95 protein-coding genes and 9 pseudogenes (2 of these 104 running past the window's edge) are annotated in these 112,737 nt (G+C 71.0%); 39 read left to right on the top strand and 65 right to left on the bottom strand.

The features are described 5' to 3' along the window. Positions 1-51, bottom strand: partial view of a GNAT family N-acetyltransferase gene (locus tag ABZ396_RS14730; protein WP_358919452.1) — the start only. It extends 381 nt beyond the left edge of the window; 51 of the gene's 432 nt are visible here — the first part of the coding sequence; the start codon lies at positions 49-51; the stop codon falls past the left edge of the window. Between the two features lie 143 nt (positions 52-194). Further along, on the bottom strand, positions 195-1,664 hold the full coding sequence (locus ABZ396_RS14725) for an APC family permease (RefSeq protein ID WP_358919340.1): 1,470 nt from the start codon (positions 1,662-1,664) through the stop codon (positions 195-197). 138 nt (positions 1,665-1,802) lie between these two features. On the opposite strand from ABZ396_RS14725, the gene ABZ396_RS14720 reads away from it, so the two are divergent. Together ABZ396_RS14720 and ABZ396_RS14715 are read left to right on the top strand one after the other, a co-directional pair. After that, the gene (locus ABZ396_RS14720; protein ID WP_358919342.1) at positions 1,803-3,026 is read left to right on the top strand and encodes an ROK family transcriptional regulator; all 1,224 of its coding nucleotides are present in this window, start codon (positions 1,803-1,805) and stop codon (positions 3,024-3,026) included. 76 nt (positions 3,027-3,102) lie between these two features. After that, entirely contained in the window at positions 3,103-5,850 is a 2,748-nt protein-coding gene (locus ABZ396_RS14715) for an exo-beta-D-glucosaminidase (RefSeq protein WP_358919344.1), read from the top strand. Here the strand turns inward: ABZ396_RS14715 and ABZ396_RS14710 are convergent. After that, entirely contained in the window at positions 5,837-7,258 is a 1,422-nt protein-coding gene (locus tag ABZ396_RS14710; protein WP_358919345.1) for a hydrolase, read from the bottom strand. The two genes, ABZ396_RS14715 and ABZ396_RS14710, sit on opposite strands and share 14 nt — an antisense overlap. Positions 7,259-7,475: 217 nt before the next feature. On the opposite strand from ABZ396_RS14710, the gene ABZ396_RS14705 reads away from it, so the two are divergent. Next, positions 7,476-7,739, top strand: a complete 264-nt coding sequence (locus tag ABZ396_RS14705; protein ID WP_358919347.1) for a GlsB/YeaQ/YmgE family stress response membrane protein — start codon at positions 7,476-7,478, stop codon at positions 7,737-7,739. A 48-nt stretch (positions 7,740-7,787) separates the two neighbouring features. On the opposite strand, the gene ABZ396_RS14700 is transcribed toward ABZ396_RS14705, so the two are convergent. The 3 genes from ABZ396_RS14700 to ABZ396_RS14690 form a co-directional block, all read right to left on the bottom strand. Continuing rightward, entirely contained in the window at positions 7,788-8,564 is a 777-nt protein-coding gene (locus ABZ396_RS14700; protein ID WP_358919349.1) for a GNAT family N-acetyltransferase, read from the bottom strand. A gap of 608 nt (positions 8,565-9,172) precedes the next feature. Then, complete coding sequence (locus ABZ396_RS14695; protein ID WP_358919350.1) at positions 9,173-10,027, bottom strand: GNAT family N-acetyltransferase; 855 nt, start codon at positions 10,025-10,027, stop codon at positions 9,173-9,175. 248 nt (positions 10,028-10,275) lie between these two features. Next, the gene (locus ABZ396_RS14690; protein WP_358919352.1) at positions 10,276-10,968 is read right to left on the bottom strand and encodes a chaplin; all 693 of its coding nucleotides are present in this window, start codon (positions 10,966-10,968) and stop codon (positions 10,276-10,278) included. 279 nt (positions 10,969-11,247) lie between these two features. Between ABZ396_RS14690 and ABZ396_RS14685 the strand changes: the two genes are divergently transcribed. Beyond that, entirely contained in the window at positions 11,248-12,858 is a 1,611-nt protein-coding gene (locus tag ABZ396_RS14685; protein ID WP_358919354.1) for an alpha/beta hydrolase, read from the top strand. Positions 12,859-12,861: 3 nt separating this feature from the next. On the opposite strand, the gene asnB is transcribed toward ABZ396_RS14685, so the two are convergent. The 3 genes from asnB to ABZ396_RS14670 all read right to left on the bottom strand — a co-directional run bounded on the left by asnB (position 12,862) and on the right by ABZ396_RS14670 (position 16,271). Continuing rightward, positions 12,862-14,700, bottom strand: coding sequence for an asparagine synthase (glutamine-hydrolyzing) (asnB, locus tag ABZ396_RS14680; RefSeq protein ID WP_358919356.1), 1,839 nt, complete (start codon positions 14,698-14,700; stop codon positions 12,862-12,864). Between the two features lie 324 nt (positions 14,701-15,024). Next, positions 15,025-15,804, bottom strand: coding sequence for an alpha/beta fold hydrolase (locus tag ABZ396_RS14675; RefSeq protein WP_358919358.1), 780 nt, complete (start codon positions 15,802-15,804; stop codon positions 15,025-15,027). An 89-nt stretch (positions 15,805-15,893) separates the two neighbouring features. Beyond that, positions 15,894-16,271: a hypothetical protein gene (locus ABZ396_RS14670; RefSeq protein ID WP_358919360.1), complete on the bottom strand. Its 378-nt coding sequence runs from the start codon at positions 16,269-16,271 to the stop codon at positions 15,894-15,896. A gap of 56 nt (positions 16,272-16,327) precedes the next feature. Between ABZ396_RS14670 and ABZ396_RS14665 the strand changes: the two genes are divergently transcribed. Together ABZ396_RS14665 and ABZ396_RS14660 are read left to right on the top strand one after the other, a co-directional pair. After that, the gene (locus ABZ396_RS14665) at positions 16,328-17,422 is read left to right on the top strand and encodes a chemotaxis protein (RefSeq protein ID WP_358919362.1); all 1,095 of its coding nucleotides are present in this window, start codon (positions 16,328-16,330) and stop codon (positions 17,420-17,422) included. Between the two features lie 67 nt (positions 17,423-17,489). After that, positions 17,490-18,518: a Gfo/Idh/MocA family oxidoreductase gene (locus tag ABZ396_RS14660; protein ID WP_358919364.1), complete on the top strand. Its 1,029-nt coding sequence runs from the start codon at positions 17,490-17,492 to the stop codon at positions 18,516-18,518. A gap of 146 nt (positions 18,519-18,664) precedes the next feature. Here the strand turns inward: ABZ396_RS14660 and ABZ396_RS14655 are convergent, their stop codons facing one another. Next, positions 18,665-19,078: an SsgA family sporulation/cell division regulator gene (locus tag ABZ396_RS14655; protein ID WP_358919365.1), complete on the bottom strand. Its 414-nt coding sequence runs from the start codon at positions 19,076-19,078 to the stop codon at positions 18,665-18,667. 347 nt (positions 19,079-19,425) lie between these two features. Here ABZ396_RS14655 and ABZ396_RS14650 point away from each other — a divergent pair, with 347 nt between their 5' ends. Continuing rightward, entirely contained in the window at positions 19,426-20,865 is a 1,440-nt protein-coding gene (locus tag ABZ396_RS14650; protein ID WP_358919367.1) for a SpoIIE family protein phosphatase, read from the top strand. Positions 20,866-20,916: 51 nt separating this feature from the next. Here ABZ396_RS14650 and ABZ396_RS14645 read toward each other — a convergent pair whose 3' ends face one another. After that, complete coding sequence (locus ABZ396_RS14645) at positions 20,917-22,422, bottom strand: hypothetical protein (RefSeq protein WP_358919369.1); 1,506 nt, start codon at positions 22,420-22,422, stop codon at positions 20,917-20,919. A 266-nt stretch (positions 22,423-22,688) separates the two neighbouring features. Here ABZ396_RS14645 and ABZ396_RS14640 point away from each other — a divergent pair, with 266 nt between their 5' ends. Continuing rightward, complete coding sequence (locus ABZ396_RS14640) at positions 22,689-23,828, top strand: aminoglycoside phosphotransferase family protein (protein WP_358919370.1); 1,140 nt, start codon at positions 22,689-22,691, stop codon at positions 23,826-23,828. 302 nt (positions 23,829-24,130) lie between these two features. Beyond that, on the top strand, positions 24,131-26,068 hold the full coding sequence (locus tag ABZ396_RS14635; protein ID WP_358919454.1) for a peptidoglycan recognition family protein: 1,938 nt from the start codon (positions 24,131-24,133) through the stop codon (positions 26,066-26,068). A gap of 5 nt (positions 26,069-26,073) precedes the next feature. On the opposite strand, the gene ABZ396_RS14630 is transcribed toward ABZ396_RS14635, so the two are convergent. From ABZ396_RS14630 to ABZ396_RS14540, 19 genes and pseudogenes are all read right to left on the bottom strand, one after another. Beyond that, positions 26,074-26,571, bottom strand: coding sequence for a hypothetical protein (locus ABZ396_RS14630; protein ID WP_358919371.1), 498 nt, complete (start codon positions 26,569-26,571; stop codon positions 26,074-26,076). A gap of 458 nt (positions 26,572-27,029) precedes the next feature. Continuing rightward, complete coding sequence (locus ABZ396_RS14625; protein WP_358919372.1) at positions 27,030-27,935, bottom strand: universal stress protein; 906 nt, start codon at positions 27,933-27,935, stop codon at positions 27,030-27,032. Between the two features lie 152 nt (positions 27,936-28,087). Then, the gene (locus ABZ396_RS14620; protein ID WP_358919374.1) at positions 28,088-28,330 is read right to left on the bottom strand and encodes a DUF397 domain-containing protein; all 243 of its coding nucleotides are present in this window, start codon (positions 28,328-28,330) and stop codon (positions 28,088-28,090) included. 83 nt (positions 28,331-28,413) lie between these two features. Continuing rightward, positions 28,414-28,626: pseudogene (locus tag ABZ396_RS14615) on the bottom strand (thiolase domain-containing protein); the annotation flags it as partial. A 155-nt stretch (positions 28,627-28,781) separates the two neighbouring features. Further along, a complete protein-coding gene (locus ABZ396_RS14610) occupies positions 28,782-29,618 on the bottom strand; it encodes an alpha/beta hydrolase (protein ID WP_358919375.1) in 837 nt (278 codons plus the stop codon). 73 nt (positions 29,619-29,691) lie between these two features. Then, complete coding sequence (locus ABZ396_RS14605) at positions 29,692-30,411, bottom strand: class I SAM-dependent methyltransferase (RefSeq protein ID WP_358919377.1); 720 nt, start codon at positions 30,409-30,411, stop codon at positions 29,692-29,694. A 27-nt stretch (positions 30,412-30,438) separates the two neighbouring features. Then, positions 30,439-31,974: a metallophosphoesterase family protein gene (locus tag ABZ396_RS14600; protein ID WP_358919379.1), complete on the bottom strand. Its 1,536-nt coding sequence runs from the start codon at positions 31,972-31,974 to the stop codon at positions 30,439-30,441. Positions 31,975-32,041: 67 nt separating this feature from the next. Then, positions 32,042-33,544, bottom strand: coding sequence for an acyl-CoA synthetase (locus ABZ396_RS14595; RefSeq protein WP_358919380.1), 1,503 nt, complete (start codon positions 33,542-33,544; stop codon positions 32,042-32,044). A gap of 368 nt (positions 33,545-33,912) precedes the next feature. Continuing rightward, positions 33,913-34,268 (bottom strand): annotated as a pseudogene (locus ABZ396_RS14590) (acyl-CoA synthetase); the annotation flags it as partial. Between the two features lie 75 nt (positions 34,269-34,343). Beyond that, the gene (locus tag ABZ396_RS14585; RefSeq protein ID WP_358919382.1) at positions 34,344-35,909 is read right to left on the bottom strand and encodes an NAD(P)/FAD-dependent oxidoreductase; all 1,566 of its coding nucleotides are present in this window, start codon (positions 35,907-35,909) and stop codon (positions 34,344-34,346) included. A 164-nt stretch (positions 35,910-36,073) separates the two neighbouring features. Further along, complete coding sequence (locus tag ABZ396_RS14580; protein ID WP_358919384.1) at positions 36,074-38,296, bottom strand: serine/threonine-protein kinase; 2,223 nt, start codon at positions 38,294-38,296, stop codon at positions 36,074-36,076. 120 nt (positions 38,297-38,416) lie between these two features. After that, the gene (locus ABZ396_RS14575) at positions 38,417-39,262 is read right to left on the bottom strand and encodes an oxygenase MpaB family protein (RefSeq protein ID WP_358919385.1); all 846 of its coding nucleotides are present in this window, start codon (positions 39,260-39,262) and stop codon (positions 38,417-38,419) included. A 187-nt stretch (positions 39,263-39,449) separates the two neighbouring features. After that, the gene (locus ABZ396_RS14570) at positions 39,450-39,767 is read right to left on the bottom strand and encodes a DUF4387 domain-containing protein (protein WP_358919386.1); all 318 of its coding nucleotides are present in this window, start codon (positions 39,765-39,767) and stop codon (positions 39,450-39,452) included. A gap of 5 nt (positions 39,768-39,772) precedes the next feature. Continuing rightward, positions 39,773-41,134, bottom strand: a complete 1,362-nt coding sequence (locus tag ABZ396_RS14565) for an acyclic terpene utilization AtuA family protein (RefSeq protein ID WP_358919388.1) — start codon at positions 41,132-41,134, stop codon at positions 39,773-39,775. 25 nt (positions 41,135-41,159) lie between these two features. Further along, on the bottom strand, positions 41,160-42,464 hold the full coding sequence (locus ABZ396_RS14560) for an MFS transporter (protein WP_358919390.1): 1,305 nt from the start codon (positions 42,462-42,464) through the stop codon (positions 41,160-41,162). Positions 42,465-42,542: 78 nt separating this feature from the next. Next, positions 42,543-43,250, bottom strand: a complete 708-nt coding sequence (locus ABZ396_RS14555; RefSeq protein ID WP_358919392.1) for a GntR family transcriptional regulator — start codon at positions 43,248-43,250, stop codon at positions 42,543-42,545. A gap of 19 nt (positions 43,251-43,269) precedes the next feature. Next, positions 43,270-44,448: an ABC transporter ATP-binding protein gene (locus ABZ396_RS14550; protein WP_358919394.1), complete on the bottom strand. Its 1,179-nt coding sequence runs from the start codon at positions 44,446-44,448 to the stop codon at positions 43,270-43,272. After that, positions 44,441-46,195, bottom strand: coding sequence for an iron ABC transporter permease (locus ABZ396_RS14545; RefSeq protein ID WP_358919396.1), 1,755 nt, complete (start codon positions 46,193-46,195; stop codon positions 44,441-44,443). Before ABZ396_RS14545 ends, ABZ396_RS14550 begins: the two co-directional genes overlap by 8 nt. 3 nt (positions 46,196-46,198) lie before the next feature. Beyond that, positions 46,199-47,329, bottom strand: coding sequence for an extracellular solute-binding protein (locus ABZ396_RS14540; RefSeq protein WP_358919398.1), 1,131 nt, complete (start codon positions 47,327-47,329; stop codon positions 46,199-46,201). A gap of 281 nt (positions 47,330-47,610) precedes the next feature. Here ABZ396_RS14540 and ABZ396_RS14535 point away from each other — a divergent pair, with 281 nt between their 5' ends. The 3 genes from ABZ396_RS14535 (at position 47,611) to ABZ396_RS14525 (ending at position 52,066) form a co-directional block, all read left to right on the top strand. Beyond that, entirely contained in the window at positions 47,611-49,794 is a 2,184-nt protein-coding gene (locus ABZ396_RS14535; RefSeq protein WP_358919400.1) for an MMPL family transporter, read from the top strand. A gap of 3 nt (positions 49,795-49,797) precedes the next feature. Further along, complete coding sequence (locus ABZ396_RS14530; protein WP_358919401.1) at positions 49,798-50,463, top strand: response regulator transcription factor; 666 nt, start codon at positions 49,798-49,800, stop codon at positions 50,461-50,463. Between the two features lie 268 nt (positions 50,464-50,731). After that, on the top strand, positions 50,732-52,066 hold the full coding sequence (locus ABZ396_RS14525) for a HAMP domain-containing sensor histidine kinase (RefSeq protein ID WP_358919403.1): 1,335 nt from the start codon (positions 50,732-50,734) through the stop codon (positions 52,064-52,066). A gap of 191 nt (positions 52,067-52,257) precedes the next feature. On the opposite strand, the gene ABZ396_RS14520 is transcribed toward ABZ396_RS14525, so the two are convergent. Beyond that, a complete protein-coding gene (locus tag ABZ396_RS14520) occupies positions 52,258-52,866 on the bottom strand; it encodes a helix-turn-helix domain-containing protein (RefSeq protein WP_358919405.1) in 609 nt (202 codons plus the stop codon). Positions 52,867-52,963: 97 nt separating this feature from the next. Between ABZ396_RS14520 and ABZ396_RS14515 the strand changes: the two genes are divergently transcribed. Then, the gene (locus ABZ396_RS14515; protein ID WP_358919406.1) at positions 52,964-53,857 is read left to right on the top strand and encodes an SDR family NAD(P)-dependent oxidoreductase; all 894 of its coding nucleotides are present in this window, start codon (positions 52,964-52,966) and stop codon (positions 53,855-53,857) included. A gap of 104 nt (positions 53,858-53,961) precedes the next feature. Here ABZ396_RS14515 and ABZ396_RS14510 read toward each other — a convergent pair whose 3' ends face one another. From ABZ396_RS14510 to ABZ396_RS14470, 9 genes are all read right to left on the bottom strand, one after another. Further along, the gene (locus ABZ396_RS14510) at positions 53,962-54,957 is read right to left on the bottom strand and encodes an NAD(P)-dependent alcohol dehydrogenase (protein WP_358919408.1); all 996 of its coding nucleotides are present in this window, start codon (positions 54,955-54,957) and stop codon (positions 53,962-53,964) included. Positions 54,958-54,979: 22 nt separating this feature from the next. Then, positions 54,980-55,357 (bottom strand): transcriptional regulator, encoded by a 378-nt coding sequence (locus ABZ396_RS14505; RefSeq protein WP_358919410.1) that lies wholly within the window; start codon positions 55,355-55,357, stop codon positions 54,980-54,982. Positions 55,358-55,833: 476 nt separating this feature from the next. After that, a complete protein-coding gene (locus tag ABZ396_RS14500) occupies positions 55,834-57,690 on the bottom strand; it encodes a glycosyl hydrolase family 28-related protein (RefSeq protein ID WP_358919411.1) in 1,857 nt (618 codons plus the stop codon). A 750-nt stretch (positions 57,691-58,440) separates the two neighbouring features. After that, positions 58,441-59,304, bottom strand: coding sequence for an alpha/beta hydrolase (locus ABZ396_RS14495; protein ID WP_358919412.1), 864 nt, complete (start codon positions 59,302-59,304; stop codon positions 58,441-58,443). A 125-nt stretch (positions 59,305-59,429) separates the two neighbouring features. Continuing rightward, a complete protein-coding gene (locus ABZ396_RS14490; protein ID WP_358919413.1) occupies positions 59,430-60,125 on the bottom strand; it encodes an MBL fold metallo-hydrolase in 696 nt (231 codons plus the stop codon). 33 nt (positions 60,126-60,158) lie between these two features. Continuing rightward, positions 60,159-60,677 (bottom strand): 3-isopropylmalate dehydratase, encoded by a 519-nt coding sequence (locus ABZ396_RS14485; RefSeq protein ID WP_358919414.1) that lies wholly within the window; start codon positions 60,675-60,677, stop codon positions 60,159-60,161. Then, complete coding sequence (locus tag ABZ396_RS14480; protein WP_358919415.1) at positions 60,677-61,924, bottom strand: aconitase/3-isopropylmalate dehydratase large subunit family protein; 1,248 nt, start codon at positions 61,922-61,924, stop codon at positions 60,677-60,679. The genes ABZ396_RS14485 and ABZ396_RS14480 overlap by 1 nt, the downstream gene beginning before the upstream one ends. 5 nt (positions 61,925-61,929) lie before the next feature. After that, positions 61,930-62,835 (bottom strand): isocitrate lyase/PEP mutase family protein, encoded by a 906-nt coding sequence (locus ABZ396_RS14475; RefSeq protein ID WP_358919416.1) that lies wholly within the window; start codon positions 62,833-62,835, stop codon positions 61,930-61,932. Positions 62,836-62,877: 42 nt separating this feature from the next. Next, positions 62,878-64,323 carry an MmgE/PrpD family protein gene (locus tag ABZ396_RS14470; RefSeq protein WP_358919417.1) on the bottom strand — a complete coding sequence of 482 codons (1,446 nt, stop codon included), beginning with the start codon at positions 64,321-64,323 and terminating at the stop codon, positions 62,878-62,880. A gap of 126 nt (positions 64,324-64,449) precedes the next feature. Here ABZ396_RS14470 and ABZ396_RS14465 point away from each other — a divergent pair, with 126 nt between their 5' ends. After that, positions 64,450-65,142: a GntR family transcriptional regulator gene (locus tag ABZ396_RS14465; RefSeq protein ID WP_358919418.1), complete on the top strand. Its 693-nt coding sequence runs from the start codon at positions 64,450-64,452 to the stop codon at positions 65,140-65,142. A 20-nt stretch (positions 65,143-65,162) separates the two neighbouring features. On the opposite strand, the gene ABZ396_RS14460 is transcribed toward ABZ396_RS14465, so the two are convergent. Beyond that, positions 65,163-66,593, bottom strand: a complete 1,431-nt coding sequence (locus tag ABZ396_RS14460) for an MFS transporter (protein WP_358919420.1) — start codon at positions 66,591-66,593, stop codon at positions 65,163-65,165. Between the two features lie 223 nt (positions 66,594-66,816). Here ABZ396_RS14460 and ABZ396_RS14455 point away from each other — a divergent pair, with 223 nt between their 5' ends. Then, complete coding sequence (locus ABZ396_RS14455) at positions 66,817-67,581, top strand: IclR family transcriptional regulator (RefSeq protein WP_358919421.1); 765 nt, start codon at positions 66,817-66,819, stop codon at positions 67,579-67,581. Between the two features lie 109 nt (positions 67,582-67,690). Here the strand turns inward: ABZ396_RS14455 and ABZ396_RS14450 are convergent. Together ABZ396_RS14450 and ABZ396_RS14445 are read right to left on the bottom strand one after the other, a co-directional pair. Further along, positions 67,691-67,979, bottom strand: a pseudogene (locus ABZ396_RS14450) (acyl-CoA dehydrogenase family protein); the annotation flags it as partial. A 145-nt stretch (positions 67,980-68,124) separates the two neighbouring features. Then, positions 68,125-68,517, bottom strand: a complete 393-nt coding sequence (locus tag ABZ396_RS14445; protein ID WP_358919423.1) for a ferredoxin — start codon at positions 68,515-68,517, stop codon at positions 68,125-68,127. Positions 68,518-68,655: 138 nt separating this feature from the next. On the opposite strand from ABZ396_RS14445, the gene ABZ396_RS14440 reads away from it, so the two are divergent. Beyond that, positions 68,656-69,021, top strand: a complete 366-nt coding sequence (locus ABZ396_RS14440) for a DUF6479 family protein (protein ID WP_358919424.1) — start codon at positions 68,656-68,658, stop codon at positions 69,019-69,021. A gap of 2 nt (positions 69,022-69,023) precedes the next feature. On the opposite strand, the gene ABZ396_RS14435 is transcribed toward ABZ396_RS14440, so the two are convergent. The 7 genes from ABZ396_RS14435 to ABZ396_RS14405 all read right to left on the bottom strand — a co-directional run bounded on the left by ABZ396_RS14435 (position 69,024) and on the right by ABZ396_RS14405 (position 77,028). Then, on the bottom strand, positions 69,024-69,479 hold the full coding sequence (locus ABZ396_RS14435; RefSeq protein ID WP_358919426.1) for an RpiB/LacA/LacB family sugar-phosphate isomerase: 456 nt from the start codon (positions 69,477-69,479) through the stop codon (positions 69,024-69,026). Between the two features lie 71 nt (positions 69,480-69,550). Continuing rightward, complete coding sequence (locus ABZ396_RS14430; RefSeq protein ID WP_358919428.1) at positions 69,551-70,336, bottom strand: alpha/beta hydrolase; 786 nt, start codon at positions 70,334-70,336, stop codon at positions 69,551-69,553. Then, positions 70,333-70,788, bottom strand: a complete 456-nt coding sequence (locus tag ABZ396_RS14425; RefSeq protein ID WP_358919430.1) for a hypothetical protein — start codon at positions 70,786-70,788, stop codon at positions 70,333-70,335. The genes ABZ396_RS14430 and ABZ396_RS14425 overlap by 4 nt, the downstream gene beginning before the upstream one ends. A gap of 61 nt (positions 70,789-70,849) precedes the next feature. Further along, positions 70,850-73,813, bottom strand: a complete 2,964-nt coding sequence (locus tag ABZ396_RS14420; protein ID WP_358919432.1) for a Tat pathway signal sequence domain protein — start codon at positions 73,811-73,813, stop codon at positions 70,850-70,852. 10 nt (positions 73,814-73,823) lie between these two features. Further along, positions 73,824-74,705 carry a carbohydrate ABC transporter permease gene (locus ABZ396_RS14415; protein ID WP_358919434.1) on the bottom strand — a complete coding sequence of 294 codons (882 nt, stop codon included), beginning with the start codon at positions 74,703-74,705 and terminating at the stop codon, positions 73,824-73,826. Next, the gene (locus ABZ396_RS14410) at positions 74,702-75,550 is read right to left on the bottom strand and encodes a sugar ABC transporter permease (RefSeq protein WP_358919436.1); all 849 of its coding nucleotides are present in this window, start codon (positions 75,548-75,550) and stop codon (positions 74,702-74,704) included. Before ABZ396_RS14410 ends, ABZ396_RS14415 begins: the two co-directional genes overlap by 4 nt. Before the next feature lie 146 nt (positions 75,551-75,696). Next, positions 75,697-77,028, bottom strand: coding sequence for an extracellular solute-binding protein (locus ABZ396_RS14405; RefSeq protein ID WP_358919438.1), 1,332 nt, complete (start codon positions 77,026-77,028; stop codon positions 75,697-75,699). 359 nt (positions 77,029-77,387) lie between these two features. On the opposite strand from ABZ396_RS14405, the gene ABZ396_RS14400 reads away from it, so the two are divergent. The 3 genes from ABZ396_RS14400 (at position 77,388) to ABZ396_RS14390 (ending at position 81,669) form a co-directional block, all read left to right on the top strand. After that, a complete protein-coding gene (locus tag ABZ396_RS14400) occupies positions 77,388-78,401 on the top strand; it encodes a hydroxyacid dehydrogenase (protein WP_358919440.1) in 1,014 nt (337 codons plus the stop codon). A gap of 567 nt (positions 78,402-78,968) precedes the next feature. Next, positions 78,969-79,988, top strand: coding sequence for a LacI family DNA-binding transcriptional regulator (locus ABZ396_RS14395; protein ID WP_358919456.1), 1,020 nt, complete (start codon positions 78,969-78,971; stop codon positions 79,986-79,988). A 133-nt stretch (positions 79,989-80,121) separates the two neighbouring features. Further along, positions 80,122-81,669 (top strand): DUF4038 domain-containing protein, encoded by a 1,548-nt coding sequence (locus ABZ396_RS14390; protein ID WP_358919442.1) that lies wholly within the window; start codon positions 80,122-80,124, stop codon positions 81,667-81,669. 307 nt (positions 81,670-81,976) lie between these two features. Here ABZ396_RS14390 and ABZ396_RS14385 read toward each other — a convergent pair. After that, positions 81,977-82,288: pseudogene (locus ABZ396_RS14385) on the bottom strand (NAD(P)-dependent oxidoreductase); the annotation flags it as partial. A 292-nt stretch (positions 82,289-82,580) separates the two neighbouring features. On the opposite strand from ABZ396_RS14385, the gene ABZ396_RS14380 reads away from it, so the two are divergent. Next, complete coding sequence (locus ABZ396_RS14380; protein WP_358919444.1) at positions 82,581-83,429, top strand: methyltransferase domain-containing protein; 849 nt, start codon at positions 82,581-82,583, stop codon at positions 83,427-83,429. Between the two features lie 58 nt (positions 83,430-83,487). Here the strand turns inward: ABZ396_RS14380 and ABZ396_RS14375 are convergent. Next, positions 83,488-83,607: pseudogene (locus ABZ396_RS14375) on the bottom strand (SGNH/GDSL hydrolase family protein); the annotation flags it as partial. 323 nt (positions 83,608-83,930) lie between these two features. On the opposite strand from ABZ396_RS14375, the gene ABZ396_RS14370 reads away from it, so the two are divergent. Then, entirely contained in the window at positions 83,931-84,707 is a 777-nt protein-coding gene (locus ABZ396_RS14370) for a hypothetical protein (protein ID WP_358919446.1), read from the top strand. Between the two features lie 110 nt (positions 84,708-84,817). On the opposite strand, the gene ABZ396_RS14365 is transcribed toward ABZ396_RS14370, so the two are convergent. Then, complete coding sequence (locus tag ABZ396_RS14365; RefSeq protein ID WP_358919448.1) at positions 84,818-85,525, bottom strand: SDR family oxidoreductase; 708 nt, start codon at positions 85,523-85,525, stop codon at positions 84,818-84,820. 101 nt (positions 85,526-85,626) lie between these two features. On the opposite strand from ABZ396_RS14365, the gene ABZ396_RS14360 reads away from it, so the two are divergent. Together ABZ396_RS14360 and ABZ396_RS14355 are read left to right on the top strand one after the other, a co-directional pair. Next, the gene (locus ABZ396_RS14360; protein WP_359184661.1) at positions 85,627-86,481 is read left to right on the top strand and encodes a helix-turn-helix transcriptional regulator; all 855 of its coding nucleotides are present in this window, start codon (positions 85,627-85,629) and stop codon (positions 86,479-86,481) included. Positions 86,482-86,683: 202 nt separating this feature from the next. After that, complete coding sequence (locus ABZ396_RS14355; protein ID WP_358923486.1) at positions 86,684-87,280, top strand: sensor domain-containing protein; 597 nt, start codon at positions 86,684-86,686, stop codon at positions 87,278-87,280. Positions 87,281-87,546: 266 nt separating this feature from the next. Here the strand turns inward: ABZ396_RS14355 and ABZ396_RS14350 are convergent, their stop codons facing one another. Further along, a complete protein-coding gene (locus ABZ396_RS14350) occupies positions 87,547-87,996 on the bottom strand; it encodes a MarR family winged helix-turn-helix transcriptional regulator (protein ID WP_358923488.1) in 450 nt (149 codons plus the stop codon). Positions 87,997-88,325: 329 nt separating this feature from the next. Here ABZ396_RS14350 and ABZ396_RS14345 point away from each other — a divergent pair, with 329 nt between their 5' ends. Beyond that, a complete protein-coding gene (locus ABZ396_RS14345; RefSeq protein ID WP_358923490.1) occupies positions 88,326-89,855 on the top strand; it encodes a CoA transferase in 1,530 nt (509 codons plus the stop codon). A 241-nt stretch (positions 89,856-90,096) separates the two neighbouring features. Here the strand turns inward: ABZ396_RS14345 and ABZ396_RS14340 are convergent. Next, positions 90,097-90,240: pseudogene (locus ABZ396_RS14340) on the bottom strand (RNA-guided endonuclease TnpB family protein); the annotation flags it as partial. A gap of 91 nt (positions 90,241-90,331) precedes the next feature. On the opposite strand from ABZ396_RS14340, the pseudogene ABZ396_RS14335 reads away from it, so the two are divergent. The 6 genes and pseudogenes from ABZ396_RS14335 to ABZ396_RS14310 form a co-directional block, all read left to right on the top strand. Further along, positions 90,332-90,415: pseudogene (locus ABZ396_RS14335) on the top strand (50S ribosomal protein L31); the annotation flags it as partial. A 373-nt stretch (positions 90,416-90,788) separates the two neighbouring features. After that, complete coding sequence (locus ABZ396_RS14330) at positions 90,789-92,000, top strand: S8 family peptidase (RefSeq protein WP_358923492.1); 1,212 nt, start codon at positions 90,789-90,791, stop codon at positions 91,998-92,000. 341 nt (positions 92,001-92,341) lie between these two features. Further along, entirely contained in the window at positions 92,342-92,641 is a 300-nt protein-coding gene (locus tag ABZ396_RS14325; protein WP_358923494.1) for a hypothetical protein, read from the top strand. Between the two features lie 352 nt (positions 92,642-92,993). Next, positions 92,994-93,986 (top strand): dihydroxyacetone kinase subunit DhaK, encoded by a 993-nt coding sequence (gene dhaK, locus ABZ396_RS14320; RefSeq protein WP_358923496.1) that lies wholly within the window; start codon positions 92,994-92,996, stop codon positions 93,984-93,986. Positions 93,987-94,035: 49 nt separating this feature from the next. Continuing rightward, positions 94,036-94,635 carry a dihydroxyacetone kinase subunit DhaL gene (gene dhaL / locus ABZ396_RS14315; protein WP_358923498.1) on the top strand — a complete coding sequence of 200 codons (600 nt, stop codon included), beginning with the start codon at positions 94,036-94,038 and terminating at the stop codon, positions 94,633-94,635. After that, positions 94,628-95,038: a PTS fructose transporter subunit IIA gene (locus ABZ396_RS14310; RefSeq protein ID WP_358923500.1), complete on the top strand. Its 411-nt coding sequence runs from the start codon at positions 94,628-94,630 to the stop codon at positions 95,036-95,038. The genes dhaL and ABZ396_RS14310 overlap by 8 nt, the downstream gene beginning before the upstream one ends. Before the next feature lie 223 nt (positions 95,039-95,261). Here ABZ396_RS14310 and ABZ396_RS14305 read toward each other — a convergent pair. Next, positions 95,262-95,948, bottom strand: a pseudogene (locus ABZ396_RS14305) (glycoside hydrolase family 75 protein). Positions 95,949-96,331: 383 nt separating this feature from the next. On the opposite strand from ABZ396_RS14305, the gene ABZ396_RS14300 reads away from it, so the two are divergent. Both ABZ396_RS14300 and ABZ396_RS14295 read left to right on the top strand, forming a co-directional pair. Further along, positions 96,332-97,294 carry a fibronectin type III domain-containing protein gene (locus ABZ396_RS14300; RefSeq protein WP_358923502.1) on the top strand — a complete coding sequence of 321 codons (963 nt, stop codon included), beginning with the start codon at positions 96,332-96,334 and terminating at the stop codon, positions 97,292-97,294. Between the two features lie 159 nt (positions 97,295-97,453). Then, complete coding sequence (locus ABZ396_RS14295) at positions 97,454-97,996, top strand: hypothetical protein (protein WP_358923504.1); 543 nt, start codon at positions 97,454-97,456, stop codon at positions 97,994-97,996. Between the two features lie 6 nt (positions 97,997-98,002). Here the strand turns inward: ABZ396_RS14295 and ABZ396_RS14290 are convergent, their stop codons facing one another. The 4 genes from ABZ396_RS14290 to ABZ396_RS14275 form a co-directional block, all read right to left on the bottom strand. Beyond that, a complete protein-coding gene (locus ABZ396_RS14290) occupies positions 98,003-98,545 on the bottom strand; it encodes a PadR family transcriptional regulator (protein ID WP_358923506.1) in 543 nt (180 codons plus the stop codon). 22 nt (positions 98,546-98,567) lie between these two features. Continuing rightward, entirely contained in the window at positions 98,568-100,583 is a 2,016-nt protein-coding gene (locus ABZ396_RS14285; protein WP_358923508.1) for an NADPH-dependent 2,4-dienoyl-CoA reductase, read from the bottom strand. Positions 100,584-100,681: 98 nt separating this feature from the next. Continuing rightward, complete coding sequence (locus ABZ396_RS14280) at positions 100,682-101,056, bottom strand: hypothetical protein (RefSeq protein ID WP_358923510.1); 375 nt, start codon at positions 101,054-101,056, stop codon at positions 100,682-100,684. Between the two features lie 122 nt (positions 101,057-101,178). Continuing rightward, positions 101,179-102,048 (bottom strand): hypothetical protein, encoded by an 870-nt coding sequence (locus ABZ396_RS14275; protein WP_358923512.1) that lies wholly within the window; start codon positions 102,046-102,048, stop codon positions 101,179-101,181. 276 nt (positions 102,049-102,324) lie between these two features. On the opposite strand from ABZ396_RS14275, the gene ABZ396_RS14270 reads away from it, so the two are divergent. Beyond that, the gene (locus tag ABZ396_RS14270; RefSeq protein ID WP_358923514.1) at positions 102,325-104,403 is read left to right on the top strand and encodes a SpoIIE family protein phosphatase; all 2,079 of its coding nucleotides are present in this window, start codon (positions 102,325-102,327) and stop codon (positions 104,401-104,403) included. A 43-nt stretch (positions 104,404-104,446) separates the two neighbouring features. Continuing rightward, positions 104,447-104,626, top strand: a pseudogene (locus ABZ396_RS14265) (GNAT family N-acetyltransferase); the annotation flags it as partial. Positions 104,627-104,714: 88 nt separating this feature from the next. Here the strand turns inward: ABZ396_RS14265 and ABZ396_RS14260 are convergent. Continuing rightward, a complete protein-coding gene (locus ABZ396_RS14260; RefSeq protein ID WP_359184652.1) occupies positions 104,715-105,506 on the bottom strand; it encodes a putative protein N(5)-glutamine methyltransferase in 792 nt (263 codons plus the stop codon). Positions 105,507-105,540: 34 nt separating this feature from the next. After that, on the bottom strand, positions 105,541-106,614 hold the full coding sequence (locus tag ABZ396_RS14255; RefSeq protein ID WP_358923518.1) for a hypothetical protein: 1,074 nt from the start codon (positions 106,612-106,614) through the stop codon (positions 105,541-105,543). A gap of 140 nt (positions 106,615-106,754) precedes the next feature. On the opposite strand from ABZ396_RS14255, the gene ABZ396_RS14250 reads away from it, so the two are divergent. Beyond that, entirely contained in the window at positions 106,755-107,198 is a 444-nt protein-coding gene (locus ABZ396_RS14250) for a MarR family winged helix-turn-helix transcriptional regulator (RefSeq protein ID WP_358923519.1), read from the top strand. Here ABZ396_RS14250 and ABZ396_RS14245 read toward each other — a convergent pair. Then, entirely contained in the window at positions 107,159-107,908 is a 750-nt protein-coding gene (locus ABZ396_RS14245; RefSeq protein ID WP_358923521.1) for a GNAT family N-acetyltransferase, read from the bottom strand. The genes ABZ396_RS14250 and ABZ396_RS14245 overlap by 40 nt on opposite strands. Next, positions 107,905-108,828, bottom strand: a complete 924-nt coding sequence (locus tag ABZ396_RS14240; RefSeq protein WP_358923523.1) for an NADP-dependent oxidoreductase — start codon at positions 108,826-108,828, stop codon at positions 107,905-107,907. The genes ABZ396_RS14245 and ABZ396_RS14240 overlap by 4 nt, the downstream gene beginning before the upstream one ends. 169 nt (positions 108,829-108,997) lie before the next feature. Between ABZ396_RS14240 and ABZ396_RS14235 the strand changes: the two genes are divergently transcribed. The 3 genes from ABZ396_RS14235 (at position 108,998) to ABZ396_RS14225 (ending at position 111,226) form a co-directional block, all read left to right on the top strand. Further along, positions 108,998-109,603 (top strand): sulfite oxidase-like oxidoreductase, encoded by a 606-nt coding sequence (locus tag ABZ396_RS14235; protein ID WP_358923525.1) that lies wholly within the window; start codon positions 108,998-109,000, stop codon positions 109,601-109,603. Continuing rightward, complete coding sequence (locus tag ABZ396_RS14230; protein WP_358923527.1) at positions 109,596-110,369, top strand: ferredoxin reductase; 774 nt, start codon at positions 109,596-109,598, stop codon at positions 110,367-110,369. Before ABZ396_RS14235 ends, ABZ396_RS14230 begins: the two co-directional genes overlap by 8 nt. Before the next feature lie 269 nt (positions 110,370-110,638). Continuing rightward, complete coding sequence (locus tag ABZ396_RS14225; RefSeq protein ID WP_358923529.1) at positions 110,639-111,226, top strand: DUF3592 domain-containing protein; 588 nt, start codon at positions 110,639-110,641, stop codon at positions 111,224-111,226. Between the two features lie 27 nt (positions 111,227-111,253). On the opposite strand, the gene ABZ396_RS14220 is transcribed toward ABZ396_RS14225, so the two are convergent. Next, on the bottom strand, positions 111,254-112,615 hold the full coding sequence (locus ABZ396_RS14220) for an 8-oxoguanine deaminase (protein WP_358923530.1): 1,362 nt from the start codon (positions 112,613-112,615) through the stop codon (positions 111,254-111,256). 104 nt (positions 112,616-112,719) lie between these two features. Between ABZ396_RS14220 and ABZ396_RS14215 the strand changes: the two genes are divergently transcribed. Further along, positions 112,720-112,737, top strand: partial view of an acetylxylan esterase gene (locus ABZ396_RS14215; protein ID WP_358923532.1) — the 5' end (the start) only. It continues 951 nt past the right edge of the window; the window shows 18 of its 969 coding nt (coding positions 1-18); the start codon lies at positions 112,720-112,722; its stop codon lies off the right edge, out of view.

Genomic DNA, 112,737 nt, shown 5'->3' with positions numbered 1-112,737 from the left:
GTCGGGGTTGGGCAGCAGCCGGCGGAACTCGGACAGGTCGTGGCGGAACATCAGCCACAGCCGTTCGACGGCAGGGCGGTCCTCGATGGATGCCGGGCGGACGACGACGTCGGTTTCTGTGGTGTCGGACACGAAAAAAGCCTCACCCGGCGGGAGTTGATGGCGCCGGGTGAGGCTGACGTGTATTCCGGAGACTACACCGCGACCGGGCTCTCGGGTGTCAGATACTCCTCGCTGATCTCCCTCGCCCCGAACGGCCACACCTTCTCCAGGCGTGCCCAGATCAGGAACGCCACACAGCCGAGGGCGAGCCAGGCCAGGGACCACTCGATGGGGTGACGGCCCGGGGAGTTCCTGTCGGCGTAGCCGTAGATCACGCACCAGCCGGCGAAGGCGATGATGCTCGGCAAGGGGTAGAGCCACATGCGGTACGGCCGTTTCAGCGCCGGCTGGCGGCGGCGCAGCACCGTGAGCGCCAGGATCTGGGCCAGAGCCTGCACGATCACCATCACCGTGGTGAGCAGCTGGATGAGCGTGGCCAGGTCGGTGTGGCGGCCGATCAGGAAGCCGAAGGCGGTGATCACGCCCATGGTCGCCAGGCCCAGCACCGGGAAGCGGTGCTTGGAGTGGAGTTTCTCGTAGGGGCGGAAGAAGACCCGGTCGCGGGCCGCGTCGTACGGCACCCGGGAGCCGCCGAGCAGGCCGGTGAAGACCGAGGCGAATGCCGTGATCAGGATCAGCACGGTCACCGTGTCGGCGGCGCCCTTGCCCCAGGTCTTCTCCAGGACCGCGGAGGCGACCGAGGTCGAGGCGATGTCGTCCGGGTTCGTCATGCGGTGCCAGTCGATGACGCCGAGCGTGCCGATCTGCAGCAGCAGGTAGATCGCCATGATGCCGGCGATCGAGAAGAGGATGGAGCGCGGCAGGGTGCGGCCGGGCTCCTTGATCTCGGCGCCCATGTAGGCCGTGGTGTTGTAGCCGAGGTAGTCGTAGATGCCGATGGTCAACCCCGCGGCGAAGCCGAGCCAGAAGTGGTCGCTGGTCAGGTCGAAGGCGTGCGCCGGGTAGGTGAAGGCCATGTGCGGGCTGAAGTCGCTGGCCGCGGCGACGATCACCAGCAGCACCGAGGCGATCATCACCGTCCACATGACGGCGGTGATCCGGGCGATGTGCTCGATGCCCCGCCAGAGCAGGATCACCACCAGGGCGATGATGCCGAGCCCGATCAGGTCGCCGGAGGTCTTGCCGAGGCCGGGGGCGAGATAGCCCAGGTACTGCACGAAGCCGACCACACCCGTGGACATGATCAGTGGGATGAACAGCATCGCCGTCCACACGAACAGGAACGGCATCAGGCGTCCGGTGCGGTACTGGAAGGCCTGGCGCAGATAGACGTAACTGCCGCCGGAGCCGGGCATCGCGGCTCCGAGTTCGGCCCAGACGAGGCCGTCGCAGAGCGCGAGGACGGCGCCCGCGACGAAGCCGATCACCGCCTGCGGGCCGCCGAACGCGGCGACCATCAGCGGGATGGTCACGAACGGGCCGATGCCGCACATCTGGCTCATGTTGATGGCGGTGGCCTGGAACTGGCCGACGCGCCGGACGAAGCCGCCTTCGGACGGCGGACTACCAGGACCGAGGGGACTACCGGGACTACCGGACATGGGGGCTCCTGAGCGAGGCACTGAGGAAGAGCGGGACGCAGACGACGGACGGCGGCCGACTCGGCGGGATGGCCGATAAAGTTAAGGAGCCTTACTAGGGGCGTCAAGTATGCGTCAGGAATCGGTGAGAATGGTGTGATGGCCGCCAGCGACGTCGTAGAGCAGCGGGAACAGCCCTGGAGCCGGCAGCGACTGCGCAGCACCAACGAGCGGCTGCTGCTGGACCGGCTGCGCCTGCTCGGTTCCGCCTCTCGTGCCCAACTCGCACGCGAGACCGGCCTGTCGAAGCCGACGGTCTCCAGCGCGCTCGCGGCACTGGAGTCGGCGGGCCTGGTGCACGAGGTCGGCACCCACGCACCGGAGCGCGGCCGCACGGCCGTGCTGTACGCGCCCGACCCGGCGGCCGGGTACGCGCTCGGCATCGATGTGGGCCGCGGCTGGCTGAGGGTGGCGGTCGCCGACCTCGACGGCACCCTGGTCGCCCGCTCCGACGTGCGCAACCGGGCCCGCGGCTCGGGCGCGATGGCCGACCTGCTGGTCTCCACGGCACGGCAGGTCGTCGCCAACTCGGGGGTGGATCCGGCCGAGGTGGTGCACGGGGTCGTGGGCACGCCCGGCGTGTACGACGAGCGGCAGCGGCGGGTGCGGTACGCGATGCATCTGCCGGGCTGGGGGCGCGCGGGGCTGTTCGACCGGATGCACGAGGAGCTGGGCGTCCCGCTGGAGGTGCACAACGACGCCAATCTCGCGGCACTGGGCGAGTACACGTACGGCGTCGGCGCGGGCAGCCGGCTGTTCGCGTATATCATGATCGGCACCGGTCTGGGGATGGGGGTCGTCAGCGAGGGGCGGCTGTTCACGGGAGCGCGCGGGCTCGCCGGGGAGATCGGCTTCCTGCCGTGGCCCGGGCGGCAGCGCAAGCCGGAGCGGCTGGAGGACGCGGTGTCGGGGGTGGCCGTGGTCGAGGCGGCGCGGCGGTTCGGGATGACCGGGCAGCTCACCGCGAAGTCCGTGTTCGACGCGGCCCGCCAGGGCGACCCGGCCGCCGTCGAGGCGGTACGGCTCGAGGGCGAGCGGATCGCGCACACGGTGGCGGCGGCCGCGGCCGTGCTGGACCCCGACCTGGTGGTGCTGGGCGGCGGGGTCGGCCACAGCGTCGACCTGCTGCTGCGCCCGGTACGGGAGCATCTGCGCACGCTCACCCCGCTGCGCCCGAAGCTCGCGCCCAGCCGGCTCGGCGAGGACGCGGTGCTGCTCGGCGCGGTGGCCACGGCCCTCGGGACCGCCCGTGACCTGGTCTTCGAGCGCAGGTCGGCCACATCCTCAAACCCGCACCGCCAACTCGCGCGGGGACCGCGGTGATTGACACCGCCCTTTCGGAACCCTAGCTTGAGCCGAGTTAGTAAAGTTTCCTAACTTTACGAGCCTGGAGACCACCGTGTTCCCTCGCCCCGCCCCCGGACACCGCCTCGCCACGGCCACCGTGGCCCTGGGTCTGCTCTGTTCACTCAACACCGGCGCCTGGGCCGGGGCGGGCGACCCGGCCCACGGCCACGCCCGGATCACCCGTGTGCCGTCCACCGCCGGGTCGCAGACCCCGCTGTCCGGCTACGCGATCCGGTCGACGGCCGAGGTGAGCGACTCGGCGTCGGCGGTCTCCTCCCCCGGCTACCCGGCCAGGGGCTGGTATCCGGCGGGCTCCCGCTCCACGGTGCTGGCCGCGCTCCTCGCCGAGGGTGTGTACGCAGACCCGTTCGTCTCCACCAACCAGCAGAAGATCCCCAAGTCGCCCTTCCAGGTGCCCTGGTGGTACCGCAGCGACTTCACCGTGACGGACACCTCCCAGCGCACCTATCTGGACTTCAGCGGGATGATCTCGGCGGCCGACGTGTATGTGAACGGCCGTCAGGTCGCCACGGCCGACGATGTCACCGGCGCCTACACCCACCACGAGCTGGACGTCACCTCGCTGGTCGGGACCGGGACGAACACGGTCGCCTTCCGCATCCGGCCCAACGACCCGGACGCGAACCTCACCATGGGCTGGATCGACTGGCTCCAGCCGCCGCCCGACCAGAACATGGGCATCGTCCGTGACGTCATGGTCCGGCGCGGCGGCCCGGTCGCGCTGCGTGACGCGCACGTGCTGACCAAGCTTGCGGTGCCCTCCCTCGCGACGGCCGACCTGACGGTGAAGGCACAGGCCCGCAACGACTCCGACACGCCGGTCACCGCCGAGGTCTCCGGCACGGTCGCCGGAGTGACCCTCACCAGGTCGGTCGCACTCGCCGCCCACCAGACCAAGACCGTCACCTTCACCCCCGCCGACGTCCCGGGCCTGCGCCTCACGTCCCCGAAGGTGTGGTGGCCGGCTGGCATGGGCGGGCAGCCGCTGTACGACCTCGATCTCACCGCCTCCGTCGGCGGCACGGCATCGGACACCGCGCACCACAGCTTCGGCATCCGTGACGTCCAGGCACCGCTGAACTCCGACGGCGCCCGCCAGTACTCGATCAACGGCCGCAAGCTGCTGATCAAGGGCGGCGGCTGGTCACCGGACGAGTTCCTGCGCTGGGACCGGACCTATGTCGAGGACCGTCTGAAGTACGCGCTCGACCTCGGCCTCAACGCCATCCGCCTGGAAGGCCATATCGAGCCCGACGAGTTCTTCGACCTCGCCGACCGGTACGGCATCCTCACGCTTCCCGGCTGGGAGTGCTGCGACAAGTGGGAAGGCCAGGTCAACGGCACCGAGAGGGGCGAGAAGTGGACGGCCGCCGACTATCCGGTCGCACAGGCCTCCATGGCCGCCGAGGCCGCCCGGCTGCGGAACCACCCAAGCGTCGTCTCCTTCCTGATCGGCAGCGACTTCGCACCCGACGCGAAGATCGAGAGGATCTACCTGGACGCCCTGAAGGCAGCCGACTGGACCACCCCCGTGGTCTCCGCCGCCTCAGACAACTCCACTCCCCAGCTGGGCAGTTCGGGCATGAAGATGACGGGCCCCTACGACTGGATCCCGCCGAACTACTGGTACGCCAAGCGTGAGGGCGGCGCCACCGGCTTCAACTCCGAGACCAGTGCGGGCCCGGACATCCCCACCCTCGACACCCTGCGCCGCATGATGACCCCCGCCGAGCTCGACACCCTCTGGAAGAACCCGGACCTCAAGCAGTACCACCGCTCCCCGTCCCCGGTCTTCGGCACCCTCAAGATCTACGACGCCGCCCTCACCGGCCGTTACGGCGCCCCTAAGAGCCTCACCGACTTCGTACGCAAGGCGCAGCTCGCCCAGTACGAGAACGTCCGCGCCCAGTACGAGGCGTACGGACGCAACCAGACCGACTCCTCGAAGCCGTCCACCGGGGTCGTCTACTGGATGTTCAACAGCGGCTGGACGTCCCTGCACTGGCAGCTGATGGACCGTTATCTCGACCAGGGCGGCGCCTACTTCGGCGCGAAGAAGGCCAACGAGCCCCTGCACGTCCAGTACTCGTACGACAACCGCTCGGTGGTCGTGGTGAACAACCGGCACGCCTCGGCGGACCGGCTCACCGCGCGGGCCACCCTCTTCAACCCCGACGGCACCCAGAAGTACGACCAGACCGTCACCGGCGTCTCGGTCAAGGGCGACGGCGCGCACACCACGGCACTCACCGTGCCGGCGTCGGTGGGCGGACTGTCGTCCACGTATCTGGCGCGGCTGGTCCTGACCGACGCGGCCGGCAAGGAGGTGAGCCGCAACGTCTACTGGCTCTCCACCAAGCCGGACACGCTGGACTGGGCAGGCACGGACTGGTACTACACCCCGACCACGAGCTACGCGGACCTCAAGGGGCTGACGTCGATGGCCCAGGTGCCGGTCACGGCCACGGCGTCGACCACGACGGCGGGCGGCATGGCGACCACCACGGTGACGGTCCGCAACTCCGGCACGGACAGGACCCCGGCCCTGCTCACGGACGTCCATCTCGTCGACGCGAACGGCAAGCCTGTGCTGCCGGTGCGCTGGTCGGACAACGAGGTCAGCCTGTGGCCGGGCGAGTCGGCGACCCTGACGGCCACCTACCGGACCGCCGATCTGCACGGCTCGGAGCCCCAGGTGCGGGTCTCCGGCTGGAACGCGGTGGAGCGGACGGTTCCGGCGGGGCTGCCGGAACCGTCCGCTCTGCTCAGCTCACGTTGAGCGCGGTGTCGTCGATGACGAAGGACGTCTGGAGAGTCGATCCCTCGACGCCGGTGAACTTGATCGTGGCGGTGGTACCGGCCAGAGAGGAGACGTCGAAGCTCTTCAGGACGTATCCGGAGCTCGCGTTGAGGTTGGAGTACGTGGCCAGGGTGGTGGATCCGGCGGTCACCGTCAGCTTGTCGTAGGCGGTGCTGGTGGTGGTCTCCGCGGTGTCCACGTGCAGATAGAAGCTGAGAGTCGCGGCGCAGCCGGCCGGGATGGTCACCGACTGGGAGAGCGTGTCGGTGTGGGCCGCTCCATAGCCGTCGAGCCAGGCCTTGTAGGAGCCGGTGCGGGCGGCCTCGCTGCTGGAGTTGGTGATGACTCCGCTGCTGGTGGTCCAGGTGGTGCTGCCGGACTCGAAGCCGGGGTTGCCGAGCAGCTGGGCGGCGGTGCAGGTGCCGCCACCGCCGCCTCCGCCGCTGGTGCCGCCCCCGGCCAGCCAGGCGGTGGCGTTCAGGGCGAGGGCCGCGTTGGTGGCGCCGCTGTCGTTCCAGCCGTCGTACAGCGTGTTGCCGGACTGGCCGGTGCCGTCGTCGACGGGCGAGGAGTCACCCCAGAAGGCGACCCGCCCGCTGCCGAAGGTGCTGGTGGCGAAGAAGGCACCGGTGTTGCCGGAGTAACCGCTGCGGTACAGGAGCCCCTTGACGCTGGAGTTGTCGGAGGGCTTCAGCGTGGCGGTCGTACCGTTGGCGATCAGGCTCTTGGTCACGGTACCGAAGGAGCCGTGCAGCACGGGGTCGGTGCTGTCGCTGATCGCCGCCGGGTAGCCGGAGCTGATGTTGAGCGAGTCGACGGAGAAGCCGAACGGGTCGGTCGAGTCGACGCTGTTGTTCGTCATCAGGTCGTTGAAGATCTTGACCGCGTCGTAGCCGTCGTTGTTGCGGTCGGCGCCGGTGTGGTCGGAGACCATGAACAGACCGCCGCCGTTCTTCACGAAGTTCATGATCGCCGTCTTCTCGGCGGACGTGAACAGCGTGTTCGGCTCGGGGAGCACCAGGGCATTGAAGTTCGACAGGTCGGTCGTCGACGAACCGCCGTACGTCAGGGCGCTGGTGGCGGTCTTGAGGCTGTAACCGCCGGTCTTCTGCAGGCCGACACCCCATGACGAGAGCGCGCCGGTCCAGTCCGTCTCCGAGGAGGGAGAGGAGTTCTGGGAGAGCGGGTCGGGCTTGCTGGTGGAGATGATCCAGTCCGCGTTGCCGGCCTCCTCGGCGTGGCCGTCGTCGAACAGGACGCGGTAGGTGGTGGCCGCGTGAGCGGGGGCGGCCGCTGTGCCGACCTGGAGGGCGGCTCCCGTGACGAGCAGTCCGAACCCGGCCAGGGCGGTGGTGACTCTGTGGCGGGATCTCCTGGATCCAAGCATCCGGCGAACCTCCATGAAGGGGTGGGGTAGAGGCGGTGCGGGCGCCAACTCTGCGCGCGTAGAACCTGTTTGAGATTTCTACACGCGTCGACTCATTGAAAGGTACATGGCATGTCGGATCGGTGAACAGAAACCCGCTGTAACAACCGGACGGGACTGCCCGCGGATTGAGCGGGCAGATTGGAGTGCAGCGGGTTACAGACGAAGAGGGGCAGAGATGGAGATCTCGGGCATCATCAGTGCCATCATCATCGGTATCATCATCGGTGTGCTGGGGCGCCTGGTCGTTCCCGGCCGCCAGCACATCGGCGTTCTGCTGACGATCGTCGTCGGCATCGTCGCGGCGCTGCTGGGCTCCGCGATCGCGGCCGCCTTCGGCGTGGCGGACACGAAGGGGCCGGACTGGATCGAGTGGTTCATCCAGATCGCGCTGGCGGCGCTGGGCATTGCGGCGCTGGACCGGACCAGGGGCCGCCGGTAGCCGAAGCACACTGGTAGCCCAAGCGCGCCGACAGCTGGAGCACGCCGCTCACATCGCGTAGACGTAGGGCGTGGTCGTGCTCAGCGCGTGGAAACCCAGTCGCTCGAGGATCGGCCGGCTCATAGGAGAGGCGTCCACCTGCAGATACCGATAACCGTGAGCCGCGGCGGCACGGGCCCGATGGGCGACGAGGGCGCGGTAGACACCGCGTCCCCGCCATCCTTCTACCGTGCCGCCGCCCCACAACCCGGCGAATCGCGTCCCCGGCACCAACTCCATGCGAGCGGCACTCACCGGCTCGTCCCCGGCCAGGGCGACGACCGCGACCACGGTGTCGGGCTGCTCGGCGAGCCGCGCCAGCAACCGGTGCCGCAGCCACGAACCGTCCGTGCCGAACGCCTTCTCGTGGACGTCCACCACGAGATCGACGCCCACCGCGTCCGTGGCAGGCACCACCCGCACGCCGTCCGGAAGTCCGGCGTCGACGGTCAGTGCGGCACCCTCGGCGATCATCAGCGTCTCCTCCGGCTCGGGCCGGAATCCGGCCTCGACAAGCCGCGCGCCCAGGTCCGACGGGAGGTCATGGCCGTAGAGCTTCCACTCGAAGTCGCGGCCCAGCCCCCGGAAGCGGTCGATCTGCTCGGCGATCGCACGATCCGCGGTCGTCCCGTCCAGGGCCGACCAGACAACGCCGTTCCAGCCCTCGCCGTCCGCCACCTGGCGCACCACGGCGCCTGTGCGCTCGATACGCGCGCCGGGACCGTCGGGCCGGGCGCCCCCGCGCATGTCACGGTCGTACAGAGCGAGCACCGCTTGATGATCCATCAGAACACTCCACCATCCGCGCGCCACGGCGGCAACGCAATTACCCGGTACCGCGCGGCCGCACGCCTGTCAGGTACGCGGCTCCAGGCGATGTACACGTACCTAGCGCCGTTCGCGCGGCATGCCGGGTTCGGCCAAGGGCGTACGGGCCTGCTGCCGGCGGTGTTCGGCACGGCCACCGTCGCCGAGATCTGGGGCACGGGGCTTGTGGTCGACCGGCATCCGCGGGCGACGCTGCTCGCCGCGCTGGCGTTGTCCGCCTCCGTGCTGCTGGTGCTCGGCCGGTACGCCGGCACGCCCGCGGTGCTCGTCGGCGCCGTCACCCTGTGGGGCGTCGCCTTCGGCGGGGCACCGGCCCTGATCCAGACGACCCTGGTGGACGCCTCGGGTCCCGCCGACGCCGAGGTGGCGACCTCACCGCAGGTCACCGTCCACACCACGGGCATCGCCGCCGGTTCCCTGGCCGCCGGCTTCGCCCTGGACCGGCTGGGGCGGCGCTGCCCTGGGCCGCCGCCGCTGGTGTCGGGCGCGCTCGCGGTCGTCGCGCCGGGACGGCGGCACGCGTTTCCGGGCGGCCGGCACGGCACGGGAGGCGACCGCCCGTCCGCTCAGCCGAGCTCGAGGGTCGTCACCCCGAAAACCCGTTCCCGGGCGTGGTCGCGGACCGGGCCCGTGTACATGCGGGCGGTCTCGAACGAGGGGCTGAATCCTGCCTCCTCGGCGAGGGCGACGCCCGCCGTGCTGGTCTCCGGCACGTCGACGGCGACCTGGCGGCCGGCCGCCTCGGCGAGGAGGGCGGCGAACAGGGCGCGGGCGTCCTCGGCGGTGTCGGCGAACAGGGGGCCGATGCGCAGACAGTCTTGGCCGGGGCGGATCACGCCATAGCCGGTGATGCGGTCGCCGTCGTGGCGGACGAAGGCCTTGTGGCCGGTGCCGGTCAGCCAGGCGGCCACGAACCGCGGCCGGTCGGCCGGGCAGCAGGCGCTGTCGTACGCCGTGACGGCCGCCAGGTCGGCGGCCCGTGCCGGGCGGACGCCGTCGGGCACCTCGGCGGCCAGGGCGGAACCCACGAACCGGGCGGTGCGGTAGGCCAGTTCGAAACCCGACTGGCGGTAGTTGTCCTGCTGGGCCACCACGCCGTCGAGGCCGACAGTGCGGGTGCCGGCGTGGGCCAGCGCGGTCTTCCAGGTGGCGAGGCCGTGGCCGTGGCCGCGCAGATCGGGGCGGACCAGGTACCAGCCCAGGAAGGCGTAGTCGGCGTCGTAGTTGACGACGGAGACGGCAGACACCGGTTCACCGTCGATACGGCCGATGAAGAACCCTTCGGGGTCCTGTGCGAAGAAGGCGGGGGCGTCCGACAGCCCAGGATTCCAGCCCTCGTCCGCGGCCCAGCCGCTGACCACCGGCCAGTCGTCGAGCGTGGCCTGGGTGACGACGAGGTCCTGGGGGGCCGAAGAGGTCATCGATGGGCTCCGTTCAGCGGCTGGGTCGGAAGGCGCGGCGGCCGCCGCCGCGTCCGCAGCATCCTTCCCGATCACCGGCCGCCGCACCACGCCGGGATCAAGCCGTCGGCGTGCGCAACAAGCCGCTTCGGCGGGCTTGTTGACCGAGATGTCGCGGGACACACGCACGACGCGGGCCCCACCGGACGATGTCCGGTGGGGCCCGCAGACACGGATCTCGGCGAGCCGCCTCGGCAGCGCGCCGACGGTCAGCGCGTGCGGCCCGGCCGGAAGCGCCTGTGCAGGGCGGTCCCGGCGAGCAGAAGCGCCGCACTGCCCGCGACGGCGGCACCCGTGAGGTCCGTCCCGGTGTGGGCGAGCGTGGTCGCCGTGGTCGGTGGCGGGGCGGGGTGATGCGTCTTGGGACCGGGGTGGGTCTTGACCGGGGTCGGGGCCGGCGGCTGCGGCGTGGGCGGCGGCTCCGGCGTGGGCGTCTCCGGCGTGTTCGGGTGGTCGCCGGAGGTGTTCACGGAGGTGTTGCCGGTGACCGGATTGAGTACGCCGACCACGTTCACGCTGTTGCCGCTGACGTTCACCGGGAGGTCGACCGGCAACTGGATGCCGTTGCCGGAGATCACCCCGGGCGAGTCCTCCTCGGCGCCCTGCGCGGCCGCGCCGCCGGTCGTGGCCGATTCGCCGGGCGCGCCCGCACCGGCCTTGCCGCCGTCGTTCACGCAGGTGTTGCCGGCCGCCGGGTTCAGGAGCCCCGCGACATTCACGGTGTTCCCGCACACGCTCACCGGGACGTGCACCGGCAGCTGGATGCTGTTGCCGGAGATCACCCCGGGCGAGCCGGCCGCGGTGCCGTTCGCGCCCGAGTCGGCCCAGGAGGGGACCGCCACGGCCATCGCACCGGAGGCGGCGGCGACGGCGATCACGCCGTTTCGGGTAACCCGTTTCATAGGTTGCCTGCCTTCCAGACATTGTTGCGGGCGCTCGCCCGCACCGGTTAAACCGTGGACGCACCATGTGAGTTATGGCTTATCCACATTTCACCCCATCGAGTGACACCGGTATCGAACTCGTGGCAAAACCGTGTATGAAGCCTGAGACGGGTGATCGCGGAACGCTACGGCACTCCGCTGCGGCCCGCTCGCCAGGAGGCGTGCCGATCGGGGTCCGCTTATCGTGAGCGAAAGCCCAGTTTCCGGTCCGTCACGGAGCGTCCCTGGAGGCCCTCGATGCCGGCCATGCCCCGCAACCGGCCCGCCGTGCGACGTTGCGCCGGTGCCGGAGCCGTCGCGCTGGCCCTGCTCGGCGCGGGGCTGCCCGCGGCCGCGGCGGTGAGCGGCAAGCAGCCGGACCTGACCCGTTTCTACCGGCAGAAGGTCCGGTGGGCGGCGTGCAAGGACGGGGAGCTGCCCAAGGACATGCAGTGCGGCAAGGTGACCGTGCCGCTCGACTACGCGAAGCCCGCCAAGGGCACCGTGGACCTTGCGCTGTCCCGTTACCGGGCGACCGGGAAGTCGCGGGGCTCGGTGCTGCTGAACTTCGGCGGCCCCGGCGGCTCGGGCGTCAGCCAGCTCGGGCTCGCCGGCAAGGACTTCATGGGCCTGACCAACGGCTACGACGTGGTCGGCTTCGATCCGCGCGGGGTGGGCCGCTCCTCCCCCGTCAGCTGCGGCGACGGCCTCGACGGGTCCTCGGGCGGCGCGAACTCGGACAAGTCCCCCGACGCCGGCCATCCACAGGCCCTGATGAAGTTGCTCAAGCAGCTGACGGTCCAGTGCACCAAGCACTCCGGGCCCGTGCTGGCCCACATAGGCACCGTGAACGCTTCCCGGGACCTGGACGTCATCCGCCAGGCGCTCGGCGACAAGAAGCTGAACTACCTGGGTTTCTCCTACGGCACCAGGCTCGGCGCCGTGTACGCGGCGCAGTTCCCGGACAAGATGGGCCGGATGGCGCTGGACGGTGTGGACACGCTGACGGAGTCGCTGGCGGAGCAGGGGGTGGCGGGCGCCCAGGGGCAGCAGACGGCGCTGGACGACTTCCTGGACTGGTGTGTCACCGACCTCGGGTGCCCGTTCGGGCAGGACCGGCGCAAGGCCGGGGAAACGGTCGTGGAGTTGGTGCGCTCGCTCGACGAGAACCCGGTGCCGTCCGACTTCGGCGGCCCCTTCTCCGGTCAGGACCTGGTGGGCGCCATAGGGCAGGGGCTGTACAGCAGGGAGCTGTGGCCGCTGCTGGAGCGGGCGCTGGCCTCGCTGATCGAGGACGGTGACACCAAGGGGGTGCTGAACTTCGCGTCCGGCGGCTACGCGGTCCCCGTCGTGCAGCGGCGCGGCGGCGGGCTCGTGGACAGCGCCGACATCCCCGTGGACAACCTGTCGGCAGCCCTGATGGCGATCAACTGCGCCGACGACCCCGACCGGCCGAGCGCCGAGCGGCTCACGCAGGATGTCGCCCGACTCGACAAGGACTACCAGCAGGCGTCCCCGGTCTTCGGCAGGTTCCGGCTCACCCAGGTGCTGCTGTGCTACGGCCGGCCGCGCGGCACGGACTTCATCCGCGACCAGGTGAAGGACGTGCCGTCCGCCCGGATGCTGCTGGTGGGCACGCGCGGCGACCCGGCGACGCCGTACCGCTGGGCGATTGAGACGGCGAAGCGGCTCGGGCCGTCGGCCGTGGTGCTGGACAACAGGGGCGACGGCCACACCGGGTACACGTCCTCCAAGTGTGTGCACGGCAAGGTCGACGACTTCCTGCTGTACGGCACACTGCCGGCCGACGGCAGTTCCTGCCCGGCGGACCGCGACGACCGTGGCGCGGTCGCCGACTCGTCGGGCTGAGGCTCAGGCGAGGGTGAGCTCGGGGGCGTAGAGGTCGAGCCAGTGGGCCAGGTCGAGGGTGCGTTCCAGGCCGCGCCGGGCGACCTGGCTGCTCAGCCCGGTCCGGCGGGTCGCCCGGTCCACCTTCTCGCGGTCGACGAGGTCGAAGACCCGGTGGTCGGGCCGGGTCAGCAGCTCCTTGACCTGCTCCTGGAGCGCACGGCCGTACTCCGGGTCCTGGGTGGACGGGTAGGGGCTCTTGACCCGGTCGTACACGGACTGCGGGAGGACGTCCCGGGTGGCTTCCCGGAGCAGGGTCTTCTCGCGGCCGTCGAAGGACTTCAGGGCCCAGGGCGCGTTGTAGACGTACTCGACCAGCCGGTGGTCGCAGAACGGCACCCGGACCTCCAGACCGACGGCCATGCTCATCCGGTCCTTGCGGTCGAGCAGCATGCGCACGAAGCGGGTGAGGTGGAGGTAGCTCATCCGGCGCATGCGGAACTCGAAGTCGCTCTCGCCGTCGAGGCGCTGGACGCCGGTGACGGCGGAGTGGTAGCCGTCGGCGATGTACGACTCCAGGTCGAGGGACTTGGTGAGGTCGGCGCGCAGGACGTCGGTGTCGTCGCCGAAGTGCCGGCCGAACATGTACAGCCAGGGGAAGGTGTCGGCGGTGCGCGCTTCCTCGTCGAAGAACTGCAGGTAGCCGCCGAACACCTCGTCGGCGGACTCCCCGGACAGTGCGACGGTGGACTGGTCGCGGACGGCCCGGAAAAGCAGCAGGAGCGAGGCGTCCATGTCCCCGAACCCGGCCGGCAGGTCGCGGGCCCGGATCACCCGCTCGCGGACGGCGGGGTCGGCGAGGCTGTTCACGTCCAGGACGATGTCCTGGTGGTCGGTGCGGGCGAGCCGGGCCACGTCGTGCACGAAGGGCGTGTCGGGGGTGGCGCGCAGTTCGTCGGCGACGAAGTTGTCGGCCTGGCCGACGAAGTCGACGGAGAAGCTGCGGACCTTCTGGCCCTGCGCGGCGAGCCGGCGGGCGGCCAGGGCGGTCATGGCGGAGGAGTCGAGGCCGCCGGAGAGCAGGGTGCAGCGGGGTACGTCGGCGACCAGCTGGCGGCGCACGATGTCGTCGAGGAGCTCGCGGACGGTGGCCACGGTGGTGTCGCGGTCGTCGCGGTGCGGGCGGGTCTCCAGCCGCCAGTAGGCCCGGCTGCGCAGTCCGTGGCGGTCGACGGTGACGACGGTGCCGGGTTCCACCTCGCGCATGCCCTCCCACACGGCGTGCCCGGGAGTCTTGACCATGGTGAACAGCTCGCGCAGCCCGTCCAGGCCGACCCGGGGGCGGACCAGCGGGTTCGCCAGGATCGCCTTGGGTTCGGAGCCGAACAGGACGCCGTCGGAAGTCGGATACAGGTAGAAGGGCTTGATGCCCATGCGGTCGCGGATCATCACGAGCTTGTCATGGCGGCCGTCCCAGACCGCGAAGGCGTACATGCCGTTCAATCGCTCGGCGATGCCGTCACCCCACTCCACATAGCCGCGGAGTACGACCTCGGTGTCGGAGTCGGTGGTGAACTCGTGGCCGCGGGCGGCGAGTTCGCGGCGCAGTTCGGTGAAGTTGTAGGCCTCGCCGGAGTACACCATGGCGACGGTGCCGTCCGGGGTGCGGACGCTCATGGGCTGGCGGCCGCCGGGCAGGTCGATGATCGCGAGCCGGCGGTGCCCCAGGGCGGCGGGGCCCTCGCTCCAGGTACCCCGGTCGTCGGGGCCACGGCAGGCCATGGTCTCCGTCATTGCATCCAATGCGCGCGTCTCGGTGGTGAGGTCACGGTCGAAGGAGACCCAGCCGGTGATGCCACACATGCGTTACCTCCTGCTGCCGGTCTGCCCGGACAACCGCGGCACCTGCGGTTCCATTGCGGATGCGATTACCTGAGCGAACCACTTGTATTCAGCATCTATATGGCGAGCGTGCGCCCGGAACCCAGGACGGTCAACCTGGACGTAACACGGACGGCCGCGCAGCCCCGCCCTTCCGGCCGCGCTTTGCCCGCGCAAGGCACGCGAACCCGCTCCACGCCGGGCTCCGCCCACCTGGAACAGGCCAAGCGTAAAAAGTTCGCCAAACGGAACCGGCGCCGCGGTTTTCACCGGGCGCCGGTCACCTGCCGCTGTCGCGGTCTCGCGCTACGGAGCCGCCGTCACGAACCGGTCCAGTGCCGCCGTCAGGTCGGCCGGCCGCTCCACGGGGAGCTCATGGCCCGCGTCGATGATCCGCACCACGGCGTCCGGGTAGGCCTTGGCCATCCGCAGCATCTGCCCCACCGGCAACTGGATGTCGTGGTAGCCGTGCACCATCAGGGTGGGCGCGGTGATCTCGCCGGCCCGGTCGAGGACGTCGAAGGCCCGCATGGCGCCGTACAGCGTCATGACGACCTCGCGCGGGGTGGCGGCGGAGGCGCGGACGTACTCGCGTATCTCCTCGCGGGGATGGCCGGGGGCGAAGGCGCGCTGGATGTTGGCGGCGACGAACATCCTGAACGGCACCAGGGTGGAGGCCGCCATCAGCAGACCCCGGCCGCGACTGTACGCCATCCTGCCGATGGAGTTGACCAGCACCATCCGCTCGACCCGCTCGGGGTGGGTGAGCGCGAGTGTCTGGGAGATCATGCCGCCCATGGAGTGACCGACGGGGACGAAACGATCCACCTTGAGATGGTCGAGAAGGGCGACGACGTCCTGGGAGAGGTCGGCGATCGCCTTCACACCGGCCCCGGTGCTCTCGCCATGACCGCGCAGATCGAGGCGGATCACCCGGCGGTGCTCGGCGAAGTGCGCCATCTGGTGGTCCCAGCGGTGCCGGTCGGCGGTCCAGCCGTGGAGGAACACCAAGGGCACGGCGGCGCCGTCCCGGGGGCCCTCGTCGTCGTACGTCAGCGCCGCTCCGTCGACTTCGAACTGCGGCATGGGGGCCTCCTGGGGCGTGATCCGGTTACTGCCGGGTACGGTAACCGGCCCCTGCGGCCACCGTCATCGGGGAGCCGGCCTCAACACGGTTACAGCGTGCGCCTGATGGCCGCCACGGTGGCCTCGGCTTCGACGGCGTCATCGGCGGACACCGCGAGCCGCGCGAAAGGCGCGGACGGCTCCAGGTCCACCAGGACGACCGGACCGTGTGCGTGCACGGCGACGAAGTCCCGCCCGCCCGGGTGCTCCCAGGCGCCTACACAGAGCCGGTCGGGCAGAAAGCGGCCGGGGTGCGGTTCACCGCGCAGCACCCGCCACCAGTCGGGCTCCACCGAGGCCGCGCGCACCTGCGCCAGCGGCACCCTGACCCGGCGGCGGTGGGCGAACAGCCGCTCCCGCCCGCTCAGGCGGACGACGACCTCGTCGCCGTCGACGGTCAGCCGGGCCATCGCGCTCACCTCCGCCACTCACTGAGTGAATTACCCCAAATGCCGCAATGGCGAATCGGTCCTATGGTGCTGATATGGAGCACGCACTCAGTCCCTCGTCCCTCACCGAGCTGCGCCGCCCGCGCCCCTACCCCGCCGTCTCCGTGCTGACGCCGACGCACCGCCGCGGTCGCGACAACGCCCAGGATCCCGTCCGGCTGCGCAATGTCGTGGCCGAGGCGAAGAAGCAGTTGGAAGCCGATCCCGCGGTCACCAGGGAGCGGCGCAGCGACGTCGTCGACCAGCTCGACCGGGCCCTCGCCGAGGTCGACCTGGCGCATGCCGAGGACGGTCTCGTGATCTTCGCCGCGCCGGGTGAGCACCAGGTGTGGTCGCTGGCCCGCAGCGTGCCCGAGCGTGTGGTGCTCTCGGACACCTTCCTCACCCGCAACCTGGTCTCGGCCCAGGCCGCCGAGCGGCCGTTCTGGGTGCTGTCGATCTCGGCCGACCGCGTCACGCTCTGGAACGGCGGGGTCGACCGGGTCACCGAGAGCAAGGCAGGCGGCTTCCCGCTGACCCGCGGCCAGGAGAACTTCGACGCCGAGCGGCTGCAGCGCGTCGGCGACCTGCCCAGCACCTTCCGCGACGAGGACACCAAACGCTTCCTGCGGGACGCGGACATCGCGATGGCCGCGCTGCTGCGTGACGAGCCGCGGCGCCTGTACGTCACCGGCGAGCAGGCCGCTCTGTCCCTTTGGGACGAGCTGGGCAACGTCGCCAAGCAGAGCATCCCCGTGCAGCACGGCGGCCTCGCGCACGCCGGTCCGGAGGCCGTGTGGCAGACGATCCGGCCGCTGCTGGAGGCCGACTCCCGCCGGAACACCGCGTCGGTGACCCGGGAACTCGAATCGGCGCGCGGCCACAAGACGTTCGCGGCCGGTGTCGACGAGGTCTGGCGGAGCGCCCGCGACGGCCGCGTCCGGCTCCTGGCCGTCGAGGAGAACTACCGCACCGCCGTCCGTGACGACGGCGACCACCTGGTCCCGGCCGCGAGCGGCGACCTCGACGCCCGTGACGACATCGTGGACGAGATCGTCGAGCAGTGCCTGGAGACCGGCGCCGACGTCCGCTTCGTCCCGGACGGCGCCCTGGGCGACGAGAACGGCATCGCCGGGGTGCTGCGTTACTGACGAACCTGCTCACTCGGCCGACGTCTAGGCTCTGAAGGGTGATCGTCGGCTGAGAGGGAGTTTGGGCGTGGCTGAGCTGCTGGGCGTCGCGGTACTGGGTGCCGGACACATGGGTGCGGACCACATACGACGGCTCGACCAAGTGGTGAGCGGTGCGCGGGTGGCGGCTGTCGCCGACCCCGACCTCGACCGCGCCAAGGAGGCGGTGGCGGGACTGGACGGGGTCACCGTGCACGCGGATCCGCTGGCCGTCCTGGACGCGCCCGGGGTGGAGGCCGTGCTGATCGCCTCCCCCGGCCCGGCGCACGAGGAGCCGCTGCTCGCGGCCTTCGCACGCGGGCTGCCGGTGCTGTGCGAGAAGCCCATGGTGCCGGACTCCACAGGTGCCCTCCGAGTGGTGGAGGCCGAGACCAGGGTCGGGCGCAGGCTGGCCCAGATCGGGTTCATGCGCCGCTACGACGCCGAGTACCGGCGCCTGAAGACACTGCTGGACGACGGCGGTCTGGGCCGGCCGCTGATGCTGCACTGCACCCACCGCAATGTGTCCTCGCCGCCCGGCTTCACCAGCGCCATGCTCATCAACAGCTCGGTCTCGCACGAGATCGACGCGGCCCGCTGGCTGCTCGGCCAGGAGCTGACCGCGGCGACCGTGCTGCGGCCGCGGCCCTCCTCGGGCGCCCCCGAGGGGCTGCTCGACCCTCAGCTGGTGCTCTTCGAGACCGACGGCGGCGCCCTGGTCGACGTCGAGGTCTTCGTCAACTGCGGCTTCGGCTACCAGGTGCGCTGCGAGGCCGTCTGCGAGCGGGGCAGCGCCCGGATCGGCGAGGACCACACCATGCTGGTCACCTCGGCGGGCGCCGCCCGCGAGGAGGTGGCCCAGGACTATCTGGTGCGGTTCGCCGACGCCTACGACCGTGAGGTGCAGTCCTGGGTGGACGCCACCCGGCAGGGCCGGGTCACCGGGGCGAGCGTCTGGGACGGCTACGCGTCCTCCGTCGTCGCCGAGGCCGGGGTCCGGGCGCTGGAGTCCGGCGGCCGTACGACCGTCGAACTCGCGCTGCGCCCGGACCTGTACGCCGAAGGCGTCAGCCGCTGACGCTCGCGGAGCCCGACTCCAGGTGGCCGGTGAACCGGCGGCCAGGCCGCGTCGGAGTCCATCGTCACCGTGAAGTCGTCCAGACCGGAGCGGTGAGGCGGGAGTGAACAAAAGTCAAAGTACGGGCCGGCAGCGCCGGATCCCTCTCACACATTCCCGAACAACGTGCTCAGGCCCCGCTCCACCACCGCCGCGACGTCCTCCTCCCCCGGCGCCACCACCTCGTGGGTGCGCTGCAGGAAGCGGACGAGGGCCTGCGTGTCGAACTGGAGCAGGGCGAGCCCGTGCGGCGAGTGGAACTCCACGGCTGTACGGCCCCGCCCGCAGGGCCAGATGTGCACGTCCCCGCGCCCGGCGGGGACGTCGAGACCCTGGTCAAGCAGCGAGCGCGCGAAGGTCCAGGTGACCTCCTCCCCGCCGAGGGCGACCTCGGCGGGGAAGTCGACGAACACGGCCAGCGGATCACCGGAGGTGTACCGGAGCGTGGCGGGCACCGGGACCTCCTGGTCCTCGGCGATGATCAGCCGGGCTCGGGCGGGTTGCTCGAAAGTGAAGTCCATGACTGTAGGACTCCGCATGTGCCCCTCGCATGACGCGAAATCCGGACAGAGTTGCCGGGGTTGGCCGAGACCGCGGCACCGCGAACACACACGCGTCGAACAATCGCCCGAGCGCGACACGAACGCCCCTGGGACTAGGCCAAGTCGCGTAGTGCGCCTACGACTTGCCCACCGGACCGCGTACGTCTTTCACGGGGGTCCACCAGCCCATGAAGACTCTGGCATATGCCAGAAGCACCACCGTATCGTGTGTTGCCAAATCCCTTACAGGGCGTCGCAGGCTGTGCCACAGTCGTAACCGGTCCCCCGCCCGTCTTGACCGTACCGTCCCCGCATCGGAGTGCGTCATGCCGTCCCATGTCTCCGCGGACCGCCCCGCAGCCCAGCCGCCCGGGCGCGGCTCGGTCGAGGCGTTGATATCGCAGACGCGGCGACTCAAGGGCGATGTGGACGCCGTACGACGGGACACCCCCAGTGACGGTTCGGATCCCCGGGACCGCTGGCAGCGGGCCCTGTACGACCTGGCGCTGCATCAACTCAACGACCTGGACGAGCACTTGGCGCAACTGCGGGACGGCCCCGCGCCGCCACCGCCCGGCCCGGACGCCGGACTGGTGCGCCGGCCGACGCCGGCCGGCGTCCCGCACGGTTCGCTGCTCAGCCGGGTCGGCAGCGCGGAGTGGAACCTCCTGACGGACGAGGCCAGTTGGTCCGGTGAGCTCTATGAGATCCTCGGCCGCGACCCGGCCACGCCCGCACTCACTCTCGACGAACTGCCCTCCCTGGTGATGGACGAGGACCGGCCCGGGTTGACCGCGATGGTCACCGACTGCCTGGTCGACGCCAAGCCGATCGACGGCGAGTTCCGCGTCCTGCGGCCCGACGGATCCGTGCGGACCGTACACATGATGGGCGAGCCCGTACTCGGCGGCGACGGCAGCACCGCCTCGATGTGGGCCGTACTGCGGGACGTCAGCGAACTGCGGCGCAGCCAGCGCACGGTACGCGAGACCCGTGACTCGATGCAGCATCAGAGCCGGCACGCCCAGACCGAGCAGCGACTCACTGCCGAACTCCAGGAAGCCGTGCTGCCGCCGGGGCGTGGTGCGCTGCGGCTGCCTCGCCGGGGCCCGGGCAGCCTCGATGTCGCCGCCCGCTACCTGCCGTCCGGGGCCAGCGCCCTGCTCGGCGGCGACTGGTACGACGCGCTGGACCTGTCCGACGGCGACACCCTGCTCAGTGTCGGCGACCTCACCGGGCACGGTGTCGCCGTCACCTCGGGCATGGCGATGCTGCTTGGTGCCGTACGCGGCATGGCGATGGCCGGCGCCCAGCCGGGGCATCTCATGTCCCTGCTGAACCAGTTACTCGACGCCACCGTGCAACCCACGCTGGGCAGTGCCGTCTGCTGCCGCTACCGGCCCACGACCCGCACCCTTACCTGGGCACAAGCAGGACACCCCGCCCCGCTGCTGTTCCGCGACGGGACGGGGTGCGTGCTCAGCGCGCCGGACGGCGTGCTGCTCGGCGCCACCTGTGGAGCCGGTTACGGGCAGGCCGAAGTGACCCTGGAGCCGGGCGACCTGCTCCTGCTGCACACCGACGGGCTGCTGCCCGGACACAGCGCAGCGGACTCTCTGGACCGTCTCCTCGGCCTTGCCCCGCGGTTCGGGGCGGCACGCACCGCCCAGCACTGTGTCGGGACCGTGATCGAGGAGTTCGGCGAGACCGAGCGCGAGGACGAGGCGTGCGTACTCATCGCCAAGGTGAGTGAAGAGGGCGGCTAGTGAACGGGGGCGGCTGCCGCCACCCGGACCAGTCGGCGCACGTCGAGACGCTCAGGCCCCCTGTGTCTGTGCGCTGTTGTTCGTCCCCCTGCTCCTGGCCTTGGGCAGGGCGAGCTTGATCTCCTCCCGTAGTTCCTGGATTCTCGGGTAGCTGGAGTATTCGGCGGTGAGCCGGTACATCTCGCGCAGCCGGTCCCAGGTGCGGTGGGAGGAGTTCGATCCCATCGACATCAGGGCCAACCGTGCGTAACGGTCCGCTTGTTCGGGGTCGTCCGCGATGAAGCAGGCTGACGCCATGGACAGGAAGTCGAAGATCTTCGACCGCTGCCGGCCGTCGACCCTCAGCGCCAGGGCCTTCTCCGCGAAGTGCTGGGCGAGCACGGCCGCGCTCGGCTCGTGCTCGGCCAGCGTGCGGTAGGCCAGGGCCTGCATGCCGTACAGATCCTCTTCCTTGAACATCTGCATCCAGTTCGGCGGCGGCACGTCACCCGGGTCCGAGACGAAGAGGTCCTCCGCCTGCCCGAGGGTGCGGCGCATCGCCTGGCCCCTGCCCATCGACGCCTGTGCCCAGGCCTCGATGGTGTAGAGCATCGCCCTGGTGCGCGGCAGCACCTCGTCGCCCGAGCCGGACTTGGCGAGCTTCATCAGATCGAGCGCGTCGTCGGGCCGGCCGAGATGTACCATCTGGCGAGCCGCTCTGGAGAGCGCCTCCCCGGCACGCGGCCGGTCACCGCCCTCACGGGCCGCGTGGGCGGCGATGACGAAGTACTTCTGGGCCGTGGGCTCCAGGCCGACGTCGTGCGACATCCAGCCCGCGAGGACGGCGAGGTTGGCGGCGACGCCCCACAGCCGCCGCTGGAGATGGTCGGGGTGGCGGTAGGCGAGCATGCCCCCCACCTCGTTGAGCTGTCCCACCACGGCCTTGCGCTGCAGCCCGCCACCGCGGGCCGCGTCCCAGGCGCGGAACACCTCGACGGAACGTTCCAGTTCCTCGATCTCCTCGGACCCGATGGGGGCGGCCTCGTAGCGGTCGAACCCAGCGGGGTCGGCGTGCAGAGGGTCGTCGAGGACGGGGGCGTCGGCCTTGAGAGTGAGGTCGGTGTGCAGCCAGTCGTGCATGGCGCTGCTGAGTACGGATCCCGCGGTGAGCGCGGCACCCGCACCCACCAAGCCGCGTCGGTTGAGCATGAGGTCCATTCCCGTGAATTCGGTGAGGACCGCGGCGGTTCGTTCGGGCGCCCACGGCATGCCGTCGGGGTGTTCCACGTTCCCGTCGTCCGGCCGTTTTCCCGTACGCCCGTGCCGTACCAGACCGAGGTCCTCGATGGTCACGACACGGCCGAGACGCTCGGTGAACAGGGCCGCCAGCACCCGCGGCACCGGATCGCGCGGGATCTCTCCCGTGTCGATCCACCGCCGCACCCGGGAGGTGTCGGTCGCCAGCTGGGGGTGGCCCATGGCCGCCGCCTGCCGGTTGACCAGCCTCGCGAGTTCGCCCTTGGACCAGCCGGCCAGGCCGAACAGGTCCGAGAGACGGGTGTTGGGTTGTCCGCTCACGTCAAGCCCCCAGGTTCTCGGCTGAGTTGACAGTAGCCCCGTGACGATTGCCGGGCGACTATTCGCCACGGTTCGCCAGGGTGCGCCAGATGGTGTGCCACTGCGAATCGGGTGTCAGGTAGGAACGCGCCACCCCGACCCGGTCGCCACTCGACGGGCACACTCCCCAGGGTGTGTCCGGACGGCCGGGCCGGGTGGGCGCCGAGGACCTCTCGCAGGACTTCTCAGGCAGGCACCGCAGGTACACGAAGGGATCTGTATCGCCCATGTACGCAGCATCGTCCTCCGTGTCCGCCCCGCCCCGGACGCTGCGCCCCCGCCCGGCGGGCAGCGGACCCTATCTCGATCCCGCCCGTACAGGGGCCGCCGTACCGGTCGTGGGCCGGCAGCGGCGCGCCGCGGGTCCAGGCACCCAACCCCTCAGCGGGAGACTCGACTTGTCCGGCCCACAGGGCGCACAGCTGCGCACCGCGATCGCGTCGGTGCACCGGATCTGCCCGGAGTTCGCACCGGTGCAGGTGCTGCGGCGCACCGGGCGGTCGGTGATCCTTGTCGGGACCACGGGGCGCAGCACGGCCGTAGCGAAGTGTCTACTGGACCACTCCCCCGCCTGGGCGGAGCGGATCCGCCACGAAATAGCCGCATACCGCTCGTTCGTCCGGCACCGGCCGCCGATCCGGGTGCCGAGGCTGATCGCGGCGGACCCGGACAACTGCACGCTGGTGATCGAGCGGATGCCCGGCCGGGTGGCGGCTGTCCAGCGCCATCCTGCGGAGGCTCCGCCCCGGGCGGACATCCGGGCCGCTCTGGGCGCGATCTGCCGGCTGAACGCGTGGCGGCCCCCGGCGGGCACCTTCGACGCGCCGGTGGACTACGCGGCCCGTATCTCCCGGTACCACGAGCTGGGTCTGCTCACCGACCGGGACATGGGTGACCTGCAGAAGCTGCTGCACGGCATCGCTGTCGCGGCGGGCCGGCAGGGGATGGGCCAGTTCTGCCACGGCGACGCCCTGCTGTCGAACATCCTGTTGTCGCCGGCCGGCCCAGTGCTGGTGGACTGGGAGCACGCGGGCTGGTATCTGCCGGGGTACGACCTGGCGACGCTCTGGTCGGTCCTAGCGGACGCCCCGGTGGCGCGCCGTCAGATCAGCCAGATCGCCCAGTCGGCGGGACCGGCGTCCCGGGACGCCTTCCTGGTGAACCTGATGCTGGTGCTCACCCGGGAGATCCGGACCTACGAGACCGCCGTGCAGCGTTCGATGCACGACGCGACCCCGGCGGCACCGGGTACGGCCCACCCGGGTGCCGCGCCGACCGGCAAGGAACAGCGGCTGTTGCTCCGGCGGCTGCATGACGACTGCCAGCTGGCCCGCCGGGCCGTGCGTGCGGCGGTCGGCACTCGCTGACGGGGACGAGAATCCGCGGTGCGCTCAGGGCAACTGCGCACTGCGGATTTCTCGGATGTCCGTACCGCTCACAGGTGTACGCCACTGACGCCGCGCAGGCCGGGGGCCTCCGCTGCGAAACTCCCACGATCATCGTATGACATGGGAATTCTCCTTCCTCTGGGCATGATTGACGGATCGTCGGCAAGCCGGTACCACTGAGCCACGCTCAGCCCCGCACGCCCCGCCGCGCCCGATCGCCCCAGGAGGCCGCCTTGCGAGGATCCGTCACCGAGCCAGCGCCCACGCGCGGCGGCAGACATATGCGGAGGGCGGCCGGCGCCGTCGCCTCCGCGGCGCTGCTGTTGCCGTTGCTGGGCGCCGCTCCGCCCCCCGGCGAGACCGCGTCGTCCGCCGGACTGCTCCCGCGTGCGTTCGCGTCCGCCGCCACCGAGTACCACGTGCCGCAGAGCGTTCTGCTGGCCGTCTCCTATCTCCAGTCCCGCTGGGACACGCACGACGGCGCGCCGAGTGTGACGGGCGGCTACGGCCCGATGCACCTCACCGACGCGCGCACCGCGCTGGCCACCACCACCGAGCACTTCGCCGACGGCACCGAGGACGCCCGCGGCGACAGCGGCCGCCCGGCCCTGCACCCCAGCGTCAAGGTGCAGGCGAGTTCCGCGCTCCCGGCCCGCCTCCAGACCCTCGTCCAGGCCGCCGGGCTGACCGGCATCCCGGCGGCGGAGCTGCGCACCGACCCGGCGGCGAACGTGGCCGGCGGCGCCGCCCTGCTCGCGGCCGCCCAGCAAGCAATGCACCAGCCGCTCAGCGCCGACCCGGCCGACTGGTACGGCGCGATCGCCCGCTTCTCCGGCGCCGACGACACCGCGACCGCGGCGGCGTACGCCAACGACGTGTTCGACGTCCTCCGCACGGGCGAGGAACGCACCACGGACGAGGGGCAGATCGTCGCCCTCGCCGCCCAGCCGGGCCTGAAGGCCGACACCGTGCAGTTGAAGCTGACCGGGCTGCGCACGGTGGCGGCGGACGACACGGAATGCCCGACAACGGTGTCGTGCGAATGGATCCCGGCGCCCTACACGGAGTTCGGGGACAACGACTACGGCAACCACGACGTCGGCGACCGACCGGTCTCGCAGAGCATCAAGTACATCATCATCCATGACACGGAAGGCGCCTGGGACGGGACCATCAACCTGGTCCAGGACCCGACATACGTGTCCTGGAACTACACCATCCGCTCGACCGACGGACTCATCGCCCAGCACGTCAAAGCGAAGGACGTGGCCTGGCACGCGGGTAACTGGTACATCAACGCCAAGTCGGTCGGTATCGAGCACGAGGGTTTCCTCGCCTCACCGGACGCCTGGTACACGGAGGCGATGTACCGGTCGTCGGCGCGGCTGGTGAAGTACCTGACCACCAAGTACGGCATCCCGCTGGACCGGCAGCACATCCTCGGCCACGACAACGTGCCCGGACCGACCACCTCCACGATCCCCGGGATGCACACCGACCCCGGCCCGTACTGGGACTGGCAGCACTACTTCGAGTTGCTGGAGCACCCCTTCAAGCGCACGGCGGGCAAGAAGGGCGGTCTGGTGACGATCCTGCCGGACTACGCCGCGAACCAGCCGACGTACACCAGCTGCGTCACCAAGGGCCAGCCGTGCGCCGCGCACGGTTCCAGCGAGGTACGGCTGTACTCCGACCACGACGAGAGCTCGGCCCTGATCAAGGACATCGGCCTCGGTACGACGCCGACGACCGGTGTCAACGATCTCTCCTCGCGGGTCTCCACCGGCCAGCAGTACGCGGTGGCGGACCAGTGGGGCGACTGGACGGCGATCTGGTACCTGGGTCAGAAGGCCTGGTTCAGGAACCCGGCGAAGGCTCCGACGGCGGTGAGCGCCGCAGGGCTGGTGGTGACGCCGAAGGCGGGCCTGACCGGCATCCCGGTGTACGGCCGCGCCTATCCGGAGGCGGCCGCGTACCCCTCAGGGGTACCTGCCCAGGCGGTGTCGGCACTGCCGTACACCCTCCCCGCGGGCCAGGAGTACGTGGTCGGTGACGAGGTGCCCGGCGAGTACTACTACGCGGTCACCTTCACCACCGACTCGCACCGGGTCGTGGTGGGCAAGGACCTGTACTACGAGATCCAGTACGGCCACCGGGTCGCGTTCGTCCGCGCGGCCGACGTGGATGTGACGTCGGCCAGCCGGTGGGCGAGGAGGTAACCGCGTCAGCCCTGCTGGAACAGCTCCGCCGGGAGCGGCTTCAGCAGGGCGTACAGGTCGTCCGTGATCGGGCGGTCCCAGGCTGCGATGGTCACGAGGACACCGTCGCTGCGGTCGAACTGGACGCAGGAGATCCGGCTCTCGGAGAGCTTGAGCCGGCGCACGATCAGCAGGTTGTCGCCCTGCAGGACCGGCATGTCCTCGGTGCCCACGACGGTGACGTCCTCGTCGTTCTCCAGTGCGAGCAGGAGCTGGCCGACCTCGAAGGGGATCTCGTCCTCCGCGACCTCGCGGGCCGGGGAGCCCTCGGGGAGGTTGCCGATGATCATCGCGGGGCCTCGGCCGCCGAAGAGGTCGTAGCGCAGGAAGACGCCCTGGCAGGAGCCGTCGGGGGCGGGCAGCAGCCCGGCGCCGAGGTTGCCGGGCCAGTCGCCCGGGTCCATGGCCAGTACGTCGAAGTCGGGGCCGGCGGGAGTGGCGCTGCGGCGACGGAGGAACGACATGCGGTCCATGGTACGGGGCCGCCGCGCTTTCCCCACCGCCGCGCTTTCCCCACCGCCGGTACTTTCCCCACCGGCGGTTCCTTCCCCACCGCGGAGCACTCCGCGCTGCCGTCCACCTGAGCGGTGGACGGCGAAGGAGAGGTGCGCACCGCGCCAGACGTGGAAGGCGACGCGCTCTCCCAGGTCGCCGCCGCGGGCTGAGAGCAGGTGCAGCGGTCGGCGAAGGCGAGCGGCGCGCCGGGCAGGCGGTCGGCCGGTGCCACGCTGCCCGCGCTCGGACCGGGGGCCTCGGCCAACGCCGCGTCGACGGTGTCCCGTTCGCTTTCACGTTCGTAGAGCGTCCGGAGCGCGGGGAGCGGGCGCGCACCATGGCTTGCGGGCGGCTCAGCGCACGCCCGACGGAGATGTGATCCGTTCCCGACTGACGGTTACTGGCCCCAGGGCCTTGGCATGACACGTCAGGACTCTTCGGACGGCGAGGGCGGGATCACCGCGATCGGGCTGGCCGCGTGCAGCAGGACGGCCTGGGTGACCGAGCCCATCATGCGGGCGGGGGCGAGCAGGCGCCGGCGGTGCCGGCCGACGACGACCAGTTCGGCGTCCTTCGAGGCGGCGACCAGGGCGCCGGCCGCGTCTCCGGGCAGCGCGAGGGCCTCGGCCCGCACGTTCGGGTACTCCTTGAGGCGCGGCGCGAGAAAGCCCTCGGCGAGGGTGCGGGTCTCCTGCTCGACCTCGTCCTGGTCGACGGTCGGCGGGGCGAGCTCCCGGGCCGAGGCCCAGAACTGGACCGGCCACGGGTAGGCGGCGATCACCTGGAGCCGGGCGCCGCGCCGAGCGGCCTCCTCGAAGGCGAACGCGAGGGTGGCGTCGTCCGGGCTGTCCACGTCCAGGCCGACGACGACGCGGGGCCCGGGTTGCGCGGGCAGCTCGTCGTGCACCTCGCGCCCCGGCCGGGGTACGACGACCACCGGGCAATCGGCGTCGCGGGCGGCGGCCATGCCGTTGGAGCCCAGGATCAGGCTGGCGAAGCCGCCGCGGCCGCGGGAGCCGAGCACCAACAGCTGGGCGTCGGAGCCCAGTTCGGGCAGCAGCGCGGACGGGGCGCCCTCCAGGGCGACGTATTCGACGGCCAGTCCCGCGGCGCCGGCGGCCAGCCGGTCGCGGACCTCGTCGAGGACGGGGTCCCCCGCCGCGTCGGGCTCTCCGGCGACCAGGACGTCCGGCTGCCCCCAGGCGGCGTACTGGCGGACATGCACCACCCGCAGCGGCGCGTCCCGTCGCCGGGCCGCGTCAAGGGCCCAGTCCAGGGCGCGCAGGCTGTCGTCCGAACCGTCCACCGCGGCGATGACCGGCGCAGCGCTCATCGTTCCTCACCTCCGGAATACGACCGTCCCTGTCCGGGGCCAGCCTGTCTCAGGCGGCGGCCCCGGAAGGGCGCTGCTGGTCACGTGTCCGGAAATCCCTGCGGAACACCGCCGGGTTCACCTCTCTGCCGCAGAACCGGGGGAGGCGGCACTCAGGTCAGGTCGAACTCGCCGTCCCGTGCCCCCGACACGAAGGCACCCCATTCGGCGGGGGTGAAGATGAGAGAAGGGCTCTCCGGGCGGCCGCTGTTGCGCATCGCGATGAATCCCTCGACAAAGGCGATCTGGACATCCCCCAGGCCACGGCTGCTGGACTGCCACTCGGCCTCGCTGAGGTCCAGCTCCGGCTTGTCCCAGCCCAGTACCGACTGCTGCTGGATGGTGCTCTCGGCCACGTCCGTGCTCCTCCCGAATTCGTCGTCCGCGGCCAGCCTAGCTTTCGGTTCCGGCACTCAACAGGCCACGTGAAGGGGTCCTTTCAGGAGTCGGGGGCCGCGGCGCCGACCAGCCACATCGGGAAGAACTGGGAGCCGCCGCCGTAGGCGTGCCCTAGCACCTTGCGGGCGCCGTCCACCTGGTGTTCTCCGGCCTGGCCGCGGACCTGGAGGGCGGCCTCGGCGAAGCGGATCATGCCGGAGGCGTCGATCGGATTGGTGGAGAGCACTCCGCCCGACATGTTGACGGGCAGGTCCAGCCGATGTCGGCGGTGCGCAGGCCGGTCTGTTCGATGACGTCGTGCAGCACCGGCATGAGCATCTCCACCTCGGAGAGTTCCTCGGTGGTGCGCCGGTGGTCGGTTCCGCAACCGCTTCCTGAAGGCGTTCGGGCCACCGAGCTGAGCTCGGCTCAGGCGTCCAGGAAGCCGACGGTACGGCGGACGAACCCTTCGGGGTCGTCGAGCCAGGGGTAGTGACCGCCGCCGGGCTGGACGGTGACCTCTGCGTTCGGGAAGGCCCCGGCGGCGCGCCGGACCAGTGCGGGGCTGGGTCCGCCGTCGAGTTCGCCCGCGTACAGCAGGACGGGGGCGGCCAGGGTGCGCAGGGCGGTCCGGGTGGCGTCGGGTGCGAAGGCGCCTTCGGCGAAGTAGCGGTCGCCTGCCTCGTCGTTGGTCTGTTCGTCGGCGGCTGCGTCATGGGCCCGGGCGGTGTCGTCCCAACGGCCGTAGCAGAAGGGCATGAACGCCTCGTCGAAGTCCCCGGTGCCGTTCAGCCATGCCTCCAGCGCCGGGAAGGCCTCGTCGAACCAGGGCTCCGTCGCCCGCGTCCGGGCCGCCGCCAGCCGCTCCTCGGGGGTGGTCCGCAGGCCGAGAGCCGAGGGGTTGCCGGTGATCAGCGCGAGCCGCCGCACCCGGTGCGGATGGGCCGCCGCGTACAGGATCGCCAGGCAGGCGCCCGCCGAGTGCGACAGTACGTCCATGTGGTCGAGCCCTATATGGGCGCGCAACATCTCCACGTCGTCGACCTGTCGGTCGCAGCGGTACGACGCCGGGTCGGCGGGCACCGCGGAGTCGCCGGTCCCCCGCAGATCGAGCAGGATCAGCCGGCGGTGGGCGGCCAGCCCTCCCAGGTCCCCGAGGTAGGCGGAGGCGCGCATGGGCCCGCCCGGCAGCACGACGAGCGGTTCACCCTCTCCTCGGACGTGGTAGGCGAGGCGGGTCCCGTCGGCCGCGGTGAAGGTGGGCATGCCGCTGATCATGGGGGAGGGCGGAGCCGTACCGCAACGGAGTTCGACGGGCGGCGCCCGAGGGCACGGCCGGTCAGGCGCGCGGGCCCGGCTTGCTCACCCGGAACGCGAACTGCCCGCAGAACGTGAGCTTGCGCAGGTTCGCCAGGGCCGTGTTCCGCCCGCTCTCGCGCGCCCAGGTGTCGATCTGCGAGTTGAGCGGCGATTCCTTCCGCCAGAACCGGCCGTATTCCTCCTTTCGCGTGCCGTGGTAGGTACGCATGATCAGTGTCACGCCGTCGAGCGAGGGTCTGATCTCCTCCAGGACGAGCCCGGCCTCCTCCACCAGCACCCGGAACCCGTACGGCGTGTAGTTCCAGAGGCTGAAGGAGTGGTAGGGCTCGAACTGGGAGGTGCTGCCGATGAACAGCCCGCCCGGACGCAGCACCCTGCCCACCTCCGCGAGCAGTTCTCTGGGCCGGGCGACGTGCTCCAAGACCTGGTGCGAGTAGATCAGCGGCACGGCGTTCGAGCGGAACGGCATGTGGACGCCGTCGAAGTACACCACCGGGTCGCCTCCGGGCGGGCGTTGCGTGGCCTCCGGGGATTCGCGGATGTCGAGTCCCACCCACCGCACGTCGGGGTGGTGCCGACGGAAGAGCCCCGCCGAGGCGCCGCGCCCGCACCCGAGGTCGACCACCCGGTCCGGTGTGCCCGGCGAGCTCATGGCCTCGTCGAGGTAGTAGCGGGAGGTGATCTGGCGGGCGTGGTCGTCAGGGATGCAGTCGTGCATGAGTTCCCACAGGGTCGACATGCGCCCACGCTATGGAGGCGCCGTTCTCTAGGCCACATCCAGGCGGGGGTTCGGGATGGCCGTCATCCCTTGGGGCGAACAGGGCGGCGCGGACGCCTGTGCCGGGCGGCTGATGCCGGACAGGTCACGGACGGCCACGCTGTTGCGGTCGGCGACCGTGCGGCCGAGCGCGTGGTACGGCCACAGTCCTCCGGCCTGCCGCCGGCTGCGCTCGTTCCACTCCAGGGCCTCGGCGGTGCGGGCCCGGAAGAAGTTGAGCGCGTAGCCGCCGGAGTGGATCCGCAGCAGGAAGAAGCCGGCGGGGTACTCCTTGGCGGCACCGACCTCCTGCAGAGTCACGTGGGGGGCGAGGGGCACATGGGTGCGCTTGTTGCGGTGGGTGTGGCCGGCATGGTGGAGGAACACACCGGGGGCGGCGGCATAGGCCCGGAGGATCGCGCGGGCCTGGCGGCGGGCCAGGCGCTGTGCGGGGCTCACCGGGAAGAGGGCGTCCCGGACGGTGAGCGGATGGTGTCCGAAGACCACGGTGGGCTGATCCCTGTGTGCGCGCAGCCGGCGGCGGAACCAGGACAGTTGCTCGGCGCCGAGGCTGCCCGCGTCGCCGCCGTTGCCACGCTTGTCGTAGGTGTCGAGCCCGATGATCCGCAGCCCGCCCACGTCGTGCTCGAAGTAGCCGGGACCCTCCGGCGTACCGAACGCGCGGCGGAAGGTGTCGCCCTTGTTCGCGTTGCGGTCGTGGTTGCCCCGGACGACGAGGTAGTCCCGCCGATGGGTGCCGAAGCCGTCGAGGATCCGTCTGGCCTCCGCCAGGTCGCGCGGTCCGCCACCCGCGGAGATGTCACCGGCGGCCAGCAGCAGATCGGCCCCTCGGCTGCGGGCCTCGTCCACCACGGCGCGGCTCATCAGCTCCGGGTAGGCGGTGAGCCCGGTCAGCTGTGCCACTCCGCGCAGGAAGGGCACGCCGGCCACCAGACCGGCGACGGTCTCGCCGATGTGCAGGTCGTTGCAGAGCGCGAGGGACAGCAGATGGCGGCCGGGCGGGGGCTGCGGGGTGGTGAAGGAGTACGGGCCGCCGGGTGAGCCGAGGCCGTGCCGGGAGGTGCCGGCCGCGTTGCCGCGCACCAGGTGCAGCGCGGTGGGCGTGGCGGGCACGCCCCGGGAGCGGGCCTGGTAGTAGTACGTCTGCCCCGGCTCCAGGCCGGTGATCTCGACATGGTGGTGGGCGGTGGGCCGGTCCTCGCCCGCGGTGCGGTTGAGGCGGGCTGGATGGGTCCCGTAGACGACCTCGCCCTCCGTGACGGCGGGCAGCATACGGCCGGTGCCGTCGTCCGTGCCGGGCAGGGCGGTGTGCCAGGTGATGACGGCCCGGTCCTCGGTGAGGGTGACCAGTTCCAGGTGGACGGCGGCGAGGGAGCGGGGGTGACGGGGCGTGGGGGCGGTGGCGGACCGGAGCAGAGCGGGGGCGAGCAGGAAACCGGAGCGCAGCATCTCGCAAGGGCCGGGTATGCCCGCGAGTGCGCCGAGGGGGACGGGGAGGCAGCAGCGCATATCTGCTATGTGCACGCCCCCAGTGAACGGCGGACGTGGTGCCGGAAGCCGCGCAAGGTATGGAACCAGACTTCTTGGGTCCTCACGAGCCGTGACCGAACCGTTGCCGCAGCTCCCGCTTCAGGATCTTCCCGCTGGCGTTGCGGGGCAGCGCGTCCACGAAAAGCACCCGCTTGGGTGCCTTGAAGGCGGGGACCTTCTCCTTCACATGGGTGATCAGCTCGGCCTCGCCGACCTCGCGGCGCGCCACGACGACCGCCGTGACCGCCTCGATCCACCGCTCGTCGGGCAGGCCGATCACGGCGGCCTCGGCGACGGCCTCATGGGTGTAGAGCGCGTCCTCGACCTGCCGTGAAGCGACCAGTACACCACCGGAGTTGATGACGTCCTTCACCCGGTCGACGATGGTGAAGTAGCCGTCGGCGTCGCGCACCGCGAGGTCGCCGGAGTGGAACCAGCCGTCCCGGAATGCCTCTTGGGTCTCCTCGGGCTTATCCCAGTACCCCTCGCACAACTGCGGGGAGCGGTAGACGATTTCACCGGGCGTGCCGTCGGGCACGTCCTGGGCGTCCTCGCCGACCACGCGTGCCTCGACGAACAGCACCGTACGGCCGCAGGAGTCGAGGCGCCCCTTGTGCTCCTCGGGCGCGAGCACGGTGGCCAGCGGCCCGATCTCGCTCTGCCCGAAGCAGTTGAACAGGGCCAGTTCCGGCAGCCGTTCACGCAGCCGCTGCAGGACGGGCACCGGCATGATCGACGCCCCGTAGTAGGCCTTGCGCAGTCCGCTCAGGTCGCGGGTCGCGAAGTCGGGCCGGTTGGACAGCCCGATCCACACGGTGGGCGGAGCGAAGAGACTGTCCACGCGCCCGGCCTCGACCAGGTCGAAGAGCGTGTCGCCGTCCGGGCCGTCCAGGACGATGTTGGTGGCTCCGACCGCCAAGTAGGGCAGCAGGAACACATGCATCTGAGCGGAGTGGTAGAGCGGCAGCGCGTGCGCGGGCCGGTCCCCGGCGCTCAGATCGAGTGCGGCGATGGCGCTCAGGTACTCGTGCACCAGCGCCCGGTGGGTCATCATCGCGCCCTTGGGCAGCGCCGTGGTCCCCGAGGTGTACAGCAACTGCACCAGGTCCTCGGTACCCGGTTCGGGACCGTCGTACGGGGGTGCGTCCGTGAGCCGGTCGAGGAGCGAGCCGTCGGCGTCCCGCAGCGGCAGCGCCGGTACGCCGTCGGGGAGTTGACCGGCGAGTTGCGGATCGGCGAGTACCAGCGAGCTGCCCGACTGGCCGACGATGTAGGCGAGGTCGTCACCGGTCAGGTTCTGGTTGACCGGCACGTGCACGAGGCCGGCCCGGGCGCAGGCGAGGAAGGCGATCAGATAGGCGTCCGAGTTGTGCCCGTAACCGCCGACCCGGTCGCCCCGGGCGAGGCCCTCGTCGAGCAGCACGCTCGCCGCCCGGGAGACGGCGTCGTCGAGTTCCCCGTACGTCCAGCGGCGCTCGCCGTACTCCAGTGCCACCCGCGCGGGGGTGCGCCGGGCGCTGCGCCGCAGCACCCCGTCGACCGTACTGCCCTGTCCCAGCGTCATGACTCACGATCCTCGGTCCGTCACCGAGGCAGGTCAAGCGCCAGGGAACCGCACACGCACACCCGCGCTCAACCGCTTCTTCTTCACCCGGCCGTTCTCGACGGCGAGATGGGTGGCGGCGCGGTTCTGCGAGAAGGACATCCTTTCGTCCCCCGCACTGAAGTCCGTCCGAGTTCCTGAACGTATGGTCCCGTTTCCCGTGGGGCCGGACCACACGTGAGTGACACAGGGAAATCCCGTTCGATGGCCAATGCGTCAACAACCGTTCAGAACACGGGGATTCTCCCTTCAGCGTGCTCCCGTGCGCCCCTATGGCGGGTCCCTGGAGGCCCGTCCCCACCATCACCCCTGAGGGGCCGGGCCCGGGGTCAGACCGGGCGGGTGCGTCCCTCCCAGTACCGGTCCCGCAGCCGCCGCTTGTAGAGCTTGCCGTTGGGGTCGCGGGGCATCTCGGCGATGAAGTCGACCGTCTGGGCCGCTCGTAGCCGGCGAGCCGTTCGGCGCAGTGGGCGAGGAGCGCGGCGGCGAGGTCGGGCCCCGGCGCCTGTCCAGGGGCGGGTTCGACGACGGCCTTGACCTCCTCGCCCCAGTCGTCGTGCGGGATACCGAAGGCGTCGGCGACGGCGGGGTGGGAGAGGAGCGCGGACTCGATCTCGGCGGGGTAGATGTTGACCCCGCCGGAGATGATCATGTCGATCCTGCGGTCGCGGAGGAAGAGGTAGCCGTACGGCCGACGGAAGAGGTTTTCCGATGCTCCGTCAGATTTTCCTGGCGGGCACGCGGCCGTACGCGTCGCTTGTCACTCCCCATCCAGCACCGCCATCGCCGCGTTGTGCCCCGGTACTCCGCTCACCCCTCCCCCGCGTACCGCGCCCGCCCCGCACAGCAGGACGTTGGCGTGCCTGGTCTCGACGCCCCAGCGGCCTGTGTCGTCCTGGGCGTAGGGCCAGGAGAGGTCGCGGTGGAAGATGTTGCCGCCGGGGAGGCGCAGGTCGCGTTCGAGGTCCAGGGGGGTCTTCGCCTCGATGCAGGGGCGGCCGTCCGCATCGAGGGCGAGACAGTCGGCGAGGGGCTCGGCGAGATGGGCGTCGAGCTGGGCGACGGTGGACCTGAGGAGTTCCCCGCGTACGGCGTCGTTGTCGGCGGTGAAGAGCCGGGCGGGGGTGTGCAGGCCGAAGAGGGTGAGCGTCTGGTAGCCGCGTTCGACCAGGTCACGGCCGAGGATCGTGGGGTCGGTCAGGGAGTGGCAGTAGATCTCCGAGGGCGGGGCGGCGGGGAGCCGGCCGGCGGCCGCCTGGGCGTGGGCGGTGGCCAGCTGCTCGTAGCCCTCGGCGATGTGGAAGGTGCCGGAGAACGCCTCGCGCGGGTCGACGGCGGTGTCGCGCAGCCTGGGCAGCCGCTTCAGCAGCATGTTCACCTTGAGCTGGGCGCCCTCGGCGGGCTCCGGGGCGGGGTCGCCGGTGAGGGCGGCGAGTTCCTGGGGGGAGGCGTTGACCAGGACGTGCCGGGCGGCGGCGACGCCCTCGCCGTCGGCGGTGCGGTAGGCGACCTCGGCGGCCCGGCCGTCCGTCTCGATCCGTACCACCTCGTGCCCGGTGGCGAGCACCGCGCCGGCCGAGCGCGCGGCGGCGGCCAGTGCGTCGGTGAGGGCGCCCATGCCGCCGACCGGTACGTCCCAGGCGCCCGTGCCGCCGCCGATGACGTGGTAGAGGAAGCAGCGGTTCTGCCGCAGCGAGCTGTCGTGGGCGTCGGCGAACGTGCCGATCAGCGCGTCCGTGAGGACGACCCCGCGCACCAGGTCGTCCGTGAAGTTCTCCTCGATGGCGACCCCGATCGGCTCCTCGAAAAGGGCCCGCCATGCCTCCTTGTCGTCGACCCTGAGGCGCAGCTCCTCGCGCGAGGGCAGCGGCCCGGTGAGCGTCGGGAAGACGCGCTCGGCGACCCGGCCGGTCATGCCGTAGAACCGCTGCCAGGCCTGGTACTCCTTCTTGCCCCCGGTCAGCCGTTCGAACGCCTCGCGGATGCGCCGCTCGCCGCCGCCGACCAGCAGCCCGGTCGGCCGTCCGGCGCGCTCCACGGGCGTGTACGACGAGATGGTGCGGCCGCGGACACGGAAGTCCAGGCCCAGATCGCGGACGATCTTCCTGGGCAGCAGGCTGACCAGGTAGGAGTAGCGCGACAGCCGCGCGTCGACACCGGCGAAGGGTCGGGTCGAGACGGCGGCGCCACCGGTGCGGCCCAGCCGCTCCAGCACCAGCACGCTGCGTCCGGCCCGGGCCAGATAGGCCGCCGCGACCAGGCCGTTGTGGCCGCCGCCGACGATGATGGCGTCGTAGGTCCGGGGGGCTTCGGTGGCAGGGGGCATGGTTCTTCGTAACACACGATGATCTAGGGAGGTAAGAGGCGTGCCGGTTCCTTCCACGGGGAGGGCCGTTCGGAAAGCGGATCGTGGACTTGTCGACCCCACGCGGGCGGAGCCGCGTGGGGTCACAGCCTCGCGCCCCGTGCGGGGCGCTCGCTTCACAGCCGTCAGCCCGAGGCTCGCTGTTGGCGCAGTACCGCCACACGTCGATACAGCTCCACCGCCTCCGCGCCCCGCCCCAGCTGCTCCAGACAGTGCGCCTCGTCATTGCGGCTGGCCAGTGTGCCCGGGTGGTCGGGGCCCAGGACCCGTTCCCGCGCGCCCGCCACCCGCCGGTATTCGGTCAGCGCGTCCGCCCATCGCCCCAGCCATCCCAGACTCACCGCGACCTCCCGGCGGCTGACCAGCGTGTCGGGGTGGTCCGCGCCCAGTACCCGTTCGCGGAGGGCGCACACATCCCGTGATTCCGCCAGGGCCTCCTCCCAGCGGCCGAGGCGGCCCAGGTTGACGCCGAGGCCGTGGCGGGCGCGCAGGGTCTCGGGGTGGGCGGGGCCCTGGGCCCTGGTGCGGTCGTCTATCAGAGCGCGGTAGAGGGTGAGCGCGTCGGTGCTGCGGCCGAGGCGGCCGAGGCTGATGCCGACCTCGTAGCGGGCGGCGAGGGTGTCGGGGTGGTCGGGGCCGAGGGCCCGGGACCGTGCCTCGGCGACCTCGCGGTAGGCCTGCAGGGCCTCCTCCCAGCGTCCCGACTGACCCAGCGCGTAGGCGACTTCGTAGCGGGTGACCAGGGTGTCGGGATGCTCCGGGCCGAGTACCCGGGCGCGGGCCTCGGCGACGTCGTGGGCCATCCGGTACGAGTCCTCCGGCCGGCCCAGCCTGCTGAGGTTGAAGGCGAGGTTGTGGCGGCAGCGCAGGGTGTCGGGATGGTCCGGGTCCATCAGCCGCTGCCGGACGGCGAGTACGGCCGTGTACACCTGGTGGGCTTCGAAGTGGCGGCCCAACCGGCCCAGGACGTACGCCGTTTCCTGACGGGCGGCGAGGGTGTCGGGGTGGTCGGCGCCGAGCGTCCGCTCTCGGGCGTGGGCGACCTCGGTGTACTCGCGCAGGGCGTCGGCGGCGCGGCCGGTGCGGCTCAGGGTGAAGGCGATCTCGTAGCGGCTGGCGAGGGTGTCCGGGTGGTCGGGGCCGAGGAGGTGGGCGCGCTCGGCGGCGACCGCGCGGTGCACCTCGCCGGCTTCGGCCCAGCGCCCGAGCCGCCCGAGGCTGAGCCCGGCGTTGTGCCGGCCGGCGAGCGCGGCGACGGCCTCAGGGGCGGGCGCGGAGACCGCCGGCTGGGGTTCGGCGCCGACGGCCGGGCGGGCGATCCACTCCCCGGTGAGCCCGGCTCCGGGGTCGGGCGGGGTGGTGCGCAGGCCGGCGCCGGTCGCCTTGTGGCCGGTGGTCATGCCGCGGGTCCAGGACGGCAGCCGGGGCTCGCGGGACGCCGGTTCTGCGGGCCGGAAGCGGGGCTGTGCGGTGACGACGGTGGGGACGTACGCGGGTGTCGTACGCCCGGAGGTGATCCTGCGGCCCAGCTCCTGTGCGTCGTAAGGACGTTGTTCGGGCCGTTTGGCCAGCAGGTCCAGGATGACCTTCTCCAGCCAGCCCGGCAGTTCGGCGCGGTGGTCGCGGGGCGGAGCGGGTGGGGTGTCACGGTGGCCGACGAGGACCGCCCAGGCGTCGCCGAGGTCGAACGGCGGTGCCCCGGTGACGATCTCGTACAACACGCAGCCCAGGGAGTACAGGTCGCTGCGCTGGTCGACCTCGGTGCCGCCGATCTGTTCCGGTGACATGTAGTGCGGGGTGCCCATGGCGATACCGGTGCCGGTCAGCCGGGAGGTGAAGCCGATGTCGTGGCCGAGGCGGGCGATACCGAAGTCGCAGAGCTTCACCGTGCCGTCGGTGAGCCGCATGATGTTGGCGGGTTTCAAGTCCCGGTGCACGATGCCCTGTTGGTGGGTGTAGGCGAGGGCGGCGGCGACCTGCTCGGCGATGTCGACGACGTCACCGACGGGCAGCGGACAGTGCTTGTTGTCCTCCATGAGCCGGCTGAGGTCGCGGCCGTCCAGCAACTCCATGACGAGGTAGAGGATGCCGTCGTGCTCGCCGAAGTCGTGGACGACGGTCACCCCGCGGTGGGAGAGGGCGGCGGCCACTCTGGCCTCACGGCGGAACCGCTCGCGCAGGACGCGGGTGAACGCCTGGTCGTGGTGCGGGCCCATTGGTTTGAGGCACTTCACGGCGACCTGCCGGCCGAGGGACTCGTCGCGGGCCCGCCACACCTCGCCCATCCCGCCCCGTCCGATCAGGTCGAGCAGCCGGTACCGCCCCTGGACCAGCCTGGTGTCAGCCATCGCGCGCCGTCGCCCCCCGTCGCTACAGCCCCGCCCCTCCCCAGGGGTTGCCGTCAAGGTGCGGCCGTCCCCAACCGGCCCGAACCGTGACACACCCCCGTGGTCGTCCAGTATGGCGGTCTAATGCCCGACTTTGTACGGTGCCGGGCGCGCGTGGGGGCCGAGCCTCGCCAGGGCGCGCAGGATGTGTTTGGGCGGGAGTTGCCAGCGCAGACGTGCGGGAACACAGCGCAGCAGGGTGCCGGTGGCGCGCAGTCGCCGGGTCACGACGGCGGCTTCGGGGGCCGGCCTGCCGTACAGCTCGTGGGCGTACGGCGGCAGAGAGGCGTACGCCAGGTGGGCCACGCGCCGCCACAGCACCTCGCGCGCCGGTATCAGGAGGGGATGCGTCGGAGGACGGAGCAGGAAGTCGTCCACCGCGCGTGCGTCGGCTCCGGCGGCGAGCCCCGGCCGTACCTCCTGGAAGTAGGCGGCCATCTCCGCCCGGTCGGCGGGTACGGCGGCGGGGTCGAGGCCCACCAGGCGGGCGCTGACCCGGTGTTCGGCGAGGTAGCGGTCGGCCTGGGCGTCGGTGAGGGGGAAGCCGGAGCGGCGCAGGACGTGCAGATACGAGTCGATCTCGGCACAGTGCACCCACAGCAGCAGCTCGGGTTCGTCCACGGCGTACCGCTCGCCGGTGTCCGGGTCGGTCGCGCCCAGCATGCTGTGGATCTTCCGCACCCGGGCCCCGGCTCGCTCGGCGGCCTCCGCCGTGCCGTAGGTCGTCGTACCGACGAAGTTCGCGGTGCGCATCAGCCGACCCCAGGCGTCCCGGCGGAAGTCGGAGTTCTCCATCACGGCGCGCACCGCGCGCGGGTGCAGGGCCTGGAGGTAGAGCGCACGGATGCCTGCGACCCACATCATCGGGTCACCGTGCATCTGCCAGGTCACGGAGTCAGGGGTGAAGAGCCCCGGGTCGCCGTCCATGACCGCAGTGTGACCGCAGCCCATTCATGTCACCTGCCACTCTTCTGTGGCCTGCGGGTATGCCCACTGGCATCTGTGCCGCGCCACGCCCACCACACCGTACCCGGACAAGGTGAACCGAACCGAACCGCTCCGGGACAGTCCGAGCCTCCACCGATTCCGGAGCGGTTCGAAGCGGGGGGTGAGGTCAGGACGGGTCGGGCAGTTGCATGTCCATCAGGGGGGCGTACTGCTGGCCGGCATAGCAGTCGTTGTCGCGCAGGTCGCCCTGGGTGGTGGGGCGGGGCAGGGAGACCTTCACCGCGAGGGCGAGGGGGTGGTGGACCAGCAGGATGTGTTCGGGCGCTGTGTCGAAGAGGGTCGCGAACAGGTCCTTGTTCAGGAAGCCGGTGGTGGTCAGGGCGTCGTAGGCGGCCTGGTCGCGGCACATGAAGTCGAAGGTGAGGGCGAAGGGGCCGGCGTTCTTCGAGCGGACCAGGGAGCAGTAGTCGAGCAGGGTGGCCATGGGGGTTACAGCTCCTCGGTGGTGGTGCGGAAGAGTTCGGTGGGGGTGACGCCGGTGGCGACATGGTTGAGGGTGAAGCGGTAGAGCGGGCCGCGGTCCGTCTCCGGCGGGGAGTAGGGGTAGGCGAGGGTGGAGACCAGCCCGTCGTACTCGGGGATGGGCAGATGGCTGCTGGCGTGGGCCACGAACGTGGCGATCGCGTGGGCGGTGTCCTGGTCGGGGGCGGTGACGGTGATGAGGACGCCGAGTTCCTGCGGGGTGAGCGGGGTGGGTTCGGTGCCGGCGAGGACCGTTCCGTCGCCGTAGAGGCGGAAGTTGATGTCGATGGTGTCGGGGTCGACGTCGCCGCCGAACACGTCGAGGATCTTCGCTTCGAAGTACTTCACCGCCTGGGGCAGGAGTTCGGGCAGGCGCTGGATGATGGTGCGGTCGCGGACGCCGCCGATGATGACGGTCTGGTAGCCGATGAGTTCGGCGCCTTCGAGTTTGTTGGTGTAGCCGTCGGAGGGTATGTAGCGGGCGCCTCGGACGCGGACGGTGCGATCGTCGACGGCTTCGTAGGTCGCCTGGGTGGTGTCCAGCACTCCCGAGGGTTCGGTGATGTGGTACGGGTCGGCGTTCTCGTACAGGGTGTGGGCCGCGACCGAGCGCGGGGTGAGACGGGAGTCGTCGGCGAGGGTGGTGACGTCGAAGTGGTCCTGGGTCAGGGTGACCAGCAGGCTGTTGGGCGAGGGCGGGATCGCGCAGGCGGCGCCGCATTCGACGGTCTTGGCCATGTGCCAGGTCAGGCCGGGGTGGGCGCCTCGCAGGTGCGGCAGGGCGGCGAACAGGGCGGTGTCGCTGGCCCGCCCGGCGAGGATGACGTCGCACCCGGCGCGCAGGGCGTCCTGGATGGGTTCGACGCCCATCATCGCGACGGTGTGGCTGCGGCCGAACAGGTCCCGCTCGATGGCCGGGGCGTTGTCCAGCGGTTGGACGCGGCCCTCGTCGAAGAGCTCCTCAAGGCGCTCGGGGCGCTGCTCGGAGTAGATCAGCCCGAGCTTGAAGTGCAGGCCCTCCTCCGCGGCGATGCGCCGGGTGAGCGCGGCGACGCCGTCGACGCCGACGTCGCGTCCGCTGGTGCCGCAGGATCCGATGATCAGCGGTACGCCGAGGGTGTCGCGGGCCTTGAGGAGCAGGCGCAGATCGCGGGTGACGGCCTGCGCGGACAGCTTGGGCGTGCCGGAGCCGAGGGCGGCCGGTCCTGAGTCGGTGGAGCCGGCGTCGCAGGCGATGACGTGGGGGCGGGCGGCGACGCCGCGTTCCAGGGCGGCCGTGTCGAATCCGGCGCCGAGGGCGCCGGTGGGGGCGAGGATACGGATGTCCATGAGGGGTCTCTCTGTGTGGGATGCGCTACGACGGCTGTCGGGCCGGCGCGCCGGGCGCGCGGCGTGCCAGACGGGTGAAGACGGCGAAGGTGACGGCAGCGAAGACGGCGGCGTTCAGCATCATGGAGCGCCAGCTGGTCAGGTCGATCGTGGTGCCGAGGATTCCGGGGCCCAGGGCCATCCCGGACGCGGACGCGATCGTGTAGAGCGCGGTGTAGGTGCCGAGGACCTTCTGGGTGGGAGCCAGATTCCACAGTGCGACCAGCGCGTTGACCGCGAACGAGGCGTAACCGAGCGAGGAGAGCACCATCGCGGCGATCGTGCCGGGCACGGTGGGCAGCGCGAAGCCGAGCAGGAGGCCGACGATGAACAGGCCGACGCCGTAACGCATTGCGCGCAGCTGCCCGAGCCGGTTCGAGGCGAAGGCGATCGGCAGCACGCACACCAGGAACGCGACGGCGCCCGGCAGGGTGAGGCCGCCGGCCTCACCGCGGGTCAGGCCGAGGACCTGGGTGCCGTACGGCGTCATCAGCGAACGCAGCGCGGACCACATTCCGGCGAAGCAGAAGATGCCGACCATCAGCAGCAGCGTCGGGCTGGACGGGGAACGCACCGCGTCCCTCAGCACCGCCCACGGTGACACGAACTCGCGTACGTCCGCGGCCGGTTGCTCGGGAAGAACGGCCTCGGTGTGGCGGCGGCCGAGAAGCGACCAGGACAACCCGATCATGATCAGCATCAGTACCGGGGGGATGGCGAACGCGAGGCGCAGGCTGCGGTCGACGACGAGGAGGCTGATCAGCGAGGAGACGACGATGGTCAGGCTGACGCCGGCCTTGATGAACCCCTGGGCCTTGCTGCGGTGGGAGGGCGCGACGTAGTCGGTCACCAGGGTCTCGGTGACGCCCTTGAACGCGTTGGCGATCGCGGCGAAGCCGACCACGCACAGCAGCAGCACGGGCAGGTTCGTCGCCCAGGGGATGAGGACGAACGGTGCCGTCGCGGTCGCGGCCCCGACCAGCACGATCGGCCACCGGCCGGTGCGGCGGCGGGCGAGCTTGTCGGAGAAGAACCCGACGGACGGCTGCGTGAAGATCCCCCACGAGTGGTCGAGCCCCATGATCAGACCGATCACGCCCGCGGAGGAGAAGTAGTGCCGCAGCTGCTCGGGGACCTGTGCGTCGTAGAAGTTCCAGACCGCCTCCTGCGCGAAGACCGCGAGAGTCACCCACAGCACCGCGCTGCGGTTCATCCGTGCCGTGGCGGCCGGGACAGTGGCGGGAGCGGGCGCCGGGCTTGGAGCGGGCGGCGGTTGGGGGTTGGGCTTCATGGCGGCTCCTGTGCTATATGCTATAGCAATTTGGATGGCTTCCCGGCAGCGGCGTCCAGGGCTGCCGGTCGGACCGGCTCAGGCGTCCCAGCCCGCCAGGTCCGCGGCCCCGGAGGCCGCATGGGTGCGGGCGAGGTGTTCCGCGCGCTCCGCGTCGCGCTGTTGCAGCGCGGTCAGGATCTCGCGGTGCTGTCCGTAGCGCTGGACGGGCCCGGGGGCGGACGCGGCGAGCTGGGCCGAGGCGATGCTCAGGCGCTCGCTGCGGCTGAACGCCCGCACCTGCTCCAGGGCGCGGGCGAGCTGGGCGCTGCCCGCCGCTTCTTCGATGCCGGAGTGGAAGGCGCGTACGGCGTCGAAGATCCGCTCCACCTGGGTGGGGTTGAGGGGGCGGCCCGCGGCCCGGTCCGTCTGCAGGGCGGCGGCCGCTTCGTCGGCCGTGTCCAACAGGCGCTCCAACTCGGCGAGTTGGTGCTCGGTGGCCTTCTCCGCGGCGAACCGGGCGGCGACACCCTCCAGCGCAGCCTCGATGGTGCCGCATTCGGTACGGGCCTCGGGCGAGACGGTCGCCACCGTCAGCGTGCGCGGCCCGGTCCGCTCGACCAGCTGTTCCTGTTCCAGTCGGCGCAGCGCCTCGCGCACCGGTGTCGGGCTGACGCCCAGGCTCTCCGCGAGCCCGCGTTCGGTGATCTTCTTGCCCCAGGGCAGGTCACCGTTCACGATCGCGGTGCGCAGGGCCCGGTACGCCTGGTCGGACAGGGAGTGTGCGGTCAGGGCAGGCAGCGTCATGGGCGTCATTTGATGTCTGCTACAGCACGTTGTCAAGCGCGGGTACGGACGCGCGGGGGGCGGGCCCGTCGGTCGTCTCTCCCCCGTCGTGGTCGCCGACCGGGCTGGCGGCACCCGAGTCAAGGGTGATGCGGACGGTGGCGGTGGGGATGCGCCGGGTGCTGAGTGCCTGGAGCTCATGGGGTCCGATCCGGAGGGTGTAGAGGTAGTGGTCGCCCAGGAAGACGCATTGGATGACGTCGGCGTCGGCGAGCCAGGTGGGTCCGGATGAGCCGAGGCGGGGGCCGGGGTCGGGTTCGGGTCCGGGGCCGGGTTCGGAGAGGGTGAGTGCCTCGGGGCGGATGGCGAGGGTCACGGTGCCGGACGCGAGTGCTGTGGTGCCGCGGAAGGGGACGCCTGCGGGCAGGCCCGGAACCTCCAGCGCCCAGGTGTCCTCGCCGGCCCTGCGGGCGGTTCCGGTCAGGAAGTTGCAGCGGCCCAGGAACTCGGCGGTGAAGCGGTTGCCGGGACGGCGGTAGACGTCCTCGGGTGTCCCGGAGCGGACGATCCGGCCCTGCTCCATGACCATGATCAGATCGCTCATGGCGAGCGCCTCGGTCTGGTCGTGGGTGACGAACACGGTCGTGATGCCGAGGTCGCGCTGCAGGCCGGTCAGCCAGTCGCGGGCGCGCTCGCGCAGTTTCGCGTCCAGGTTGGAGAACGGCTCGTCGAGGAGCAGTGCGCTGGGCGAGTGGGCCAGGGCCCGGGCCAGGGCAACGCGTTGCTGCTGGCCGCCGGACAGCTCGTGCGGGTAGGAGCCGGCGCGCTCGGCCAGCTCCACCAGTTCCAGTACCTCCCCCACCCGCCGTACCGTCTCGGCCTTCCCGGTGCCCCTCAACTTCAGCGGGAAGGCAACATTCTGATGAACCGTCATATGTGGCCACAGCGCGTAGGACTGGAAGACGACACCCAACTCACGTTGTTCGGCGGGAGTGTTGCGCCGGACCGTGTGGTCGAAGAGGACCCGCTCTCCGTGGCGGATGCGGCCGGACGTGGGGGTGTGGAAGCCGGCGACGGCCATCAGGGTGGTGGTCTTGCCGCAGCCGCTGGGGCCGAGCAGGGTGACGAACTGTCCGTCGGGGACGGTGAAGGTGACCTCGTCCAGGACGCGGCGGTCACCGAAGGTCTGGGTGAGCTGGTGTACGGAGATCTCAGGCATGGCGGCGGTCCTTCTTGCGCAGGGTCAGGGCCGCGCCGGCAGCGAGGGCGAGGCCGACGAGGAGGACCTGGACGACGGCCATGGCCGCGACCGGTCCGGGAAGGCCCTTGGCCCAGGTCTGCAGCATGGTGCTGGACAGCAGTTCGGTGCCGGGCTTGGTCAGGAACACCACCGGGTCGAAGTCGCTGATCAGGGTGACGAACATCAGCACCGCCGCACTCACCAGGGCGGGCCGCAGCAGCGGCAGCGTGATGGTGCGGGTCGTCGTCCACCACCCCGCGCCGCTGCTCGCGGCGGCCTTGGCGAGGTCCGGGCCGAGCCGGGCCAGGGCCGGGGCGAGCACGATGTAGACGAGGGTGAGGTTGCGGACGCTCAGGGCGAGGAGTTCCCCCCAGATGCTGGTGCGCAGCATCGCTCCTGGCCAGTCGACGATGAGGAACAGCCAGAAGAATCCGACGCCGAAGACGATGCCGGGGGTGGCCCGTGGATAGACGAGCAGGGCGGGCAGGGTGCGGCGCAGCCGGAAGGCGGACCGGTGCGCTATCACGGTGGCAACGGCGACCAGCAGGACGGAGGCGATGGAGCCGACGACCCCGATCAGGAGGCTGTCGGTGATCGCCCGGTGGAGGGTGGGGTCGTGCTGGAGCTGCTGCCAGTTGGCCGCGGTGACCAGATGCCAGGGGGCGACCAGGGTGGTCAGGCTGGTGACGCTCGACATCACGACCAGCCCCAGGAGCGGGATCACGCAGGTCAAAGCGATGAACGCGCCCGTGGCGAGAGCGGCGGGCCGGCGCCAGCGGCCCAGGCCGAGTGGGCGCGCGGGCGCGGTGGCCCTGACGCCCTGGGTGTAGCGGAGGGAATTGCGGGAGAGCCGGGCGCGCAGCAGCAGGATCACGGAGACCGCGAGGAGCAGCAGGACCGCTCCGGCGGAGACGATCGGCGGGTCGGGAGTCGGGCTGTTGGACCAGGTGTCGTACAGGTACGAGGCGACGAAGCTGATGCCGGCCGGGCGGCCGAGGAACAAGGGAATGCCCAGGACCTCCAGGCACAGCGCGAAGATCAGCATGGAGCTGTCGACGAGGGCGGGGCGCAGCATCGGGATGGTGACGGTCCGCAGCACCCGCCAGGTGCCGCCGCCGCTGGCGCGGACCGCGTCCTCCAGACTGCCGTCGCCGCCTTGCAGGACGGCCGTGCAGGTGAGGTAGGCGACGGGCAGGGTGACCACTGCGCCGAGCGCTGACATGCCGGGCAGTGAGGTGAGGTTCCAGACGGGCAGGTGCAGGTTCTTCGACCACAGCTGGGTGAGGTACCCCGAGGGCCCGTACAGGGCCTCCCAGCCGACGATGAGTCCGAGCGGCGGGATCATCAGCGGGGCCAGCAGGGCCGGGCCGATCCATCGTCGTCCCGGCAGGTCGGTGCGGACCACGAGGATCGCGAAGAGCGCGCCGAGGGCGACCGCGCAGCCGGTGGTGGTGAGAGCGAACAGCAGGGTGTTCAGGGCGGCTTGGCGGAACGCCGGGTCGGTCAGCAGCTGCCGGTAGGCGTCAGTGGTGAAGACGCCTCCGGGCAGGTAGTAGGGGCGCGAGCGCAGGGAGGTGATGACCAGGGGCACCAGTGGTGCGAGGACGAGGACCGCGAGGAGGGCCCAGATCAGGTACTGCCCGGGGGCGGCCGGCAGTTGGCGCGGGCGCCTGGTGCGCGTCGCGGCCGGGGCCGGTGCGGGCGGGGCGAGGGTGGGCGGGGCCATGGGTCAGTGCCCCAGCGCCTTGTTCCAGCGGGCGGCGATCGTCTGCTGCTGGTCGACGACGTCCTGCGATACCGGCACCAGGTAGGTGCTGCCCGCCGGGACGCGCTTGGCGAGGTCGGTCAGGTTTGCCGTACAGCCGTTGGCCGCCTTGAAGTCGTTCATCGCGGCCTCGAGTCCCGTCGCGCACATCACCTGCTGGCCGGGCGCGCTGTAGACGAAGTCGAGGAACAGTTGCGCGGAGGCCGGGGAGGCCGCTGCTGCGGTCTGGCCGATCAGGCGGGGCACCAGCGGGGTGGCGTCCTGCATGTAGCCGTACTTCAGCAGCCCCTTGTACTGCGGGATGATGCTCTGGCTCAGGCCGCTGGAGAGCCAGCCGGCCGAGGCTCCGCCCTGGACCATGTGCTGCAGGCCGTCCAGTCCCTCGTCGAAGGTCTTGGTGCGCGGGCCGAGTGCGTCCAGGTACGCGTATGTCTTGTCCTTGCCCAGCAGATGCGTCAGCCCGTAGACGGCCTGGTAGCCGAGCGGGTTGCTGGGCGAGTAGCTGACCAGCGGGTAGTGGGCGGGGTCCGCCTTGGCGTTCGCCGCCAACTGCTGGTAGCTGGTCGGGGCCTTGGCGCCGGTCAGCAGCTTGGCGTTCCAGGTGACCAGGACCGGGTCCGGGGAGAACACGTACACGCCGTGGCCCTGCCGGGTGGAGGCGGGGAACTTGTCCAGGCCCTGCGGGGTGACGTTCGCGAACTGGCCGTCCTTCTGTGCCTGCAGGACCCGCGTGATCGAGTCGGAGATCAGCAGGTCGGCGGTCCGGGCGCCCTGGGCCTGCTCGGAGGTGTACTTGCTGTGGACCTGATTGTCCGAGAGCTGCGAGTACTGCGGCTTGATCCACGCGTACTGCTTGTGGAAGGCGTCGAGCAGCGGCTGCATCACCGAGGTCGGCGTGTTGCCGTAGATGATCAGGCCCTGCTCGCCGTGCGACTTGGACGTCAGGTCGGAGACGGTCGCGGGGGCGGCCGGACTGGCGCCGGTGTCGCCGGCCGTGGAGCCGCCGCCGCCCGAGGAGCAGCCGACGAGCGCCGAGGCGACCACCAGGGCAGCGACCGCCAGCCGGGCAGGGACATTCGAGGAGCGAGTGGACATGACGACCTCTTTCCGAGCAGCATATTTGCTATAGCATGAGCGGGCGAGTGCTGGACGTCTCAGGTAACCGACCGGTAGGGATGTGGCACGGCAGATGAGAGCACCGGGGCCTGAGGGGTGTCAAGACATCGGAAACCCTCAGGTCATCCGGTTCCAACCTGCCGGAAATGCGGGCGGGACGCGAGGGCGGTCGGTTAAGGAAACCGAAAGGTAGGTCTTTCTAGCTTCGGGAACCGTCGCCGGGCCGCTGTGGACCGGCCCGCTCCTGGAGGTGCTTTTTCGTGGAACGCTTTGCCGCATTCGTCATGCGGCACCGGCTCTGGGTGACCCTGGTCTGGGTCGCCGTCACTGTGGTCGGTGTGGTGATGGCACCGCATGTCGCCGGCCGGCTCAAGAGCGGCACGACGGTCAGCACCGCCAGTTACGACGCCAATGTCGCGCTGGCCAAGGAGTACGGCGGGGCGTCAGCGAAGCCCGGCGTGCTGGTCGTCGACCTGCCGAAGGGCACCACCGTGGACAGCCCTGCCGTGAAGGCGGGTCTGACCGCCGCCGACAAGGTGGCGGCCGGCATCCCCGGGGTGCGCGATCTGTCGTACGCGAACACCGGTGACAAGGCACTCGTGGGCACCGGCGGCAGTTCCACGCTCGTCATGGTGTACCCACCCGTGTCGGGTTCCGCGGTTCCCGCGCAGATCATGGACGGCATCAGCGGCGCGATCACGCACGCGGTGCCCGGTACGACGGTGCACCAGACCGGAATCGAGGAGCTCAGCTCCGGCGGCAGCAGCAGCGGGGCGAGCGTGCTGAGCGAGATCCTGGTCGGCGCCGGGCTCGCACTGGTCGTGCTGGCCTGGGTGTTCGGCTCCGCGCTCGCTCTGCTGCCGCTGCTGTCGGCGATCATCTCGGTGCTGACCATGCAACTGGCCATCTGGGGTCTGACGTACGCCACGAACATCGCCATCAACCCCTCGGTGCAGTTCATCGTCGCGCTGCTGGGCCTCGGCCTGTCGATCGACTACTCGCTGCTGCTGGTCAACCGCTGGCGTGAGGAGCGCGAAAAGGGCGCCGACAACCGCGAGGCGGTGCTGCGCTCGATGCACCGCGCCGGGCACTCGGTGGCCTTCAGCGCGCTGATCGCCTCGCTCGGCCTGTTCGCGCTGACCGTCGTCCCGGTCTCGTTCATCCAGGGCGTCGGCCTGTCCGGGCTGTTCATCCCGTCCATCGCCGCCCTGGTGGCGCTCACCACCATCCCGCTGCTGCTGTCCACCGTGGGACCGCGCATGGACCGTATCCGCCTGCGCCGTCGCACCACGTCGGGCCCCGGCCGGATGTGGACGCGCACCGCCCGCACGATCGTCGCCAGGCCCATGGCCGCGGCCGTGCTGGGCACCGTGATCCTGGGCACCCTGTGCGCGTTCGGGCTCACGCTCAACATCGCCTCCCCGGTCAGTACGTCCCTTTCCGGGGGCGGTCCCGCCGAGCAGGGCCTGGTCGCCCTGCAGAACGACGGCTTCCCCACCGGCGTACTCACCTCGATCCCCATCGAACTCCCCGCCGGAACGGACCCCTCAGCCACCGCCGCCACCCTGCGGAACCTGTCCGACCTCCACGGCGTCCTGGCCTCACACACACCCGCCTGGCAGCACTCCGGCAGTTCGGTGATCATGGCGCTGCCCGATCACGAGATCGGCACCACGCACGCCGGCACCGCCCTGTCCCAGCTGCGCGCCGCGGTCCCGCACAACGCCATGATCGGCGGCGAACAGGTCCAGGCGGCCGACGTCAGCCACATCCTGTCCACCTGGTTCCCCGCGCTCCTGGCCGTCGCCGCGCTGCTCACCTTCGTTCTGCTGGCCCGCGGCATGCGCTCCCTGCTGTTGCCCGCGAAGGCCGTCGCCCTCAACCTGCTGTCGGTCGGCGCCGCGTACGGCGTGCTGGTCCTGATCTGGCAGCACGGCTACGGTTCCCACGCACTGTGGGGCATCCCCGCCACCGGCTCGATCAGCCCCTACGTGCCGATGCTCCTGTTCGGGTTCCTGTTCGGCGTGTCCATGGACTACGAGGTGTTCATCCTCGACCGGATCCGGGAGGCCCACGACCGCACCGGCGACACCCCCGCGTCCGTCGTCGAGGGCATCTCCCGCACCGGGCGCCTCGTCACCAGCGCCGCCCTGATCCTCTTCCTCGCCCTGGCGTCCCTGTCGTCCGCCCCGGACGTGACCATCAAGATGATGGCCACAGGTATGGCCGCGGGCATCCTCATCGACGCCCTGGTCGTACGCACCCTGCTGACCCCCTCCCTCGTGGTGCTCTTCGGCCGCGCCAACTGGTACCTGCCCGTCTGGGCCGCCCGCCTGCTGCGTATCAAGCCGCAGCCGCCGGCCCCCGCCCCTCACACGCACGGGTACGGCACGGACGGCGACGCCCTCGATGACGCCGACCCTGCCCTGTCCCGGCATGCTTGAGCCATGCGGATCCTCGTGATCGAGGACGACGAGGCCCTCGGCGCATCCCTCACCTGGGGGCTGAAGGCCGAGGGCTACGTCGTCCACCTGACCGCCGACGGGGCGGAGGGACTGTGGCTGGCACAGGAGCACGACTTCGACGTGATCGTCCTCGACGTCATGCTCCCGGGCCTGGACGGCTACCAGATCTGCGCACGGCTGCGCGAAGCCGGGAACTGGACCCCGATCCTCATGCTCACCGCCATGGACGCCCCCCTCGACCAGGCCGAGGGCCTCGACCTGGGCGCCGACGACTACCTCACCAAGCCCTTCGCCTACCCGGTGCTCCTCGCCCACCTGCGGGCCCTGCTGCGCCGCGGCACCCGCGCGCGCCCCGCCCAACTGCGCGCCGGGGAGCTGACGTTGGACCCGGCCACCCACGCGGTCCGGTTCGCCGGCCGGCCCCTCGCGCTCACCCCCGGCGAGACGAGCGTGCTGGAGTACCTGCTGCGCGCCGAAGGCCGCACCGTCTCCAAGACCGAGCTCCTGGAACACTGCTGGGACATGGCCTCCCAGGCCGACTCCTCCGTCGTCGAGGTCCGCATCCACCATCTGCGCCGCAAGACCGACGCGAGCGTCATCGAGACCGTACGAGGCAGGGGGTACCGCATTGACCCGCACCGGCCCTAGGGCCTGTCCGGCGGATCAGGCCGCCTGCAAGAAACGGCGCTTCTTGGCCAAGCTGAGCGGGGCCTGGTGCGTGCGGCTGCAAGGCGGAGGAGGGCGTCGACGCGATGGGGGTCCCCCCGCGCGAGCAAACCCGAGCGTGGGGGCGTCGGCAACCGACGACAACGCCGCTGGGGGCACCCCCTCTGGGGGAGTACGTACCAGGCCCCGCGACGCCGGCGTGATCCGCCGGACAGGCCCTAGCCGCTCGCTGCGCCTGCGTGTCACGCTCATGGCCACGCTGATCGTCACCACCGCGCTCGCCCTGGGCATCGCCGTGATCGCCATCACCCTGATCACATCGGTACGCACGAACGTCGACACGACGCTGACCTCCTACGCGACATCCGTCGGCCGCTCCGCCGACGGGACCTGGCCGAAACCCCTGCCCGCCGTCCCCGACGACCCGAGCGCCTGGGCCCAGGTCGTCGACGGCTCCGGCACGGTGGTGGCCGCCACCGCCAACGTCCAGGGCCAGCCGGCCCGCTACACCCTGCCCGCGGGCAGCACCAGGCCGCAGCCCATCCCCGGGCAGGGCACGGACGACGGCGACGAACACGTGGTGGCCCAGCGCTACGTCGCCGGGACCACGCCCGTGGTCGTCTACGCCGGAGGCTCCACCCGCATCCTCAGCATCGTCACCCACGACCTCCAGGGCCATCTGCTGTTCGCCCTGCCCCTGGTGGTCCTCGGCGCGCTCGGCATGTCCTGGGTCACCATCGGCCGCACCCTGCGGCCGGTCGAACGCATCCGCGCCGAGGCGGCCGAGATCACCGGCAGCGATCTGCACCGACGTATCCCCGGCCCCACCGGTGACGACGAGATCGGCCGGCTGGCCGGCACCCTCAACTCCATGCTCGACCGCCTGGAGGACTCCTCAACCCGCCAGCGCCGCTTCGTCGCCGACGCCTCCCACGAACTGCGCACCCCGCTGGCGGCCGTACGCACCTCCCTGGAGGTCGGACTCGCCTACCCGGACCGCGCCCCCTGGCCGGACCTGGCCGAACGAGCCGTCACCGAAACCGCCCGCCTCCAACGCCTCGTCGACTCCCTGCTGCTGCTCGCCCGCGCCGACGACGACACCCTGCTCACCCACGAAGAGACCATCGACCTGGCCGCCCTGGCGCTTGCCGCCGCCCGGGCCGTCCCGGCCCGCATCCCCCCGGAGATCCACACGGACGACGGCGTCCGCGTCCTCGGCGACCCCGACCAGCTCACCCGCCTGGTCCGCAACCTCCTCGACAACGCCGACCGCCACGCCACCACGCACGTCCAGCTCAACGTCACCACCGACGGCCCCGGCACCGCCGTCCTCCAGGTCAGCGACGACGGTCCCGGCATCCCTCCGGCCGACCGTGACCGCATCTTCGACCGGTTCGTCCGCCTGCAAGCCGCCCGGACCCGCAAGGCCGGCCCCGACTCCGGCACCGGCCTGGGGCTGGCCATCGCCCGGGACATCGCCACCGCGCACAAGGGCACGCTCACGGTCACCGACGGGCCCTCACCCGCACGCGGCTCAAGCCGCGGGGCGACTTTCACCCTCCGGCTGCCCACCACCCGCATCTGACACCGCCGCATCGGGCACCCGAACGCGTCTCCCTAGCGACTCGCGCCAGGCTGGACGTCCGGCGTGGATCGCGGCACGCGACAAAAAAGCCGGCGGCAGCCCTCCCGGCACAGCGCCCCGTTCCACAACCACCGCTTTCGATGACGTGTTCCGTGGCAGTTTGCCGGCGCCGGTCGGGTCGGAGACAGGTCTCAGGGCCGGCAGACGCCCTGGACCAGGATCTGCCAGCTGTCGGCAAGCCGCTCGAAGTGGCGGGTGGCTTCGGCCTGTTCCGGCATGACCAGGTACAGCAGTATCGGACCTTCGAGCGCGGCGGCGAGCTGGACGGCGAGGCTGTCGGAGTCCGGGCTGCCGGGCCGGGCCTGCCGCAGGAGCACCCGGATGTGCGCGGGCGAGAGGCCCGCCTCTCCGGCGGGGATCGGCTGGGCGCGGTCCAGTGCGGCCCGGGCGATCGCGTGGTGTTCGAGCAGGAAGGCGATGCGGGCGCGCCCATAGGCGATCAGCCGCTCGGCCGGGTCCGCGCCCGGTCCGAGCGGCGGCGGCCCGCACAGCACCCGTTCCTGGAAGGCGCGCTCGTCCTCGTCCAGGAGGGCGTGGAAGATGCCGGCTCGCGTGCGGAAACGGCGGAACACGGTGCCCTTGCCGAGCCCGGCTCGCTCCGCGAGGCCGTCCATCGTCACCTTCTCCACACCGACCTCGGCGATCATCTCCCGCGCCGTGTTCAGCAGCAGCCGGCGGTTGCGCGCGGCGTCCACCCGCTCGGCGCGCGGCTGACCGAGAGGAACGAGTGGGTGATCCATGAGGCGCCACTTTACGCCCGGACATGGAACCGGGGTAAAGTCCGGTTACTGCTACAGTCGGAGACAGTGCAGTTACATCGAGAAGGAGCTGGCTGAGATGGGCATGAACGGAGTTCTGGACCGCGACGTGGTCCTGCGCCCCACCCCGATCGAGCGACTTGATCTGTCGGGGAGGCGACTGACCGTCGTCGGTGGCACGAACGGCCTGGGCCAGGCCGTCGCCCGTCAGGCCCTGGCACGCGGGGCCGAGGTCACGGTGGTCGGACGGACCTTCCGTGACACTCCGGCCGAAGGGCTGACCTTCGTGAAGTCCGACCTCGCATCGATGCGCGAGGCCGACCGCCTGGGACGGGAACTCCCGGTGGAGTCCGACGACGTCGTCCTGTTCACCCTGGGCACCTTCGCGGCCAAGACCCGGGAGGAGACCGTAGAACACCTTGAACGGGACATCGCGGTCAGCTACTTGAGTCGCTTCGCCGTACTCCGCGGTCTCGCCCCCCGCCTCGGCACCGCCCGCCCGCACGGCTCACCGCAGCCCCGCGTGTTCGTCATGGGTGCCCCGGGCGCCGGAAACACCGGCGACCCCGACGATCTCAACGCGGAGAAGGACTACAGCGGGATGCGGGCCCACGTGAACACCGTGGCCGCCAACGAAGCCCTCGTCCTCGGGGGTGAGCACACTCTGCCGGGCCCCGCGTACTTCGGCTTGAACCCCGGCGTCATCAAGACCGGAATCCGCGCCAACTACCTGGGCGACGGCAGCCTCACCCACCGCCTCGCCGAGGCCCTCATCGGTCTCCTCTCCCAGTCCCCCGACACATACGCCAAGCGGATCGTGCCGCTCCTGTTCGCCTCGGACCTCAACGGACGCTCCGGGACCATGTTCAACAACAAGGCCCGGCCGATCCTGCCCTCCAAGCAGATGGACAAGGACCGCGTCGCGCGGTTCGCCTCAGCCTCCGATGTCCTCCTGCGGCGGGCTCTGAGCTGAGCTGCGCCGATGGTGTCGCTGCGGCGGACCAGGCGCCGGCCGGCTGACAGGGCCCAGGTGGCTGGTCCGGCGTCCGGTGCGGGGGCCTCGGATCGGCTGCCGGGTCAGGAGCGCGGTCCGGTCCGGTGGCGGATGACGACCTTGCCGAAGCGTGGCCCTCGGCTGAAGTGGGCGAAGGCGTCGCCCGCCTTTTCGAAGTCGAAGACTGCCGAGATGAGGGGGCGGATTTCGTGCTGGGCAAGGACGCGGTTCATGTCCTCGAAGTCGCTGCGGCTGCCCACCGCGATGGAGGTGATGGCTCCGCCCTTCGAGAACAGTGCCATGGGCTCCAGTGCGCCGTTGGTCTTGGAGAGATGGCCCACCAGGGAGATCCGGCCGCCGTAGGCCAGCGCCGCCACGGATTCGGCGAGGGTGCCCGGTCCACCGACCTCGACAATGCGGTCGACCCCACGCCCTGCGGTGACCGCCACGACGTCGGCTCCCCACCGAGGTGATTCCCGGTAGTTGATGACGTCGCTGACGCCGAGGTCCTGGAGGCGCGCGGTGTTGTCCGGGTTGGATGTCGTCGCGATGACGCGGGCGCCGCAGACACGGGCAAGTTGCGTGGCGAACAGGGAGACTCCGCCGGTGCCCTGGACCAGGACGGTGTCGCCCGGGCCCACACCCTTGATCGCCGACCACGCGGTGACGGCGGCGCAGGGAAGGGTCGCGGCCTCCTCGATGGTGAGGTGGTCGGGGACCGCGACCAGGGCCTGCTGGTCGATCACGACGTACTCGGTCAGCCAACCGTCCAGGCCGACGCCGTAGGCGGGTCCGCGGGCGCGCCGCGGGCCGCCGAACCAGGTGGGATGGAAGGATCCCGCCACGCGCGCCCCTGGCTCGAACCGGGTGACCGCGTCGCCGACTGCCTCGACGACTCCTGCGCCGTCGGACAGCGGGATACGCGCGTGTGAGGTGGCGCCGGCCCCGTCCGGGTCGCCGAGAATCATCTGGTCCCGTGCGTTCAGGGAGTTGGCCTCCACCCGCACGAGGACCTGGCCGGTACCGGGAGCTGGTTTTGGCTCCTCGATCAGGTCCAGGCTGCCGGTGGGCGTGTTCATTCGGTACGACCGCATGGCTGGTTCACGCTCCGTGTGGTGTTCGGTGGGGGGTGTCGGCGGCGGGCGCCGGGCCCGGGGCGGCGGCGAGCAGGGCGTCGAGCAGGCCGGGAAAGCGCTGGTCGAGGTCGGCGCGGCGGAGACGGACCGCATGGTCCCGGCCGCGTACGCGTGTCGAGGTGACGCCCGCTTCGCGCAGCACCTTGAAGTGGTGCGACATCGTCGTCTTGTGGACGGCCACGCCGTACTCGTCGGCGGCGCAGCGGTGGAATGCGCCGTCCCGCAGTCCGTTCACGATCCGCAGGCGGACCGGGTCTGCCAGGGCGCGCAGGACAGCGACCAGATCGACATCCGCCGGGCCGGGTTCGGGGAAGGACGACGTCGGAAGCTCATCGTTGGACATGCATCCAACCATACGTATGGTTGGATATCTGTCAAACCATGAATGCCCCTGCCTCCTCGCGCACACGCCGACTCCGCTGCCGGCCTCTGCCGCGGCCAGAGCAGAACCCGGCAGAGAATCGTCGTCGCCAACCGGGACCGGAGCGACTTCTGGCGCACCGCGAGCTACGGCTTCGTGGGGTCGGGCTCTCCGCTGCCTGCCGCAGCGTGAGGGACTGCAGGTGCGCTTCACCGGTTACTCGACCGGACCGTCGGACAAGGCACTGCACGAGGTGTGAGGCTCAGATGGGCACAGCCGAACTACCCAACGGCGTCAGGCAGTTCATGCAGGCGGCTGCGGCACCAGAACTACGCGAGCGCGAGGAACCGGCACGACTGGCCGCGCTCGGTACGCATGACGCCGTCGAGTCCGTGCCCTGGAGAGGCCGGGGGCAGGGACTCGACCGCGCGCTGTGCCGGATGGCGGGGAAGCCCCGCTCAGCCGGTGATCTTGAACGTGTTCGGCGAGTCGCTCTGGAGCGCGACCTGACCCTGGCGCAGGTTCTTGATCGTGTTGCCGGTGAAGGTCCCGGTGCCGGTGACCCCCTTGGCGATCCCTATGCCGTTGCCCGCCGGACCGTCGATCGTGTTGCCGTTCAGTGTCGCGTTGACGTGTGCCCCGTCGATGTAGACCTCGGAGCGCAGAGAGCCGCGCATGACATTGCTGGTCACCGTGACGTTGGTGTACGCGTTCGGGTAGAACGAGGTGCTGGGCGGAGAGCCGATGTGCACGCCGTAGCGGACGCCGTTCCAACCGCCGCCACCGATGACGACGTTGCCGCTGACCGTGGCGGACTCCAGCGGTCGCCCGGTGTCGCCGAAGACGCTGATGTCCATCGCATTGTTCGAGGACACACTGACGACGAGGTTGTTCTTCACCTCGACGTTCTTGCCGCCGGCGATCCTGATGCCGTTGGCCCACCACGGGGCGACGGCCGTGTTGTTGAGGATCTTGGCGCCGTCGATCTGGCCGTTGGTGCCGCTGGCGCCGGCGTCGGAGTAGGTGGCGAAGCCGTCGTCGCCGGTGCCGCGGGCGAAGCAGTTGCGGACAGTGGTGTTGTTGCCGAGCTTGTCCGGATTCGGGGTGTTGGCGTTGTTGATGTTGAACCCGTCGCCGTAGGAGTCACTGGTGCGGCTGTTCTCCATCAGGCCGTTGGTGCCGGACAGCCAGTTGGCGTCGGTGTGCCGCGTCCACATCCGGTTCACGTGCCAGCCGCCCGCGCCCATGGCCTGGACGCCGGAGTCCCCGCCCCCGCCTGTGCCGCGATATACCGCGTTCGCGTCGATCATCATGTCGCTGAGCGTGGTGTGCGAACCCACCACGATCTGCGACCGCCATCCCGCGGGCGACGGCAGCGGAACCTTGCGATAGAGGGTCGTGTACCACATTCCGGCGCCCTGGACCTGTACGCCGGTGAAGTCCAGCGCCTTGGGCGCCAGGCTGCCGGTCATGTACTTGCCCGGCGGGATCCACACCGACTTGCCCTGCTGCCTCGCGGTGTTCACGGCGGTCTGGATGGCGCTGGTGGAGTCCTTCGAGTAATGCGGATCCGCACCGTAGTCCACCACCGACAGGGAGTTGGCGGGCTGAGTGCCGGCGGGGCCGACCTTCTCCAGGTCGACGGAGTCGATGGCGTAGCTCGACGCGGCGTTCGCGGCGTCCTTCTGCAGCGTGATCTGGGCGCCTGCGGGGATGGAAGTCCCTTGGACCCACAGGGTGAAGTCGTTGTAGAAGTGGTAGGGCATGCCGCCTGCGTTGGGGTCGTCGAGGTTGGTGGACGCTCCCCGGTAGTTCCACTCCTGCTTTGAGCTGACCCTGAAGGCCTGCCTGTACTGGCCGTTCACATACAGGTCGAGAGTCGAATCGATGCCGCCGCCGTTCGCGGAATCGGGCGTCGACGCACGCACCACAAGGGTGTTGGCGGGCGTGCCCAAGGTGTTCGTGATGGTGACCGAGTCGCCGGTATTGTGCAGTTCGACCAGAGCGTTACCCGAGGCTTCGGTGGCCAGGGTGGCCTTGGTCGGCGGCGGATCTCCAGGCTTGAGGGAGAGGGCCCTGGCGCCACCGCCGAGCTTCCCCGCCTCGGCTTCGACCGTGGTGAAGGGCGTGTTGGCCCCGGCTGTCGCCTCGGGGCCCGCCGCGGCGGGCAACGCCGCCTGGCCGGCCGGCCGACCAGACCGCTGGCCGGTCGTCTGGCCATGAGCGACCGGAAGGATGGCGACTGCCAGCCCGGCTGCGGCGAGCAGTCCGATGCCGCCGAGCACAATCGGGTTTCGTCTGGGTCTTCTGTGCATCAGTCACCTCTGGATTCCCGGTAGTTTCAGTCGACCGAGTCGCGGTCAAGGACTCGAAGGATCGGTGTGCCGAATCGCGCGATCATCGTGATTCCTGCCCCGGTCGGGTCGGTGAACAGGGCGCCGCACGCGACCGTCTGCTGCGTGGGGAGTGCCGCCGTGGATCAGGCAGACCCGGTCGGTGTGATGCCTTGCCTTCGGGGCTCGCGGCGAGTTCGGCGCCGGTGAGGAACCCGACCAGCATCTCGACATGAGGCATAGCCAACCTCCACAACTCCCCCCGGGATGGCGGAAGTCGAACCCGCGGCCACCGGACCCTGCACCAGCAATATGCTATAGCAACATGGTGCGGGAGTGACAGGTGGGACGGCCGGATCCACCTCGGTTCGCGGGAGGCTGGCCATCAAGTCCGCTCGGGAGCATCCGGGTGTCACCCACTGTCGATGAGGGACTCAAACATGCCGAGGACAGTGGCTCCATCCCCGGGTTGCCCCAGGCGGCACTGACCGAGTTGGACCACCACTTCCCCGAGCCGGACGTCCAGTCGTCGCCGATCGAGTTCGAGACACCGCGCGGCCAGAAGGTGACTGATCTCGAGGGACGGGCGCGTCGCAGTCGCGCCCGTCAGCTTTGCGACCAAGGTGGATGCCGACGTCCCTGAGGCTATCCGGTCGTGCCCGCCCCTGGGGATGCGCGACAGACCGCGGTGCACGGTCGCCGCGCACGGCACCACCTCCACGATGTCGCGGATCAACTGGCGCTTTCTGTAGGTGACTTCCCGTGGCTCGCGGATGCGCCCGCGATCAGCACTTCGTGGAGGAACCGGGTTGCCGTCGGAAGCAGGGCCATGCCGTCGTGGGCTTTGTCGGGGACGGTGTTGAGGGCTGTTTCGATGCCGTTGTCCTGCAGGTTGTCGCGCAATTCGGTGATACCGGCGACGCGGGTGCGGCCGGTCAGCGGGTGCGGCTGGGTGTCCGCTTCGCCGATCAGGAGTTGGACGGGGACAGCACGTAGTGCATCAAGGTCCAAGGGTGTGCTGAACCTGTCGGGGAGGTCGGCGGTTCCCTCGGGCCAGGGCTTTTCCGGGTCGATCAGGGTGGTTCGGCCGGGTGCGGCGACGGAGACGCCGGCCAGGCGGTCGGGGTGCAGGTAGAGGAAGCGGAGTGCGAACTGGCCACCACCGGAAAAGCCGTGGAGGTAGAAGCGGTCGGTGGTGATGGGCCAGCGGTGGGCGGCCTCGGCGACCATGTCAAGCAGCACCAGGTCGTAGCGGATGCCGTGGTAGTCGATGAGTTTGTAGTTGTCCACGTCGTTGCGGTCCTCGATGCCGGCAGGGAACAGCGGCGCGAGCACGATGCACTGGTGGGCCTCGGCGAAGTCGGCAAGGCCGTCGCGATAGTTCATGGCGTCGCGTCCCGTTCCGTGCACGGCGATCACCAGCGGATGCCGCCGGGTGGTGTCGATGTCCCGGGGGACGTAGAGGCAGGAGGAGAACCGCTGGTCGCTCTGGCAGGCGAACAGCGGGGTCTCGCCGGTCAGCAGGTCGATGCCGGGATGCCCGGGGTCGATCTGCTTCAACCGCGCCAAGCTCATCGTCTGTTGGATGCTGCTCATGAGGGTCTCCGCTGTGTGCAGGGGCGGGGTTCTGGGTGGGGACGACGGTCGCCGGCGGTCAGCTGGGCAGGGAAACGTCACGACCGCCAGGGGGAACGGGACCGCGTCCTTGGTCTTACGTCCGGTCAGCCGGCGGCGGACACCTCCAGCAGGAATTCCTGGAAGGTGTCGATGCCCGCGCCGGCGAGCGGGGTGCCGTGGGCGAAGCCGATGGTGCGCAGGTCCTTCGGGAGCCGGGTGAGGCTGACGGGACGCAGGGCGGGGTCGGCGGCCAGGGCGGCGGGACCGAGGGTGAGGCCGGACCGGTGGAAGACGGCGTCGCCCATGAGCGCGGTTCGGGTGGGTTCGTGGAGTAGCACGATGTGGCCGGGCGAGTGGCCCGGGGTGTGGAGGACGCGCAGGCCGCCGGAGCCTTCTACCAGGTCGCCGTCGTCGATGGTGGCGTCCGCCGCGAGCGGGGTCCAGTGGAGCGGGGGCAGCCGGTCCAGGGCACGTCCGGCCAGGCCGCTACGGCCCTCGGGCGGGACATGTCCAGCCTCCAGCCAGGGGCGGTCCGCGTGATGGATGAGGATCCGCGCGCCGGTGCGGCGGCGCAGTTCGCCGGCGCCCTGGACGTGATCGGGGTGGGCGTGGGTGAGGACGACGCGGCGGATGTCCGAGGGTTTGCGGCCCAGGTCCGACACTGCCTTGAGCAGCGCGGTCGGGGCTTTGGACCAGCCGACGTCGACGAGGGTGAAGCCGTCGTCGCCGTCGATGAGGAAGGCGTTGTCCCGCTTGGTGGTGGCGATCTGTGTGATACCGGGGGCGAGGTGCTGGTGCATAGCAGGTCGGTGAGTCTTCCGGGAAGGTGTTCGTCAGCGAGTGGAACCGGATGGGAGTGGGACGTACCCCTCCCGGGCCAGCTTGGGCAGGATGCCGCCGGAGGCAAGGATGTCCAGGACAAGGGGCGGCAGCGCGCCGCCGGTGAGGCCTACGCCGGTCGCGGGGTTCTCGACCCAGCCCTCGGCGAAGTCCAGGCGCATGGTGGCCCCGTCGGCGAAGGCGGCGGTGACGCCGGGGACGGTCAGCGCGGGCAGGCCGTGGTTGATGCAGTTGCGCAGGAACAGCGAGTTGAACTCCTCGGCCACCAGCGCGGCCACACCCAGTTCGCGGAAGAGCGCGGCGACGGGCCGGGAGGAGCCGAGTCCGAAGTTGCGGCCGGCGACGACGATGTCGCCCGGGGCGACCTGGTCGGTCCAGCCTGGACGCAGTTCGTAGAAGATGTGCCGCGCGGCCTCGGCGACGGGGAGCTTCATCGCGAAGGCCGGGTACATGGCGTCGGTGGTGACGGAGTCGCCCACCGCCCAGACCTTCCCGGTGAGTTGTGTGTCCATCAGTGCAGGTCTCCTCGCGGGTCGGTGACGTGGCCGGTGAGGGCCGAGGCGGCGACGGTGGCCGGCGAGGCCATGTAGATCTCGGCTTCGGGGCTGCCCATGCGGCCGGTGAAGTTGCGGGTGGAGGAGGTCAGGCAGACCTCGCCGGGGGCGAGCAGGCCCATGTGGTAGCCGAAGCAGGCGCCGCAGGTGGAGTTGGTGACCACGGCACCGGCGTCCGCGAGGTCCTGGAGGTATCCGGCGCGCATCGCGTCCTTGTACACCTGCTGGGACGCCGGGGTCACCAACAGACGTACGCCGGGCGCTACTTGACGGCCGCGCACCACGTCGGCCGCGATCCGCAGGTCCTCCAGCTGGCCGTTGGCGCACGAGCCGATGAAGCACTGCTGGACGGGCCGGTGTTCGATCTCGGATATCGGCACGGCGTTGCGGCTGACGGTGCCGGGGCGGGCGACGTACGGCTCCAGGGAGGACAGGTCCACGGTGCGTACGGCGGTGTAGGCGGCGTCGGGGTCCGCGTCGGCCGCAGCGTAGGTGCCGGGGGCGGCGCCGTGGTCGGCGAGGAAGGCACGGGCCAGGTCGTCGATGGGGAAGGTGGAGAAGTCGGCGGAGATCTCGGCGCCCTGGGTGGCGATGGTGCGCCGGTCGTTCATGGGGATCGTGGCGAGGCCGGGGCCGCCGTATTCGAGGTTGTGGTTGGTGGCGTCGCCGTAGGTGCCGGCGATGTACAGGAAGATGTCCTTGCCGGAGACGGCCGCCGGCTTGGTGCCGGCGAACTCGTATCGGATGGTCGGCGCGGCCTGGAACCAGGTCTTGCCGGTGCACAGGATCGAGTACACCTCCGCCGGGCCGAGGCCGCGGGCCGCGGTGTTGTAGGCGCCGGCCGCGCAGGTGTGGGAGTCGGTGCAGGCGAGGATCTCGCCGGGGCGGGCCAGGCCGTTCTCGGCGATGACCTGGTGGCAGATGCCGTGGCGGCCGACGTCGTAGAACTTCTCTATCCGGAAGTCCCGGGCGAAGGCGCGGGCGTGGGTGCCGCCGATGGCGTCGTGGACGTTGGGGGCGGGCACGGCGTGATCCATGACGACCGCGACCTTGTCCGGGTTGTTGATCTTGAGCGGCTGGACCCAACTGGTCGCGAACTGCAGGTCGATCATGACGGTCATGTCGACGTCGCAGACCACCGTGTCGCCGACGCTCACGCGATCGAGTCCGGCCTTGCGCGCGAGGATCTTCTCCAGCATGGTCATGCCCATCAGGCACCGTCTCCCGTGGTGGGGTTGTCCTGTTCGTGGTCGTAGCGCTCGCCGATGGCCGACCACTCACGCAGGCCGACGAGTTCGAACAGGCCCTGCGGTCCGGGCGCGACGTCCGGCAGGGTGCCGCCGAGGCGTTGCAGGGACTCCAGGCCGTGCAGGACGTACGGGGCGAGCAGGGCGCCGGGGTGGATGGCGATCCGGTAGCCGAGGGCGGCGAGGCGGTCGGGCGCGGTGTCGGGGGTGAGGCCGCCCTGCACCATGTTGATGAGCAGCGGGGCGTCGACCGAGGCCGCGATCTTCTCGATCTCCTCGATGCTCTGGGGTGCCTCGACGAAGAGGACGTCCGCGCCCGCGGCGGCGTACCGGCCCGCGCGGTCGATGGCCTCCTCGATACCGAGGGGGCCGCGGGCGTCGGTGCGGGCGATGATCACGAGGTCGTCGTCGGTGCGGGCCTGGAGCGCGGCGTCGAGCTTGTCCGTGAAGTCGCGCGCCGGGACGAGCTCCTTGTCGGGCAGGTGGCCGCACTTCTTGGGGAAGGCCTGGTCCTCCAGGTGCAGTGCGGCGACCCCGGCCTTCTCGTACTCGCGCACGGTACGGGCCACGTTCATCGGGGCGCCGTAGCCGGTGTCGGCGTCGGCGATCAGCGGGGCGCCGTCCAGCGCCGTGGCGACGATCCGGGCGCGGTCGGTCATCTCGGTCTGGCCGATCAGGCCGATGTCCGGCAGGCCGAACCCGGCGACGGAGACACCCGCACCGCTCAGGTAGGCGGCGGGGAATCCGGTACGGGCCACGAGGTGGGCGGAGAGTCCGTCGAACACCCCGGGGGCGGTGATCAGGCCGGGCCGCGCGAGCAGCTCCCGCAGCCGGGCACCGGGTGTGCGGGGTCGGGCCGTTGAGGTCATGGTGGGTTTCCTCCGGAGTGTGTACGGGGGTGTCGGCCGGGTTCAGTCGAGGGCACCGCGGACCGGCGCCGCGAGCAGCTCCACCAGGGGGCGGAGATCGGCCCGGTTCTCGAGGTCGAGGACGATCCGCTCGATCTCGGCGGCCCGGTCCGCGTCGATGACCGCCGCGGACAGCGCCCGGTACTTGTCGCGGATCTCGGCGTTGGTGAGCGGGGCGTCGGGGCCGCCGTGCGGCTGGTTCAGGGCCTGGGTGTGGACCTCGCCGTCGCGCAGGGTCACGGTGACGCGGGTGTTGTAGCCGGGCCGGTCCCAGCTCGGGTCCTGCTGCTCGTCGACCTGGGTCACACGGGTGCGGTCGATGAGCTGCCAGACGTCGTCAGCGTCGATGCGGGCGGGCGTGAACTGCTCGGTCCTGACCTGCCCGTCGACGAGCGCGACGGCGGTGGCGTAGCCGATGTTCATCTGGGCGCCGATCGTGGTCAGCGGCCGCTCGGGGGTCCACCAGCCGTGGTGGTAGATCGCGTCCGGCACCTCGATGTGCACGGACTCGATGTCGTCGGCGGTCAGGCGGCGCTGCGCGGTCAGGGCGAGGGCGGCGTCGATGGCCGGATGCAGACCGCCCATCGCGGCGTGGATCTTCACCGTGATCTTCTCGGTGTGCCACACCTCGCCCAGCTCGTAGGTGACCTGGGACGCGTCGGGGTCGTGGCCCTCGCCGAACGTCGAGAGGAAACCGCCGTACGGCCGCTCGAAGACGCGCTTGATGCCGGTGTAGCCGGCCTGCGCGAGACCGGCGGCGTAGAAGCCGTTGCGAGAGGCCAGCCCGTGGTGCATCCGCTTGGACATCGCCTCGTACTGCGCCGCCATCAGGCCCGCCGACTGGGTGCCCGCGAGGCCGAGCGCGTCCTCGAAGGCGGCCGCGTCCAGACCGCGCAGTGCGCCCGAGGCTGCGGCCGCTGCATGGGTGCCGAAGACCGAGCCGGAGTGCCAGCCGCGCGAGAGCATCTGGGGACCGTGCAGGGCCAGGCCGACCCGGGTGCCGGTCTCGATGCCCAGGATCGTGGCCCGCAGGAACTCCGCCCCGCCGGCCGACGGGATCCGGGCCGCGGTCGACAACAGGGCCGGGAGTACCAGCGAGGTGCAGTGCAGCGGGGCGGCCGGGTAGTAGTCGTCCAGCTCGAAGCCCTGGATGAAGGTGCCGTTGAGTACGGCGGCGGCCGGTCCGCTGGTGGTGCGGCCCCAGCCGATCACCGGGACGTCGCCGGTGCCCTCCAGGCCGAGAACCGCCTCAACGGCCGTACGGGACCAGGGCAGTTGGGCTCCGATCAGGGCGCAGCCCAGGCCGTCGAGCACCAGGTGCGCGGCGCGTTCCCGTACGGGGGCGGGGATCCGGTCCAGGGTCGTGGCGGCCAGCCACTCGGCGAGTTGTCCGGTAGGGCCCTGGGGGTCGGCGGGCCGGCGGGTGGTCGTTGGCGTCGGTGCGGACACCGCGCTCACCTCCAAGGTCGCTCAGGCGTCGGGCGCCGGACGTCGGGCAGGGAACCCGGACGCTTCCGCGCACTCATTAGAATTTATAACATCTAGTTTCGTCGGGTGCCTCGGTACGATGACGGCATGGCACTCAAGCGCACCTCCCTGCCCCGTACCGCCGAGGCCGTGGCCCTGGCCGAGCTGCGGGACGCGATCGTCCGCGGCGATCTGGCGCCCGGCGCCCCGATCCGCCAGAGCGTGGCCGCCGAAGAGCTGGGGCTGAGCGTCATCCCCGTCCGCGAGGCACTCAAGACGCTGGCCGGCGAGGGGATCGTCACGTACGTCCCGCAGCGCGGCTACACCGTCACCGAGCTGACGTCGCACGGTGTGGACGGCATCTTCCGGGTCAGGCAGCTCCTGGAGGCCGAGGCCGAGGCGAACGCGGCGGCGCGGTTGCGCCCCGAGGACATCGCCAGAATGCGCTCGGCGCTCCAGGCCCAGCGCACCGCGGCGGCGGAGGCAGACGCACAGGGGGCGATCGCCGCCAACCGGCGTTTCCACTTCGCCCTGCTCGACCGGTGCGACAACGAGTGGCTGCTGCGCTTCGTCACCCAGCTGTGGGAGGCCCTCGAACCGCACCGCGCCCTGTCCTACCGCCGGGCCGCGGCGGCCGGTGACCTCGCGCGGTCCGAGGCGATCCTCGCCGAGCACGAAGCCGTCGTGGACGCCCTGGAGAGCGGCGAGAACGCTCGCGCCCTGGATCTGCTGGCGGCACACCGCACCGCAGGCCGATCCGACTTCCACCGGCTGCTGAGCTCCGCCGACGGCGGCAGCTGAGCCGAAGGCCCGTACCGCACTCAGATACTCTCCAGACGTACGGAGTTGGTCCGGGGCCCGAGCGCGGCGACCGCGAGACTCATCACGGCGATCAGCCCGCCGCACAGCAGATACAGCGGCCCCGCCCCGAGGGCGTCGAGGATCGACAAGGTGCAGAACGGCAGGACGGCGGCCACCAGGCGCGACAGCGCGTAAGTGCGGCCTAGAGCCGTGTTGCGCACAGTGGTGGGGAACAGCTCGGCCCCGTAGGTGCGCGAGACCGTGGCGTTGACGACGCTGATCAGCGAGGTCAGCAGACCGGCGGGCACGATGACCCACACGGTGGTGCCCAGGCCGAAGACCGCGCCCGCCACGGCGACCAGCAACGAGGAGACGATCACGAGGGTCCTGCGCTGGATCCGTTCGGCCACCCCCATCAACAGCAGACAGCCGACGGGATACCCCAGGGCGGTGAGCGCCAGGTATGTCAGTGACTCGACCACGGTGAAGCCCTTGTCCATCAGCACGAGCGGGGCGATGGAGGAGAAACCGTAGAAGCCGACCGGGCCGAGCGTCTCCATCGCGCACACCAGCAGGGTGCGCCGCCACAGCGCGGGCCCCCACAGCCGCGGTTTCAGAACGCCCTCCACGGGTGCGGCGGTCATCCGTGGTTTCACAGCGCCCTCCAAGGGGGCGCCGGTGCCGGTCTTGACCGCGGCGGGAGCCGGTGCCGACCCGCCGGCCCGCGCCTCGATCCGGGCCACGGCGTCGATGGCCTCGTGGGGCCGGTGGGCCGCGAGCCAGCGCGGTGACTCCGGCAGCCGCCTGCGCAGCACCCACACGACGACGGCCCCGCTCGCCGCGAAGATCATCAGCCAGCGCCAACTGGCCATGCCGCCCATGCTGTGCGGCAGTTTGGCCGCGAGCAGGCCCGCCACCGGGACGGCGAGCATGCCGATGGCGTAGGCGGTGGCCACCATGCGCCCGCGCCGCGCGGTGGGCATCAGCTCGGTCAAGTACGTGTCCACCAAGGCGAGTTCGGCGCCCAGGCCGGTGCCCAGCAGGACGCGCAGCGCGATGAGCGTGGCCGCGTCCGGGGCGAACGCGGCACCGACGGACAGCACTGCGTACGCGACGAGGTTGATCTGGAACATGCGGCGTCGCCCGAAGCGGTCGGCGAGCCCGGACAGCAGCAGCGCTCCCAGGAGTTCACCGGCGAACGTCGCCCCGATCAGCAGCGACTTGTCGAGCGTGCCGCTCGTCCACCCTTCGGGCAGCAGCGGCACCAGCAGACTGCCGAGGGCGACTTCGAAGAAGTTGAAGAACGAGCCGAGTCCGACGACCAGCAGGACGCCGCGGTGCCAGCGCCCCACCGGAAGCGCGTCGAGGCGCGACGCGATCTCCGCCTGCAGTCGGGAGGCGTTCGGGGAGGCGGTGGGCGCCTCACCTATCACGCCCGGAATGTCAGCCATGCGCCCATCCAGTTCCACTATTTGTAACGGGAGGTTCGTATTGGGGGGCAGACAGTGGCAGGCGCTCAGAACGGCGTCAAGGACCCGGACGTCATGAGATGGGAGTCCTGCAGACACCTTGATCACTCGGCTTGAGGATGCCTAGATTTGAATAGCGGACTTGGAATTCCTTTCTATGGAACCTGTCCGGACTCACCGGGACTCACGGCAAGGCGGCGACGGCATGGCGGGGACACGGACCGAAGGCGGCGACACGGCCCGGCGGGCCTTGCGGCTCGTGGAGGCGGTGGCCGCGGCGGGATCAGCCGTCCCCTTGCAGGATTTGGCCGAGGCGGTCGGACTGAGCAAGTCCACCGCCTACCGGCTACTGCGGGTTCTCCAGGAGGAGTCGTACGTGGCCCGGGCCGACGCGGGCGGCTACCGCATCGGGCCCCGGCTGATGGGGCTCGCCGCCGAAGTGATGCCGCGCGCCGACGTGTTCGCGGGCGCCCGGCCGGTGCTGCGGGCGCTGGCCGACCTGTCCGGTGAGACGGCCACGCTGCATCTGCGCGCGGGTGACGAGGCCGTGCTCGTCCTCGGCGAGGAGAGCGACTACGAACTGCGCCGGGCCGCACGGCTCGGCTCGGCCACTCCCTTGCACCGCGGCGCGAGCGGCCAGGCCATCCTCGCGTTCCTGCCCGCCGAGGAGATCACGGCGATCCTGCGGCGGGCGGAGGGCTCGGCGCGTATCGACGAGGTCGAGCGCTCCCTGGCCGCCGTACGGTCCGACGGCTATGCCGTGTCGCAGGCCGCCAACCACCCCGGCCTTGTGGGCATCGCCGCGCCGGTCCTGACCGCGTCCGGCCACGCCACGGCCTCGGTGGCCATCTCCGGCCCGGCCGACCGCTGGAGCGCACGCCGCGCCGTCGCCATCGCCGACCTCCTCGTCGAACGCTGCGCAGGCCTCGGCTCCCTCTTCGCGGTGGAGCCCGCCCGGGCGACGGGCTGACCGGCCGGCCCTCGATGCCGGCGACCACCAGACACTAGTCGGATGGAACTCCGCGACAGGCCAGGCCAGTTCCGGCAGGGTGACAACCAGAATCCGTGGTCGCGGCAGGCTAACGCCGTACGCGCGGCATCCCCAGTCCGATCCACGAGATGATCTCCCGCTGGATCTCGTTGTTGCCGCCGCCCAAGGTGAAGCTGACCGCCGAGCGGTAGCCGCGCTCCAGGTCCCCGTAAAGGACCGCGCCGGCCGAGCCCTCCTCCAGCGGGCCCGCCGCACCGGCGATCTCCATCAGCCAGGCGTAGGCGTCGCATCAGCCAGGCGTAGGCGTCGCGGCGGGCCTCGGAGCCGTAGACCTTGACGGCGGAGGCGTCCTGCGGGGCGAGGGTGCCCTCCTGGACATCAAGGCGTGGGCGTACGGATGTCTCCGGCGTCGGCATCTCGGCTCCCCCTGGCGGTGACACCCTGCCCGCAGGCCAGCCGTGGCAGCGGCGCGTCGCGGGGTTTTGGTGGACCGGTGACCGAACTGTCCCAGGAGGCCACCGTTCAGGCCAGCACCGCGATGAAGTCCGTACAGGCCACGGCGCACGCCCGGCATGCAGCCGCGCTCTTCTCGGCGCCGGGGCGGGTGTCGAAGGCCTGCGCGCATTCAAGACAGACCGTGCGGCACCAGTCCAGCTGGACCCGCAGACCGGCCTCGTCCTGGACGTTCTCCTCGGTCAGCGCCCGGCAGGTCGCGTCACACACCTCGGCGCACATGATGCCCGTGCGGCGTACCCGCTCCAGCTCGGCCGTCCCGTCCGGATCGAACACGCTGGCGCGCAGCGCACACAGCCGAGCACACTCCGTACAGGCCTGCGCGCAGGTAAAACGATCCTCAAGGTATCCGTAGAGCTCCTGTTGAGAAGTCGTCTCCTGTTGAGAAGTCGTCGACGTCATGCACCCCGGGTTGCCGAGGTGCGCGCACGGCAAACACGTTGCCCCGCGCGGGGTTCCGGTGGCTGCCGTCGCCCGGCGCGTACGGTCGGCCACGGAACGCGTCCGGTTCGTACCGTTCTGGCGGGGTATCCCCTTGCTATGAGCACGGTATCGATGGAGCTGGCCGCTCCCAGCGGCCTCATGAGTCTCGGGCTGTTCGTGGTGGCCGTGGCCCTACTGGCGATGCTCGCCGGGGGCTTCTGGCTGGGCAACCGTGTCAAGTCCCGCGAGTCGCCCCGCCCACGCCCCGATGAGCAGCCGAAGCTGCCACCCGAGGGCGCGGTCCACGAGATCCGGGAGAACCGTGAGTCGGAGGAGATTCCCCGGATGCCCGAGGGCGGCCGTCCGCTCACTCCGTATGAGCTGAGCAACCAGCAGACCAGGCCGAGCACGTCGACGGACCGGCCACGCTGGAGCAGTGGCAGCAGCGGCTCGTTCGGGGGTGGCGGGCTCGGCGCCCACTGACCTCAGACAGTTCCCCGCCCCGCGTCGAGGCGCCCGACGTGGGCCACGTTCCCGAGGTCCTCGGCGTCCTGGCTCGGCCTTGCCGTGAGCCAGGCGTCGAGGATCTCCTTGAGCAACGGCTGTGAGGTCAGGCGCAGGCTCAGGGCGAGGACGTTGGCATCGTTCCAGCGGCGGGCGCCGTCGGCGGTGTACGCGTCCGAGCACAGGGCCGCGCGGACGCCGGGCACCTTGTTCGCGGCGATCGAGGCGCCGGTGCCGGTCCAGCAGCACACGACCGCCTGGTCGGCACTGCCGGCGGCGACATCGCGGGCTGCCGCCTCCGAGCAGACCGCCCACTGCGGGTCAGCCCCGGGCTCCAGCGCACCGTACGCGCGGACCTCGTGGCCGCGGCGGCGCAGCTCCTCGACGAGGAGGCGCGCGACGGGTTCGTCCATGTCGGAGGAGACGGAGATCATCATGGTTTCTCTCTCTTCTCCCCGCCTCACGTTGATCCTGCAGGGCAGCATGAGTGTAGACGCCCGAGCCGCTGTTACTCGGTGTCCGCCCACTCCTGGATGAGCCGGACGGTGCCCTCGGGTTGCTCCTCGTGCAGGTAGTGCCCGACATCCGGCCAGTGCTCCACACGTGAGCCGGTCACGTGCAGGGTGCTTCTCTCCCAGGCGGCGGCCTCCGCCGCCGTCCACACCGTCAGTGCCGGCTGGGCGCGACAGCGCAGGTACGCCTCGCTGTGCGGGCGGACGCCGACCGCTTCCGGATCGGTGTACATGCCCGCGTACGCCTGGGCGACGACGTGGTCCGGGGTACCGAGCATGGTGCGGACGTGCGCGGTGCGCAGCCCGGGCGGGGCCTCGTCGGAGAACGCTCCCGCCACGAAGTCGGCTGCCGCACGGGACCCGTGCTCCCGGTACTCGGCCAACCGCCCTGGAATCCCGTTCACTTCGGCGCCGTGCGCGCCGTGGGCCGGGTCGAGGGCGACGACCGACCGTACGAGCTCCGGGCGTCGTACGGCGAGCAGGTTGACCACCTGACCGCCCATGGAGTGGCCGACCGCCACCACCGGGCCGCGCCAGAGTGCCTCGATCAGCGCGGCCAGATCGTCCGCCATGTCCACCGGTGTGTTGCCCGTCCCCGGCACTTCGGAGCGGCCGTGGCCGCGCAGGTCGGGGACGATCACGCGGAACCGGCCGGCCAAGGCCTCGGCGTGTACCGACCATTCCCGGCCGTCGCCGCCCCAGCCGTGCACCAGCAGCAGGACGGGGCCGTCGGCGGGCCCCAGGCTCGTGCAGAACAGGCGGATGCGTCCGAGGCCGATCACGCGTGGCCCTCCTGGTAGGTGGCGTACGCGAAGTCGGCGTGCACTCCAGAGCCGTCCAGGTCCTGCACCCACAGGCCGAGCATCGCGCCGGTGAAGCCGAGGACGCGCAGCTGTCCGCTCTCGGGGCTGGTGCCCCGGGTGACGGTGGCCCGGCCGCCCGCGACGACGTACGAGGACGAGGAGAAGAAGTCGGCGGCGAAGACGTCGTAGCCCCCGGTCGAGGGGGGCGCGCCCGCCGCGACCTTGCTGCGCATGCGGTTGAGGTCGGTGAGGCTGTGCAGGACCCCGGGGCGGGTGAGGGCGCTCTGGCCGGAGGAGACGGCGGCGGCCTGGTTCGCTCCGGCCAGTGCTCCGGCGCCCGCGAGGCCCGCGGCGCCCGCGCCGACGCCGGTGAGCTTGAGGAAACGGCGGGGGTTGGGCGACCTCTCAGCGGTGGGCTGCGGCTGGTTCACGGGGAGGTTCTCTTTCACTCGGCGTTGAGTGGTGTCGAGCGGTGAAGTCGGCGCCTCCACCTCAGCCGCGGTACAGCACGAGCGTGCTGTGCGGGTCGATCCTGGGGCAGTGGCCTGCTCCGACCGTCTTGCCGGTGGCGAGGTCGCGGGCCGGGCCGAAGCCGGTTCGTGCCGGCAGGGTGAAGACCTTGTCGCTGCTGGTGTTCATGGCGATCAGGTAGTCGCCGTACTCGCAGAGACAGAAGGGCGCGCGGCCCACGAGCATGGTCTCGACGCCGTCGAAGTGGACGCCGAGGGTGGGGTCGGGCACGTCGGCCGGGACCGTCGCCAGGTGGTAGACGTCGCCGGCGAGGGCCTGGTGGAGCGTGTCGCCGGGGGGCGGGAAGCCGCCGGGCGGGATCGCGGACGCGCCGGGGTCGTTGATGGCGTAGTCCCACAGGATCCAGTCGCGGGCGGTGAACGTGCCGGCGGTGGCGCCCGCGGTGCGCTGGCGGATCGTGGCGGAACGTTGGTCGGTGGGGGTGACCTGGTGGATGCGGGCGTAGTCGTTGACGCCCTGCCGAGCGCGCCAGTAGAGCGAGGCGAACAGCAGTTCCTTGCCGTTCTTGACGGCCACGCACCCGTTGTCCTCGTCGGTGACGACGAAGTCGGGCCGGTCCCAGCCGGCCGGGGTACGGCCGGGGCGGGCGGCCAGCGTCTGGAAGGCGTCCCAGTCGTGGGAGACGAACCGCAGGGCGTTGAGGCCGACGCGGGTCCAGGAGTGGTGGGCCAGGAGGGTCAGCTGGGGGTAGAGCTGGCCGTCGGCGATCATCTCCTGGGTCCAGCCGACGATGTCGGGGTCCTTGAAGGCGACCGCGGTCATCAGGGGGTTGGAGTCCCACGCGGTGCGGGAGGCGTAGCCGATCTCGCCGGGGTAGACCTCGTTGCGCCAGCCGATGACCGTCTCGATGCGGGAGATCCGGCAGCCGTCCCCGTCGACGTCGATCACCCGGAACGCGCCGCGCGCCTTGGTCATCTTCACCATCTGCTCGCGCAGTTCGGGCGCCTCCTGGCCGCCGTAGCCGCGTGTGACCGACTCGTACATCATCACGAGCCAGTCCATGACCTCGCCGTAGTTGCCGACGTAGCCGAGTTCGCGGGTCAGGCCCGCCTTCGTCACCTGGTAGTAGCTCTCGCCGAGCGGCTTGGTCGGGTTGCCGTCGGCGTCCTCCGGGCCGAGGTAGGGCGTCATGCCGAGCGACTGGTACAGGTAGTCGCGCGCCTTGTCCTCGGACAGGGCCAGGTCCGGGGCGAGGAGCCGCAGGCCGCGGTTGGCCTGGTAGAGACCGATGGCGCAGATCTGGGACTGGTTGCTGTAGTGCGGGAAGTGCTGCCGCCAGTAGTCCCGGCTGGACCTGAGCATGTCGATGTAGGCGTTCTTGCGCACCGGCGGCACGGGGGTGTCCGTGGCGGTGGGGGCGATCAGGGTGATCTCGTCGAACCAGGCGGTGCCGGAGCCGGCCAGGCGCAGGTGCAGCTCGATCTGGGTGGCGCCGGACGGGGTGGCCAGGTCGACCGACACGTACTCCCAGTCGTGGGTGCCGGCGGTGGCGTACACCTTGTGGTCGCTGCCGACCAGCTTGCCGCCGGCGTCGAAGAACAGCGGGTCGATGTGCGCGCCGAGGCCGGTGGCGCCGTCCGTCCGGATCCACGCGCCGTAGGTGTAAGTACCCGCGCCGACCCGGGTCCTGGGCGCGGAGTAGACGTAGCTGTAGCCGTCCGCGCCGGTGGCCGTCAGTTTGAGGGAGGCGGAGCCGGACCGGGCGACCGTGGTGTCGCGGGCCCAGGTTCCGGCGGGCGCCCAGCCGGGCTTCTCCCAGCCGGTGGGGGTGGCGGCGCCCGACTCGAAGCCGGGGTTGGCTATCGCGTACGGCGAGCCGGTCACCTGCGTGTCGAGGCGGTCTCCGAGGTGCTCCCACAGCAGGGCCAGGACGAGCCCGACCCGGCCGAAGCCCTGCCACTGCTGGTCGGAGCCGGTGAGGACGGTGCTGTCGGCCTTCCATGCGAGGTACCGGCCGTCGATCGCCTCCAGGACCCGGTCGACGGCGGCGTCCTGCTGGTAGACGGGGCTGCCGGACCACAGGTAGCCCTCGGCGAGGGACTGCATCGCCCAGCCGTCCATGGTGGCGGGTGTCGCGGTGGTGAGGAAGTACGCCTGGTCCTTCTGCACCCGGGCCTTGATGTCGTCGAGGATCTCCTCGCCGCCGGTTCGGGGCTTCGGGGTGGGCGCGGGGCCCTGGACTTCGCCCTTCGGCGGGACGAAGCGGGGGCCGGTGTGGGTGTAGAGGCGGTAGATGCCGCGCGAGGGCGTGGTCATGTTGTAGTACAGCTGGGCCTGGTTCTGGCCGTAGGACCAGATGCGGCCCAGTGCGCGGATCTCCAGCGACACCTTCTTCCTGCCGGCGGTCATCTTCTCCGGCAGGGGCAGGGTGTGGAAGAAGAAGCGGCCCGGGGTGCGCGGCGCGGTGTCGAGGATGTCGAGGTTGTCGACGGCTCCCTGGTCCTGGTGGCCGACCTGCTTGCCCTCGCAGAACAGCTGGAGCCGCCACATGTTCGTACCGGACGCGGCTTCGGCCGAACTGTCGTCGTAGTCGTCGCCCCACAGGCGGACGGTGACGTATGTGGTGCCGGTCGGGCTGACCGCGACCTCGAACTTCAGTGTGCCGCCTGCGTACGACGCCGGTTCGGTCGGGTTGAGGACGCGGGCGCTCTGGCCCAGGCCGCCGGTGACCGTGTCGGAGAGGGTGGCGGTGAGCCGGTGCGCCGTCTCGGAGCGCGAGTCGCCGAAGACGACGACGTCGAGCGGGGCACCGTCTCGCGCGCGTGCCGCGTCCGGCCCGGCGGCGAAGGCCGGCGTGGCGGTCGCGACGGTCGTGGCGGCCGGCAGGCCGATGGCGGCAGCGGCGACACCGGTCGCCCCGGCGTACTTGAGCACGTCACGTCTTCTGGGCGCGCTGGGCACGGCTGTTCTGGGTGCTTCGGGCACGACTGATCCTTTACTTGAGGCTGCCCATGAGGATTCCGCTGCGCCAGTACTTCTGGAGGGCGAACATGAAGACCGCCAGCGGAATGATCGACAGCAGCGACCCGGTGAGGACGAGGGTGTTCATGTCGTTGGAGTTCTGCGCCTGTTGCACCCAGGAGAAGAGACCGAGGGTCACCGGGAAGGAGCGCTCGCCGTTGAGCATGAACAGGGGTAGGAAGAAGTTGTTCCAGATGTTGACGAAGTCGAGCATGAAGATGGTGATGCCCCCGGTGCTCATCAGCCGGAGTGCGACCGAGAAGAAGATCCGCGTCTCGCTCGCGCCGTCGATGCGGGCCGCTTCCATCAGCTCGGTGGGCATCGAGGTGTCGGCGTAGACCTTGCCGAGGTACACGCCGAAGGGGTTGATGAAGTACGGGATCAGCACCGCCCACACTGTGTTGGTGAGCCCGATCTTCGCGAAGACGAGGTAGAGCGGGAACGCCAGCAGGGTGCCTGGCAGCAGCGAGGCGCCGACTATGACCCCGAACAGGGCTCCTCTGCCCCGGAATTCGAACTTCGCGAGGCCGTAGCCGGCGGCGAGAGAGATGAGCGTCGACCCCGCGGCACCGACCGTGGAGTACAGGACGGAGTTCGCGATCCAGCGGCCGAAGACCCCGTCGTGGTAGTCCCAGATGGCCTGGAAGTTGTCGGCGAGGTGGTTCGAGGAGAACCACAGGCCGAAGGTGGAGTACAGGTCCGTCTGGTTCTTCGTCGACGCCACCAGCAGGAACCAGGTGGGCGCCAGCGAGTAGAGCAGGAAGACGACGAGCAGGCCGGTGGTGAGGGCCACCGCGCGGCGGGTCGGGCGTGCTCCGCCGCCGGGGGCGGTGGCCGCGGTCGGGGCGCTGCTCATGACACCTTCCTGTTCGTGACGCGGTAGAAGACGTAGGCGAGCCCGCCGGTGACGGCGGCCAGGACCAGGGACTCGGCGGCGGCGTACTGGTAGTCGCCGGTCTTGAACGCCCGGTCGAAGATCTCCAGCATCGGTGTGAAGTCCGTGCTGATGGACTCCGGCGCGACATAGCGCAGGAACAGCGGTTCAGTGAACAGCTGGAGGCGGCCGATCAGGGAGAACATGCCGGTCAGGACGAGAATGCCGGTGATGTTCGGCACCTTGATCGACCAGGCGATCCGCCACTCCTTCGCACCGTCGAGGCGGGCGGCCTCGTACAGCTCGCGGGGCAGTGCCTGGAGCGAGGCGGAGATCAGGATCATGTTGAAGCCGATGCCCTGCCAGGTGAGCAGGTTGCCCAGCGAGAGGTAGGTGTTGATGCCGCCGAAGAAGGTGACGCTCAGGCCTGCCTTGTCCCCGATGTCGATGATCGGGCTGGCCGTCGGGCTGTAGAGGAACAGCCAGATCAGCGTCGAGACCACGCCCGGGATGACGTAGGGGATGAGCAGTCCGGCGCGGAAGAAGCGGACCGCGCGGGCGGCGACGCCGTCGAGCAGCAGGGCCAGGAGCAGGGAGATGCCCAGCATGACCGTGATCTGCACGGCACCGAAGAGCAGGGTGCGCAGCATGGCGGCCCAGAAGGAGCCGTCCGCCAGGATCGCCGAGAAGTTGGCGAAGCCGGTGAAGACGACCTTCGTCGGGCCGAAGCCGAGCCCGCTGCTCCTCTTCTCGTGCAGGCTCTGGCTGAAGGCGTAGCCGATCGGCACGACGTAGGTCAGGAGGAAGCCGATCAGGAAGGGCAGCATGAACAGCAGCCCCTTGTAGGCTCCCCGCCTCCCGGCCCGACGGGGGGAGGTCCGCCGGAGGGCGGAGTCGTCTGCGACCTTCGCCGGTCGTGTGAGGGTGGACAAGGGTGGCTCCAAGTGAGGTGCACTCCTAGGGGCGTTGGCGGTCAGCTCGCGGCGACGGCCTTGACGCCCTTGCTCTTCAGGTCGGCCAGCACCCACTCCTGAAGGTGCGTCAGCATGTTCTTCACGGTGAGTTCCTTCTTCATGACCTTGCCCCACTGCTTCTGCATCTCGGAGTACATGGCCGCGTAGTCCGGGCCGTACTGCCACTGCTCGCCCACTCGGGAGGCCGCGGTGGAGATGACCTGCGCGCTGTCCGACTTCCCGTTGAACATCTCCGTCGGGATGATCTTGTCGACGTACGGCGAGACGTCCTTGACCGCCGGGAAGAGCCCTGACTTGGACGCGGGGTCGGTGAGCGTGGTCAGCGACTCGTTGCCGCTGGACAGCCAGGCGGCGAACTGGGCGGCGCGGTCGGGGTACTTGCAGCCCTTGAGTACGGCGGTGACGTCGAAGTTGCTGGAGGTCTGCGGCTTGGCGGTGTCGAAGACCGGGGAGTCCGCGAGCTGCCACTTCCCCTTCGACTTGGGGAAGTTGGTGTCGTAGATCGGCAGCTGCCAGGTGGACGTGGTCATCAGGATCGTCTTGCCGAGGTCCCAGGTCTTGAAGACTCCCGGATCGGCGTACGAGGCGTTGGACGCGAGGTCGTTGTCGACCAGTTGCTGGACGACGTCACCCGCCTTGAGCGCCTCCGGCGAGGTGAAGCCGATCGCCCAGTGGTCGCCGTCGACCTTGTACCACTGCGCGCCGGCCTCCCAGGAGAGGTCGACCAGCGTGCTCGGGTCCTCGCCGGCCATGTTGTAGATCTTGATGTTCTTGTCCTTCTTCTGCACCGCCTTGCCCGCGGCGATCAGGTCGTCCCAGGTCTTGGGTGCCTTGATGCCGTACTTCTCGAAAAGGTCCGCGCGGAAGGCGGTGAACAGCGGGGAGGAACCGGTGGGGATGCCGTAGGTGGCGCCACCCGGGCTGACCGCGTTCCAGGCCGGGACGGTGTAACTGGACCTGTACTGCGCGGCGACCTTGGTGATGTCGGTCAGGAGACCGTCGGCGGCGAAGTTCGCCAGGTTCATCCCGTCCATCTTTGGCAGGCAGGGCGCGTTGCCGGACGTCACGGTGGCCCGCAGCTTCTGGTAGACGGTGTCACCCGCCGCGTTCACGAACTGCACCTGGGTCTCGGGATGCGCCTTGTTCCACACCTCGACCTGCTGCTGGATGCCCTCCGTCCAGCTCCAGAACTGCAACCGCACCTTGCCCTTGGTCGTCTTGGCCGCCGAGTCGGCGTTGTCACCGCCACCGCTCCCGCAGGCGCTCAGGGCGAGCGACAGCGAAAGAACGGCGGCCGCGCCGGCGAAGGCTCTCGTACGGATGGTGCTCATCGATTCGATCCTCCGGAGAAAGGCGGACAGCGCCTGCGGTGGGTAGAGAGGGCGCGGGCGACTGAAGGCGGGGCAAGAGGGGGCGGCCACGAAGCTCAGTAACCGTTTCCCGTGGAAGGTAGGACCTCGGAGGTCAACCCCACAAGAGGGAGGAGGTCATTTGTTTCATCGAGCTTGCCGACGAGTTACCGCGAAGACGACTCCGACCTGCTGCTTTTGCGTTTGCCCCAGTTCAGCCGCATGCCGTTCTCTGACGAGTCACCCACGGAGGAATGTTGACCGGCGAACCTGGCGAGCTCTAGCGTGGAATACGTTTACCCCCCTTCGTCGTCCCCTCCTCACCGCAGAAGCGGAGATCCATGCCCACGTCCGAGCTGCCACGCGCCTTGTTCGCCATGAACCCGGTGCACCTTCCCGAGCTCTTCCCGCCCCGGCTCATGACACGGTTGACGGCCCTGGCCCGGATCGACCCCGCCCTGGTCGTACAGGACCTCAGCGATCCCGTGGTGGCCGGGCCGCTGGCCGCGGCCGAGGTGCTGATCACCGGCTGGGGCTGCCCACGCATCGACGAGGCCGTCCTGGCCGCGGCACCCAGGCTGCGGGCCGTGCTGCACGCGGCGGGCAGCGTGCGCAACCTGATCGCGCCCGAGGTCTGGGACCGGGGTGTATCGGTGTCCAACGCCGTGCAGGCCAACGCGCTTCCGGTGGCCGAGTTCACGCTCGCCGCGATCCTGCTGTCCGGCAAGGACGCCTTCGGGCTGCGGGAGCGGTTCCGCGCCGAGCACGTGTACCCGCCGCCCGCCGTCCACGCCGCGCTCGGCAACCTGGGCAGGCGGGTCGGGATCATCGGCGCCTCCCGTGTCGGCCGCCGCCTGCTCGAACTGCTGCGGCCCTTCGACTTCACGGTGACGCTGTACGACCCCTATGTCGACGCCACCGAGGCCGCCGCGCTGGGCGTCGCACTCGTGCCGCTCGACGAACTGATACGCGCCAGCGACATCGTCAGCCTGCACGCGCCGGACATCCCGGAGACCTACCGCATGCTCGACCGGCGGCGGCTGTCGCTGATGCCGGACGGTTCCGTGCTCGTCAACACCTCCCGGGGTGCCCTCGTCGATCCCGACGCGCTCGCCGACGAACTGCTCTCCGGACGGATCGGCGCGGTTCTGGACGTGACCGAGCCGGAGCCGCTGCCCGCGGACTCCCCGTTGTACCGGCTGCCCAACGTCTTCCTCACCCCGCACATCGCCGGTTCCCTCGGCAACGAGCTGGAAAGGCTGGGCCGCACGGTCGTGGACGAGCTGGCACTGCTCGGCGCGGGCGCGCCGCTCGCGCACGCCGTGCTCCAGGCCGACCTGGTCAACAGCGCCTGATCCGTCGGTGGCGGCCGGAACCCGGTCGCGACCGGCGACGCCGGCCCACTGCCGGCAACCTCGCCACGGCACGGAAGCCCGCCCCCGCCCTCGACCGGGCCGGAGGCAGACTCCCGTGGTCGCTCACCGCCCGTCGAAGGCGACCGGCACAGCCGAGGCGGTCGCGATGCCGACCCGCAGGGCATCCGCGCGGACGTCCCGGTCGAGGCCGGCACCTGAGCCGCACTCGAACAGCACGCGGGGGGGCGTTGGTTCGGGAATCCAGGGCATCGGCACCGCCACGTCCTGGAGCTCTCTCGCGGCGCGACAGTGCCAACAGGTCGTGGCGTCGTCCGGGGCGGTCAGGCCAGTGCGACCCAGCCGTCCGGTCGGCCCGGCGACCAAGCGGTCGCGAGGTAATGGAAATCGTTTACTGTCTGAGCACGGTAGTTTCTGCCGCGACCGGGCCGCAGGGGTTGCCGATGCAGTAACGTCGGCCTTGTGACGGAGAACGGGAACGGCGCCCGCAGGAGCCCCGCAGCCAGCAGGACCAAACGGAAGAGCACGCGGCCGGAGGGGCCGAGTACCATCCGCGATGTAGCGGCGAGAGCGGGCGTCTCGGTAGCAACCGTTTCCCGCACCTTGGCCGGCAACTATCCGGTGTCGTCGGAAACCAGAGCCCGCGTCATGGCGGCCGTGGAGTCACTGCACTACGTGGTGAACGTCCACGCGAAGGCCCTCTCCGGGGCCGTCGCCGGTCCCGTCGCCCTGGTCATCCAGGACATCACCGGCCCCTCGCTGGCCCATGTCGCCGCCGGCGTCGAGCAGGAGGCCACCAACAGGGCCAGGCTGAGCCTGGTCTGCTCCACCCACGGCGACACCGCTCGCGAGGACGACCTGGTCCAGCTGATGCGGGAGCAGCACGCCGCCGCGGTCGTCCTCGTCGGCGGGGTGGTCCCGGACGACGCCTACCACCGCCGTATGTCCGAATACGCCAAGGCCCTCGACGCCGCCGGCTCCCGCCTGGTGCTGGTCGGACGCCCCGCTCTGCCCGCCGGAATCCCGGCGACCGTGGTCGACTACGACAACCGGGGCGGCGCGTTCCAGGCCACCTCGCACTTCCTCGCCGCCGGCCACCGGCGCATCCTCTTCCTCGGCGGCGAGCCCGGCTTCAGCAGCTCGGAACAGCGCCGCGACGGTCATCTGACCGCTCTGCGCGCCCACTCGGTCCCCTACGAGGCGGAACTGGACCTACCGGGCTCGTACACCCGCGCCTCGGGCTACCGCCGGGTGCGGGACGCGCTGGATGCCGGCCTGGAGTTCACCGCCGTCTTCGCCGGCACGGACGCGATCGCCGTCGGCGTGCTGGCCGCCCTGCGCGAGGCGGGCCTTCGGGTCCCCCGTGACGTTTCGCTCATCGGCTTCGACGACGTCCCCTACGCCGCGGACCTGACGCCGTCCCTCACCACGGTCCGGGTCCCGTACGAGGAACTGGGACGAACCGCCGTACGTCTGGCGCTCGACCGTGAGGAGACCATCACGGGCGACGATCATGTGGTCCTGAGCACCCAGTTGGTGATACGGGAGTCGGTGCGGCCACAGAAGTGACATGACGGCGCATCATTGCCCGACACGGGGCCGGGCACCGTGGAGTGACACACCAGAACACCACGGCATCACCACGGCACGCCCACTGCTCGCAGGGCCCCTGAGCTTCCCGCACACCCGAGGACCGCCATCCATGAACATCGCCGCCTGGCGCCAGACGGAGCTGTCGCTCACCGCTGAGAGCAGCCACCCCAACCCGTACACGGACGTCGAGCTGTGGGCCGACTTCACCCACGTGCCCACCGGAACCGTCCTGCGACGCCCCGCCTTCTGGGACGGCGGCTCCACTTGGCGCCTGCGGTTCGCCGCGCCGGCGGCCACGGGAGTCTGGAGCTGGCGCACGGACGGCGACGTCGACGACCCCGGACTCATCGGCCGCACCGGTGAACTCACCGTGGTGCCGGCCAAGTCCTCCGCCCATCGCTTCGAACAGCACGGATTCTGGCGCATGTCCCCGGACGCTCGCAGCCTGGTGCACGCCGATGGCACCCCCGCCGTCCTGGTTGCCGACACAGCATGGGCGCTGCCCTGGCGGGCCACGCTCGACGACGCGCGCATATACGCCGCCGACCGCGCCGCGAAGGGGTTCAACGCCGTCCTGCTGATGAGCGTGCAGCCCGACATGCACGCCACGGGCCCCCGCGACCGCACCGAGGACGAAGGCTTCGGCATCGGCTTCGAGGACCTGCAGGACGGTCACCTGGCACGTCTCGACCCGGCCTACTTCCGGTATCTGGATCAACTGCTTGACATCCTTGGCTACCACGGCATCGTTCCCGTTCTGCAGCCCGTCTTCCAGGGCTTCGGCTGGAAGGGCAGATCGGTGGCGGGCACGGTGGTGCCGCCGGAGGAGTACGCGCGCTACTGCCGCTATCTGGTGGCCCGTTACGGCGCTCGTCCCGTCATCTACCTGGTGGGCGCGGACGGTTCGGGCGAGGAACCGCAGATTGCCGCGGGCGGCGAGGAGATCGAGGCATGGGACGCGTACGGCCAGCCCTGCGGCATCCACTACCGGCCGCACGGCCGCAGCCGCGCCCACCAGGACGCCGCCTGGCTCGACTTCCAGTGGTGCCAGACCGGACACTCGGGCGAGCACCTCCCCGAGCGGGTCGCCGACATGCGGCGCAACGAACCGGCCAAGGGCGTCGCCAACGGGGAGCCCACGTACGAGAACTCGGGGGCGACGGGGAAGGGCGCCGGCTGGTGGCAGGGCCATGAGGCCTGGTCCAATCTGTGCGCCGGCGGCACCCTGGGCGTCGTCTACGGTGCGGGGAGCCTCTGGCAGTGGCGGCTGCACGCGGAGGAACCCGGCCACGAGCCGTACTTCCTGGCTCCGGGCTGTGGCTGGAGGGAAGCGCTGGACTTCGAGGGCTCCCGCTACGTAGGTCTGGTCGGCCGCATCCTGGACGGGCTGCCGACCACCGACGTGCGCCCGGACTGGGACCGCGCGATGGCCGCAAGAGCCCTGAGCGCCCCGGACGGCACTCTCCACATCGCCTACGTCGAACACGGCGGCCCGCTGCGGCTGAACCCCGAAACCGCCGAGACGTTTCCCCGGTCCTACCGGGTCATCGACCCCCGAACGGGAGAAACGGTGTCCCAGGGCGTACGCCGAGCCGACGAACTGACCATCCCGGACCAAGGCAGCGCGCCACGCGTCTTCGTCTGTTACGACGGCTGACGGGCAAGGCAGACGCGCTGCGGCGGGACCGGGTCACCGCCCGGTGCGGACGGGAGCCTGATGTTTCAATCCGCCGAGGCCCCTACGCGCCGAAAGGCGACGCACGGCGTACAGCGGCGCATGGTGGGCGACCTGGCCGACGGCCCTGGCACTGGCGTCGACGCACCTGCGGACCCACCCGCCGCTCCACTTGTTCATGGTGGGCGCGCCTGGGCTGCGTTGGTTCCGCATGCTCCTATGAGGCGCTCAAACCGCACATCGACGCAGTCAGGTCGGAAGAATTTGGAGACGAAGATCCGCATGGAGCCTAGTCGCTCGACGGCCCCGGTGTGGCGTCCGTGCGGGCCTCGATCGCGGTGAGGACCGACGACATGTCGAGGCGCCCGTTGCCCAGCCCAACGCTCTCGCCGTAGAGGTCGCTGCTGAGGTCGAGGAGCGGAGTGGCGATGCCGGCCGCGCGGGCCGCGTCGGCGATCAGCCGGGTGTTGGCGTAGGCGTCCGAGGTGGCGGCCTGCACTGTGAAGTCGTGCGCGGCGAGCGTCGGGACCTTGACCCGGGTCACGCCGCTGCCGAGCTGGCCGGAGTCGACGACGGCCCGGAAGGTCTCCAGGTCCAGGCCGGATGCGGTCGCTCGAGCAGCAGACGGTCACCCACCCGAACGTGGCCCGCGTCCGCGAACGCCCGCGTGCGGCCGCCCACGAGTGGTGAGGCGGGACGTCACCCCGGGGAAGCGTCACCCCTCGCTGGCGTCACCCGCGGCCGTCGGTGGAGGATCGGAGGGGCGGCCGCCTCGGGGGCGCCACCCGGTACCGCACCACCACGTGAAGAGGCCCGGCCATGAAACTCTTCGACGACCCGCTGTTCCTGCTGCTCGGACTCGACGGCACCCTCGGCGTCGCTCCGGCGGCGACATGACCACCCCCGCGGGTGGCGGCCGTTACGGGGAGGCCGTGTTCCGCCCGGAACAGGCCGGCGAGGGCGAGCGCATCGACTTCGGCGCCCTCGTCTACGACGACATCACCATGGCGCGGCTGCGGGCGCTCGGGGCCGGCCCGGGGTGGCGTTGCCTCGATGTGGGCGCCGGCACGGGCACGGTCTCCCGCAGGCTCCTGGACGAGGCCGGGGTGGACAGCGTGCTCGCCGTGGACCGGGACGTACGTTTCCTCGCCGAACGGCCCGGGCTCGACGTGCTGGAGGCCGACATCACCGCTCCGGAGTCGGTCCGCGGCCGGTTCCGGCTCGTCCACGCGCGCTTCGTGCTGATGCACCTGTCCGAGCGCGAGCGCCTGATCGCCTCGTTGGCCGAACTCGTCGAGCCGGGCGGTGTACTGGTGCTCAGCGACGCGGTCGACCTGACGAGCGACCGGACGCCCGGCACGCCGTACACCACGGTGATGCGGGCGATGTGGCAGGGGCTGCGGGCGACCATCGGTACCGATGTCTCCTGGGTGCCGTCGTACCCACAGCTGCTGCGGCGGGCGGGGCTGGTGTCCGTCGCCGCCGAGATCCATGTGCCGCCGCTGCTGCCGGGCAGTCCCATCAGCCGCTTCTGGACGGACACCTGGGAGCGGAGCCGGACGGCGATGCTCGCCACCGGCCTGGTCGACGACGCGGCCGTCGACGCGGCGATCGGCTATCTGGCCTCCGACGAGTGCGCCGCGTTGTCCGCCGGCATGCTGACCGTCTGGGGACGGAAACCCGCGGAGGAGGCCGCGCGCTCAGGCGCCACGGAAGCTGAATCCAGACGACCCCCTTACTGAAGCCGCGGTACGCCTCGGAGGCCCGCGGATCCTGCGCCGCTACGACGGCACGTCCGCCTCAGTCCGTCGCGCCGACCGCCCGGAGCACGCCCCCGGCCATCCCGCGCTCGCCGCGCTCGTCGGGGTGCACCGGGGCCGCCGCTGCCGCCGGGATCAGCGGTTCGATCCAGCGCACGCCGGGGTCCTCGCAGGCGCCGCGGCGTTGGTCTGCCGCCCCTCCCCCGCAGGAAGCTCACATCGCCCAGGCGCCAGCAGCCCCATCGCGGCGCAAGCCGTGATGTGACGGTCCCGGCTCAGGGCCAGCCCCGGCAGACGCGGCGCGACAACGGTGACTGCACATCCGGTCGAACCTGTGTGTCGCATCTGCGCAGAAACAGCACACAGGCTGCACACCGCCCGGCCAAAGGCTCGCTACCGTTCTGGCCGTTCGATCCCACGTGCGAACGAGACCAGGCCACGGCTCAGGACGCCGCTGGCGCAGTCGAGTCAGGAAGACCGCGGATGGACTACTGCTCCTCGTGCCGTCGGCACCTCAACGGCGCCCTGGTGTGCCCCGGTTGCGGCGCCTACGCCCCGGACATCGCACCCCGCACCGGTGCGACGACGCCATGGCAGACCCCGGCCGTCAGCGCGTGGCACGACGACACGGACGTGTACGCGGACGCGGAAGAGGCGGAGGAGACCGCCGAGGGCCCCTACGACGGCTCCCCCACCGTGTCTTCCGCGTCGCTCGGCCGGGCTGCCCGGCGCCGTCAGCGGGCCCGCTGGAAGAAGAACCAGCGGCGGGCCGTAGTGGCCACCGCGGTCGCGCTGGTCGGCGGCGGTCTGACCGTCGCCTCGCTGGACCGGCAGTCCACGGACCGGGCCCAGGCGGCCACCGCCCCGGACAACGCGCCCATGGGGGTCGCGGACGAGCAGGCCACGGAGCCCACCCCGGCGGCGTCGACACCGACCGGCCGCCACCGGGCCCCGGACCCCACCCCCTCCGCCCGGTCGACGGCCACCGCCAACACGCCGCACGAGCAGATCGCCGGTACACCCCGCGCCACTCCGACGCCCCGTCAGCTCACCGCCGCGCCGCCGCGGTCCGCGGCCGCGTCCCCCGCCCAGCCCCAGGCCGCGGCATCCGGCGCCACCGCCACCGCCACCGTGCCGTCGCAGCCGGCGGCCACGCCCACACCCACTGCCGGCGGCAACACGCAGACACCGACGGCGAGCCCCGCACCGACCGCCACCTCGCCCTCGGGACTCTGTCTGCTGGTCCTCTGCATCGGCTGACACATCGCCCCGGCGGCCGTCTCACTCCTCGATCCGGCCCACCAGCCCCCCGGGCCAGGGCAGGTTCGGCGGAGAGCTGGCGGCCGCACCCCGGCTCCTTCAGCTGTGACTCACCACGGCAGCCGGCCGTTGACGTCGAAGTAGCCACCGGTCGGTCCGTCCGGGCCGAGCTGCGCCATCCGGACGATGATCTCGGCGCCCTGCGCCACGGTCTGCGTGCCCGTGTTGCCGTTCAGGTCGGTCTTGGTGAAGCCGGGCTCGACGGAGTTGATCCGCATGGCCGGGAACGCCTTCGCGAACTGCACCGTGAGCATGTTCACCGCGGCCTTGGAGGTCGGGTAGGCGATGCCCGGGTAGAAGTGCGCGAAGTGCTTCGGGTCGGAGAGGGCCGTCAGCGAGGCCAGGCCGCTGCTCACGTTGACCACGACCGGCGCCGCCGAGCGCTGCAGCAGGGGCAGGAAGGCGTGCAGCACGCGGACGACACCGAAGACATTGGTCTCGAAGGTGGTACGCATCTGGTCGGCGGTCACGGTCTCGGCGGTGGGCACGCCGTTGTCGGCGTTCCGGGTCTCGATCCCGGCGTTGTTGATCAGGACGTCCAGTCCGCCGTCGGCCTCTATCGTCTTGGCCGCCGCGTCGACCGTGGCGTCGTCGGTGACGTCGAGGAGGACGAACCGGGCGCCCAGTTCCTCGGCGGCCCGGCGCCCGCGTTCGGCGTCCCTGGCCCCCACATACACAGTGTGACCTGCGGCGATGAGCTGGCGGGCGGTTTCGTGACCGATGCCCTTGTTGGCTCCGGTGATCAGTGTTGTCGTCATGTGTCCAGCCTGCGGCCCCACCGCCCGGTCAGCCAGCAGACCCTTCTTCCTGGGACTGCCGGTACCAGGCACATCCGCGGCCGGCGATGTTGACTGGGGGCATGACGGCGACGGAACTCGGACAGGCGCTGCGGCGCTGGCGCGACCGCGTCGCCCCGGACGCCGCCGGTCTGCCGGCCGGCGGCCGGCGGCGCGCGGCCGGCCTGCGACGCGAGGAGCTGGCGCTGCTGGCGGGGATCTCGGTCGACTATGTCACGCGCCTCGAACAGGGCCGGGCGGCCAACCCGTCCGTACAGGTCGTCGAGGCACTGGCCCGGGCGCTGCGGCTGTCCGCGGACGAGCGGACGTACCTGTTCGGGCTGGCCGGGCTGGTTCCGCCGGGTCCCGACATGATCCCCGGGTACATCACGCCCAGCGTCCAGCGGCTGCTGGACCGGCTGGCCGGCACCCCCGTGGCGGTCACGGACGCAGCCATGACCCTGCTGGTGACGAACCCGCTGTACGCGGCGCTGATGGGCGATCCGTCAAGTCTGCTCGGCTTCGAGCGCAACGGCGTGTGGCGCAACTTCCTCGGCGGGCCGACCCGGGTGCGGCACACCCCCGAGGATCGCCGTGCCTTCGAGGTCGGCATGGTCGCCGAGCTGCGCTCGACGGCCGCCCGCTATCCGGCCGACCGCCAACTACTGCACCTGATCGCGGAGTTGCGTGCCGGGAGCAAGCGGTTCGCCGAGCTGTGGGACGCGGGGGTCGTCGGCCGGCTGGAGGCGTCGCGCAAGACGATCGAGCATCCGCAGGTGGGCCTGCTCACGCTGGACTGCGACCAGCTCCGGGTCGAGGAGCACGACCTGCACATCCTCGTGTACTCGGCCGAGCCGGGCACTGAGGCCGCCGAGAAACTGGAGCTGATCTCGGTGATCGGCACCCAGAGCCTGGTCGAGAGGCGGCCCGGCCGGTGACGCGGGGCCCCCAGGCACACTGGCCCGATCGCGCCAGAACCCGAGGAACCGCAGCCGGTCCCGGACGGCCGCACTGACACCACCGTCGACCGCGACGACGTCCGGGACCTCTACCTGGCGCCCGGTGCGGGGCTCGCGTGTGCTCACTGGCGCTCGACGCCCGGAAATTTGCGTGAGTCAAGCAAAACCCTAGCTTCCTTTCATGTGGAAATCGGTGCGGCGCACCGCATGGGCCACAGCCCATCTCTTTCTGGCCGCTGCGATGGCATTCGGAATGTGGATCTTCGTCACCGTCCTGCTGATCACCGCGATCGGCTCCGCGGCGATCGTCGGCGTGTGGCTGCTGCCCGAGACGGTGCTGCTGATCCGGCGGATCGCGGGGGCCAAGCGGAGCCTGACCGCCGCCTGGACCGGAGTGCGGATCCCCGAGGTCTACCAGCCCCTGACCGGCACGGTGCGCGAGCGGGTGGTCAAGGCCGTACGGGATCCCGGCACGCGCACCGACGCGCGCTGGATGGTCGCCTACTGGTTCTACGGCGCACTGCTCGGCCTTTCCCTGCCCCTGTGGCCGACGGGCCTGGTCGTCGACGGCCTGTGGTGCGGGCTGCTGCGCCGCGAGGCCGTCGTACTGCCGCTGATCGTACGGCTCGCGGACCTGGAGGCCGACTGGTCGACCGCGCTGCTCAAGAGGGCTGATCCGATCGGCGGATCCGTTGTGACCTCGGCCGATCTCCTGCTTCCACGATCCCGGCGTTCGCTCGCCCCCACGAGGAAGCCCACTCCCGGATCCATGGTGTAGCGGGCTACACCCCTCACAACACCGCGTGCGTCGGCGCGGGGACCGCCCTGCCCGTCTTCCTCGCCGCCACGTTCATCCCGCGCCGCAGGGAAGCCACAGCGCAAGCGGCGGACGGCGCGGACAAGGAGGAGACGCAGACGGTCTCCGACCAGCCTGACGCCCGGTCAACGACCCCGATGAGGGCCGTCGTTTCACTCCGGGGGCGACGACCGTCTCGGCGCTCGCACGGAGGTCCTCTGACGCAGGACTGGGTCCTTCCGTTCGGATCAGCGGTTCGGTGCGTCCGCGGCGACGGCGGAGGCGGCGTTGTAGCGGGCAAGGAGGCCACGCAGGGCCTGGACCTCCTCCTTGGCCCAGCCATCAGTGCGGGTGTCGACCTCTCGGTACATCAAGGCGTCGGCGCGGGCGAGGAGTTCCCGGCCGTGATCGCTGGGGTGGAGCAGCTGGGCTCGGTGGTTGCGCGGATCGGCCTCCCGAACCACCAGGCCGGCGCGTTGCAGGGCGGCGACCTGGCGGCTGATCGTCGACTTGTTGAGGCCGTAGAGCCCGACCAGGTCTGCCGCGCGAACCCCGTCGCGTGCGTCCATCTCGGACAGCAGGGAGTAGTCGACGAAGCTCAGGTCCGGGTGGAGCCGTTCGGCGTTGCCCCGGAAGCGCCGGGAGAGAGTCACCAGCTCGCGGACGAGTCCCCGGAGCTCTGTGTCGTCGTCGGCCACGTGCGTGTCCCTTCATACGGCCCGGGCTGCCGCCGCGGAGTTTCATTTTGCAACGGACGGCGGACGGACGTACAGTGGCCATGTTGCATTCTGCAACTCACATCGGCACCAGACAGGTCCCGCCGGGCACTCCGAGGCGCTCGGCCGAGGGCAGGTGGGGAGCGTTTCGTCCCCTTAGTGTCGTTATGTCAGCCGTGGGGACTGAGAGGCAGGCAAGAGCGCGACCGCAGGCAGATCTCCCTGATGCGCGCGCTCGGCGAGACCTTCGACGCCTGACCCGCCCGCCCTCACCATCCGGATATCCCCCACGACACAGAGGTCGAAGATCCATGAGCGCCGAAGAACTCACCGACCGCATCCAGAAGACCATCGCCAACCCGTTCACCACGGACGACGGCTTCGACATCCACCAGGCCCTGCGCGAGGTACTCGCCTCGGCCGGCCTCCGCCCCGAGGACAGCGGCGGCGAGATCACCTTCATCGGTGCCGACCCCATCGTCCCGAGCATCATGCGCCTGGGCGCCGTTCCCGCCCTGGGCATGACCGCCAAGTCCGTGGCCTTGGCCGCTCTCTGGCGCCGACGCACCGGCGAGGGCCAGGACATCACCATGGACCTGCGCAAGGCCCCGCACCGGCTGTGTCCCTTCTACGACAAGAAGTGGGAACTGCTCAACGGCTACCCCGGCGGCACGCCCTCGGACCCGGCCAACCCGCTCGGTTTCGACTTCTACCAGACACGCGACGGCCGCTGGGTCATCCCGCTCAACCCCTACCCGAAGATCAAGAACGCCGTCTACAAGCTGCTCCACACCTGGCCCGAGAAGCAGGCCGTCGCGGACGCCATCTCGAAGTGGGACGCCGCCGACCTGGAGCGGGCGGGCGACGAGACCGGCGTGGTGATGCCCATGCTGCGCAGCACCGAGGAGTTTCTCCGCGAGCCCGCCTACGAGTACATCGCACAGCAACCGCTGATCAAGATCGAGAAGATCGGCGACAGCGAACCCGAGCCCCTGTCCGCCGCGGCCGCCCAGCCGCTCTCCGGCCTGCGCGCCCTGGGTATGGGGCACATCATCGCCGGCGCCGGAGTCGGCCGGGACCTGGCCCAGCACGGCGCGGACGTGCTGAACATCTGGCGCCCGAACGAGTTGGAGCACGACTCCACCTACAACACCGCCAACGTCGGCGTCCGCTCGACCACCATCGACCCCTACGCGCCCGAGGGACGCGCAAAGATCCGCGGACTGCTGCGCGACGCCGACCTCTTCTACGCCAACCGCCGCCCCGGCTACCTGGAGAAGGTCGGCCTCAGCGCCGAGGAGGCCGCGGACATCCGGCCCGGCATCATCCACATCAGCATCTCCCTCGCCGGTGAGACCGGCCCCTGGGCCCACCGCGTCGGCTTCGACCAGACCGCCGGCGCGCTCAGCGGCATCATGCTCATGGAGGGCGAGGACGGCGTTGCGGCCCAGCCGACCAGTACGCCGGCCCTGCCCTACATCAGCGTTGTCAACGACTACGTTCTCTCCTGGCTGGCCACCACCGGCGCGCTCGCCGCGCTGATGCGCCGCGCCACCGACGGCGGCAGCTACCGCGTCACCCTCAACCTCACCCGCATCGCCACCTGGATCCTCAGCCTCGGCATCTTCGACCGCGACTACGCCCACGCGACCGCTCTCAACCCCGACCCCGACTCCCCGCACGCCTATCTCGACCCCGACACCTTCACCGCCGACACCCCGTGCGGCCACTACCAGGGCGTCACCGACCAGATCATCATGACCCGCACCCCCGGCCACTTCCGCGACGTCCTACTCCCCCGCGGTAGCAGCGCCCCGCTGTGGCTCCCCCGCCAAAACTGAACCCCCGGAAGAGCCCACCCCCTGCGGCGTACACCCCACCGCGCCGGTAGGCGTCGATCTCCTGGCGGATTCTGACAAAGCCGGGTCGTCAGCCCTCCGGGTCTTCGCACGCCCGTGCGGGATTGTCCAGGATGCAGCTTCTCCCGCTGCCGCCCCCGCCTGCCGCCCAACTCCCCACGCCGCACGGTCCACCCATGGCCGCATCGTGCTCTGAGGCCAGAACGTCCCGACACATGACTCGCCAGGACACCGTCTGCGCGTCGTACTGCCAGCTCAGGCACCGGTCGTCGTACGGCTGGGCCGCCTCGGGCCGAAAGGTGACGGGCTTGGACTCGGCCTTCCTGCGCCGCTTCGAGCCCGATCTGCCGAGGTTCCCCGCGGCCACACCTACGTGACCCGCAAGAACCGCCCGAACGGGCCGGCCCGGCCGCGTGGTCCCGCGCAAGTCCGACCCGGTCCTCGGCGAGCCACTCCTCTACGCCGGCACCGCCCGGGTCCTGGACACGGCGGGACGGGTGGAGCGCTTCGAACGCCGTTACGGCCGTTCCGGAGGCCGGTGATACGCAAAGAAGGCGGACTGCCGGTCGTCATCGTCGGCTGCCCTGCACGCGGAGGCACGCCAACACGTTGTCGATCGCCTGCTGCGAGCGATGCCGGGCAGCGTCGCCCTTCATCTCCCCCATCGGGGGCTGTACCTGATGAACAGTCAAGCACGCCCGGTATCTTGCCTCTTCGCGCACACTACCTCCACCCGCAAAGTCATCCCTGACCGCACGCGCACGTTTGGAGCGCCCTGACTTGGACATGCCATGACGCAAGAAACGTGCCTGGAGCATCGCCCGGCGGAGTCCCAGCGCGCCGCGACCGCGCTGAGCCGCGGGGATCCCCACCTTGCCAGCATGCCCCGGTCAACGAAAGGTCACGGTGCACCCTATGAGATCAACCTCCCGTCGGCTCCTCGCTCTTCTGCCCACGGCCACACTCCTCGCGGCCGGACTCCAGTTCGTTGCCACCCCCGCGCAGAGCGCCCCGCTCGCCGATCTGCGTCTCGCCCCGTCGGCAACAGCCGTTCCGAACAGCTGGATCGTCGTCCTCAAGGACGGTTCCACCACCAAGGCGGCAACGCCCGCCACGGCCCGTGAGCTGGTCGCGGAACATGACGGCAGCCTCGGACACCTCTACAGCAGCGCTCTCAAGGGGTTCTCGGCGAAACTGACCAAGACCGAGGCGGCCGAGCTGGCCCGGGATCCGAAGGTCGCGTACGTCCAGCAGAACCAGACGGTGCGGATCAACGACACCCAGTCCAACGCGACTTGGGGCATCGACCGCATCGACCAGCGGGACCTGCCGCTCAACCAGGCCTACACGTACAACACGACGGCCTCGAACGTCACCGCGTACATCATCGACACCGGAATCCGCACCTCTCACAGCGAGTTCGCGGGCCGCGCGAGCGTCGGCACCGACACGGTGGGCGGCGGTCAGAACGGGCAGGACTGCAACGGGCACGGCACGCATGTCGCGGGGACCGTGGGCGGTAAGACGTACGGCGTGGCCAAGGGCGTCAAGCTGGTCGCCGTGCGGGTACTCGACTGCCAGGGCTCCGGCACCACCGCGGGCGTGGTCGCGGGCATCGACTGGGTCACCGCGAACGCCGTCAAACCGGCCGTGGCCAACATGAGCCTGGGCGGCAGCGCCGACACCACCCTCGACAACGCCGTGAAGAGGTCCATAGCCTCCGGCGTCAGCTATTCGATCGCCGCCGGCAATGGCAACATCGTCGGCTTGCCGCAGAACGCCTGCTCCGCTTCCCCCGCCCGTGTCCCCGAAGCGATCACGGTCGGCGCCACCGACTCCTCCGACGGGCGGGCATCCTGGTCCAACTACGGCACCTGCCTGGACCTGTTCGCGCCGGGCGTCAATATCACCTCGGCGTGGAACGCCAGCGACACCGCCACCAACACCATCAGCGGTACGTCCATGGCGACACCGCACACCACGGGTGCCGCAGCCCTCTATCTGGCCACGCACCCCACCGCGACGCCCGCACAGGTGCGGGACGCACTGGTGAACGCCGCCACCACCGGCAAGGTGACGAATCCGCTCACCGGCTCCCCCAACAGGCTGCTCTACTCGCTCTCTTGAGCGCGACGAGCGACCAGACCAGACCGTGAACCTGGCCGGCCGGGGCTCGAAGATCCCCGGCCGGTGGTCTTCCCGGTGATCCACAGGAAACCGACGACACCACACCGATCGACGGCCGCTCGGCCTTGCCCCGGGCGGCCGTCGCCGTTCCCCGGGGCCTCCCGGATCCCCCGGGTCTCATGCAACCCGTTGCTGGTCGAGGACGAGGCGATCACGGGTGCCACCGAGACCACCCGCCGCCGGCGACCGCGCCTGCCGGGGGCGCGGCCGGCGACGAAGCGGCCCAGGCTGTGCCCGGGAAGCCGGCCCTGAGCGCGCGGGCAGCGATGGAAGCCGCGTCCGTGACGGCCTCCTCCGCTCAGGCTGCCGCCGTATCCAGCCCCAAGGTCCTCGACGAAGGGCACATCGACTTCGCCGCCCGGGTCGTCGACGGCAAGCTGCAGATCCACCTCAAGGACGGCACGGTCTCCGGGAAGACGACCTGGCGCGACCTGGCGGCCGGCGGCTCCGTCGTCTGCGTCCTGACCGCCCTGTTCGCCCTGACCTGGTGCCTGGCACCCCGCCGCGGGCTGCCGGCCCGAGCCCGTCGGCGGCGCGCCGAGACCTGGCGGCCGACCGCACAACGGGCAGGGTCGACGTGATCGCTGCCCTACTGTCGGCTCCGTGAGGTCTGTCGGCATGCTCTGTCCTCACGACGACGACGTACGTCACTCTTCGGAATCGTATACACACACCAAGTGAGGGCCCCGCAGCGCACATGACCTTCGCTGCCACAAGGTCGATACTGATGGGCAGGACACCGTCCGCCTACCTCGAGGGAGCACCAGGGGGGACTGTTGGCTCGTCAGCCAAGTCGGCACTTGGTCAGCATCGATACCGCCAGGACCGCCGTCAGACGCCTGGGACCGTCGAGATCAACAACCTGCTACACCCGGCCTGAACAGGGAAAACGCAGGTCAGAGAGTTAGCTACTAGGCTACTTGGGAGACAGCCATGAAAATGCTGATCAACGTCCCTGAAACCGTGGTGGCGGATGCGCTGCGGGGCATGGCGGCCGCCCATCCCGATCTCACCGTGGACGTGGAGAACCGGGTGATCGTACGGCGGGACGCCCCCGTCGCCGGGCAGGTCGGCCTCGTGTCGGGCGGTGGTTCCGGGCATGAGCCGTTGCACGGAGGATTCGTGGGCCCGGGGATGCTGTCGGCGGCCTGTCCCGGCGAGGTGTTCACCTCTCCCGTTCCGGACCAGATGGCCCGTGCCGCCGCGGCCGTGGACAGCGGGGCCGGCGTCCTGTTCATCGTGAAGAACTACACGGGCGACGTGCTCAACTTCGACATGGCCGCCGAACTCGCCGAGGACGAGGGCATCCAGGTCGGGAAGGTGCTCGTCAACGACGATGTCGCCGTCACCGACAGCCTCTACACCGCCGGCCGGCGCGGCACCGGCGCCACCCTGTTCGTGGAGAAGATCGCGGGCGCGGCGGCGGCCGAGGGGCAGCCGCTGGAACGGGTGGAGGCCATCGGACGCCAGGTGAACGAGAACTCCCGCAGCTTCGGTGTGGCGCTGAGCGCCTGCACCACGCCGGCCAAGGGCACCCCGACCTTCGATCTGCCGTCGGGCGAGCTGGAGTTGGGCATCGGCATCCACGGCGAGCCGGGCCGGGAGCGGCGGGCCATGATGACCTCCGGCGAGATCGCCGACTTCGCGGTCCACGCCATCCTGGAGGACATGCCGCCGCGCGACCCGGTGCTCGCCCTGATCAATGGCATGGGCGCGACCCCGCTCCTGGAGCTGTACGGCTTCAACGCCGAGGTCCAGCGCGTACTCGCCGAGCGCGGCGTCACCGTCGCCCGCACACTGGTCGGCAACTATGTCACCTCCCTGGACATGGCCGGCGCCTCGGTCACCCTCTGCCAGGTCGACGAGGAACTGCTGCGGCTGTGGGACGCCCCGGTGAAGACGCCGGCCCTGCGCTGGGGAATGTGAGCGACTGACAGCACCGACCCGCGCCCATACCGCAACGCAAGGAGATCCAGTGCTCGACGCCGACTTCTTCCGCCGCTGGATGGCGGCGACCGCCTCGTCCGTGGACCGCGAGGCGGAACGGCTCACCGCCCTCGACTCCCCCATCGGGGACGCCGACCACGGCAGCAACCTCCAGCGCGGGTTCAAGGCGGTGGTGGCCGCGCTGGACAAGGAAGCGCCCGACACCCCGGGTGCCGTGCTGACGCTCGCCGGGCGCCGGCTGATCTCCACGGTCGGCGGCGCGTCGGGGCCGCTGTACGGCACGCTGCTGCGCAGCACCGGCAAGGCGCTCGGCGACACTGCCGAGGTCAGCGAGGCGCAGCTTGCCGAGGCGCTGCGGGCGGGGGTGGACAAGGTCATGGCGCTGGGCGGGGCCGCGCCCGGCGACAAGACGATGATCGATGCCCTGGTGCCGGCCGTCGACGCGCTCGGCGACGGCTTCGGCGCGGCGCGGACCGCCGCAGAGGAGGGCGCCGTGGCGACCACCCCGTTGCAGGCCCGCAAGGGCCGGGCGAGCTATCTCGGGGAGCGCAGCATCGGTCACCAGGACCCGGGCGCCACCTCGTCGGCGCTGCTCATCGCGGGGCTTCAGGAGGCGGCCGGTGAGTGACGACAAGCTGGTCGGGATCGTGCTGGTGTCGCACAGCGCGGCGGTCGCCGCCTCCGTCGCTGAGCTGGCCAAGGGTCTGGCGGGCGGCGCCACGGCGGTGCCGGTCGCTCCGGCGGGCGGTACCGAGGGCGGCGGGCTCGGCACCAGTGCGGAGCTGATCGCCGCCGCCGCGGCGTCCGTGGACCGGGGCGCGGGGGTCGCCGTCCTCACCGACCTGGGCAGCGCGGTGCTCACGGTGAAGGCGCTGCTCGCCGAGGGCGACGAACTCCCGGACGGCACCCGCCTGGTGGACGCCCCGTTCGTCGAGGGCGCGGTCGCCGCGGTCGTGACGGCGGCGACCGGCGCGGACCTGGGCGCGGTGGAGGCGGCTGCCGCCGAGGCGTACTCCTACCGCAAGGTCTGAGAACGCCCGGGAGGGTGTCCGGCGGATCATGCCGGTGTCGCGGGCAGCGGTGTTGTCGTCGGTCACCGACTCCCCTCGTCGCCCCGGCCGGCGCGGCCGGGAAGCGGCGCGCCCCGGGGCCGACCCGATCCGCCGGACACCCCCTCGCCGCGACATCAACGGCGTGATCCTGCCGGTGGACAACGGCTGGGCGGCCGTCCGAGCCGCCGCCGGGGGCGGCGGGTCAGCCGCCCTCGGTGAACAGCGCCGCCAGGCGTTCCCCCTCCGCCTGAGCCGCCTCGCGGTCCTCGATGGGCTTGACCGCGGAGTCCTTGAAGACGATGTAGGTGACGCCGGACGGCACCCCGCCGACGCGTGGGCCGGGGTTCATGCCCAGAGCCTTCGCGGTGGCGTACGACGCCTCGCCGATGATGTCGCGTGGTCCCGTGTCGCCGACGACGGCGTACTGCACCCGGTCCTTGCAGATCACGGCGGCGACCGCACCGCCCCGGATGCCGTACGCCCGGTGGTCCCAGCGGCTGCTGGGGACCGGTACGACGATGTAGGGAAGCGTCTCCGCGTTAAGTGGCGGCCGTCGGACTGCTGGAAGGCGGTGGCGGCGGATAAGGCCGGGTCGGCGGTGCGGTTGCAGCGGGCGGTGGGCCGGCCGTCGCAGTCGATGTCGGGGTCGGCCGCCCAGAAGACGGCCTTCTCGGTGTCGCACACGGGGACGGTGGCGGCGGCTCCGGCGTCGGTGCGGGTAGCGGCCCTTGGAGACCTGGGCGCAGTCACGCACCCGGGACAGCAGGTCGGTGGCGGTGATCGGGTGCCGTTGCGCGGAGGCGGTGAGCGGCGTGGCGGGGGCGGGCAGTGTGGTCGGGGCGAGCAGGGCGGCGCCGGCCGCGGCCAGCGTCAGCGACTGGACACGCACGATGCGGGACCCTCTCCGTGGGGGACATGGAGTCACCCGGTCCAATCTGGTGCGGGCAGGGCGGCCGGGCCAGCAGGAGGGGCCGTAGAGGGCCGTGCGGAGCAACGAACTGACAATCCGTGAGAGTGCGCCAGGGGCCGGGGCGCTGAGCCGATGTCAGCCCAGATCGCCCCGGCCGCCCGCGTCGGCGCGGGATCAGCGACGACAGCGTTCCGCGCCACAGGCACGAACTCCCCTGTTCTATCGGGAAGTTCGGCCGCAGGACCCTCAGCATACGTAACTCTCCCCCGCTGTCTCCAGTACGGCCCTCTTGATGTCCGTATCCCGGGCGGGCATATTGGTCCGGACCATTGCCGTGCTGCCGTCCCAGGGGAGGCGGAACCGTGCGCCGAGTTGTCGTCGTGGTCTGCGCCCTGCTGTTCTTGACGTCCTGCGGCTGGGGCGGGGCCGCCGACGGCGACAGCGGCCGGCTGCCCGGCGCCCCGACGGGGGTCACCGCGGCGGCCGGGAGCGCGACGAGCGTGCATGTCATGTGGAACGGGTTACCGGACGGCTCGGGCATCCGCGTCTACGAGGTATATCGCGGCACCGCGAAGGTCGGTGAAGTGCCGGGGTCGCAGCACATGGTGGACGTCACCAGGCTCAGGCCGTCCACCATGTATGCGTTCACCGTCCGGGCGCGGGGCGACGACGGCAGCCTCGGCCCGCGCAGCCGTGAGGTGCGGGCGACGACACCGGCGGTGGTGGCGGCCGACGGGGCGGCACCGACCCGTCCGGCGCACCCGAGCGGCCGGGCGGTGGGCAGCCGTGCGGTACAGCTGTCCTGGGGCGCCGCGAAGGACGACCGGGCGGTGGTGTCGTACGACGTGTACCAGGGCGGAGCGAAGATCCACAGTGTGGGCGGGGGCCAGACCGCGACCGTGGTCACGGGGCTGCGGCCGGGTACGCACTATGTGTTCACCGTCCGGGCCCGTGACGCGGCCGACAACCTCTCGCCGGCCGGCGCTGCGGTGCGCCTGACCACACCGGGCAGTGACGACGGCCGCGACACGGCGCCGACCGGGTTCACGGCGCGGAGCCATGAGGAGAGCGGCGCCTACTACCTCGACCTGGCCTGGGATCCGCCGCGCGTGGACGGGGTGATCACGGAGTACCAGATCCGGCTCGACGGCGGTACGACGACCTCGCTGGTCTGGGGCGGCACCCCACCGAAAGGTCGCTCGACCTATGGCTTCTATGTGGGGCGGGACCGTGGGGTCGTGCACCATGTGCGGCTGCGGGCGCGGTTGCCGGACGGGACCTGGGGCGGCTGGTCGGCGGAGCGGGCCGTGACGACGGGGTCCTGACCGCCCTGGGCCGGACGGAGGAATACATCACCTGGTCGGCCGCCCCCGGGTGCGGGGCGGGCCGGGGCCGCTTTGGCTGGCCCTGAGGCAGCACGGGAGTCTCCGATCCTCGGCGGCGCAAGGGACGTTCCGCCTACCGTGCCGCCGGAGGGCAGCCACATGCGCAACTCACGACTCCTCCTCCGCTCCGGCCTGACCCTGGCGGCCGCCGCCGCGCTCCCGACCTGGCTCGCCGGTCCGTCCGCCGCGGTCTCGGGCATCTCGGTGAGCACCAACGGCACCACGGTCTCCGTGGTCACCAGCGCCTGCAAGCAGAGCAACGGCAGCTGGGGCAAGGCCTCACTGCTCAACAGCGGTCAGGCCTCCTTCGCCCAGGGGCGGCAGGCGGCCCTGTCGGGCACGACGGTGAGCCAGTCCGCCGCCTGGTCCGGCGTGTCACCGGGCACCTACACGGTCGTCGTCGTCTGCTCCAACGGCGGTACGGCGGGCACCCAGTCGGTGATCGTCTCCGCCGCCGCGTCCCCGACGACCTCCTCCACCACCAGGTCGGCCGCGCCCTCCCGGGGCGTGATGGGCGGTCTGGGCGGTGCCGCCCGCGACTACGGCCCGCTCACGCTGGGCGTCGGCGCGGCGCTGGTCGGCTCGGGCGTCATCGCCACGGGCTGGTACCTGCGCAAGCGCTCGAAGCCGTACCGGCTCTGACCCCGCTCAGGACTCCGGGAGTTCGCCGAACTCCCCAAGGGCCTGGCTGAGCCACTGCGTCCAGAAGGTCTCCAGGTCGATGCCGGCCCTCAGCACCAGATGCCTCAGCCGGTCCTCCGGGGCGTCCTTGCCCGGCGGGAAGTCGCGCCGCTGGATCTCCTCGTACTCGGCCAGCTGCCGCCGGTGCAGCTCCAGATGGCGGCGCAGATCGGCTTCGAGTCCGTCGGTGCCGACGACCGCCGCCGCGCGCAGCCGCAGCAGGAGCACGTCCCGCTGCGGCTTGGGGTCCTGGGAGGCGGCGGTCCAGCGGGCCAGTTCGGCGCGGCCCGCGGGCAGGACCTCGTAGCTCTTCTTCTGGCCGCGGGCCGGCTGCTCGGCCGGCAGGGTGCGGATGTAGCCCTCGGCCTCCAGTTTTCCCAGCTCGCGATAGATCTGCTGGTGCGTCGCCGACCAGAAGTAGCCGATCGACCTGTCGAACCTGCGGGTCAGCTCAAGTCCCGACGACGGCTTCTCCAACAGGGCGGTGAGGATCGCGTGCGGGAGTGACATGGGCTCATCCTAGGGACGGCTGCTACAGGGCGGCCGCCAGTTCGGTGCCCTGCTTGATGGCCCGCTTGGCGTCCAGCTCGGCGGCGACGTCGGCACCGCCGATGAGGTGCGCGCCGCAGCCGGCGGCGACCAGCTTGTCGTACAGGTCCCGGCGCGGTTCCTGCCCGGTGCACAGCACGACGGTGTCGACCTCCAGGACGGTGCGTTGCCCGTCGACGGTGACATACAGTCCGGCGTCGTCGATCAGGTCGTACTGGACGCCCGGGACCATGGTGACGCCCCGGTGCTTGAGTTCGGTGCGGTGGATCCAGCCGGTGGTCCTGCCGAGGCCGGCGCCGACCTTGCTGGTCCTGCGCTGGAGCAGGTGGACGGTGCGCGGGGGCGCGGGCCGCTCGGGGGCGGCGAGGCCGCCGGGTACCCGGTAGTCCATGTCGACGCCCCAGTGCTTGAAGTACGTCGCCAGGTCCTCGCTCGCCTTGTCGCCGCCGTCGGTGAGGTACTCGGCGACGTCGAAGCCGATGCCGCCGGCGCCGAGGATCGCGACCCGGTCGCCGACGGGGGCGCCGTCCCGCAGCACGTCGAGGTAGCCGAGGACGCGGGGGTGGTCGACGCCGGGGATGTCGGGGGTGCGCGGGGTGACGCCGGTGGCGACCACGACCTCGTCGTAGCCGGTGACGTCCTCGGGCTCGACGGTCGTGTTCAGGCGTACGTCCACGCCGTGGGCGTCGAGCTGGTGGCGGAAGTAGCGCAGCGTCTCGTCGAACTCCTGCTTGCCGGGGACCTTGCGGGCCACGTTCAGCTGGCCGCCGATCTCTCCCGCCGCGTCGAACAGGGTGACCTGGTGGCCGCGTTCGGCGGCGGAGACCGCGCAGGCCAGGCCGGCCGGGCCGGCGCCGACCACCGCGACGCGCTTGCGCAACCGGGTCGGGGCGAGGACCAGTTCGGTCTCGTGGCAGGCGCGGGGGTTGACCAGGCAGGAGGTGATCCTGCCGCTGAAGGTGTGGTCGAGGCAGGCCTGGTTGCAGCCGATGCAGGTGTTGATGGCCTCGGGCGTGCCGGCCTCGGCCTTGGCGACGAAGTCGGGGTCGGCGAGCATCGGACGGGCCATGGAGACCATGTCCGCACAGCCCTCGGCGAGCAACTCCTCCGCGACTTCCGGGGTGTTGATGCGGTTGGTGGTGACCAGCGGGACGGAGACCTCGCCCATCAGCCGCTTGGTGACCCAGGTGTAGGCGCCGCGCGGCACCGAGGTGGCGATGGTGGGGATACGGGCCTCGTGCCAGCCGATGCCGGTGTTGATGATGGTCGCCCCGGCGGCCTCGACGGCCTTGGCGAGGGTGATCACCTCGTCGAGGGAGGAGCCGCCGGGCACCAGGTCCAGCATGGACAGCCGGTAGACGATGATGAAGTCCGCGCCGACGGCCTCGCGCACCCGCCGGAGGATCTCGACGGGGAACCGCATGCGGTTCTCGTACGACCCGCCCCAGCGGTCGGTGCGCCGGTTGGTGGGGGCGGCGATGAACTCGTTGACGAGATAACCCTCGGAGCCCATGATCTCGACGCCGTCGTAGCCGGCCTGCCGGGCGAGGCGGGCGGCTCGGGCGTAGTCGTCGATGGTGCGCTCGACGTCGTCGTCGGTGAGTTCGCGGGGCGGGAAGGGGCTGATCGGGGCCTGGAGCGGGCTGGGCGCGACGAGGTCCCGGTGGTAGGCGTAGCGGCCGGAGTGCAGGATCTGCATGGCGATCCGGCCGCCCTCGCGGTGCACGGCCTCGGTGACGGCCCGGTGCTGTTCGGCCTCTTCCGCGGTGGTGAGCTTGGCGCCGCCCTCGTAGGGCCGTCCCTCCTCGTTGGGCGCGATGCCGCCGGTGACGATGAGACCCACTCCCCCGCGCGCCCGGGCCGCGTAGAACTCCGCCATCCGCTCGAAGCCGCGCTCGGCCTCCTCCAGGCCCACGTGCATGGAGCCCATGAGCACGCGGTTGGGCAGGGTGGTGAAGCCCAGGTCGAGGGGTTTCAGCAGATGCGGGTAACGGCTCATCGGGGCCTCCGTGCGCGGTGTCGTCTCCGTAGTTGTAGAGGACCGCGCACGGATTATGCAACTAGTTGCACAAAGGCTCCGGGGTGGCGTGTCTCAGATCACCGGTCACGGCTTTCGAGCAGGACGTGCAGTTCCCTCTCCTGGTCGCCGGAGGCGGAGGAGAGGCTGCGTACCGCGAACAGGGAGTCGAGGGTCGAACGGAGCCGGTCGATCGCCCAGTAGCCGCCCTGCGCGTCAGCCTCGACCGAGGCCGAGAGGCGGGGCGGCGTGGCGCACTCGTGGGCGTCGGTGACCTCGAACGTGCCGAGCCACACCATCGGGCGGGTCTCGTGGAGCTGCTGGGGCACGTCGTCGGCTTCCCGGTCGGACTCGAAGCACTGGCGCAGCGCGTCGAACACGATCCGGGCGTCTTCCTTGCTGCATCCGCTGATCTCAAGGGAGACGGGTTCCTCGTGCAGTCGCTCAGGGCCCATCGTGATTGCTCCTCTCATGGCAATGGCGCGGTATCACGGGTTCCCCCGCGAACCGCGCCATGCCAACAGAAAAGCACCGATTCACGGGCGGTGCACCACCCGCCGGGGCGCTCGGAGCGGGCTCAGCTCCGCGTGAACTTGTACGTCTTGCTGTCCGTGAGGATGCAGAACCCGGGCGACATCACGATGACGCGCAGGGTGCCGGTGCGCCGGTCGTAGTCGATGCCCTCCGCCTCGAAGGTGCCCGAGCAGGAGCTGCGCAGCGGGAGCTGGCGCAGCGCGGTGACATGACCGGTGACGTCGGCGGAGCCGGGCTGGGCGGACAGGTCGATCTGCAGGAGCGGCTTGGTGTAGCCGAAGAGGCTGCCGTCCGGGTCGTCCGAGGAGCACAGCAGAGTGGTCGCGCTGGAGAAGTCGCAGCCCTGGATGTCACGCACGGCGTGGTCCAGGCTGACGACGGACGCCAGCGGGAGGTTCGCGGACGGCGAGGTGCTCTTGTTGACGCCCGGCGTCGGGAAGACCAGGAAGCGGGTCATCGTGCCGTACTCGCCGGAGAGCATGTACTGGCCGTCGGGCGAGATCGCGTCCCAGGAGTTGTTGAGGGCCTCGCCGGAGGCGAGCGTGTGCACGTACTCCGACCAGGCGCCGCCGGGGGCCTGCACCCGGTACATCTTGGCGGTGCCGGAGTCCGCCTGGTACGGCTCGACGTAGTAGCCGTCGTACGACGCGTCGGGGTCGCCGACGTGGTTCCAGCCGCGGCTGGACACGCCGACCGGGATGGTGCCGACGCCGGTGTACCGGTTGGGGCTGTTGGCGGGGACCTCGACCGAGGCCAGGCCCTGGCTCTCGGTGAGCGGGTCGGCGCGGTCGGAGCCGGTCTCGGTCCAGGCGTCGGCGGCGGACGCCGGGCCGGTCGAGAGGACGAAGGCCGCGGCGAGGGCGACCAGGGAGGTCAGGCCTGCGCGACAACGTTGCCGGGTGGACGCGGGCATGGAAGCCTACTCCTCGGTGTCGGGGGGTGGGACGCGCGTGCGGCGGTCAGTCTGGCGTGCACCTGACAGGCATGTACAGACCAACGACGGAACGGGAAGGTGAACTCACGCCCGTGCCGCCCCCGGCGGTTGTCTCGCCGTACGGATGCCGCCGTGTTGAGAGATGGTGGAAAAGTCGGCGGCAGCGTCGGAGAGTCGGGTGTGAGCGCGATAGAACAAGGGGAGTCGGCACGGGGGGACGGCGTGCCGTGCGGAGGTTCGAAGGCGGTGCGTGGGATGAGTCCAGCCGAGGCGTCGGTGGCCGAGGGCGAGGAGCCGGTGCGCGGTCCCGTGCGACCGGGCGGGCTGCTCGACGTCCTGGGCGTGGCCTCGGTCGTGCTGGACGCCAAGGGGCGCATCGTGCTGTGGAGCCCCCAGGCCGAGGAGCTGTTCGGCTACTCGGCCCGCGAGGCGCTCGGGCAGTACGCGGCCCGGCTGATGGTGCACGAACGCCATATCGACCTGGTCGGCAAGCTGTTCGCGGACGTGATGAGCACCGGGCAGAGCTGGGCGGGCGGCTTCCCGATCCGGCGCAAGGACGGCTCCACCCATGTGGTGGAGTTCCGCAACATGCGGCTCATGGACGACAACGGCGACGTGTTCGCGCTGGGTCTCGCCGCCGACCAGTCGACGGTGCGCCGGCTGGAGCAGGACGTGGCGCTGTCCGAGCGGATCGTGAAACAGTCGCCGACCGGGCTGGCCGTCCTCGACACGGAGCTGCGGTTCGTCTCGGTCAACCCGGCACTGGAGCGGATCAGCGGAGTCCCCGCCGGGGAGCACGCGGGGCGGACGGCCCGCGAGGTGCTGCCGCATCTGGACGCCGACGCGCTGGAGTCGGCGGCGCTGCGGGTGCTGCGCACCGGCGAGCCGATGATCGACCGTTTCACGGTGGGCCGTACGCCGGCCGACCCGGACGAGGAGCACATCTGGTCGGTGTCGGTGTACCGGCTGGAGGACGCGTCGGACAACGTGCTGGGCGTCGCGGTCTCGGTGGTGGACATCACCGAGCCGTACCGGGCCGGAGTCGAGGCCGAGAACGCGCGCCGGCGCCTGGCCGTGATCGCCGACGCCTCCGCCCGGATCGGCACCACCCTGGACCTGGAGCGCACCGCCGCCGAACTGGCCGACGTCGCCGTTCCGGAGCTGGCCGACGTGGCGGCCGTGGACCTGCTGGACACGGTGGTCGAGGGCCGGCGCAGCACGCTAGGACCGGCCGAGCCGGCCGTGCTCCGCGCTCTCGCCGTGCGCGCGGAGCAGGAGACGGACGCGGTCCAGGCGGCCGACCCGCCGGGCACGGTGGCCCGGTACGCGCCGGACCGGCTGGTCACGGAGTGTGTGCGGACCGGTGAAGCGGTCCTGGTGCCGCAGGTCAAGGACGAGGACCTGCCGAGGATCGCCCGCTCCGCCGAGGCGGCCGTGCTGCTGGGGCGGGCCGGGGTGCACTCGTATCTGGCCGTGCCGCTGATCGCCCGCGGCGAGGTGCTGGGCGCTCTCGACCTCAAGCGGACCCGCAATCCGGCGCCCTTCGACGACGACGATCTGCTGCTGGCCCGGGAACTGGCCGCCCGCGCGGCCGTGCAGATCGACAACGCCCGCTGGTACCAGAACGCCCGCACCACCGCGCTCACCCTGCAGCGCAGCCTGCTGCCCACCCACCCCCGGGTCACCACCGGCCTGGAGGTCGCCTCCCGCTACCAGCCGGCCGGCGCCACCGTCGAGGTCGGCGGCGACTGGTTCGACGTCATCCCGCTGGACGGCGGCAGGACCGCCCTGGTGGTGGGCGACGTGATGGGCAGCGGCATCAACGCGGCCGCGACAATGGGCCGGCTGCGCACCGCGACCACCACACTGGCCGCGCTGGGCCTCGATCCGGCCGTCCTGCTGGAGCACCTGGACAAGACCACCTCGGGCCTCGACCACTCCATCGCGACCTGTGTGTACGCCGTGCACGACCCGCGTCTGCGCCAGTGCAGGATCGCCAACGCCGGCCATCTTCCACCGGTCCGGGTCCGCCCCGGCCGGCCGCCGGAACTGCTCGACCTGCCCACCGGGGTCCCGCTGGGCGTCGGCGGGATCCCCTTCGCCACGACGACCGTGGACTTCGAGCCCGGGGACGAGCTGGTGTTCTACACCGACGGTCTCGTCGAGACCCGCAGCCACTCCCTGGACGAGCGGCTGGACGCGCTGCTGGCCCTCCTCGACGACCCGGCCCGCCCGCTGGAGGAGGCCTGCGACCTGCTGTTGCGGGAGCTGCACCACCCGGACAACCACGACGACGTGGCGCTGCTCATCGCGCGGGCGCAGGAACTGCCGTAGCCGAGACGATCAGTGGCCCCGGGTCCGCCGAATCCGGGTTCATGCGGCACTCGGCTGGCTCGCCGGCGCGCTTCCCGGCGAGCCGGTGGTGCTCACCACCCAGACCGCCAACGTCGGCTCAATGCGTCTCGCGGCGAAGCTGGGGTTCACCGAGGTGGAGCGGTTCGAGGCCTGGGGCGCCGAGCAGTGGCTCGGCATGTGGCCCCCGGTCACGCCATCCAGTCGAGTTTGCGACGGAACCGCCGGGGAGTACCCGCCCATCCACGTGCGAGCGGTCTGCCACCGCGACGTGCCCGCGCGCGTGCCGGGCGTCACCTCTGGTCCCGCTCCCGTACGCCGATCACGACGTGGGCGAACAGCTCCTCCGAGACCGTGAGCCGGGCGGTCAGACCGGCGGCGGCGAAGGCCTCGACGGCTGCCCCGGCCTGGCGTTCGCTCGTCTCGACGAGGACGCAGCCGCCGGGCGCGAGCCATTCGGGTGCCCCGGCGGCGACCCTGCGCAGCACGTCGAGGCCGTCGCCGCCGCCGTCGAGGGCGACCAGCGGTTCGTGGTCGCGGGCCTCGGCGGGCAGCAGCCCCACCTCGCCGCTGGGGACGTAGGGCACATTGGCCGCGAGGATGCCGACCCGGCCGCACAGGGCGGCGGGCAGGGCGTCGAACAGGTCGCCCACGTACGCGTGACCGCCAAAGGGGGCGATGTTGCGCCGGGCGCAGCCGACCGCGACCGGGTCGATGTCGGCGGCATGCAGCTCCGCGTCCCCGAGGGCGGCGGCGAGGGCCGCGCCCACCGCGCCGGAGCCGCAGCACAGGTCCACGACGACGGACGCGTCCCGGGCCTGGGCCAGCGCCTCGCCGACCAGGAACTCGGTACGGCGGCGCGGCACGAACACGCCGGGTTCGACCAGCACCCGCAGCCCGTGGAAGCCGGCCCAGCCGAGGACGTGTTCCAGGGGCTGTCCGGTGGTGCGCCGGGCCACCATCGTGGCCAGCTCGTCCAGGGTGCGGGCGGTGGCGAGGATCAGCTCCGCCTCGTCCTCGGCGAAGACGCAGCCCGCGGCGCGCAGCGCGGCGACGACGGCGGTGGTGTCGGAGAGTGAGAGCATCGCCGAGAGCCTATCGGGCCCGCCGGTCCGACGGTCACACGCCAACCGTCTCCTCTGCCTCTGCCTCTTCCTCCGCCTCCCTCGCTTCCTTCTCCGCTTCCTCCACCGCGAGTTCGGCGGGCGATCCCGGTACGGCCGTGGGGGCGGCCGGGGCCTTGGCCCGCTCGTACGCCGCCGCGACCGCGGTGAGCGCCAGGCCGGCCAGCAGCCAGACCGCGAGGGTCCACACATGGCGGCTCAGGCCGTCGTCGCCGAAGTACAGCAGGCTGCGGACACCCTCGACGAAGCCGGCGCCGTTCCAGAAGGCGTGCAGGGTGCCGAAGAAGCCGTTCTGCAGCTCGGGGCGGAACAACCCGCCGGAGCTGGTGAAGTTGAGCATCACGAACAGCACCATCATGGCCAGCGTGGTCCACCGCTTCAGGAAGGTGTGCAGTCCGACGCCGATGAGCAGGATGCCCGCCGAGTAGAGCCAGGCCATGCCCCAGACACCGGCCAGGTCGTGGTGGGCGAGGTGGAACACCGGCCCGGCGAGCAGCGCGCCGATGCCGCTGACGACGGCGGAGACGCCGAGCGCGAGCAGAGCGCGTATCCGCATGGGGAGCGTGCCGCCGGCCGCGCCGAGGGCGGCGACCGAGGCGTAGGAGCCGATGCTCACCGCGATGAGGAGGAAGAACAGGCCCTGTCCCGTGGGGTCGTCGGCGACCGGCTCGGCCACGTCGGTGACCTTGAGCGGGACGCCCTGCCCGGCGGCGACGGGGATGAAGACCTTCTCGACTGCGGTGGCGCCCATGTCGGAGGCGGCGCTCGCGACCAGCAGCTCCGGCGCCTTGGCGCTCGGCACGTAGGCGCCGGTGACGGTACGGGACGTCAGCAGGTCGACGGCCTGGGCGCGGGTCGGGACGGTACGGACGTCGAGCTGGTCACCCGCGGCGTCCTTGACGGTCTGCGCGAACACCTTCGCCTCCGGTCCGGTGCCGACCACGGCGACGGGCAGATGGTTGGGCTCCGGGTGGACGAACGCGCCCATGTAGGCCAGCCCCATGCCCAGGCACATCAGCAGCGGGGTGATCAGGTGCGTGAGCACATGGCGCAGTGCCGGTGACCTCATCGCGTACGACCTCCAGACCTTCCGGCCAAACTGGTTGGCCTATACAACTCATGCTCAAGTTGTACTATACAACTAGAATGTCGGAGGAGGTATTCCGTGAGGATGTTGCTGGTGCTGGTGCCGCCGTCGAAGGTCCTCCCATGACGGCGGCGGAGGCGGCCGTCGAGACCATCCAGCGCGAGATGACGGTCTTCGCGCGCCGGGCCCGGGCGTCCGCCGGACGTATGCACCCCGAGCTGTCGCTGGTGTCGTACACGCTGCTCGGGCATCTGGAGGAGCGCGGCGGCTGCCGGGCGACCGACCTGGCCGCGCACTACGCGCTGGACAAGTCGACGGTCAGCCGGCAGGTGGCGGCGCTGGAACGGGCCGGGCTGGTCGAGCGGCGCCTGGACCCGGAGGACCACCGGGTCCAGGTGCTGCATCTCACGGAGGCCGGGCAGGAGATCCTGGCCCAGGTCACGCACAGTCGCAGGGCCGCGTTCCGGGAGCGGCTGGCGGACTGGCCGGAGGAGGACCTGGTCAGGTTCGCCGGATACCTGGAGCGCTACAACGCCGGGACGTCGACGGGCACCGGCGAGGACTGACCGAGGGTCTGCGGCACCCGGGCCGCGAGGAAGGCGGTATGGCGGCGCAGGCGGAAGCCGAGCGACTCGTACAGCCGGATCGCGGTGGTGTTCTCGGCGCCGGTGTGCAGGAACGGGGTCTCGCCGCGGGCCCGGATGCCGTGCGCGACCGCGCGGATCAGCCGGGTCGCCAGGCCCTCGCCGCGGTAGGCCGCGTCGGTGCAGACCGCGCTGATCTCGGTCCAGCCCGGCGGGTGCAGCCGCTCCCCCGCCATCGCGATCAGCCTCCCGTCCCGGCGGATGCCCAGGTAGGTGCCGAGTTCGATGGTGCGGGGCAGGAACGGGCCCGGCCGGGTGCGCTCGACCAGGCCGAGCATCTCCGGCACGTCGGCGGGGCCGAGGCGGACCGCCTGCGGCTCCGGGACGGCGTCCATGCCCTCGTCCACCAGCTGCACGCCCGGGATGTTCATGGTGAGTTCCCAGCCGTCAGGGAGCTCACCCTGGAAGCCGGCCAGCCCGACCTCGCCGCCCGGACCGGCCATGGCGGCGAGGTCGGCCCAGTCCTCGGCGCCGGGATCCTCGGGGAGGCCCAGCCACGGGGAGACGTCCACCGGGTAGCGCAGGACCCGCCCGCGCCGTTCGGCGAAGAGGGCGTGCGGGCCGGTGAGTGAGGCGAGGGCGGGGTTGTCCAGGATGTGCGGGGCGTTCTCGCCCGGGCTCGGGAGGCTCATATGGCGACCTCGATCACGACCTTGCCGCGCGCGTGCCCGTCCTCGACGGTGCGCAGCGCCTGGCCCGCCTCTTCGAGCGGGTAGGTCCGCGAGACATGCGGGTCCAGTTCCCCGCCCACGACGAGCTCGGCCACCTCGTCGAGGACCGCGGCCGTACGGGCGCGTTCGACCCGGCTGCCGCCCAGCGCGGCGACGGTGTCCGGCGCGGCGCCCGCGGTGATGAGCCTGGTGCGGTCCGCGAGCAGGCCGGCCGCCTCGGCGAGCACCTCCCCGCCGACCAGGTCGTAGACCCCGTCCACGCCCTCCGGCGCGGCGGCCCGCACCCGCTCGGCCAGGCCGGGGCCGGAGGGCACGTGCACGGCACCCAGCGACTCGACGAACTCCTTCTTGGCTTCGCTCGCCACACCCACGACCCGCAGCCCCCAGGCGCGGGCGATCTGCAGGGCGGCCGCGCCGACTCCCCCGCCCGCACCGGTGACCAGCAGGGTCGCGCCCTCGGGCAGGTCGAGCTGGCGCACACCGTCGTAGGCGGTGGCCGCGGCGACCGGCAGGGTGGCGGCCTCGGCGAAGGACAGCGCGGCGGGCTTGTGCGCCGTCACGGACGCCGTCAGCAGGGCGTACTCGGCGAAGGCGCCGGCGGGCGTGTTGCCGAAGACCTCGTCGCCGACCGCGAACCCGGTCACGCCCTCGCCGATCTCCTCGACCACCCCGGCGGCCTCGCTGCCGAGGACGACCGGGAAGCGTGCCTCGCCCTCGCCCGGGCGCCGGAAACCGTTCCGCAGCTTCCAGTCGACGGGGTTGACCCCCGCCGCCCGCACCGCGATCAGCAGCTCACCGGCGCCGGGACCGGGCCGGTCCACATCGGCGAAAGCCTCGGCCTCGGGCCCGCCGTGCCTGGTGTAGACGTACGCCTTGGGCATCGTGTTTCCTCGCTCTCTGGTGCTGTCACCGGTGTCCCGGTACCGGCACTCAGCGCCAAGGACGATCGCGTGGCCGCTATTCCCGCGCCCGCGAATCGTTCATACGGCCGCAATGATCGGGGTCCTGACCTGGGCCTGAGCACCCGATCGGACGTCGTACGGTTGAAGCATGAACGTCACCCGAGGCTTCACCGGCCGCCCCCGCACACACCACGCCGGACTGCCACCCGGCCAGTACGACGCGGGCGACGACTGGCCCGTGCTCTCCGCCGAGGTGACACCGGAGCTGGCGCCGGCCGACTGGTCGTTCCGGATCGACGGGCTGGTGGCCGAGCCGCGCACCTGGGACTGGGCGGCGGCACACGCGCTGCCCACCTCGGCGTACGAGGGTGACATCCACTGCGTGACCAGCTGGTCGAAGTTCGGGGTGCGGTTCGGGGGCGTCTCGCTGGACGCGTTCTTCGATGTGGTGCGGCCACATGGCTCCGCCACACATGCCGTCGCCTACTCGCACACCGGTTACACCGCCAATCTGCCGCTCGCGGACCTCACCGGCGGGCGGGCCTGGATCGCCTTCGAGTACGAGGGGCGGCCGCTGCCCGCCGAGCACGGCGGACCGGCGCGGCTGCTGGTCCCGCACCTGTACTTCTGGAAGAGCGCCAAGTGGATCGCGGGCATCACCCTGCTCGACCACGACGAGCCCGGCTTCTGGGAGCAGAACGGCTACCACGCGCGGGGCAACCCGTGGGAGGAGCAGAGGTACTCCGGTGACTGAGACGACGACCGCCGCCGGGACCTTCGCTCCCCCGACGCGCTTCGCGGTGCCCGGGCGCATCGAGGTCGGCGGCCCGGCCGCGACGACATGGCAGCAGGCCACGATCACCGGGATACGGCGCGAGACGCCACGCGCGGCGACCTTCCGGTTCGCGGTGCCCACCTGGGCGGGCCATCTGCCGGGGCAGCACCTGATGCTGCGGCTGACCGCCGAGGACGGCTATGTGGCACAGCGCCACTACTCCCTCGCCTCCGCACCGGACGGCTCCGGGCACATCGAGCTGACCCTGGACCAGGTCGACGGCGGCGAGGTCTCCGGCTGGTTCCACACCGTGGCCCGGCCCGGCGACACCGTCGAGGTGCGCGGCCCGCTGAGCGGCTTCTTCGCCTGGCCCGGCGACCGGCCCGCGCTGCTGATCGGCGCGGGCTCCGGGGTCGTACCGCTGATGTCGATGGTCCGGCACCACCGGGCCCGGGCCCTGGACGTACCGCTGCGCATGCTGGTGTCGGCGCGCTCCCCCGAGGAACTGATCTACGCGCGGGAACTGGGCGCGGAGACCACGGCCGTGTTCACCCGGACCGCGCCGGAGGGTGTGCCGGTGGGACGTATGGCCGCCACACATGTGGCCCCGCTCGTGGCCGAGCAGCCCGATGGTGGGTGGGAAGCCTATGTGTGCGGCTCCAACGGGTTCGCGGAGCACGCCTCGCGGCTGCTCGTGGCGGCCGGCCAGCCGGTGGACCGGATCCGCATCGAGCGGTTCGGCTGAACCGAGCCGTTCGGCTGAACGGCCGGTGGCCTTCCGGACGGCCTGCCGGGGGGCGTGCGGTCCGGGTACCGCGGGGCGCCGGGGCGGGTGTGCGGCGCGCGCCGGAACGTGTGCTTCAGCCGGTGTCCCGCTCGTGGCTCCGGCAGGTGCGCCAGGTACTCCGTACGGGGTAACAGACCCATGTGGACGCTCGCGTGCAGGGGGGGCACGCTGGGAGCTGCGGACCGGCTGTCCGGCCCTTCGGCTCCCGTGGCGGCGAGGAGGTCGACATGCGTACCCGGGTGCATGGCTGGCGCTGGCGGCAGAACCCGCTGCGGCGCAAGTCCGACATGGTGGAGGCATGGATCGCGCTGGCCGTCGCGGTCCTGTTGTGCGTGGGTGCGCCCCTGGTGGGGGCCGCGGCGGGGCTGTGGGCCCATCAGCAGGCGCGGTCGGTGGCGACGGTGGAGCGGGCCGAACGGCACATGGTCCGGGCGGTGGTCGTCGGGAACACGCCGGAGCAGCTGCCGTCGGTGCAGGGCGGCGACCGGGAGCACGCCTATCAGGCGGACGTCCGCTGGACCGAACCCGGCAAGGGGACGAAAACCGCCCTGGCCCGGGTACCGGCGAGGACCCGGGCCGGTGACACGGTGGACGTGTGGTTCGACCGTCAGGGCCACAGTGTCGCCCCGCCGCCCAACGAGGTCGCCGTCTGGCAGCACACGGTCACCGTGGGCGTGTGCGGGGCGGGCGGATCGGCGGCCATGGTGCTGCTCGGGCACGGTCTGGTCCGCCGGATCGCGCTGCGGCACCGGCTCGCCGAGTGGGAACAGGAGTGGGCACGCACCGGACCGGACTGGACCCGCGGACGCGCCTGACGACCCCCTGAGGCCCCAGGGAATCCCCTACTCCGCCGACTGCTGCACCCGGCGGGCCACACGCGCGTGCGTGCGCAGCGCCTCGGTCAGTCCCGGCAGGACGGGTTCGCTTCGGTCGAGCAGTACCCGGCCCGCCACCACCGTCGTCCAGGCCCGGGCGGGGCCGCAGCGCAGCCAGGCCTCGACCGGGTCGGTGAGCGCGCCGGCCAGGGCGACGTCGTGCAGATCCCAGACGACCAGGTCGGCGCAGGCGCCGGGGCGCAGGTGTCCCAGTTCGTCGGCGCGGCCCAGACATCGGGCCGAGCCGCGGGTGGCGATGTCGAGGGCGTCGCGGGCGGTCATCGCGCCGGGTCCGCCCCGGTAGCGGGCCAGCAGCAGGGCGTTGCGCGTCTCCATCCAGAGGGAGGCGTGATCCGTGGAGGCCGACCCGTCGCAGCCGATGCCGACGGGCAGTCCGAGTTCCCGCATCTCCCGCACCCGTGCCGTACCGCCGCCGATCAGCATGTTGGAGCTGGGACAGTGGGCGACGCCGACGCCCGCGTCGGCCAGCCGTCTCAGCTCGGCGTCGTTCGGATAGATGCAGTGGGCGACCCAGGTGCGGTCGCTCAGCCAGCCGCAGTCCTCGACGTACTCGACGGGACGGCAGCCGTAGGTCTCCAGGCAGTAGGTGTCCTCGTCGTGGTCCTCGGCGAGATGGGTGTGCAGGCGCACGTCGTACCGCTCAGCGAGTTCGGCGGTCGCCGTCATCACCTCCTTGGTCACCGAGAACGGTGAGCAGGGGGCGAGCGCGACCCGGATCAGGGCGCCGGGTCCGGGGTCGTGGTGGGTCCTGATGAGCCGTTCACTGTCGGCGAGGACCTCGTCGGTGGTCTGGGTGACGCTCCTGGGCGGCAGTCCGCCGTCCTCGACGGAGCGTGTCATCGAGCCGCGGGTGGCGTGGAAACGGAAGCCGATGTCACGGGCGGCGCGGATCTCGGCGTCGACCAGGCCGGCACGCGGATGCACATAGAGATGGTCGGAGGACGTGGTGCAGCCGCCCATGAGGAGTTCCGCCATACCGACGTACGCGGAGACGTAGGCGGCCTCCTCGTCGAGGGCGGCCCACAGGGGGTAGAGGGTGGTCAGCCAGTCGAAGAGGGAGCCGTTGACGGCGGGGGCGTAGGAGCGGGTGAGGTTCTGGTAGATGTGGTGGTGGGTGTTGACGAGGCCGGGGGTGACCAGTCGTCCGGAGGCGGAGACGACCGTACGGGCCTCCGGTTCGGTGCCCGCCGCCCCGACCGAGGTGACCCGACCACCGGTGAGGGCGGCCCAGCCGCCCGGGATCTCCCACCCGCCGTCGACGACGAGCAGTCCGGCGTCCCTGACCAGCAGATCGACGGTTGACGGCATGGGGTCATGGTAGGCGCCGGGCGACGCAGAGGCCTGGCGACTCGTCCGGCCACCCACGTACGGTGTGATCATCCGCACGATCCCTTCGCCAAAGGTGGTTGTTGATGGCCCTGTTCGACCTT

The organism is Streptomyces sp. NPDC005866, from assembly GCF_040629895.1.
Taxonomy (GTDB): Bacteria; Actinomycetota; Actinomycetes; order Streptomycetales; family Streptomycetaceae; genus Streptomyces.
This window is presented reverse-complemented; position numbering and strand designations above follow the sequence as displayed.

Coding starts and splice junctions, on each gene's coding strand:
- ABZ396_RS14270 (WP_358923514.1), top strand. CDS start 102,325: ATGAGTCCAGCCGAGGCGTCGGTGGCCGAGGGCGAGGAGCCGGTGCGC.
- ABZ396_RS14555 (WP_358919392.1), bottom strand. CDS start 43,250: ATGACGCTGCCTGCCCTGACCGCACACTCCCTGTCCGACCAGGCGTAC.
- ABZ396_RS14275 (WP_358923512.1), bottom strand. CDS start 102,048: ATGCCCGCGTCCACCCGGCAACGTTGTCGCGCAGGCCTGACCTCCCTG.
- ABZ396_RS14650 (WP_358919367.1), top strand. CDS start 19,426: ATGCCGTCCCATGTCTCCGCGGACCGCCCCGCAGCCCAGCCGCCCGGG.
- ABZ396_RS14235 (WP_358923525.1), top strand. CDS start 108,998: ATGAACGTCACCCGAGGCTTCACCGGCCGCCCCCGCACACACCACGCC.
- ABZ396_RS14700 (WP_358919349.1), bottom strand. CDS start 8,564: ATGGATCATCAAGCGGTGCTCGCTCTGTACGACCGTGACATGCGCGGG.
- ABZ396_RS14630 (WP_358919371.1), bottom strand. CDS start 26,571: ATGTCGTTCCTCCGTCGCCGCAGCGCCACTCCCGCCGGCCCCGACTTC.
- ABZ396_RS14285 (WP_358923508.1), bottom strand. CDS start 100,583: ATGAGCCGTTACCCGCATCTGCTGAAACCCCTCGACCTGGGCTTCACC.
- ABZ396_RS14240 (WP_358923523.1), bottom strand. CDS start 108,828: ATGCCCAAGGCGTACGTCTACACCAGGCACGGCGGGCCCGAGGCCGAG.
- ABZ396_RS14400 (WP_358919440.1), top strand. CDS start 77,388: ATGCCCACGTCCGAGCTGCCACGCGCCTTGTTCGCCATGAACCCGGTG.
- ABZ396_RS14465 (WP_358919418.1), top strand. CDS start 64,450: ATGGCACTCAAGCGCACCTCCCTGCCCCGTACCGCCGAGGCCGTGGCC.
- ABZ396_RS14260 (WP_359184652.1), bottom strand. CDS start 105,506: ATGCTCTCACTCTCCGACACCACCGCCGTCGTCGCCGCGCTGCGCGCC.
- ABZ396_RS14225 (WP_358923529.1), top strand. CDS start 110,639: ATGCGTACCCGGGTGCATGGCTGGCGCTGGCGGCAGAACCCGCTGCGG.
- ABZ396_RS14435 (WP_358919426.1), bottom strand. CDS start 69,479: ATGATGATCTCCGTCTCCTCCGACATGGACGAACCCGTCGCGCGCCTC.
- ABZ396_RS14565 (WP_358919388.1), bottom strand. CDS start 41,134: ATGGACATCCGTATCCTCGCCCCCACCGGCGCCCTCGGCGCCGGATTC.
- ABZ396_RS14605 (WP_358919377.1), bottom strand. CDS start 30,411: ATGTCGACCCTGTGGGAACTCATGCACGACTGCATCCCTGACGACCAC.
- ABZ396_RS14250 (WP_358923519.1), top strand. CDS start 106,755: ATGACGGCGGCGGAGGCGGCCGTCGAGACCATCCAGCGCGAGATGACG.
- ABZ396_RS14220 (WP_358923530.1), bottom strand. CDS start 112,615: ATGCCGTCAACCGTCGATCTGCTGGTCAGGGACGCCGGACTGCTCGTC.
- ABZ396_RS14500 (WP_358919411.1), bottom strand. CDS start 57,690: ATGCACAGAAGACCCAGACGAAACCCGATTGTGCTCGGCGGCATCGGA.
- ABZ396_RS14540 (WP_358919398.1), bottom strand. CDS start 47,329: ATGTCCACTCGCTCCTCGAATGTCCCTGCCCGGCTGGCGGTCGCTGCC.
- ABZ396_RS14635 (WP_358919454.1), top strand. CDS start 24,131: ATGCGGAGGGCGGCCGGCGCCGTCGCCTCCGCGGCGCTGCTGTTGCCG.
- ABZ396_RS14685 (WP_358919354.1), top strand. CDS start 11,248: ATGCCGGCCATGCCCCGCAACCGGCCCGCCGTGCGACGTTGCGCCGGT.
- ABZ396_RS14520 (WP_358919405.1), bottom strand. CDS start 52,866: ATGGATCACCCACTCGTTCCTCTCGGTCAGCCGCGCGCCGAGCGGGTG.
- ABZ396_RS14505 (WP_358919410.1), bottom strand. CDS start 55,357: ATGTCCAACGATGAGCTTCCGACGTCGTCCTTCCCCGAACCCGGCCCG.
- ABZ396_RS14345 (WP_358923490.1), top strand. CDS start 88,326: ATGAGCGCCGAAGAACTCACCGACCGCATCCAGAAGACCATCGCCAAC.
- ABZ396_RS14475 (WP_358919416.1), bottom strand. CDS start 62,835: ATGACCTCAACGGCCCGACCCCGCACACCCGGTGCCCGGCTGCGGGAG.
- ABZ396_RS14570 (WP_358919386.1), bottom strand. CDS start 39,767: ATGGCCACCCTGCTCGACTACTGCTCCCTGGTCCGCTCGAAGAACGCC.
- ABZ396_RS14365 (WP_358919448.1), bottom strand. CDS start 85,525: ATGACGACAACACTGATCACCGGAGCCAACAAGGGCATCGGTCACGAA.
- ABZ396_RS14655 (WP_358919365.1), bottom strand. CDS start 19,078: ATGGACTTCACTTTCGAGCAACCCGCCCGAGCCCGGCTGATCATCGCC.
- ABZ396_RS14410 (WP_358919436.1), bottom strand. CDS start 75,550: ATGCTGCCCTTCCTGATCGGCTTCCTCCTGACCTACGTCGTGCCGATC.
- ABZ396_RS14440 (WP_358919424.1), top strand. CDS start 68,656: ATGAGCACGGTATCGATGGAGCTGGCCGCTCCCAGCGGCCTCATGAGT.
- ABZ396_RS14575 (WP_358919385.1), bottom strand. CDS start 39,262: ATGGACGGCGACCCGGGGCTCTTCACCCCTGACTCCGTGACCTGGCAG.
- ABZ396_RS14445 (WP_358919423.1), bottom strand. CDS start 68,517: ATGACGTCGACGACTTCTCAACAGGAGACGACTTCTCAACAGGAGCTC.
- dhaK (WP_358923496.1), top strand. CDS start 92,994: ATGAAAATGCTGATCAACGTCCCTGAAACCGTGGTGGCGGATGCGCTG.
- ABZ396_RS14485 (WP_358919414.1), bottom strand. CDS start 60,677: ATGGACACACAACTCACCGGGAAGGTCTGGGCGGTGGGCGACTCCGTC.
- ABZ396_RS14380 (WP_358919444.1), top strand. CDS start 82,581: ATGACCACCCCCGCGGGTGGCGGCCGTTACGGGGAGGCCGTGTTCCGC.
- ABZ396_RS14595 (WP_358919380.1), bottom strand. CDS start 33,544: ATGACGCTGGGACAGGGCAGTACGGTCGACGGGGTGCTGCGGCGCAGC.
- ABZ396_RS14625 (WP_358919372.1), bottom strand. CDS start 27,935: ATGAGCGCTGCGCCGGTCATCGCCGCGGTGGACGGTTCGGACGACAGC.
- ABZ396_RS14560 (WP_358919390.1), bottom strand. CDS start 42,464: ATGAAGCCCAACCCCCAACCGCCGCCCGCTCCAAGCCCGGCGCCCGCT.
- ABZ396_RS14550 (WP_358919394.1), bottom strand. CDS start 44,448: ATGCCTGAGATCTCCGTACACCAGCTCACCCAGACCTTCGGTGACCGC.
- ABZ396_RS14695 (WP_358919350.1), bottom strand. CDS start 10,027: ATGACCTCTTCGGCCCCCCAGGACCTCGTCGTCACCCAGGCCACGCTC.
- ABZ396_RS14640 (WP_358919370.1), top strand. CDS start 22,689: ATGTACGCAGCATCGTCCTCCGTGTCCGCCCCGCCCCGGACGCTGCGC.
- ABZ396_RS14610 (WP_358919375.1), bottom strand. CDS start 29,618: ATGCCCACCTTCACCGCGGCCGACGGGACCCGCCTCGCCTACCACGTC.
- ABZ396_RS14585 (WP_358919382.1), bottom strand. CDS start 35,909: ATGCCCCCTGCCACCGAAGCCCCCCGGACCTACGACGCCATCATCGTC.
- ABZ396_RS14675 (WP_358919358.1), bottom strand. CDS start 15,804: ATGCCGCAGTTCGAAGTCGACGGAGCGGCGCTGACGTACGACGACGAG.
- ABZ396_RS14370 (WP_358919446.1), top strand. CDS start 83,931: ATGGACTACTGCTCCTCGTGCCGTCGGCACCTCAACGGCGCCCTGGTG.
- ABZ396_RS14725 (WP_358919340.1), bottom strand. CDS start 1,664: ATGTCCGGTAGTCCCGGTAGTCCCCTCGGTCCTGGTAGTCCGCCGTCC.
- ABZ396_RS14405 (WP_358919438.1), bottom strand. CDS start 77,028: ATGAGCACCATCCGTACGAGAGCCTTCGCCGGCGCGGCCGCCGTTCTT.
- ABZ396_RS14690 (WP_358919352.1), bottom strand. CDS start 10,968: ATGAAACGGGTTACCCGAAACGGCGTGATCGCCGTCGCCGCCGCCTCC.
- ABZ396_RS14545 (WP_358919396.1), bottom strand. CDS start 46,195: ATGGCCCCGCCCACCCTCGCCCCGCCCGCACCGGCCCCGGCCGCGACG.
- ABZ396_RS14705 (WP_358919347.1), top strand. CDS start 7,476: ATGGAGATCTCGGGCATCATCAGTGCCATCATCATCGGTATCATCATC.
- ABZ396_RS14490 (WP_358919413.1), bottom strand. CDS start 60,125: ATGCACCAGCACCTCGCCCCCGGTATCACACAGATCGCCACCACCAAG.
- asnB (WP_358919356.1), bottom strand. CDS start 14,700: ATGTGTGGCATCACCGGCTGGGTCTCCTTCGACCGTGACCTCACCACC.
- ABZ396_RS14510 (WP_358919408.1), bottom strand. CDS start 54,957: ATGAACACGCCCACCGGCAGCCTGGACCTGATCGAGGAGCCAAAACCA.
- ABZ396_RS14495 (WP_358919412.1), bottom strand. CDS start 59,304: ATGAGCAGCATCCAACAGACGATGAGCTTGGCGCGGTTGAAGCAGATC.
- ABZ396_RS14455 (WP_358919421.1), top strand. CDS start 66,817: ATGGCGGGGACACGGACCGAAGGCGGCGACACGGCCCGGCGGGCCTTG.
- ABZ396_RS14280 (WP_358923510.1), bottom strand. CDS start 101,056: ATGGGCCCTGAGCGACTGCACGAGGAACCCGTCTCCCTTGAGATCAGC.
- ABZ396_RS14415 (WP_358919434.1), bottom strand. CDS start 74,705: ATGAGCAGCGCCCCGACCGCGGCCACCGCCCCCGGCGGCGGAGCACGC.
- ABZ396_RS14710 (WP_358919345.1), bottom strand. CDS start 7,258: ATGCTTGGATCCAGGAGATCCCGCCACAGAGTCACCACCGCCCTGGCC.
- ABZ396_RS14360 (WP_359184661.1), top strand. CDS start 85,627: ATGACGGCGACGGAACTCGGACAGGCGCTGCGGCGCTGGCGCGACCGC.
- ABZ396_RS14460 (WP_358919420.1), bottom strand. CDS start 66,593: ATGGCTGACATTCCGGGCGTGATAGGTGAGGCGCCCACCGCCTCCCCG.
- ABZ396_RS14290 (WP_358923506.1), bottom strand. CDS start 98,545: ATGTCACTCCCGCACGCGATCCTCACCGCCCTGTTGGAGAAGCCGTCG.
- ABZ396_RS14665 (WP_358919362.1), top strand. CDS start 16,328: ATGGAGCACGCACTCAGTCCCTCGTCCCTCACCGAGCTGCGCCGCCCG.
- ABZ396_RS14330 (WP_358923492.1), top strand. CDS start 90,789: ATGAGATCAACCTCCCGTCGGCTCCTCGCTCTTCTGCCCACGGCCACA.
- ABZ396_RS14515 (WP_358919406.1), top strand. CDS start 52,964: ATGGGCATGAACGGAGTTCTGGACCGCGACGTGGTCCTGCGCCCCACC.
- ABZ396_RS14245 (WP_358923521.1), bottom strand. CDS start 107,908: ATGAGCCTCCCGAGCCCGGGCGAGAACGCCCCGCACATCCTGGACAAC.
- ABZ396_RS14720 (WP_358919342.1), top strand. CDS start 1,803: ATGGCCGCCAGCGACGTCGTAGAGCAGCGGGAACAGCCCTGGAGCCGG.
- ABZ396_RS14530 (WP_358919401.1), top strand. CDS start 49,798: ATGCGGATCCTCGTGATCGAGGACGACGAGGCCCTCGGCGCATCCCTC.
- ABZ396_RS14255 (WP_358923518.1), bottom strand. CDS start 106,614: ATGAGGTCACCGGCACTGCGCCATGTGCTCACGCACCTGATCACCCCG.
- ABZ396_RS14355 (WP_358923486.1), top strand. CDS start 86,684: ATGTGGAAATCGGTGCGGCGCACCGCATGGGCCACAGCCCATCTCTTT.
- ABZ396_RS14480 (WP_358919415.1), bottom strand. CDS start 61,924: ATGACCATGCTGGAGAAGATCCTCGCGCGCAAGGCCGGACTCGATCGC.
- ABZ396_RS14525 (WP_358919403.1), top strand. CDS start 50,732: ATGGCCACGCTGATCGTCACCACCGCGCTCGCCCTGGGCATCGCCGTG.
- ABZ396_RS14390 (WP_358919442.1), top strand. CDS start 80,122: ATGAACATCGCCGCCTGGCGCCAGACGGAGCTGTCGCTCACCGCTGAG.
- ABZ396_RS14580 (WP_358919384.1), bottom strand. CDS start 38,296: ATGGCTGACACCAGGCTGGTCCAGGGGCGGTACCGGCTGCTCGACCTG.
- ABZ396_RS14295 (WP_358923504.1), top strand. CDS start 97,454: ATGCGCAACTCACGACTCCTCCTCCGCTCCGGCCTGACCCTGGCGGCC.